The 112663-nt window shown below is 72.0% G+C and carries 103 protein-coding genes, 1 tRNA gene, 1 pseudogene and 1 riboswitch (2 of these 106 cut by a window edge); of the genes and pseudogenes, 56 read left to right on the top strand and 49 right to left on the bottom strand.

From position 1 onward, the window contains the following. Nucleotides 1–735, top strand: partial view of a GDSL-type esterase/lipase family protein gene (locus KV381_RS35885; RefSeq protein ID WP_218787110.1) — the 3' portion only. 486 nt of this gene lie to the left of the window's left edge; 735 of the gene's 1221 nt are visible here — the last part of the coding sequence; the start codon falls outside the window, past its left edge; the stop codon is at nucleotides 733–735. Between the two features lie 84 nt (nucleotides 736–819). Here KV381_RS35885 and KV381_RS35880 read toward each other — a convergent pair whose 3' ends face one another. Then, a complete protein-coding gene (locus KV381_RS35880) occupies nucleotides 820–1398 on the bottom strand; it encodes a snapalysin family zinc-dependent metalloprotease (protein ID WP_030627726.1) in 579 nt (192 codons plus the stop codon). 311 nt (nucleotides 1399–1709) lie between these two features. On the opposite strand from KV381_RS35880, the gene KV381_RS35875 reads away from it, so the two are divergent. Further along, nucleotides 1710–2618 carry an NAD-dependent protein deacetylase gene (locus KV381_RS35875; RefSeq protein WP_032790297.1) on the top strand — a complete coding sequence of 303 codons (909 nt, stop codon included), beginning with the start codon at nucleotides 1710–1712 and terminating at the stop codon, nucleotides 2616–2618. 9 nt (nucleotides 2619–2627) lie between these two features. Here the strand turns inward: KV381_RS35875 and KV381_RS35870 are convergent, their stop codons facing one another. From KV381_RS35870 to KV381_RS35860, 3 genes are read right to left on the bottom strand one after another with little or no spacing between them, the layout of a single operon-like run. Further along, complete coding sequence (locus KV381_RS35870; protein ID WP_103536392.1) at nucleotides 2628–3650, bottom strand: ABC transporter substrate-binding protein; 1023 nt, start codon at nucleotides 3648–3650, stop codon at nucleotides 2628–2630. A gap of 12 nt (nucleotides 3651–3662) precedes the next feature. Continuing rightward, entirely contained in the window at nucleotides 3663–4445 is a 783-nt protein-coding gene (locus KV381_RS35865) for an ABC transporter ATP-binding protein (RefSeq protein WP_030080547.1), read from the bottom strand. Further along, on the bottom strand, nucleotides 4445–5554 hold the full coding sequence (locus KV381_RS35860; protein WP_030627732.1) for an iron ABC transporter permease: 1110 nt from the start codon (nucleotides 5552–5554) through the stop codon (nucleotides 4445–4447). Before KV381_RS35860 ends, KV381_RS35865 begins: the two co-directional genes overlap by 1 nt. A gap of 120 nt (nucleotides 5555–5674) precedes the next feature. Next, nucleotides 5675–5749, bottom strand: a riboswitch (cobalamin riboswitch). Between the two features lie 172 nt (nucleotides 5750–5921). Here KV381_RS35860 and KV381_RS35855 point away from each other — a divergent pair. Continuing rightward, entirely contained in the window at nucleotides 5922–7385 is a 1464-nt protein-coding gene (locus KV381_RS35855) for a S1 RNA-binding domain-containing protein (protein WP_373461190.1), read from the top strand. A gap of 30 nt (nucleotides 7386–7415) precedes the next feature. Here the strand turns inward: KV381_RS35855 and KV381_RS35850 are convergent, their stop codons facing one another. After that, nucleotides 7416–8408 carry an aldo/keto reductase gene (locus KV381_RS35850; RefSeq protein ID WP_218787108.1) on the bottom strand — a complete coding sequence of 331 codons (993 nt, stop codon included), beginning with the start codon at nucleotides 8406–8408 and terminating at the stop codon, nucleotides 7416–7418. A gap of 126 nt (nucleotides 8409–8534) precedes the next feature. On the opposite strand from KV381_RS35850, the gene KV381_RS35845 reads away from it, so the two are divergent. Next, on the top strand, nucleotides 8535–9395 hold the full coding sequence (locus KV381_RS35845; protein ID WP_030080555.1) for a helix-turn-helix transcriptional regulator: 861 nt from the start codon (nucleotides 8535–8537) through the stop codon (nucleotides 9393–9395). A gap of 48 nt (nucleotides 9396–9443) precedes the next feature. On the opposite strand, the gene KV381_RS35840 is transcribed toward KV381_RS35845, so the two are convergent. Together KV381_RS35840 and KV381_RS35835 are read right to left on the bottom strand one after the other, a co-directional pair. Then, nucleotides 9444–10538 (bottom strand): endonuclease/exonuclease/phosphatase family protein, encoded by a 1095-nt coding sequence (locus KV381_RS35840; RefSeq protein ID WP_218787107.1) that lies wholly within the window; start codon nucleotides 10536–10538, stop codon nucleotides 9444–9446. A gap of 23 nt (nucleotides 10539–10561) precedes the next feature. After that, complete coding sequence (locus tag KV381_RS35835; protein ID WP_218787106.1) at nucleotides 10562–11257, bottom strand: M15 family metallopeptidase; 696 nt, start codon at nucleotides 11255–11257, stop codon at nucleotides 10562–10564. Between the two features lie 87 nt (nucleotides 11258–11344). Between KV381_RS35835 and KV381_RS35830 the strand changes: the two genes are divergently transcribed. The 9 genes from KV381_RS35830 to KV381_RS35790 all read left to right on the top strand — a co-directional run bounded on the left by KV381_RS35830 (nucleotide 11345) and on the right by KV381_RS35790 (nucleotide 33765). After that, nucleotides 11345–12076, top strand: a complete 732-nt coding sequence (locus tag KV381_RS35830; RefSeq protein ID WP_098024068.1) for a response regulator transcription factor — start codon at nucleotides 11345–11347, stop codon at nucleotides 12074–12076. Beyond that, nucleotides 12069–13157, top strand: coding sequence for a HAMP domain-containing sensor histidine kinase (locus KV381_RS35825; protein ID WP_218787105.1), 1089 nt, complete (start codon nucleotides 12069–12071; stop codon nucleotides 13155–13157). The genes KV381_RS35830 and KV381_RS35825 overlap by 8 nt, the downstream gene beginning before the upstream one ends. 124 nt (nucleotides 13158–13281) lie before the next feature. After that, the gene (locus tag KV381_RS35820; protein WP_030080566.1) at nucleotides 13282–13599 is read left to right on the top strand and encodes an antibiotic biosynthesis monooxygenase; all 318 of its coding nucleotides are present in this window, start codon (nucleotides 13282–13284) and stop codon (nucleotides 13597–13599) included. A 264-nt stretch (nucleotides 13600–13863) separates the two neighbouring features. Beyond that, entirely contained in the window at nucleotides 13864–26259 is a 12396-nt protein-coding gene (locus tag KV381_RS35815) for an amino acid adenylation domain-containing protein (RefSeq protein WP_373461189.1), read from the top strand. Between the two features lie 111 nt (nucleotides 26260–26370). Next, nucleotides 26371–26874 carry a hypothetical protein gene (locus KV381_RS35810; RefSeq protein ID WP_234024586.1) on the top strand — a complete coding sequence of 168 codons (504 nt, stop codon included), beginning with the start codon at nucleotides 26371–26373 and terminating at the stop codon, nucleotides 26872–26874. Then, nucleotides 26844–28283 (top strand): hypothetical protein, encoded by a 1440-nt coding sequence (locus KV381_RS35805; RefSeq protein ID WP_030080571.1) that lies wholly within the window; start codon nucleotides 26844–26846, stop codon nucleotides 28281–28283. Before KV381_RS35810 ends, KV381_RS35805 begins: the two co-directional genes overlap by 31 nt. Beyond that, nucleotides 28280–29665: a VWA domain-containing protein gene (locus KV381_RS35800; RefSeq protein ID WP_030627760.1), complete on the top strand. Its 1386-nt coding sequence runs from the start codon at nucleotides 28280–28282 to the stop codon at nucleotides 29663–29665. Before KV381_RS35805 ends, KV381_RS35800 begins: the two co-directional genes overlap by 4 nt. Nucleotides 29666–29776: 111 nt before the next feature. Further along, the gene (locus tag KV381_RS35795) at nucleotides 29777–30907 is read left to right on the top strand and encodes an AAA family ATPase (RefSeq protein ID WP_030080575.1); all 1131 of its coding nucleotides are present in this window, start codon (nucleotides 29777–29779) and stop codon (nucleotides 30905–30907) included. Then, nucleotides 30904–33765, top strand: a complete 2862-nt coding sequence (locus KV381_RS35790) for a hypothetical protein (RefSeq protein WP_218787103.1) — start codon at nucleotides 30904–30906, stop codon at nucleotides 33763–33765. The genes KV381_RS35795 and KV381_RS35790 overlap by 4 nt, the downstream gene beginning before the upstream one ends. A gap of 114 nt (nucleotides 33766–33879) precedes the next feature. Here the strand turns inward: KV381_RS35790 and KV381_RS35785 are convergent, their stop codons facing one another. Beyond that, nucleotides 33880–34644 (bottom strand): SDR family oxidoreductase, encoded by a 765-nt coding sequence (locus KV381_RS35785; protein ID WP_030080580.1) that lies wholly within the window; start codon nucleotides 34642–34644, stop codon nucleotides 33880–33882. Between the two features lie 270 nt (nucleotides 34645–34914). On the opposite strand from KV381_RS35785, the gene KV381_RS35780 reads away from it, so the two are divergent. Together KV381_RS35780 and KV381_RS35775 are read left to right on the top strand one after the other, a co-directional pair. Beyond that, nucleotides 34915–35802, top strand: a complete 888-nt coding sequence (locus KV381_RS35780; protein WP_030080582.1) for an SIS domain-containing protein — start codon at nucleotides 34915–34917, stop codon at nucleotides 35800–35802. 62 nt (nucleotides 35803–35864) lie between these two features. Continuing rightward, nucleotides 35865–36734 (top strand): class II fructose-bisphosphate aldolase, encoded by an 870-nt coding sequence (locus tag KV381_RS35775; protein ID WP_218787102.1) that lies wholly within the window; start codon nucleotides 35865–35867, stop codon nucleotides 36732–36734. A gap of 68 nt (nucleotides 36735–36802) precedes the next feature. Here the strand turns inward: KV381_RS35775 and KV381_RS35770 are convergent, their stop codons facing one another. The 6 genes from KV381_RS35770 to KV381_RS35745 form a co-directional block, all read right to left on the bottom strand. Continuing rightward, nucleotides 36803–38290 (bottom strand): HAD-IA family hydrolase, encoded by a 1488-nt coding sequence (locus tag KV381_RS35770; protein ID WP_030627775.1) that lies wholly within the window; start codon nucleotides 38288–38290, stop codon nucleotides 36803–36805. A gap of 33 nt (nucleotides 38291–38323) precedes the next feature. Further along, nucleotides 38324–39361, bottom strand: a complete 1038-nt coding sequence (locus KV381_RS35765; RefSeq protein WP_218787101.1) for a hydroxyacid dehydrogenase — start codon at nucleotides 39359–39361, stop codon at nucleotides 38324–38326. Then, nucleotides 39358–40296, bottom strand: coding sequence for a carbohydrate ABC transporter permease (locus KV381_RS35760; protein ID WP_193463490.1), 939 nt, complete (start codon nucleotides 40294–40296; stop codon nucleotides 39358–39360). The genes KV381_RS35765 and KV381_RS35760 overlap by 4 nt, the downstream gene beginning before the upstream one ends. Continuing rightward, entirely contained in the window at nucleotides 40293–41303 is a 1011-nt protein-coding gene (locus tag KV381_RS35755) for a carbohydrate ABC transporter permease (RefSeq protein ID WP_030080594.1), read from the bottom strand. Before KV381_RS35755 ends, KV381_RS35760 begins: the two co-directional genes overlap by 4 nt. A 144-nt stretch (nucleotides 41304–41447) precedes the next feature. Beyond that, the gene (locus KV381_RS35750) at nucleotides 41448–42752 is read right to left on the bottom strand and encodes an ABC transporter substrate-binding protein (protein WP_030080596.1); all 1305 of its coding nucleotides are present in this window, start codon (nucleotides 42750–42752) and stop codon (nucleotides 41448–41450) included. A 237-nt stretch (nucleotides 42753–42989) separates the two neighbouring features. After that, complete coding sequence (locus KV381_RS35745; protein WP_218787100.1) at nucleotides 42990–44132, bottom strand: substrate-binding domain-containing protein; 1143 nt, start codon at nucleotides 44130–44132, stop codon at nucleotides 42990–42992. Between the two features lie 385 nt (nucleotides 44133–44517). On the opposite strand from KV381_RS35745, the gene KV381_RS35740 reads away from it, so the two are divergent. The 3 genes from KV381_RS35740 to KV381_RS35730 all read left to right on the top strand — a co-directional run bounded on the left by KV381_RS35740 (nucleotide 44518) and on the right by KV381_RS35730 (nucleotide 48352). Then, a complete protein-coding gene (locus KV381_RS35740) occupies nucleotides 44518–46932 on the top strand; it encodes a polysaccharide lyase 8 family protein (protein WP_193463491.1) in 2415 nt (804 codons plus the stop codon). A gap of 103 nt (nucleotides 46933–47035) precedes the next feature. Then, nucleotides 47036–47548: a DinB family protein gene (locus tag KV381_RS35735; RefSeq protein WP_030080602.1), complete on the top strand. Its 513-nt coding sequence runs from the start codon at nucleotides 47036–47038 to the stop codon at nucleotides 47546–47548. 60 nt (nucleotides 47549–47608) lie between these two features. Continuing rightward, nucleotides 47609–48352, top strand: coding sequence for a transporter substrate-binding domain-containing protein (locus KV381_RS35730; protein WP_218787099.1), 744 nt, complete (start codon nucleotides 47609–47611; stop codon nucleotides 48350–48352). 170 nt (nucleotides 48353–48522) lie between these two features. Here the strand turns inward: KV381_RS35730 and KV381_RS35725 are convergent, their stop codons facing one another. The 3 genes from KV381_RS35725 to KV381_RS35715 form a co-directional block, all read right to left on the bottom strand. Then, on the bottom strand, nucleotides 48523–49023 hold the full coding sequence (locus tag KV381_RS35725) for a GNAT family N-acetyltransferase (protein ID WP_030080605.1): 501 nt from the start codon (nucleotides 49021–49023) through the stop codon (nucleotides 48523–48525). An 80-nt stretch (nucleotides 49024–49103) separates the two neighbouring features. Beyond that, nucleotides 49104–49274, bottom strand: a complete 171-nt coding sequence (locus KV381_RS35720) for a DUF6381 family protein (protein ID WP_167396280.1) — start codon at nucleotides 49272–49274, stop codon at nucleotides 49104–49106. A 186-nt stretch (nucleotides 49275–49460) separates the two neighbouring features. Then, nucleotides 49461–49895: a hypothetical protein gene (locus KV381_RS35715; protein ID WP_030080607.1), complete on the bottom strand. Its 435-nt coding sequence runs from the start codon at nucleotides 49893–49895 to the stop codon at nucleotides 49461–49463. A gap of 182 nt (nucleotides 49896–50077) precedes the next feature. Here KV381_RS35715 and KV381_RS35710 point away from each other — a divergent pair, with 182 nt between their 5' ends. Both KV381_RS35710 and KV381_RS35705 read left to right on the top strand, forming a co-directional pair. Then, entirely contained in the window at nucleotides 50078–50608 is a 531-nt protein-coding gene (locus KV381_RS35710; protein ID WP_218787098.1) for a helix-turn-helix domain-containing protein, read from the top strand. Continuing rightward, the gene (locus KV381_RS35705) at nucleotides 50601–50987 is read left to right on the top strand and encodes a DUF4180 domain-containing protein (RefSeq protein WP_218787097.1); all 387 of its coding nucleotides are present in this window, start codon (nucleotides 50601–50603) and stop codon (nucleotides 50985–50987) included. The genes KV381_RS35710 and KV381_RS35705 overlap by 8 nt, the downstream gene beginning before the upstream one ends. Nucleotides 50988–51069: 82 nt before the next feature. On the opposite strand, the gene KV381_RS35700 is transcribed toward KV381_RS35705, so the two are convergent. Further along, nucleotides 51070–52068: a sporulation protein gene (locus KV381_RS35700; RefSeq protein WP_218787096.1), complete on the bottom strand. Its 999-nt coding sequence runs from the start codon at nucleotides 52066–52068 to the stop codon at nucleotides 51070–51072. 326 nt (nucleotides 52069–52394) lie between these two features. Between KV381_RS35700 and KV381_RS35695 the strand changes: the two genes are divergently transcribed. From KV381_RS35695 to KV381_RS35675, 5 genes are all read left to right on the top strand, one after another. After that, on the top strand, nucleotides 52395–53732 hold the full coding sequence (locus KV381_RS35695; protein WP_030627799.1) for a hemolysin family protein: 1338 nt from the start codon (nucleotides 52395–52397) through the stop codon (nucleotides 53730–53732). After that, nucleotides 53729–54745: a hemolysin family protein gene (locus tag KV381_RS35690; RefSeq protein WP_030080617.1), complete on the top strand. Its 1017-nt coding sequence runs from the start codon at nucleotides 53729–53731 to the stop codon at nucleotides 54743–54745. The genes KV381_RS35695 and KV381_RS35690 overlap by 4 nt, the downstream gene beginning before the upstream one ends. A 125-nt stretch (nucleotides 54746–54870) precedes the next feature. Continuing rightward, complete coding sequence (locus KV381_RS35685) at nucleotides 54871–55491, top strand: L-threonylcarbamoyladenylate synthase (RefSeq protein ID WP_030080619.1); 621 nt, start codon at nucleotides 54871–54873, stop codon at nucleotides 55489–55491. A gap of 31 nt (nucleotides 55492–55522) precedes the next feature. Then, entirely contained in the window at nucleotides 55523–56143 is a 621-nt protein-coding gene (locus KV381_RS35680; RefSeq protein WP_030080621.1) for a hypothetical protein, read from the top strand. Nucleotides 56144–56258: 115 nt separating this feature from the next. Continuing rightward, nucleotides 56259–56483, top strand: coding sequence for a hypothetical protein (locus tag KV381_RS35675; protein WP_030080623.1), 225 nt, complete (start codon nucleotides 56259–56261; stop codon nucleotides 56481–56483). Here KV381_RS35675 and KV381_RS35670 read toward each other — a convergent pair. From KV381_RS35670 to KV381_RS35650, 5 genes are all read right to left on the bottom strand, one after another. Next, nucleotides 56468–57040: an AAA family ATPase gene (locus KV381_RS35670; protein ID WP_030080625.1), complete on the bottom strand. Its 573-nt coding sequence runs from the start codon at nucleotides 57038–57040 to the stop codon at nucleotides 56468–56470. The genes KV381_RS35675 and KV381_RS35670 overlap by 16 nt on opposite strands. Next, nucleotides 57037–58713 carry an ABC-F family ATP-binding cassette domain-containing protein gene (locus tag KV381_RS35665; RefSeq protein WP_103538699.1) on the bottom strand — a complete coding sequence of 559 codons (1677 nt, stop codon included), beginning with the start codon at nucleotides 58711–58713 and terminating at the stop codon, nucleotides 57037–57039. The genes KV381_RS35670 and KV381_RS35665 overlap by 4 nt, the downstream gene beginning before the upstream one ends. A 325-nt stretch (nucleotides 58714–59038) precedes the next feature. Next, nucleotides 59039–60544 carry a polyprenol phosphomannose-dependent alpha 1,6 mannosyltransferase MptB gene (mptB, locus tag KV381_RS35660; RefSeq protein ID WP_030627805.1) on the bottom strand — a complete coding sequence of 502 codons (1506 nt, stop codon included), beginning with the start codon at nucleotides 60542–60544 and terminating at the stop codon, nucleotides 59039–59041. A gap of 91 nt (nucleotides 60545–60635) precedes the next feature. Next, a complete protein-coding gene (locus KV381_RS35655; RefSeq protein ID WP_098024712.1) occupies nucleotides 60636–61052 on the bottom strand; it encodes an SRPBCC family protein in 417 nt (138 codons plus the stop codon). A 36-nt stretch (nucleotides 61053–61088) separates the two neighbouring features. Further along, entirely contained in the window at nucleotides 61089–62099 is a 1011-nt protein-coding gene (locus KV381_RS35650; RefSeq protein WP_030627808.1) for an aldo/keto reductase, read from the bottom strand. A gap of 174 nt (nucleotides 62100–62273) precedes the next feature. Between KV381_RS35650 and KV381_RS35645 the strand changes: the two genes are divergently transcribed. Beyond that, nucleotides 62274–63170, top strand: a complete 897-nt coding sequence (locus KV381_RS35645; protein ID WP_030080636.1) for a LysR substrate-binding domain-containing protein — start codon at nucleotides 62274–62276, stop codon at nucleotides 63168–63170. Nucleotides 63171–63218: 48 nt separating this feature from the next. Further along, a tRNA-Trp gene (locus tag KV381_RS35640) sits at nucleotides 63219–63291 on the top strand. A gap of 23 nt (nucleotides 63292–63314) precedes the next feature. Here the strand turns inward: KV381_RS35640 and KV381_RS35635 are convergent. After that, nucleotides 63315–63584, bottom strand: a complete 270-nt coding sequence (locus KV381_RS35635) for a hypothetical protein (RefSeq protein ID WP_030080638.1) — start codon at nucleotides 63582–63584, stop codon at nucleotides 63315–63317. A 151-nt stretch (nucleotides 63585–63735) separates the two neighbouring features. On the opposite strand from KV381_RS35635, the gene KV381_RS35630 reads away from it, so the two are divergent. From KV381_RS35630 to KV381_RS35605, 6 genes are all read left to right on the top strand, one after another. Then, nucleotides 63736–64356: a DinB family protein gene (locus tag KV381_RS35630; protein ID WP_030080640.1), complete on the top strand. Its 621-nt coding sequence runs from the start codon at nucleotides 63736–63738 to the stop codon at nucleotides 64354–64356. A gap of 107 nt (nucleotides 64357–64463) precedes the next feature. Beyond that, nucleotides 64464–65297 carry a PP2C family protein-serine/threonine phosphatase gene (locus KV381_RS35625; RefSeq protein WP_030627818.1) on the top strand — a complete coding sequence of 278 codons (834 nt, stop codon included), beginning with the start codon at nucleotides 64464–64466 and terminating at the stop codon, nucleotides 65295–65297. Between the two features lie 63 nt (nucleotides 65298–65360). After that, nucleotides 65361–66386: an MASE1 domain-containing protein gene (locus KV381_RS35620; RefSeq protein ID WP_218787358.1), complete on the top strand. Its 1026-nt coding sequence runs from the start codon at nucleotides 65361–65363 to the stop codon at nucleotides 66384–66386. A 302-nt stretch (nucleotides 66387–66688) separates the two neighbouring features. Continuing rightward, complete coding sequence (locus tag KV381_RS35615) at nucleotides 66689–66883, top strand: antitoxin (RefSeq protein WP_030080644.1); 195 nt, start codon at nucleotides 66689–66691, stop codon at nucleotides 66881–66883. 272 nt (nucleotides 66884–67155) lie between these two features. Continuing rightward, on the top strand, nucleotides 67156–68766 hold the full coding sequence (locus KV381_RS35610) for a sigma-70 family RNA polymerase sigma factor (protein WP_030080645.1): 1611 nt from the start codon (nucleotides 67156–67158) through the stop codon (nucleotides 68764–68766). 20 nt (nucleotides 68767–68786) lie between these two features. Next, complete coding sequence (locus KV381_RS35605) at nucleotides 68787–69164, top strand: VOC family protein (RefSeq protein ID WP_030080646.1); 378 nt, start codon at nucleotides 68787–68789, stop codon at nucleotides 69162–69164. A 109-nt stretch (nucleotides 69165–69273) separates the two neighbouring features. Here the strand turns inward: KV381_RS35605 and KV381_RS35600 are convergent, their stop codons facing one another. Beyond that, nucleotides 69274–69615, bottom strand: a complete 342-nt coding sequence (locus KV381_RS35600) for a hypothetical protein (RefSeq protein ID WP_030080647.1) — start codon at nucleotides 69613–69615, stop codon at nucleotides 69274–69276. Between the two features lie 40 nt (nucleotides 69616–69655). Continuing rightward, nucleotides 69656–71329, bottom strand: a complete 1674-nt coding sequence (gene ctaD, locus KV381_RS35595) for a cytochrome c oxidase subunit I (RefSeq protein WP_158101248.1) — start codon at nucleotides 71327–71329, stop codon at nucleotides 69656–69658. Between the two features lie 83 nt (nucleotides 71330–71412). Here ctaD and KV381_RS35590 point away from each other — a divergent pair, with 83 nt between their 5' ends. Further along, nucleotides 71413–72369: an NADPH-dependent F420 reductase gene (locus KV381_RS35590; protein WP_256995218.1), complete on the top strand. Its 957-nt coding sequence runs from the start codon at nucleotides 71413–71415 to the stop codon at nucleotides 72367–72369. Nucleotides 72370–72459: 90 nt separating this feature from the next. On the opposite strand, the gene KV381_RS35585 is transcribed toward KV381_RS35590, so the two are convergent. From KV381_RS35585 to KV381_RS35575, 3 genes are read right to left on the bottom strand one after another with little or no spacing between them, the layout of a single operon-like run. Continuing rightward, nucleotides 72460–72807 carry an Asp23/Gls24 family envelope stress response protein gene (locus KV381_RS35585; protein WP_218787095.1) on the bottom strand — a complete coding sequence of 116 codons (348 nt, stop codon included), beginning with the start codon at nucleotides 72805–72807 and terminating at the stop codon, nucleotides 72460–72462. Next, complete coding sequence (locus KV381_RS35580; protein ID WP_218787094.1) at nucleotides 72804–73535, bottom strand: hypothetical protein; 732 nt, start codon at nucleotides 73533–73535, stop codon at nucleotides 72804–72806. The genes KV381_RS35585 and KV381_RS35580 overlap by 4 nt, the downstream gene beginning before the upstream one ends. Next, a complete protein-coding gene (locus KV381_RS35575) occupies nucleotides 73526–74113 on the bottom strand; it encodes an RNA polymerase sigma factor (protein WP_218787093.1) in 588 nt (195 codons plus the stop codon). Before KV381_RS35575 ends, KV381_RS35580 begins: the two co-directional genes overlap by 10 nt. A gap of 306 nt (nucleotides 74114–74419) precedes the next feature. Between KV381_RS35575 and KV381_RS35570 the strand changes: the two genes are divergently transcribed. The 5 genes from KV381_RS35570 to KV381_RS35550 all read left to right on the top strand — a co-directional run bounded on the left by KV381_RS35570 (nucleotide 74420) and on the right by KV381_RS35550 (nucleotide 77464). After that, entirely contained in the window at nucleotides 74420–74944 is a 525-nt protein-coding gene (locus KV381_RS35570; RefSeq protein ID WP_030089407.1) for an Asp23/Gls24 family envelope stress response protein, read from the top strand. Between the two features lie 16 nt (nucleotides 74945–74960). After that, on the top strand, nucleotides 74961–75176 hold the full coding sequence (locus tag KV381_RS35565; RefSeq protein ID WP_193463586.1) for a hypothetical protein: 216 nt from the start codon (nucleotides 74961–74963) through the stop codon (nucleotides 75174–75176). Further along, nucleotides 75173–76213, top strand: coding sequence for a DUF6286 domain-containing Asp23/Gls24 family envelope stress response protein (locus KV381_RS35560; protein ID WP_218787092.1), 1041 nt, complete (start codon nucleotides 75173–75175; stop codon nucleotides 76211–76213). Before KV381_RS35565 ends, KV381_RS35560 begins: the two co-directional genes overlap by 4 nt. 4 nt (nucleotides 76214–76217) lie before the next feature. Further along, nucleotides 76218–76808, top strand: a complete 591-nt coding sequence (locus tag KV381_RS35555; RefSeq protein ID WP_030089401.1) for a hypothetical protein — start codon at nucleotides 76218–76220, stop codon at nucleotides 76806–76808. 137 nt (nucleotides 76809–76945) lie between these two features. Then, nucleotides 76946–77464 carry an SRPBCC family protein gene (locus tag KV381_RS35550; protein ID WP_030089399.1) on the top strand — a complete coding sequence of 173 codons (519 nt, stop codon included), beginning with the start codon at nucleotides 76946–76948 and terminating at the stop codon, nucleotides 77462–77464. On the opposite strand, the gene KV381_RS35545 is transcribed toward KV381_RS35550, so the two are convergent. Beyond that, nucleotides 77461–78303, bottom strand: a complete 843-nt coding sequence (locus tag KV381_RS35545; RefSeq protein WP_030084681.1) for a pentapeptide repeat-containing protein — start codon at nucleotides 78301–78303, stop codon at nucleotides 77461–77463. The genes KV381_RS35550 and KV381_RS35545 overlap by 4 nt on opposite strands. Nucleotides 78304–78447: 144 nt before the next feature. Here KV381_RS35545 and KV381_RS35540 point away from each other — a divergent pair, with 144 nt between their 5' ends. Both KV381_RS35540 and KV381_RS35535 read left to right on the top strand, forming a co-directional pair. After that, the gene (locus tag KV381_RS35540) at nucleotides 78448–78942 is read left to right on the top strand and encodes a hypothetical protein (RefSeq protein WP_086778140.1); all 495 of its coding nucleotides are present in this window, start codon (nucleotides 78448–78450) and stop codon (nucleotides 78940–78942) included. A gap of 65 nt (nucleotides 78943–79007) precedes the next feature. Then, nucleotides 79008–79235 (top strand): hypothetical protein, encoded by a 228-nt coding sequence (locus KV381_RS35535; protein WP_030084685.1) that lies wholly within the window; start codon nucleotides 79008–79010, stop codon nucleotides 79233–79235. Nucleotides 79236–79278: 43 nt separating this feature from the next. On the opposite strand, the gene KV381_RS35530 is transcribed toward KV381_RS35535, so the two are convergent. Continuing rightward, a complete protein-coding gene (locus KV381_RS35530) occupies nucleotides 79279–80406 on the bottom strand; it encodes an enoyl-CoA hydratase/isomerase family protein (protein WP_218787091.1) in 1128 nt (375 codons plus the stop codon). A 215-nt stretch (nucleotides 80407–80621) separates the two neighbouring features. Between KV381_RS35530 and KV381_RS35525 the strand changes: the two genes are divergently transcribed. After that, the gene (locus KV381_RS35525; protein ID WP_218787090.1) at nucleotides 80622–82769 is read left to right on the top strand and encodes a SpoIIE family protein phosphatase; all 2148 of its coding nucleotides are present in this window, start codon (nucleotides 80622–80624) and stop codon (nucleotides 82767–82769) included. A gap of 193 nt (nucleotides 82770–82962) precedes the next feature. On the opposite strand, the gene KV381_RS35520 is transcribed toward KV381_RS35525, so the two are convergent. Beyond that, nucleotides 82963–83601, bottom strand: coding sequence for an LAETG motif-containing sortase-dependent surface protein (locus KV381_RS35520; RefSeq protein WP_218787089.1), 639 nt, complete (start codon nucleotides 83599–83601; stop codon nucleotides 82963–82965). A 248-nt stretch (nucleotides 83602–83849) separates the two neighbouring features. On the opposite strand from KV381_RS35520, the gene KV381_RS35515 reads away from it, so the two are divergent. Beyond that, nucleotides 83850–84563, top strand: a complete 714-nt coding sequence (locus tag KV381_RS35515; RefSeq protein ID WP_218787088.1) for a histidine phosphatase family protein — start codon at nucleotides 83850–83852, stop codon at nucleotides 84561–84563. Between the two features lie 96 nt (nucleotides 84564–84659). Here KV381_RS35515 and KV381_RS35510 read toward each other — a convergent pair whose 3' ends face one another. From KV381_RS35510 to KV381_RS35500, 3 genes are all read right to left on the bottom strand, one after another. Then, nucleotides 84660–85148, bottom strand: a complete 489-nt coding sequence (locus tag KV381_RS35510; RefSeq protein WP_030084693.1) for a GNAT family N-acetyltransferase — start codon at nucleotides 85146–85148, stop codon at nucleotides 84660–84662. A 39-nt stretch (nucleotides 85149–85187) separates the two neighbouring features. Next, the gene (locus tag KV381_RS35505; RefSeq protein ID WP_030084694.1) at nucleotides 85188–86216 is read right to left on the bottom strand and encodes a DUF6397 family protein; all 1029 of its coding nucleotides are present in this window, start codon (nucleotides 86214–86216) and stop codon (nucleotides 85188–85190) included. A 109-nt stretch (nucleotides 86217–86325) separates the two neighbouring features. Further along, a complete protein-coding gene (locus tag KV381_RS35500) occupies nucleotides 86326–86739 on the bottom strand; it encodes a roadblock/LC7 domain-containing protein (RefSeq protein WP_030084696.1) in 414 nt (137 codons plus the stop codon). Between the two features lie 140 nt (nucleotides 86740–86879). Here KV381_RS35500 and KV381_RS35495 point away from each other — a divergent pair, with 140 nt between their 5' ends. Further along, nucleotides 86880–87308, top strand: a complete 429-nt coding sequence (locus KV381_RS35495) for a PPOX class F420-dependent oxidoreductase (RefSeq protein WP_030084698.1) — start codon at nucleotides 86880–86882, stop codon at nucleotides 87306–87308. 26 nt (nucleotides 87309–87334) lie between these two features. Here the strand turns inward: KV381_RS35495 and KV381_RS35490 are convergent, their stop codons facing one another. Continuing rightward, complete coding sequence (locus tag KV381_RS35490; protein ID WP_218787087.1) at nucleotides 87335–87916, bottom strand: ATP/GTP-binding protein; 582 nt, start codon at nucleotides 87914–87916, stop codon at nucleotides 87335–87337. A 316-nt stretch (nucleotides 87917–88232) separates the two neighbouring features. On the opposite strand from KV381_RS35490, the gene KV381_RS35485 reads away from it, so the two are divergent. From KV381_RS35485 to KV381_RS35465, 5 genes are all read left to right on the top strand, one after another. Beyond that, the gene (locus KV381_RS35485) at nucleotides 88233–88598 is read left to right on the top strand and encodes a metalloregulator ArsR/SmtB family transcription factor (RefSeq protein ID WP_030084704.1); all 366 of its coding nucleotides are present in this window, start codon (nucleotides 88233–88235) and stop codon (nucleotides 88596–88598) included. Beyond that, nucleotides 88591–91374 carry a magnesium-translocating P-type ATPase gene (mgtA, locus tag KV381_RS35480; RefSeq protein ID WP_373461225.1) on the top strand — a complete coding sequence of 928 codons (2784 nt, stop codon included), beginning with the start codon at nucleotides 88591–88593 and terminating at the stop codon, nucleotides 91372–91374. The genes KV381_RS35485 and mgtA overlap by 8 nt, the downstream gene beginning before the upstream one ends. A gap of 105 nt (nucleotides 91375–91479) precedes the next feature. Beyond that, a complete protein-coding gene (gene tatA, locus KV381_RS35475; protein WP_030084708.1) occupies nucleotides 91480–91665 on the top strand; it encodes a Sec-independent protein translocase subunit TatA in 186 nt (61 codons plus the stop codon). A 202-nt stretch (nucleotides 91666–91867) separates the two neighbouring features. Continuing rightward, nucleotides 91868–92443 (top strand): TerD family protein, encoded by a 576-nt coding sequence (locus KV381_RS35470; RefSeq protein ID WP_030084710.1) that lies wholly within the window; start codon nucleotides 91868–91870, stop codon nucleotides 92441–92443. A gap of 60 nt (nucleotides 92444–92503) precedes the next feature. Further along, complete coding sequence (locus KV381_RS35465; protein WP_030627884.1) at nucleotides 92504–93103, top strand: class I SAM-dependent methyltransferase; 600 nt, start codon at nucleotides 92504–92506, stop codon at nucleotides 93101–93103. 114 nt (nucleotides 93104–93217) lie between these two features. On the opposite strand, the gene KV381_RS35460 is transcribed toward KV381_RS35465, so the two are convergent. Next, nucleotides 93218–94123 (bottom strand): oxygenase MpaB family protein, encoded by a 906-nt coding sequence (locus KV381_RS35460; RefSeq protein ID WP_030627889.1) that lies wholly within the window; start codon nucleotides 94121–94123, stop codon nucleotides 93218–93220. Between the two features lie 204 nt (nucleotides 94124–94327). On the opposite strand from KV381_RS35460, the gene KV381_RS35455 reads away from it, so the two are divergent. Beyond that, entirely contained in the window at nucleotides 94328–95173 is an 846-nt protein-coding gene (locus tag KV381_RS35455; protein WP_030627891.1) for a hypothetical protein, read from the top strand. An 83-nt stretch (nucleotides 95174–95256) separates the two neighbouring features. Here KV381_RS35455 and KV381_RS35450 read toward each other — a convergent pair whose 3' ends face one another. Together KV381_RS35450 and KV381_RS35445 are read right to left on the bottom strand one after the other, a co-directional pair. Then, on the bottom strand, nucleotides 95257–95439 hold the full coding sequence (locus KV381_RS35450) for a hypothetical protein (RefSeq protein ID WP_010062402.1): 183 nt from the start codon (nucleotides 95437–95439) through the stop codon (nucleotides 95257–95259). Nucleotides 95440–95475: 36 nt separating this feature from the next. Next, entirely contained in the window at nucleotides 95476–96591 is a 1116-nt protein-coding gene (locus KV381_RS35445) for an acyl-CoA desaturase (RefSeq protein ID WP_050504904.1), read from the bottom strand. Nucleotides 96592–96848: 257 nt separating this feature from the next. Here KV381_RS35445 and KV381_RS35440 point away from each other — a divergent pair, with 257 nt between their 5' ends. The 6 genes and pseudogenes from KV381_RS35440 to KV381_RS35415 all read left to right on the top strand — a co-directional run bounded on the left by KV381_RS35440 (nucleotide 96849) and on the right by KV381_RS35415 (nucleotide 106381). Continuing rightward, a complete protein-coding gene (locus KV381_RS35440; protein ID WP_030627896.1) occupies nucleotides 96849–99824 on the top strand; it encodes a DEAD/DEAH box helicase in 2976 nt (991 codons plus the stop codon). Continuing rightward, a complete protein-coding gene (locus KV381_RS35435) occupies nucleotides 99821–101233 on the top strand; it encodes an SWF or SNF family helicase (RefSeq protein WP_030627899.1) in 1413 nt (470 codons plus the stop codon). The genes KV381_RS35440 and KV381_RS35435 overlap by 4 nt, the downstream gene beginning before the upstream one ends. A 426-nt stretch (nucleotides 101234–101659) precedes the next feature. Continuing rightward, nucleotides 101660–102253 (top strand): N-acetylmuramoyl-L-alanine amidase, encoded by a 594-nt coding sequence (locus KV381_RS35430; protein WP_030627902.1) that lies wholly within the window; start codon nucleotides 101660–101662, stop codon nucleotides 102251–102253. 109 nt (nucleotides 102254–102362) lie between these two features. Further along, the gene (locus KV381_RS35425; RefSeq protein ID WP_030627905.1) at nucleotides 102363–103616 is read left to right on the top strand and encodes a GAF domain-containing protein; all 1254 of its coding nucleotides are present in this window, start codon (nucleotides 102363–102365) and stop codon (nucleotides 103614–103616) included. Between the two features lie 194 nt (nucleotides 103617–103810). Further along, nucleotides 103811–105334: an aldehyde dehydrogenase family protein gene (locus KV381_RS35420; protein WP_030084733.1), complete on the top strand. Its 1524-nt coding sequence runs from the start codon at nucleotides 103811–103813 to the stop codon at nucleotides 105332–105334. 225 nt (nucleotides 105335–105559) lie between these two features. Further along, a pseudogene (locus tag KV381_RS35415) lies at nucleotides 105560–106381 on the top strand (IS5 family transposase). Nucleotides 106382–106397: 16 nt separating this feature from the next. On the opposite strand, the gene KV381_RS35410 reads toward KV381_RS35415, so the two are convergent. The 10 genes from KV381_RS35410 to KV381_RS35365 all read right to left on the bottom strand — a co-directional run. After that, nucleotides 106398–106739 (bottom strand): hypothetical protein, encoded by a 342-nt coding sequence (locus KV381_RS35410; RefSeq protein ID WP_234024645.1) that lies wholly within the window; start codon nucleotides 106737–106739, stop codon nucleotides 106398–106400. An 844-nt stretch (nucleotides 106740–107583) separates the two neighbouring features. Continuing rightward, nucleotides 107584–108030, bottom strand: a complete 447-nt coding sequence (locus KV381_RS35405; protein ID WP_030627910.1) for a hypothetical protein — start codon at nucleotides 108028–108030, stop codon at nucleotides 107584–107586. A 49-nt stretch (nucleotides 108031–108079) separates the two neighbouring features. After that, nucleotides 108080–108490 carry a gas vesicle protein K gene (locus KV381_RS35400; protein WP_032786702.1) on the bottom strand — a complete coding sequence of 137 codons (411 nt, stop codon included), beginning with the start codon at nucleotides 108488–108490 and terminating at the stop codon, nucleotides 108080–108082. Between the two features lie 55 nt (nucleotides 108491–108545). Continuing rightward, the gene (locus KV381_RS35395) at nucleotides 108546–108758 is read right to left on the bottom strand and encodes a gas vesicle protein (RefSeq protein WP_030084738.1); all 213 of its coding nucleotides are present in this window, start codon (nucleotides 108756–108758) and stop codon (nucleotides 108546–108548) included. Next, nucleotides 108755–109603, bottom strand: a complete 849-nt coding sequence (locus tag KV381_RS35390) for a GvpL/GvpF family gas vesicle protein (RefSeq protein WP_030627916.1) — start codon at nucleotides 109601–109603, stop codon at nucleotides 108755–108757. The genes KV381_RS35395 and KV381_RS35390 overlap by 4 nt, the downstream gene beginning before the upstream one ends. Next, nucleotides 109600–110031, bottom strand: a complete 432-nt coding sequence (locus KV381_RS35385) for a gas vesicle protein (RefSeq protein ID WP_030084740.1) — start codon at nucleotides 110029–110031, stop codon at nucleotides 109600–109602. The genes KV381_RS35390 and KV381_RS35385 overlap by 4 nt, the downstream gene beginning before the upstream one ends. A gap of 54 nt (nucleotides 110032–110085) precedes the next feature. Next, on the bottom strand, nucleotides 110086–111258 hold the full coding sequence (locus tag KV381_RS35380; protein WP_218787085.1) for an SRPBCC family protein: 1173 nt from the start codon (nucleotides 111256–111258) through the stop codon (nucleotides 110086–110088). Further along, nucleotides 111251–111823 carry a hypothetical protein gene (locus KV381_RS35375; RefSeq protein ID WP_030084742.1) on the bottom strand — a complete coding sequence of 191 codons (573 nt, stop codon included), beginning with the start codon at nucleotides 111821–111823 and terminating at the stop codon, nucleotides 111251–111253. The genes KV381_RS35380 and KV381_RS35375 overlap by 8 nt, the downstream gene beginning before the upstream one ends. 51 nt (nucleotides 111824–111874) lie before the next feature. Continuing rightward, nucleotides 111875–112132: a gas vesicle protein GvpG gene (locus KV381_RS35370; RefSeq protein ID WP_030084743.1), complete on the bottom strand. Its 258-nt coding sequence runs from the start codon at nucleotides 112130–112132 to the stop codon at nucleotides 111875–111877. Between the two features lie 41 nt (nucleotides 112133–112173). Continuing rightward, on the bottom strand, nucleotides 112174–112663 hold the 3' portion of the coding sequence (locus KV381_RS35365; RefSeq protein ID WP_218787084.1) for a GvpL/GvpF family gas vesicle protein. 230 nt of this gene lie beyond the right edge of the window; the window shows 490 of its 720 coding nt (coding positions 231–720); its start codon lies off the right edge, out of view; it ends in the stop codon at nucleotides 112174–112176.

Below are 112663 nucleotides of genomic sequence, written 5' to 3'. Positions count from 1 at the left end.
ACCACGCAGCTGGTCGCCCTGCGCACCGACGCGCCGGTCCACAGTCCCCGGCCGAGCGGCCGGCCGGTCTGGCTGCATCACGGCAGCTCCATCAGCCACGGGTCCAACGCCGCCACCCCGACCGGCACCTGGCCCGCCCGGGCCGCCGCGCTCGGTGAGGCCGAGCTGATCAACCTGGGGTTCGGCGGCAGTGCGCTGCTCGACCCCTTCACCGCCCGCGCCCTGCGCGACACCCCCGCCGACCTGATCAGCGTCAAGATCGGCATCAATGTCGTCAACGCCGACCTGATGCGGTTGCGCGCGTTCGGCCCGGCCGTCCACGGCTTCCTCGACACCATCCGCGAAGGGCACCCCACCGCCCCGCTGCTGGTCGTCTCGCCGATCTGCTGTCCCATCCACGAGACCACGCCCGGCCCCGCGGCCCCGGACCGCAGCGCGATGAGCGAAGGGCGGCTGCGGTTCAGGGCCACCGGTGACCCGTCGGAGACCGCCGCCGGGAAGCTCACCCTCACCGTCATCCGGGACGAGCTGGCCCGGATAGTCCGGGAGCGCGCCGCCACCGACCCCCATCTGCACTACCTCGACGGCCTCGACCTTTACGGGGAGAGCGACAACGCCGCCATGCCGCTGCCGGACGATCTGCACCCGGACCCCGCCACCCACCGGCTCATCGCCGAACGCTTCGCCCGTCTCGCGTTCGGCGACGGCGGCCCCTTCCGTACGAAGGCCGGGTGACCCGCGCGAAGGGCGGGTGACCCGGGGCGGACGAGGGCCGGGTTCAGCACGAGGCCGGAGCCTCGCGTGTGGCTGTACGACCGGTTACGGGGCGTCCACCAGGATGCGGCCGTCGGCCGGGACGAGGGAGGCGAGGCCGCCCGCGTAGAAGGATTCGACGCGGGAGCGTTCGGTCGCGTTCGGGACGGCGTTCGTGCAGGCGGTGCCGGCGCTGGAGCCCGACATCAGCTGGGAGCAGGGGCCGGGTTTGGTGTCCGGCAGGCCCAGACTGTGGCCGAGCTCATGGGCGGCGATACGGGTCTTGTCGTGGCCCTCGGTGACCGCCTGGCTGCCCAGCTCCACCCTGGCCTGGCCGCCGGGGCGGACCGGTCCGAGTGTGGCCTGCGGCCAGCCGCTGGTGGCCACGATCTGTATCTCGGCCCGCGTGCCGGGGGCCGCCTCGACGAGCTTGACGTTGGCGACGTTGGCGTTCCACGAGGCGACGCCTGCCGAGATCGCCGCCTCCCAGCCGCCGGCCCGGCTGTCGTCGTACCGGAGCGTCACCACCGCCGCCGCGCTCTCCGCCGCCGGGTCCGGCGCGGGAGCCGCGTGCGCCGCCGTGGCCGTGGCCAGGGTGATCGCCGCGGCGACACCGGCCGCCTTGAGCCATCTGGATGTCAGCATTGCTGTCCCTTCACTCATGGGGGGCTCGGCTCCGCCTGGGAGCCGAGGGAGTGGGAGGACGGTCGCGGCGGGCCGAACCGCTGTACGGGTCCGGCCGGTTGCCGCTCCTCCCGGGGCCGCAGAACCTATGCCGCCCCGACTGCTTGATCATGCCCCTGCCAAACGAATTCGGCCGGAAACACCCCCCTGCCCCCGTCGAGTTCCGCCCCCGCACCGTGATCATGCGCCGTCATGGAGGGCTGCGCTCCGCCGCCGTACCGGAGCCGCTTCCGTAGCCGCCGGTACCGGTGCCGCTTCCGTACCCTGGGTGCATGCGTATGCGACCCACTCTGAGCTGGACCTCCACCGAGGAGCTGCCGCCGGGCACCACGGACCTGGAGCCGGTCGTCGAGGTCCTGGGCGGTGGCGGGGTCCTGGTCCTGAGTGGGGCGGGCATCTCCACGGAGTCGGGCATCCCCGACTACCGGGGCGAGGGCGGGAGCCTGAGCCGACACACCCCGATGACCTACCAGGACTTCACCGCCGACGCCGGGGCGCGTCGCCGGTACTGGGCGCGCAGCCATCTGGGCTGGCGCACCTTCGGCCGGGCCCGGCCCAACGCCGGGCACCGGGCCGTGGCCGCGTTCGGGCGGCACGGTCTGCTCTCGGGTGTGATCACCCAGAACGTCGACGGCCTGCATCAGGCCGCCGGCAGCGAGGGCGTCGTGGACCTCCACGGCCGCCTGGACCGGGTCGTCTGCCTTTCCTGCGGCGCCTTCAGCCCACGGCGCGAACTCGCCCGCCGGCTGGAGGAGGCGAACGAGGGCTTCGCGCCGGTGGCCGCCGCGATCAACCCGGACGGCGACGCCGATCTCACGGACGAACAGGTCGGGGACTTCCGGGTGGTGCCCTGCTCCGTCTGCGGCGGCGTCCTCAAGCCGGATGTGGTGTTCTTCGGCGAGGCCGTGCCCCCGCAGCGGGTCGAGCACTGCCGTGAACTGGTCCGTGCGGCGAGCGCGCTCCTGGTCCTGGGTTCCTCCCTGACCGTGATGTCCGGTCTCCGGTTCGTCCGCGAGGCCGCCCGGGCGGGGTCGCCGGTGCTGATCGTCAACCGGGACCCGACCCGGGGCGACCTGCATGCCGTCACCCGCGTCGCCCTTCCGCTGGGAGCGGCCCTCACCACCGTGGCCGGCAGGCTGGGCGTTCCCGTCGACGACGCGGAGGCCACCGGGTCCGGGTGAGGTACGGGACTACCGGGCGAACGTCCGCAGATTCTCCGCCAGCGAGCTGATGGCGGCCGGGTTGCGGGGGCTCTCGACCAGGTCCACGTAGTCGAGGACGACGATCCGGTCGTTCTTGATCGCCGAAACGCCTGCGAGCGGCTTGTAGGACTTCAGGAACTTCCGCTTCTGGTCGGCGCCGGTGTCACCGTAGTTGTTGATGACGATGACCTCGGGGTCGCGGTCGACCACCGTCTCCCATCCCACCGTCGTCCAGCTGTCCTTGAGGTCCTTCATGATGTGGTCGCCGCCGGCCTTGGTGATGATGTCGTGCGGTCCGGCGTACGCACCCGAGGTCAGCGGCTTGTCCTTCCCGTCGTCGTACAGGAAGACGCGGAGCCGGTCATCGCCCTTCGCCGCCTTCGCCCGTGCGTCGGCGACCTCCTTCCGGAAGGAGGAGATGAGGGTGTCGGCCCGGTCCTCGACGTCGAAGATCTTTCCGAGGTTCCGCAGGTCGGTGTAGAGCGCTTCGAGCGGCGGCATCACTCCGCGCGCCTTGCCCTGCCCGTTGCGGCACGACTCGCTCAGCAGGTACGAGTCGACGCCCACACGCTTCAGTTCGGCAGGGGTGAACCCCTCCCCCTCGTTGAAGCCGTAGTTCCAGCCCGCGAAGACCAGGTCGGCGCGTGCGTCGAGGACGAGTTCCTTGTTGATCCGTTCCTTGGAGAGCCACTTGGTCTTCCGGTAGCCGTCCTTCCACGGGACGGACGTCATGTCGCCCTTGTCGTCGGGCATCACGTATCCGGCCATGTGGTCCGCGAGACCGAGGGCGAACATGATCTCCGTGATGCCGACGTCGTTGGTCACGACGCGCTGCGGGGCCTTGTCGTAGCTCCTCTTCTCACCGCAGTTCTCGACGGTCACGGGGTAGTGCCGGTCGGCGGCGGCCTTGTCGTCCTTATGGCCGGCCCGGTCGGTGACGTCGGCTCCGCAACCGGTCAGGGCCAGGGCGGTCACGAGAGCGAGCGCTGCGGGGCGCAAGGGGTTCGGCATGGTGGAGGCTCCTCAGGAGGTGGGGCGGGCAGGGGGAAGGTCGAAGAGCAGCTGGAGCGCGCCGGTCTCGGGGTGTGCGACGCGGTGGGCCCGTACGCCGAAGACGTCGGCCAGCAGTTCGGTGGTCAGGACGGCGTCCGGGGCTCCGGAGGCGACGATCCGGCCGCCGTCGATGACATGGACGAGGTCGCAGTGCAGGGCGGCGAGGTTCAGGTCGTGCAGGGCGGTGAGCACGGTCAGGCCGCTGCCCCGGACCAGGGCGAGGACTTCCAGCTGATGAGCGATGTCCAGGTGGTTGGTGGGCTCGTCGAGGACCAGGACCCGGGGCTGCTGGGCCAGGGCGCGGGCGATCAGGACGCGTTGCCGCTCGCCGCCGGAGAGGGTGAGGAAGCCGCGTCCGGCGAGGTGCCCCGCGCCGACGCCGTCGAGGGCGTCGGCGCAGAGCCGGCGGTCCTCGTCGGTCGTCCGGGCCACCGGCCCCTGGTGCGGCAGCCGCCCCATGGCCACGATCTCGGCCACGGTGAAGTCGAACTCGGCGACCGCGTCCTGCGGAAGCGCGGCCAGCCGGCGGGCGCCTTCCCTGACGCTCAGGGCGTGGAGGTCCTCACCGCCGATCCTGACCGCGCCGGCCGAGGGGCGCAGGGCCCGGTAGACGCAGCGCAGCAGGGTGGACTTCCCGCTGCCGTTGGGGCCGACCAGACCGACGAGCTGTCCGTCGGCCGCGCCGAGAGTGACCTGGTCCACCAGCCGTGCACCGGCGATCTCGACGGTGAGCGCGTCGATGTCGATCCGCATCAGATGCCTCCGAAGGAGTAGGCGCGCCGCCGCATGAGGAGGAGGAAGCAGGGAACACCGATGACCGCGGTGAGGACGCCGACCGGGAGTTCGGCCGGTGCCAGCACCACGCGCGAGAGGATGTCCACCCAGATCAGCAGGACGGCTCCCGCGAGAGGGGCGGCGGCCAGGAGTCTGCGGTGGTCGGCGCCGACCAGCATGCGCACGGCGTGCGGGACCATCAGACCGACGAAGCCGATCGCTCCGCTGACGGCGACGACCGCCCCGGTGACGGCCGCGGAGACCAGGAAGAGTTCCTTGCGCAGTCTCCCGGCGTCGACGCCGAGCGCGGCGGCGGTCTCGTCGCCCATGGCGAGGGCGTTCAGGCGCCGGGCGGACCAGCCGAGGTGCGCGAGTCCGGCGAGCACCGCTCCGGCGGCGATCGGCACGGCAGCCCAGTTGGCGCCGCTCAGGCTGCCGAGCAGCCACATCATCGCGGAGCGGGCCGCTTCCCCTCGCTCTGCCGCGAACACCATGAACGTGGTGACGGCCGAGAAGCCGTAGTACATCGCGGTCCCTGTCAGGACGAGCCGGAGGGGCGTCAGTCCGCGTTCGGTGCGGGCGACCGCGTACACGAGCAGCATCGCGAGGAGCGCGGAGAGGAACGCCGCCGTGGACAGGGCCCAGATGCCGAGCGCGCCCAGGGCCCCGAAGATGAGGACGGCGTTGGCGCCGACCGCGGCGCCCGAGGAGATGCCGAGCACGAACGGGTCGGCGAGCGCGTTGCGCACCATGGCCTGGACGGCGACGCCGATGGCCGAAAGACCGGCTCCCACGACAGCGGCCAGAACCGCTCGTGGCAGGCGCAGTTCCCAGACGATGGTGTAGGCCGGGACCTCGTCGGGGCCGATGGCCCCACCGGTCAGTCCGGCCCAGAGGTGGCGCAGCACTTCCGCCCAGGAGAGCCCCGAGGATCCGAGGCCCGCCCCGCAGACGAGCGAGAGGGGAAGGGCCAGGCCGAGTCCGGTCAGCAGGAGCGGCAGGGGCACGCGGCGGGGTGGCGCCGATCCGGTGCCGACGGGGGCCGGGCGGGACGGCTTGGAGGACAGGTGGTCGAGCGACGTGGCCACGGGTCGGTCGCTTTCGCCTCGGGCCGTACGGCTGCGCGAGGAGGAGCGGCCCCGGACGACGGCCGCCCGCGCAGCGCCCTTCGCAGTCCACGGCGAATTGTCAGGAGCCTTCTCCCCCACGGGTGATCGGGCTCGCGGAACCGATGGCTCCGCCTACCGTTGCGGGTCAGCGCCGGATTTCGACCGGACTTCCCCCGCGGGGAATCCGCAGCTTAGCGGGTGCGCCCGTGCCGCTCCCGGGGAGGGCGAGCGGCGACGGAAGGGACAGCGGAGCCGGGCTGCCGGTGCAGGGGCCGGTGCAGCAGGACGTGGGGCCGGTGCTGCGCTACGAAGGGCCGGTGCTCAAGGATGGGGTGGGTGCTGGAGGATGGGGTGGGTGCCCACCTATGTCTACCGCGTGACCAAGTACGACCCCGACCACCGTGATGAACACGGGTACTACACCGGCCCGGAGGACACCGTCAGCGACCGGGGCGCGGTCGAGGCCGCGTACCTCCGGGCCGTCGCGGCCTTCGCGGAGGACTCGGGTGTCGACCGGCCGGTGATACGCGAGCCCCAGGCGCCGTCCCCTCCGTTCGGTTCAACGGCCGTTCTTCCGGAGGGCTTTCACGACGGGGCCGAGGTATCGCTCGATGTCGGGCTGGAGTTGGTGCGGTCCATGCTGCGCGACAGCGGCGCCTGGTGCCGGCTGGAGGTGGAGGACAGGTTCACGGTCCACGTCGGCTGGGACCAGTACCTCTACGTCGGCAGCGACCGGCCCTGCGAGCGAGCGCTCGCGCTGACCCGGCGGCTCGGGCTGTTCCCGGAGCGCCTGGACTCCTCCCCGTACGCCGTGGAGACCGACGTCGAGGAGGTGCGGCGCCCGGCCGACGACGCGTTCTGGTCCGGTCTGCGCCGGATGGTCTCGGCGCGCCGTGCGGGCCTGCTGGAGGAGATGTACATCGAGGGCGCCTCGCGCTGGCACCGCCTCACCCGGGACGGCGTCGACGCGGTACGGGCCCGGATCGCGCCCCGGGCCCGGATCGCCGTGTGGCCGGATCTGTCCGACGACGTCGAGGCGGTGCTCGGCGCCCTCCCGGCCGAGGGCACGGTGGAGTGCGTCTGGCAGGACACGGACGGGGACGTGCACAGCGTCCTCGTCGACGAGGACTCCGTTCCCGTCCTGACCGCCCGGCTGTCCGGTGCCACCGCCGTGGCGCTCCTGCCTCTGACCGTCGACGAACGCGTTCCGCTGTTCACGGGCGTGATGCCCGACGCCGACGGGGTGCTGCGCGCCCGCTGGGGCAACGAACCGACGCCGAGCGACCGGCACTGGGCCCTTCTCCGGACCCTTCGCCCCGGGCAGATCGTCACCGGCACGGTGACCCACATCGCCTCCTTCGGCGTCACCTTCGTGGACATCGGCGGCTTCGAGGCGATGATCAACATCCCCGAGCTGTCGTGGCGTCGCTTCGAGCACCCGTCCGATGTCGTCTCCGTCGGCGAGGTGATCGAAGCCGAGGTTCTCGGTGTCGCGTTCCTGCCCGAGCGCGTGTCGCTGTCCCTCAAGTCCCTGCACGAGGATCCTATGCGGCTGTTGACCGGGCAGATCGGCCGGACGCTCGTCGGCCCGGTCACCAAGGTCCTGCCCTTCGGTGTGTTCGTACGCGTCGAGGAGGCGGAGGACGGGTTCGAGGGGCTCGTGCACATCTCCGAGCTGGCGGACGAACACCTCGCCGGCCCGGAGATCGCGCTCCGGGCCGGCGACGCCCTGCCGGTCAGGATCGTGGACGTGGACCTGTCCCGGCGGCGGATCGTCCTGACGAACCGGCAGGCCGTCACGCGGGACTGACAGGACGGCCCGGTCCGCGAGGCCACTTGTTCAGTTGCCCACGCCGAGGCCCGCCATGAACGCGGACGGGTAGCGGTCGCCGCGCGCCGAGCCCGGCGGAACCGCCTTCTCGATCTCGGCGAGGTCGTCCGCGGTGAGCTCCAGGTCCAGCGCGGGCAGGGCCTCGGCCAGCCGCTCGCGGGTGCGGGCGCCGACGAGCGGCACGATGTCCCGGCCCTGGGCGGCCACCCAGGCGATGACCAGCTGGGCGACGGTGCACCCCTTGGCCTCGGCGACCCGGCGCAGGGCGTCCACGAGGGCGAGGTTGTGCTCCACGTTCCCGCTGGAGAAGCGCGGACCGAAGCCGCGGCTGTCGCCGGGAACGGAACGGGTCGTGGACCAGTGGCCGGAGATCAGGCCCCGGCCCAGGACGCCGTACGCGGTGAGGCCGATGCCGAGCTCCCGCAGCGTGGGCAGGACGTCCGCCTCGACCGCGCGGGAGATCAGCGAGTACTCGATCTGGAGGTCGGCGACCGGGTGCACGGCGTGCGCCCGGCGGATCGTCGCCGCGTCCACCTCGGAGAGGCCGATGTGCCGTACGTATCCGGCGTCGACCATCTCCTTGATCGCGCCCACCGTCTCCTCGATCGGCACGGCCGGGTCCAGCCGCGCCGGGCGGTAGATGTCGATGTGGTCGGTGCCCAGCCGGGTCAGGGAGTAGGCGAGGAAGTTCTTCACCGCCTCGGGGCGGCCGTCCTGCCCGCTGAACTCGTGGCCCGGCCCGCGCAGCGCGCCGAACTTGACGCTCAGCGCGTAGCTGTCGCGGTCCCGGCCGCGCAGCGCTTCGGCGAGGAGCAGTTCGTTGTGGCCCATGGCGTAGAAGTCGCCGGTGTCGATCAGTGTGACGCCGGCGTCCAGGGCGGCGTGGACGGTCGCGACGGACTCCGCGCGGTCGGTCGGGCCGTAGGCGTCCGACATGCCCATCGCGCCCAGGCCCAGCGCGGAGACGGCGGGGCCGGTGGCGCCGAGGGTTCGTGTCTGCATGGCGTGCTCCTTCGTCGTCGGTCTGCCACCCACCCTGCGCCGGTGCCGCGACCGGCGGGAGCGGAGCGTTCATCATGGGAGCGGCGCTCCCTGGATCGCCCTGCCGCAGCGCGGGACCATGGGGGCATGGAACGTGATCAGCTGGCCGACTTCCTGCGCAGGCGCCGGGAGGCGATCCGCCCGGCGGAGGTGGGCATCGCCGACGGTCCCCGCCGCCGTACCTCCGGTCTGCGCCGGGAGGAGGTGGCCATGCTCGCCGGGATGTCGGTGGACTACGTCGTCCGCCTGGAGCAGGGGCGCAGCAGTCAGCCCTCGCCGCAGTTGCTCACCGCGCTGGCCAGGGCGTTGCGCCTCACCGACGACGAGCGGGACCATCTGTTCCATCTGGCCGGTCACCAGCCGCCGCCGGCCGACTCGGTGGCGGGCCTGGCCCGCGCCGGGCTGGTCCGGATGCTCGATCTGCTCGGCGACACCCCGGCCATGGTGGTCTCCGACCTGGGCGAGGTGCTCGCCCAGAACCGGATGTCGCTGCTGCTGGCGGGCGACCACACCGCCTTCTCGGGCGACCGGCGCTACCTGGTGTACCGCTGGTTCACCGACCCCGCCGCGCGTGCGGCGGGCGCGCCCGAGGAGCACGAGCACCAGGCCCGGCAGCTCGTGGCCGATCTGCGCGCCGCCGCGGGTCGCCGGTCCGGCGATCCCGTGGTCGCCGGGCTGATCGACCGGCTGCGGGCGGCGAGCGAGGAGTTCCGCCGGATCTGGGCGGAGCACGAGGTGGGGGTGCGGCGGGCCGACCGCAAGACCCTGCTGCACCCTCGGGTGGGCCGGCTGGTGATGGACTGCGAAACGCTGGTCACCCCCGACCACGGCCAGCTGCTGCTCGTTCTCACCCCGGCGGACGCGGGGACCCGCGAGCGGCTGGACCTGCTGCGGGTCCTCGGCATCGAGGAGTTCCCCGCCGGGGCGACGGGCGCACCCGAGCGGTAGGACAGCCGGTCCTGCGGCCCGGGACCCGTCCGGGGCTCTGCTCGGCGTTCACCAGCTGATGCGGGCCGCCACGGGCAGGTGGTCGCTGCCGGTGGCGGGCAGCACCCACGAGCTTTTCGGCTCCACGCCGCGCACCAGGATCTGGTCGATCCGTACGACGGGGAAGGTGGCCGGCCAGCTGAAGCCGAAGCCGTCGCCGGCAGCTTCCTGGGCCGATTCCAGCCGCGCGGTGATGCCGTCGTACGCACGGTCGTCGAGGGTGCCGTTCAGGTCGCCGAGCAGCACCACCCGCTCGTTCCGTTCGGCCGCCAGCGCCTGCCCCAGCGACTGTGCGCCGGCATCCCGCCGGCCCGTCGAGAGCCCGGCCCTGGGGTTCACCCGTACGGACCCCAGGTGGGCCACGTACACCGCCAGCGGCCCGCGGTCCGTGGCCACCGTGGTCCGCAGCCCCCGGTTGTAGACCATCTTGACCTCGGCGGGCTTGGCGTCCCCCAGCGGCCCGATGTCCATCTTGACGTCCACCGGCCGGCTGTCCGACAGGGGGAACCTGCTCCACAGCCCGACCGTGCCCTGCACCGTGTGGTGCGGGTACTCCTTCGCCAGTTCCTTCTCGTACGTCTCCCGGGCGTGCGCGGCCAGTTCCTCCAGTGCCAGCACGTCCGCACCGGAGCCGGCCAGGGCGCGGGCGGTGCCGATCGGGTCGGCGTTCTCCGCGCCGACGTTGTGGGAGGCCACCGTGAGGTCGCCGCCCGCGTGCGCCTTGTCGGTGAGCAGGCCGCCGAAGAGGTTCAGCCAGGCCACGAGCGGCAGGAGCAGGGCGATCACCGCCGGGGCGGAGCGGCGCAGCACCGCGCCGGCCAGCAGTACCGGGACGAGCAGGCCGAACCACGGCAGGAAGGTCTCGACCAGGCTGCCGAGGTTTCCGATCCGGTTCGGGATCCTCGCGTGCAGCAGCAGGACGAGCCCGAGCAGCAGCGCGGACGCCGCGAGCAACCGGCCGCGCCTCCAGGTCCCGGACGCCTCCGCCGGGTCTGCCGTGTCCGCCCCGGGCGTCGCTTCGGCCACGTCCGCCGTACTCGGCGTGCTCGGCGTGCTCGGCGTGCTCGGCGTGCTCGGCGTGCTCGGCGTGTCCACCTGCGTCATCGTCCGTCCTTGCTCGCGGCCGCTCACGGCCGCATCCTCGGGTCCTGTGTGGGGTCGGCGTACCTGCGCGGACAGCCTCGGTCGGGCGCGTCGGTGCGCAGTTCGAAGTGCCAGGGTTCGTTCCGGTAGATCCGGCACAGCCCGTACGCGGCGCCGTGTTCGGCGAGCCACGCCGTCGCCTCCTCGGGACCGATGTCGACCGCGTCCCCCGACACATGGGGAGACGTCGTCGCGGTGGCGACCCACCGGGCGGCCTCGGCCTCGGAGCCGTACTGCGCGACCGCCTTGCGGAGCAGCTGGTTCTGGTACTCCGGTGAACGCCAGCCGCTGTTGACGGTGAACGCGACTCCGTCGTCCGCGGCCTCCGGCGCGGCCCGGCGCAGTGCCGCGAGCAGATCAGCGTCGAGGTTGGCCACGGCCGGAACGTCGTCGTCGAGCACCGTCGATCCGTCGGGTACGACGCCGTCGGCCTCGCCGAGCGGGCCCCGGCGCTCCTGCTGGGAGGAGTCCGGGGGCGCCCGGTCCGGGAGGGACGGGGCCGGTGGGCGGACCGAGGAGCCCTGCCCCGGCGTGGCCGAGGACGAGTCCGAGGAGGGTTTCAGCAGGGGGAGGCCGAGGGCCACGACGATCGCCGCCAGGACGGCCACCAGGACGATGGCGAGGAGGGGCCGGCGGATCCGGTGGGTCGACGTGCGCGACGACGGCGGGGTTCGAGTCATGCTGCCAGTGAAGGCAGCGCCCGGTTGCCGGCGCGTATGCGCTTTTCGATACGCGGACGATATGCGCCGACTCCTACCATCGAGGACATGCGTGTGCTGATCGTCGAGGACGAGCCCTATCTGGCAGAAGCCATCCGCGATGGTCTGCGCCTCGAAGCGATCGCGGCCGACATCGCGGGCGACGGCGACACCGCTCTGGAACTGCTGGGCGTCAACACGTACGACATCGCCGTCCTCGACCGTGACGTCCCCGGCCCTTCCGGCGACGAGATCGCCCGGCACATCGTCGCCTCCGGCAGCGGTACGCCGATCCTCATGCTCACCGCAGCCGACCGGCTCGACGACAAGGCCTCCGGGTTCGAACTCGGCGCCGACGACTACCTCACGAAACCCTTCGAGCTGCGGGAACTCGCGCTCCGGCTCCGGGCGCTCGACCGCAGACGCGCCCACAGCAGGCCTCCCGTGCGGGAGATCGCGGGGCTGCGGCTCGATCCGTTCCGCAGAGAGGTGTACCGGCACGGGCGGTACGTCGCGCTGACCCGGAAGCAGTTCGCCGTGCTCGAGGTCCTGATCGCCGCCGAAGGCGGTGTCGTCAGCGCCGAGGAACTCCTCGAACGCGCCTGGGACGAGAACGCCGATCCGTTCACCAACGCCGTGCGCATCACCGTATCGGCGCTGCGCAAACGCCTCGGAGAGCCCGCGGTCATCGCGACCGTGCCCGGCGTCGGCTATCGCATCGACGCGGCAGCCGGATCCGGAGCCGGAAGCGACGACGAGGGCAACGGGAGCGAGGGCGGCGATGGGGGCGATCGTGGCTAGGCGGCGAGGGCTGAGCGTACGCCTCAGACTGACTCTCAGTTACGCCGGATTCCTCATGGTCGCGGGCGTCCTGCTGCTCACCGCGGTGTGGGTGTACCTCCTGGAGTACGTGCCCGACGACTGGAACCAGCGCATGCTCCACCAGAACCCCAATCGTCAACTCCTCGCGTACACCTTCGCCCCGGCGGCAGCCACCGTGCTGGCGATCCTTCTCGTCTTCGGGCTCCTGGGCGGATGGTTCCTGGCCGGCCGCATGCTCGCTCCTCTGACCCGTATCACGGAGGCCACCCGGGCGGCCACGGACGGATCGCTCTCCCACCGGATCCGGCTGCCGGGCCGCAAGGACGAGTTCCGGGAACTCGCCGACGCCTTCGACACGATGCTCGCCCGGCTCGAAGCGCATGTCGCCGAGCAGAAGAGATTCGCGGCCAACGCCTCCCACGAGCTGCGCACGCCGCTCGCGGTGTCGAAGACGCTCCTCGAAGTGGCCCGTGCCGATCCGGACCGCGACACCGGCGAGATCATCGACCGCCTCCACGCCGTCAACAGCCGGGCGATCGACCTCACCGAGGCGCTGCTCCTGCTCAGCCGCGCCGACCGGCGTTCGTTCCCCCGGGAACGCGTCGATCTGTCGCTCCTGGCGGAGGAGGCCGCCGAAACCCTCCTGCCCCTCGCCGAAGTGCGCGGCGTCACCGTCGAGACGCACGGCGACATCGCCCCCACGATCGGCTCGCCGACCCTCCTGCTGCAGCTGACCACGAACCTCCTGCACAACGCGATCGTGCACAACCTGCCAAACCGGGGCACCGTCCGGGTCACGACGAGCGTCCGTTCCGAGACCGTGGACATCACGGTCGAGAACACCGGTGCGCGGCTCACCCCTGAGGTGGCCTCGACGCTCACCGAACCGTTCCAGCGCGGCGCGGAACGCCTGCGCACCCACCACACGGGCGTCGGCCTCGGCCTGGCCATCGTCGAGACCATCACCCGCGCGCACGACGGGACGCTCACCCTCACCCCGCGCTCCGGCGGCGGGCTCCGCGTCACGGTGGAACTGCCCGCGACGGCCCCGCACGGGTGAGAGCGGGAACTCCGCCGCCAGGAACGGGAAAAGGGGCATCGTCGCAGCTCGGCGGTGGCCGGCCAAGGCATTCTCGTCCCCCCTGGGGCGTCGTCGCCGGGACGTCGTACGGCAGGATGGGGCCATGAGCGTAGTCAAGATCAATGTGCTGACCGTTCCCGCCGAGCAGCGGGAAACCCTCGAGAAGCGCTTCGCGTCCCGGGCCGGCGCCGTGGAGAACTCCGACGGCTTCGAATGGTTCGAGCTTCTCCGTCCCGTCGAAGGGACCGACGACTACCTGGTGTACACGCGGTGGCGTGACGAGGAGTCGTTCCAGGCGTGGATGGAGGGCCCGATGAAGGCGGCCCACCAGGGCGGCGGCGAGCGCCCGAAGCCCGCCTCCAGCAGCTCCTCGGTGTGGTCCTTCGAGGTCGTGCAGCAGGCCGCGCCCGCCGGCTCGTAGCCGAGCGCGCACCGATGTGTCACCTGCCCGGACCGGCTCATGACCGGCCGGGCAGGTCTGCTTCTCCTTCGGCCCGGCCCCGGCGCGTCGGCGTTCGGTCGGCGGCAGCCACCACCGCGTGGTGGTCGGTGTCCGGCGCGCAGCGGACCCGTCTCGTCACTCCCAGGGTGCAGGCCGTCTCCTCCCGTCGGTTGATTCCTCGTGTCCTGCACGTTTTTAAGATCATTCTTCGGAGAACGGACGGATCGACCGGTGGAGCACGACATGACGCTGCTGGATGTACTGCTGGACGCGGTCCGTGAGGCTCCCGGGCAGGTCGTCGTTCATGTGCGTGGCGACGGCAGCGAGCTGACCGTCACCCTGCGCGAACTCCTGGACGACTCCCTGCGCGTGGCCGGCGGATTCCGGGCGGCGGGGGTGGCGCCGGGGACCTGCGTGCCGTTGCTCGCCGACCGCAGCGAGGACTTCCAGTCGATGTTCTGGGGTGCTCTGGCGGCCGGTCTGGTGCCGGTTCCGCTGGCTCCGGACGGCCGTCGGGTGCTGCCGGTCTGGGAACACCTGGGGCGGCCGCCCGTCGTCGTGGACGCGTCGACCGCGCCGTTGGCCGGTGAACTCCCGGAGGGTGCACGTGCCTTGGCGCTCGATGCCCTGCGGGAGGGGCCCGCGCTGCGGGAGCCTGCCGCCGCCGGGCCCGAGGACGTCGCGTTCGTGCAGTTCTCCTCGGGGAGCACCGGTGCGCCCAAGGGGGTGGAGGTGACGCACGCCGCGGTACTGGCCAATCTGGAGCAGATACGGGCCGCCTCGGCGCTGGGCGCCGACGACGTGGTGGTCAGCTGGATGCCGTACTTCCACGACATGGGGCTCATCGGCACCCATCTCGCTCCCCTGTCCGCCCGGGCCAGGCAGGTCAAGATCGGTCCGCTGACGTTCGCCAAGCGGCCCCGGATGTGGTTCGAGGCAGCGGCCCGGCACCGGGCCACGGTGCTGTCCGCCGCCAACTTCGCCCTGGCGCTGGCCGTACGCCGTGTTCCCGACGAGGCCCTGGCCCGGCTGGACCTGTCCGCCGTACGGCTGCTCCTGGTCGGGGCGGAACCGATCGCGCCCGCGGTGTGGCGCGCCTTCGCCCTCAAGACGCGGCCCGCGGGGCTGGACCCGGCGGCGGCGCAGCCCGTCTACGGCCTGGCGGAGGCGACGCTCGCGGTGACCTTCCCGCCGCCGGGAGAGGTGGCCGTGCCGCTGGTCCTGGACCGGGCCTCGTTGAGCGACGGGGTGGCCCTGGACGCCGAACCGGGCGCCGGGGCCGTCGAGTTGATGGACGTCGGGTTTCCGGTGGCCGGCTGCTCCGTACGCGTCGTCGATGACGCGGGCGCCGTCCTCGGGGACCGGCAGGTCGGTCACATCATGGTGAGCGGTCCCCAACTGGCCCGCGGCTACCACGGTCTGCCGGGCGTGAGCGCCGAGGTGTTCTCCGATGGGTGGCTCCGCACCGGTGATCTCGGGTTCCTGCGGGACGGGCGGCTGTGCGTCACGGGCCGGCACAAGGACGTGCTGTTCCTCAACGGCCGTACGTTCCACGCCACGGACGTGGAGACGGTCGCGGCGGCGACGCCCGGGCTGCCTTCCGGCGCCCCGGCGGTGATCGGTTCGACCGACCCGGTCACCGGTGCGGAGCGCGTCGTGGTGTTCGTCCCCTGGGCACGGCCCCCGCGCGATGCGGCGGAGGTGCTCGAACGCGTCGCGGCCCGGGTGCGCGAGGCGTTGTTCCATGACGACGTGCGGGTGTCGGCCCTGCCACCGGGGGCGTTCCCCCGTACGACGAGCGGCAAGCTGCAGCGTCGGCTGCTCCGGAAGCGGTTCGAGGCGGGCGAGCGGGGAGCGAACGAGCAGAGGGTGGGTGGCGGAGGGGTTGCCCCGTCTGCGGCTCCCGGCGGGCGTGCGGAGGTGCCCCGGTCGGCCACGGAGACCGTCGAGGTCGTGCGGGAGGTGTGGGCCCGGGTGTTGGGCCGGTCCGCCGAGTCGATCGGGGTGCACGAGCCGTTCGGGAGCCTCGGCGGGACCTCGCTCAAGGCCATGGAGGTGCTGGTGGCGCTGGAGGACGCGTTCGGTGTGACGCTGCCGCCCGCGGTCATCCGCGACCACGGCACGGTGACGGCCCTCGCCGGTCACCTTCTGACGGTTGCTCCCGGTCTGCCGTCGTCCGCCCCGGAGGCCGTGGAGAGCTCCGTGCCGCGGGCCGGAGGAGCGTACGGGGCGGACGCGACCGGCCCCGCTCCGGCCGCCGACGCCCCGGCCACCGCCGCTGCGGCCGTCATCGGGATGGCGTGCCGGTTCCCGGGCGCCGACACCCCCGAGGCCTTCTGGGACCTGCTCGTCGACGGGCACGACGCCGTCGGCCCCGTACCGCGGGAACGTTGGGACGACGGCCACGACCGTCCGGAGGCACGGCCGTCCGCTCCGCGGAAGCGTTGGGCGGCCCTGCTGGACGACCCCGCAGCCTTCGACGCCGGCTACTTCGGCATCGGCGAGGAGGAGGCGCGCGCACTCGACCCGCAGGCACGGCTCTTCCTCGAACTCGCCCACGAGGCCCTCGAACGCGCCGGGTACGCGGGGCCCCGCCGACGCGGGCGCAGGATCGGTGTGTTCGCGGCGGTCGGGGACAGCGGCTACCGGGAGGTCCTGGACCGGGCCTCCGCCGACGGCTCTCCGCCGCCCACCGCACTCACCGGCAACCTGCCCTCGCTCATCGCCGCCCGGGTCTCCCAGAGCCTCGACCTCGACGGCCCCGCGCTCGCCGTGGACACCGCCTGCTCCTCGGGGCTGGTGGCCCTGCACCTGGCCCGGCGCAGCCTCTTGGACGGCGAGTGCGACCTGGCCGTCGTCGGCGGCGTCAACCTCCACCTCACCTCCGCCCCGCACCGGCTGCTGGAAGAGGTGGGGGCCCTGTCCCCCACCGGGCGCAGCCGCGCCTTCAGCACCGACGCCGACGGCTTCGTACCCGGCGAGGGCGGCGCGGCCGTCGTCCTGACGCGCCTCGACGCGGCCCGCCTCGCGGACGATCCGGTACTCGCCGTGGTCCGGGGCACGGCCGTCAACAACGACGGCCGGTCGATGAGCCTCATGGCGCCCAATCCGTTGCGGCAGCGCGAGGCCATCACCCGGGCGTACGAAGCGTCGGGCGTCGATCCCGCGGCGGTGACCTATGTGGAGGCCCACGGGACCGGCACGGCCGTGGGTGACCCGATCGAACTGCGGTCGCTGGCCCATGCGTTTCCCGTACGGCCCGACGGCGAGCCCCGGCTGCTCGGTTCGGTGAAGACGAACATCGGGCATCTGCTGAACGCCGCCGCGCTGCCCGCGCTGGTGAAGGTCGTCCTGGCCCTGGGCCACCGCAGACTGCCGCCGTCGCTCCACCACTCCCCGGCCTCGCCCGGCCTCGCTCCCGCCGGCTTCTCCGTGGTGTCCGAGGCCCGGGACTGGACGTCCGCCGGGCCACTCGTCGCGGGGATCAACGCGTTCGGCTTCGGCGGCACGAATGCCCATGCCGTCCTCGAAGAGGCTCCGCCTGCACTGTCGCCGTCGCTGTCGGCGTCGCCGGGTGAGCCTGGTGAAGGTGAAGTCGCGGTTGAGGGGCCCCACTTGCTGACTCTGTCGGCGCGCAGTGACGGCGGGCTGCGGGACGCTGTGACTCAGCTCGCCGCCCATCTGGAAAGCCGTCCGCAGCTGCGTGCGGGCGACGTCTGCCGGACCGCGAGCACCTCCCGGGACGAGGGGCCGCACCGGCTCGCCGTCGTCGCGGACGGTGATCTACGGGAACGGCTCGCCGCCATCGTCTCCGCTCCCACCGGCACCGGCACCGGCACCGGCACGGACACGGACACGGGTGAGACCGGCGGGCGCATCGGGAGCGTCGTCCGTTCCCGGCCGCGTGTGGTCTTCCTGTTTCCCGGGCAGGGTACGCAGTTCCCCGGCCGGGACCGGGCGCTGTACCGCACGGCGCCGGTGTTCCGGGACACGATGGACGAGGCATCCGCGCTCCTCGGTCCGCTGTGCGGCCGGACCCTGCTGGACTGGGCGCTGGATCCGGAGGCGGACCCCGTCGCCCAGGCCGCGACGGAGGTGGCGCAGCCGCTCCTCGTCGCCTCCGGTGTGGCGCTCGCGCGTCAGCTGCGTACGTGGGGCGTGGCGCCCGACGCGGTCGCGGGGCACAGCGTCGGGGAGATCGGCGCGGCCTGTGTCAGCGGGGTGCTGACGGTTCAGGAGGCGGTACGGTTCGCGGCCGAACGAGGCCGTCTCATGGGCACGTTCACCGAGCCGGGCGCCATGATCGCCGTCCGCGGTGACGAGGACGCGGTCGCCGCGGCGGTGGCGGAGTCCGACGGGGCGCTCGCCGTGGCCGCGTACAACGGTCCCGGGCTTCAGGTCCTCTCCGGGGCTGTCCCCGCCGTGGAGCGCGCTGTCCTCGGCCTCGAAGCGCAGGGGGTCCTCACCCGTCGCCTGCGCGTCTCCCGGGCCTTTCACTCACCGCTGATGCGGCCGATCGCCGACCGGCTCGCCGAAGCGGCCCGTGCGCTGAACCCGCGGGCCCCGTCCATCGCCCTCATGAGCACCGTCACCGCCGAGTGGCAGCCGGTCCTCGGTCCGGAGTACCTGCGCGAACACGCCGAGCGCCCGGTGCTGTTCGGGGCCGCCGTGGAACGGCTGGCCCGGGAGGGGTACGACACCTTCGTCGAGGTCGGCCACGGCGCGACCCTGACGGGTGCGGTCCGCGCGGCGACAGGAGCGTACGCCCACGGCGGGACCGGTGCGGCCGGCGCGACCAGGACGACGAGCGCGACCCGCAGCTCCGGCAGCTCCGGCAGCTCCGGTGAAGTAACGACCGTCATGTGCGCTCTGCCCAGTGCGCCCAGCAGGCCCAGTACGCCCGGTGACGAGCACGGCGGAAGCAGGGCGCTCCTGGAGACCGTCGGCCGGCTGTGGTCGCACGGCGTACCGCTGGACCGGACCGCGCTCGACGCGGGGCACCACCGGATTCCGCTGCCCACCTACCCCTTCCAGCGCACCCGGTACTGGGCCGATCCGCCCGTCAGCCCTCTGCTGCACCGGGTCCGGTGGGCGGACGCCGCCCTGCCCGAAAGCTCGGCGGAGGCCGGGCGTTCGGTGCTGCTGACCGGGCCCGACTCCGCGTCCGTCGACCGGCTCGCCTCGCAGCTCACCGCCGAGGGCATCCGGATGCACGCGACGGGCGACGGGCCGCCGGACGCCGTGGTCCTGGTGGCCGGGCCCGCTCCCGACCAGGACACCGCCGACGCACTCGACCGGGCGCAGGACGCCGCGCTGGCCGCCTTCGACGAGGCCCTCGCACGGTTCGACGAGTCGCGCGCGGACCGGCTGCTGATACTGACCGAGGACGTGCACGCCACGGGAACCGTACGGGAGAGGCCACGGCCGGCCCACGCCGTCCTCGGCGGACTTCTGCTGGCACTGCCGCAGGAGACTCCGAGTGCTTCGGCCGTCGCGGTCGACCTCAGTTCGCTGGACACTCCGTCCCAGCGCCTGGCCGCCGTGCTGGCCGAGCTGGGATCGGACAGCACCCCTGGCAGTGCCGGCTCCGTCGCCTGGCGCGCGGGGCGCAGGCTCACCCGCGGCTTCGCTCCGCTGACGAGCGGTGCCACAGCGCCGACCCGTGCGCCCCGGTCACCGCTGCCGCCCGACGGCACCTTCCTCATCACCGGGGGCGGCGGCGGAATCGGCGCCGCACTCGCCCGGGACCTCGCCTGCCTGGGCCGCCCGACCCTCGTGCTGACCGGGCGCTCCCCGCAGCTTCCCGTGGGGCTGGCCGAGGAGCTCCGCGCGCTGGGCGCCACCGTCCACTACCGCGTGGCGGACGTCTCGGTGGAGCGCGATGTCGACGCGCTCCTCTCCGGACTGCCCCGCCTCGACGCGCTCTTCCACACCGCGGGAGTGGTGCGGCCCGGCACGCTGCGGAACAGACGCGCGGAGGAGACGGCGGGCGCCCTGGCCGCCAAGACGCGGGGCAGTGTGCTGCTCTCCCTGGCCCTCCGTCGGCACGGCCTCGACCCGGCGGTCCGTGTCGCGTTCTCCTCCGTGAGCGCCGTACTGCCCGGACTGGCGGGCGCGCTGGGCGACTACGCCGCTGCCAACGCCTTCCTCGACGCGTTCGCCGCATCGGAACGACACGCGGGGCGGCCCTGGCTGTCGGTGAACCTCGCCGCGCTCGCCGGAGCGGGCATGGCGGAGGCCCTCGGCACCGGGGCCGGCCGAGACTCCGTCCCCGGGCGGAGCTCCGGAGGCAGGCCGGTCGCCCCCGCTGCCGGACTGGCGGCTCTCCGTACGGCATGTGGCGTTGACGCGTCACAGCTGCTGATCGCCGACCTGACGCCGGCCCCACGCCCTGCGGTCGTAGCGCCCACGACGAATCCGATGGGAACGGCACCGGAATCCGGCGCCGGTACCCACATCGGTACCGACACGGGTACAGCCGCGTTGCTCCGCCGGCTGCTGGCCTCCGCGTTGCATGTGCCCGTCGCCGGGATTCCCGATGACGAGCCGTTCCTCACCCTCGGCCTCGACTCGCTCGCCGCCGTCGACCTCGTCAGGCAGCTCGAACGGGAGCTGGACAGGTCCCTGCCCGCCACGCTCTTCTTCGAGTACCGGACCGTCGGCGAACTGGCCGCGCACCTCGACTCGTCGCCCGGCCCGGCCTCGTCTCCGGCGCCGGATCCGGTGCTGGCTCCGGCGCCGGCTCCTGGGCCCGCCGCCGTCCCCGCTCCCGCTCCCGCTCCCGCTCCCGCTCCGGACGGCGTACCCTTCCCGCTCACCCCCGTCCAACAGGCCCTGTACACCAGCAGTCGGCTCCACCCGGAGGTCCCGGCCCACGGTTACGTCCGCCAGACCGTCCGAGGCCCCCTGGACACCCGTCTCCTGGGCCGGGCGCTCGCCGCGCTCGCCGATCGGCACACCATGCTGCGGATCCGTATCGAGAGCGCCGCGGGTGCGGGGCACACCGGGAACGGCGTGGACCGGCTCGACCCGGTGACACCGCGGCAGTACGTCGCGCCGGCCACAGCGCTCTCCGCCTGGTACGAGGTCCGCGAGCTCACCGGGCGTGTCGAGGAGCTCGAAACGGCGCTGTGCAACCGGCCGTTCGACCTCGCCGCCGAGCCTCCCGTACGCGCGGTCCTCGCACGGGAGAGCCCGGAGCTGTCCCATCTGGTGCTGGTGATCCACCATGCGGCCGGTGACGGATACAGCCTCAACGTCCTTGCCGGGGAACTCTGGTCGCTCTACACCGCCCTCGCCCACGGGCGTACGCCGACGCTGCCCGCGCTCGGCACCGATTTCGCGCGGTACGCGGCCGCGGCCGCCGCCGAGCGGTCCGCCACGGACGGCGCACGGACCCTCGCCCTCGACGGGCGGTACTGGTCGGAGCGGCTGGCCGCCCGGGGCGAGCCGCTGCGCCTCGCCTACGACGGTGATCCGTCCGCTCTTCCCACGGCTCCCCTGGCCACCCGTCAGAGTGCCCTCGACGCCGAGCTGACCACCGCGCTGGAGAAGCGGGCCGCGGCCCACGGAGTGAGCCTCTTCCACCTGCTGCTCGCCGTGCACGTGCGCTGCCTGGCCCGATGGAGCGGGCAGCGGGAGATCGCGGTGAACGTCGCACGCGCCCGGCGCGAGGGCCGCCTGACGGGTCTGGACAAGCTGGTGGGGCCGCTCGCCGACACCCTCCCGCTGGTGTGCGAGACGGACCCGGACGAGCCGGTCGGGACCCTGGCCGAGCGGCTGGCGGGGATCTGGCTGGAGAGCGAGCAGCACGCGAGCCTCACCGGCCTCGACCTGGCCCGGCTGCTGCCGACGGACCCGTCCGGGGCCGGACCGCGGACGGTGAGCCCCGCCGGATTCAGCTTCTCGCGCTTCCCCGCCGCTCTCGACGAGCGCTGTCCGGTGAGCGTGCGGCCGACCGCGGCCGGCACCGCCACCGCCGCGACCCGCCTGAGCCTGCTGTGCTGGCAGGACGAGACGGTTCTGCGCCTCTCGTGGAACTTCCCCGTCCGGCTCTTCGACCCCGCGACGGTCGCCCGCCTGGACCGCGACTTCCACGCCGAGCTGGCCGCCCTCGTCCGGCCCCGGCCCGACATCCCGGACGTGTCCGGGTCCACGTCCGAGTCCACGTCCGGGTCCACGTCCGGTTCCGGTTCCGGTTCCGGTTCCGGTTCCGCCACGATCGTGCGGCGGCTGGTCGAACGGTTCCGGGCCACCCCGGACGCGGTCGCCGTCGACACCGGCGATGCCACCCTCACGTACGCCGAGCTCGACCGTGCCTCCCACGCCCTCGCGGCCTCGCTCCTGGCGGGCGGCGTCACCCCGGGCAGCCTCGTCGGACTGCTCACCGAACCCGGTGCCGACACCGTCGTCTCGGTCGTCGCGGCCCTGCGCGCCGGGGCGGGCTGGGTTCCGCTGGACGCCGGCCATCCGCCCGCGCGGCTGGTGGACCAGCTCACGCGCTCCGGGGCCCGTACGGTCCTCTGTCACGCCGCCACCCGGGCAGTGGGGGAAACGCTGGGCGACGTCACGCTCGTGTCCGTCGACGCGTCAGCGCCACTCCCGGCCGTCCGTTCCTCCCGGTCCCCGGACGAGGTCCTCGTACCCGACCGCCCGGTCGACGCGAAGGAGACCGCCTACGTGATCTTCACTTCCGGATCCACCGGCCGGCCCAAAGCGGTGCCCATCACCCACCGGTCGATGGAGAACTACCTCGACTGGGCGATCAGCACCTTCGGGTACGACGAACACGACCGGCTCGCCCAGACCGCGTCGCCCTGCTTCGACGCCTCCGTCCGCCAGCTCCTCGCCCCGCTGCTCGTCGGCGCCACCGTGGTCACGGTGGCCTGGGATCTGCTGCGCGACCCCGACCGGCTGCTGACCCACGTCGAACGGAGCCGGATCACCGTCTGGAGCTCCGTCCCCACGCTCTGGGAACAGCTCCTCTCCGCGTCCGAGGAGCGGGTACGGAACGGCGCACCGCGTCCGGAACTGTCCGCGCTCCGGTGGATCCACGTCGGCGGCGAGGCCCTGTCCCCCGCCCACGTGCGCCGCTGGTTCGACCTCTTCGGCGACGGCCAGCACATCGCCAACCTGTACGGGCCGACCGAGGCGACCATCAACACGAGCTGCCACATCATCCGCGCCCGGCCAGGCGACCAGGTGCGACGGCTCCCCATCGGGCGCCCCGTCTCGGGCACGGAGGTGGAGGTCGTCGGCCCCGACGGGGAGCCCCTGCCGGCCGGCGAGGCCGGCGAACTCCTCATCTCCGGAATCGGCCTGACCGCGGGCTACCTCGGTGAACCCGCCCTCACCGAGGCCGCGTTCACCGTCCGGCGCGGGCGGCGCTGGTACCGCAGCGGCGACCGGGTGCGGCGTCTTGAGAACGGCACCCTGGAGTTCCTCGGGCGGCTGGACGACCAGGTGAAGATCCGGGGCAACCGGGTCGAGCCGGGCGAGATCGAGGCGGTGCTCCAGGCCCATCCGGATGTCACCCACGCCGTCGTCATCGCCGAGGACGGACGCCTGACCGCCTTCGTGACACCCGGGCCCGGACCGTCCCGGGCGGACGCCGTGGCGCTGCGGCTCCATCTGGCGGAGTCACTGCCCCCGTACATGCTTCCGTCCCGGATCACCCGTGTCGGCACGATGCCGCTCACGAGCACGGGCAAGATAGACCGCCGTGGACTGTCTGCCCGGCAACCACACCGGTCCCATGAGCCCCGCACGCCCCGCCGAGAGGCGCCCGTCCCGACCGGTGCCCGCCCGGACGACCTCCGTACACCGCCCCGCACTCCGACCGAGGTCCGGCTGGCCGCCATCTGGTCCGCTCTGCTCCGGGCCGACGACGTATGCCGCGAGGACGACTTCTTCGCCCTGGGCGGCGACTCCCTGCTCGTGCTGGAGGTCTTCGCCCGGCTGGAGAAGCAGGGCGGGCCGCTCCCCCGGCCGACCGTGATCTACCGTCACCGTACGCTCGCGGCCCTCGCGGACGCGGTGGACGCGGCGGACGCAGACGCGGACGTCGAGGCCTCCGCCACCCCCTCCCCGGCCCCCGGTCCGGCCATGGCTCCGGAGCCCTTCCCTCTCACGCCCACGCAGCGGGGCTTCCTGCTGGCCGAGGCCATCGCACCGGGTGCGACCTCGTCCGGGCTCACGCGGTTGCGGCTGCACGGCCGCCTCGACCGCGCCCGCTTCCAGAGCGCGGTGGACCTGCTCGTCGTGCGGCATCCGATGCTGCGCACCGTCTTCCCCGCCGGGGCGCGCCCGGCCGTCCAGCAGGAGCTTCCGCCCTCGCTGCGGCTGCCGGTCGGCTTCGAGACCCTCACCGGCCCGGAGCAGGTGGAGGCACGGGTCACCGCCGAACGCGCCCGCCGTTTCGAACCCTGGGCCTGGCCCCTGCTGCGGCTGCGGGTGCTCACCGTCGCCCCCGACGAACACGTCCTGGTGGCGCACGCCCATCACATCATCGGCGACGGTTACAGCGCCGCGCTCCTGGTACGGGAGCTGACGACCGTGTACGACGCGCTGTCCCGTGGCGAGGAACCGGCGCCGGTCCCCCTGCGCAGCACCTTCCGCGACCATGCCCGTCGGCTCACGGCGCGCGCGGACGCCGCCCCCGCGACGGTCCCCGGTGCGGGCTCCGTCGGGCCGGCCGGCGACGACCGGTGGGCACGGCTCGCCGCGCCCTACCGACCACCCGTACTCTCCACCGCTCCGACCACCGGTTCGGCCGCCGACGAGAGCGCCGCTTCGGCCGTCGGCACGGCTCCGGGCAGCGCAGCGCACCCGCTCTTCCGCACCCACGGGTTCACGGTCGACGCCGGCCAGGTGAACGCGCTGCGCGGCCTCGCCGCACGCACCGGCTCCACTCTCCACGTGCCGGTGCTCACCGCCTACTACCGGGCGCTCGTGGCGGCCACCGGCCGGGCGGATCTGCTGCTCGGTCTCGCGGTGAGCGGCCGGGACCCCGCTCTGCCCGACGCGCACCGGGTGTTCGGTCCCTTCGCCACGGCGGCTCCCCTGCGGCCGGCCGGTCCGGCGTCCGGGCGGCCCGACGACGCGGGGTTCGAGGACGATGTGCGGCGTCTCGCGGTCGAGGCCGTCGAGGCGCAGACGTACGAGGGGGCCGTTCCGTCGCTGCCCAACGGGCTGCCCCTGGCCTCGCAGTTCTTTTTCACCTATCTGGATTTCTCCGCTCTGGGACCGGAGAGCGGCGGGGCCCTGGCCGTCACCCGGGATAACGGCGACAGCGCGTACACGCCGCCTCCGGCCGGCACGGACGTGTTCCTGGCGGCCGCCCCGGACGACGGGCGGCTGCGGATCACGGTCCGCGCGGCGGCGACGGCGTTCACCCCGGAGGAATTGGCCGCGTTCGCCGACTCGGTACGCGACGGTCTGGCGGAGGCGGCGGCCTCGACCGCAACCGGTCCCGGCCGCGTCGGCCGGCCGGGCGGCTCCGGCCGGGACCGGCGGATGGACGCCGCGCTCATCGGCTATCTGCCGTCCCCGGCCGGCCTCGCCGGGCTGGCCGGGCTGCCGGAGGCGGCGCTGCCGCGCGAGGAGCTGCGGAGCCTGCTGTTCCCCGGCGGGCGGCCACGGCTCCTGGAGACGCTGCGTACGCCGCTGGGCCGTTCGGGCTTCGTGTGCGTCCCGCTGTTCGCGGACGAACTCGCCCCCGGTGACGGCCTGCTCGGGCACACCACCCGTGGTGTGGAGCTGGCCTCGTCGCTCGGTGCGCGGGCCGTGTCCCTGGCGGGCATGATCCCCTCGCTCACCGGTTACGGTTTCGATGTTCTGCGTGCCGTCGGAACGACCGGAGCCGCCCCCGCCGTCACCACCGGTCACGCGGCGACCGTCGTCTCCGTCGTCAGGACCGTGCACGCCGCTCTCGATGCGACGGGGCAGGAACTGGGCTCTCTCACCGTCGCGTTCGTGGGGCTCGGCTCGATCGGCTCCTCCTCGCTGGAGTTGCTGCTCACCCGGGCCCACCGGCCGCCCGCCCGGCTGCTGCTCTGTGACGTACCGGGCAGCGGGCCGCGTCTGAAGGAGCTGGCCGACAGCCTCCTGGAGCGCCGTCTGGCCGAGAGCGTGGAGGTGGTCGAGTCGCACCGGGGGCTGCCCGACGCCGTGTACGGGGCCCGGCTGATCGTGGCGGCGGTCAGCGGGGGCGGCACGCTCCTGGACGTCGACCGGCTCGCACCGGGTACGACGGTGGTCGACGACTCGTTCCCGCACTGCTTCGACACGGCTCGCGCCATCGCCCGGATGGAGCGGGAGAAGGACGTCCTGGTCGTCGGCGGTGGGCTGTTGAGTGCCGGCCCCACAAAACGGCTGGTGGCCGAGGGCCTGCCGGCCGCCGCGGTCGCCGGGTACCTCGCGCGGCCGATGGTGCCGGACAGCATCGCGTCCTGCCGGCTGGAGTCCCTGCTCCACGCTTCGGGAGTCGAAGTGCCGCTCGTCCACGGTCCGGTCGACGCGGCCACCGGCCTGGCGTACTGGGAGGCGGCGGAGGCGTCCGGTATCCGTGCCGCGCCGCTTCACCTCCTCGCCCGCACCATCGACCCGGGCATGCTCACGCGGCGCCCCCGGAGGCCGTGACCGTTGCCCGGACCGGGCGCCGGGGGCGTTGTCAGTGGTCGGGATTAAGTTCGTTCCTGTCCCGCCGCGATGGCGTGGACGTCCCCTTTCGCATGCATGGGAGTTGGCGCGTTGTCGGTCTGGGAGAAGTCGAGTACCGCGCGGGTGGTGCCGCCCGCGCGGCCGCGGAAGCTGGCCAAGGTGCCGTTCGTCGAACTGGCCGACGGGCGGTTGCAGGGTGTCGTCTCCAGCGGATCGGACATCGGGCGGGTGTACGTGTCATCCGTGGCGGCCCGGACGTACGCGTTCGCGTGCAGCACCAACAACAACCGGCCCTGCGGCGGTGCGCGCGGCATGTTCTGCAAGCACATCCAGGCGCTCGTCGGCGAGGCGGTGCTGCAGTACGGCGCGGAGCGCGTCGCGCGGTACCTCGCGGTGGACACCCCGGACGGGGAGCCCGACGCGCAGTCCCTCACCGCCGCCATGACCGCCACGCCGCCGGTGCTGGGCGACTCCTCGGCGGCCGCACAGGTCTTCAGCCGGTTCCTGCGGCACCTCGCCTATCTCGAACTGGCCCCGGTCACCGCGCCGTTGCCCGAGATGCAGTGGTTCCCGCCGACCCGGGCGGTGGCGTGATGCGCGGCGATCTGCTGTCCGATCCGGTGGACGGGCTCGACGAGGCGCTCGCCGCCGTGGACGCCTTCGACGGGGCACTGGTGGCCGGGCTGTTGCGGCCGGGGCCCGCCCAGGCGGCGGCGGTCGCCGGGCTCGCCGAGGCGGTCGCCGGGACCCCGCTGGCCGGGCGGGTCGCGGAGGCGGCCGGCAAGGCGACGGCCGGGGCCGCGGGGGACGAACACTTCGTGGCGCTCGCCGCCGCCCGCTGTGCTCTGCTCGGCTCGGTGCACGACGCGTTGACGCACCGGATCGACGAGGCCGTCGGCCGGCCCGCCGCCGAGGAGGCGGAGCGCGCCGCGGGCTCCGGCCCGGTGTCCGCCGGGCGGGAGCAGGGGTCGAACCTCCTCGCTGCGGCCCGCAGCTGGCTGTGCGATCTCGCACGCAGCGGCTGGCGGGGCATCGATCACGAGCTGGTGGCCGAGTCCGCGCCGGTCGTCTCCGCGATGCTGCCCGAACCGGCCCTGCGCCGGTCGGCGACCTTGCTCGACGGGTTCGCCGCCGAGCTGGCCGCGTCCTGTCCGGGGGCGACGCTGGAGCGTGTGCCGGTGCGCCGCTGGGCCGATCTGTGGTCGCGCGCCCTGCTGTTGACGGTGCCCGGAGCCGCCGGGGAGCCGTCCGTCGTTCCGGCGACCGGTCGGCTGCTGCCGCTCGGCGTCGATGTGCAGGAGCACGCGACGGCCGTGCAGGCGCAGGTCCACGCCGTGTTCGAGCCCGCGGACGGCGGGGCGCCCCGTCTCGTACGCGCCGGGGTCTCGGCGCCCAAGCCCGACACGGTCGTCGGGGCGGGCCTGTGGCAGCTGTTGCGTCCTCGTATGTCGCTGCTCGGGGCCGTGAGCGAGGGCCGCTCGATGGAGCTGGACGCGATGCCGGTGACCGCCGAGGGGGATCTGGTCTGGGACGACGAACGGGCCCGTGCGGGTGAGCCCGCGGACGCCTTCGCCACCGCTCGGGTGATGCTGTCCGCGGCGGCGGCCGCCCCTGTCGCCCCGCTGGACCGGCATCCCGTCCGGATCGCCGTGCCGGTGCTGCTGGAGGGGTACACCGCGCAGAGCGAGGACGATCGCCTCGCGTTCGATCTGGCCGGCCTGCTGCTGGCCGTGGACGCCGACCGGTTGCCCGCCGCCGGACCGCTGACGCCCGAGGCGGTCGCCGCCTCCCGCGCCTGTGTCGGGCTGCTGCGCTGGGACGCCGGGCAGTTCTTCGTCCAGCCGCTCGCGGTCGAGGCGACCGTGCGGAAGAAGGCCGTCGCCGTGCACGCCGGGGCGTGGGCGGGCGGCACCACCGACAAGGCCGGTGTCCGGGCGGAGAAGGCCGCCACCGACGCCGTCGCCGTGCTGCGCGAGCGCGCCGGAAGGCTGTTGCGGAAATGACCGAGGATCTCACCCGGCGGCCACCGGGCCCCGAAGCCCCGCCGCAGGCCGGGCCCGACCCGTACGACAACCGCCGTCAGGTGCTGTACTGGCGGCTCCTGGCCCGTCTCTTCGACGGTGAGGAGCAGCCCGCGCTGGAGTCGGCGAGCCTGGGGGTGGTCGAGGACATCGGGCTGCCGCCCGCGCTGCTGGACCCCGGGACGTCGCTCGACTCGGTCGTGCAGCGCCATCCGGAGCTGGCCGCCGAGTTCGACGGGCTGATGACACCGGACGACGGTGCGGACGAGGCCCGTGACCGGGCGGCGGAGGTGCGGCGCGCGGCGCTGGTCTCGAAGGTGCTGCTCAATGTCTTCACGACCGGTTCCGGCGCGGTGAGCGCCGAGCAGCTGGCTCGCTGGCAGTCCGACGCGGGCTGGCTGGAGCGTGCGCTGGGCTGTCCGCCCGGCGGGCTTCGCGGCGGGCGGGCGGCGGGAGCGGGCCTGGACGCCGGCGGCCTCGGGCCCGAACTGGCGGCGATCGAGGGCGATCTCGTGGGGCGTATGCGGCTGCGGGAGGTGCTGGCCGATCCGACGCTGGCCGCGCGACTGACGCCGAGCATGTCGCTGATCGAGCAGTTGCTGCGGGACAAGGGCAATCTGTCGGGTGTGGCCCTCGCCAACGCCAAGTCGCTCATCCGCCGCTATGTCGACGAGGTCGCCGAGGTGCTGCGTACGCAGGTGGAGAAGGCCACCGTCGGCGAGCTGGACCGTTCCGTGCCGCCTAAGCGGGTGTTCCGCAATCTCGACCTGAACCGCACGATCTGGAAGAACCTCACCAACTGGAGCCCGGAGGAGGAGCGGCTCTACGTCGATCGCCTCTACTACCGGCACACCGTCCGCAGGACGACACCGCAGCGGCTGATCGTCGTGGTGGACCAGTCCGGCTCGATGGTCGACTCGATGGTGAACTGCACCATCCTGGCCTCCATCTTCGCCGGGCTGCCGAAGGTGGACGTCCACCTCATCGCCTACGACACCCGCTCGATCGATCTCACGCCGTGGGTGCACGACCCGTTCGACGTGCTGCTGCGCACGAACCTCGGCGGTGGGAACGACGGCCCCGTCGCGATGGCGATGGCCCGCCCGAAGATAGCCGAGCCGAAGAACACCGTCATGGTGTGGATCTCGGACTTCTACGAGTTCGACCGCTCCCAGCCGCTGTTCGAGGGCATCGAGGCCGTTCACCGGTCCGGGGTGAAGTTCCTACCCGTCGGCTCGGTGACCAGCTCCGGACGGCAGGAGGTCAACCCCTGGTTCCGCGAGCGGTTCAAGGCTCTGGGCACGCCCGTCGTCTCCGGACACATCGACAAGCTCGTGCACGAACTCAAGACGTTCCTCACCTGAGGCCCGAGGCCCCGGGCGCCCGACGTCCCTGACCTAGGTGACACGCCTGGCGCACCCGGCCCCCTCCCCCGGCATTTCCCCTCGTTCAGATCGTTCAGAAAGGCCCTTCTCATGTCCGACGTGTTGCGCGCCCCCGCCGAGACCAAGTACGCGGAGGAGCTCGACTGGCTGGAGTCGATCGACGACAGCCCCAAGCCGTTCTCCTGGCGGCTGTCCCCGAAGATGGTCCGGCTGTTCATCCTGGGGTCCGAGCGCGCCGACGGCCTGGACCGGGAGATCTCCCAGAAGTGGTTCGGCGACCGGAGCTTCGTCGAGCGCTCGATCGTCACCCTCGCCTCCGACCGCGGTCTGCTCCTGATAGGAGACCCCGGCACCGGCAAGAGCTGGCTGGCGGAGCTGCTGTCCGCCGCGATCTCCCGCAACTCCACGCTGGTGGTGCAGGGTACGGCCGGCACGACCGAGGACCACATCAAGTACGCGTGGAACGTGTCCATGGTGATCGCCAAGGGCCAGTCGCGCGAGTCGATGATCCCGTCGCCGATCATGACCGCGATGGAGACGGGCGCCATCGGCCGCTTCGAGGAACTGACCCGTTCCACCAGCGACGTCCAGGACGCGCTGATCTCGATCCTCTCGGAGAAGTACATCTCCGTCCCCGAGCTGCAGGGCGACGGCACGGACGCGGCCGACAACATCGTCTTCGCCAAGCCGGGCTTCTCGATCATCGCGACCGCCAACAGCCGTGACCGGGGCGTCAACGACCTGTCGTCCGCGCTGAAGCGCCGGTTCAACTTCGTCCGCATCCCGGTCGTGACGAACAGGAAGAGCGAGGCGGAGATCGTCCGCTTCCGCACCGAGGAACTGCTGCGCCGCCACGCGATCGATCTGGACGTGCCGCCGACGCTGCTCGACATCCTGCTCCGGAGCTTCGCCGATCTGCGGGCCTCGGCCGCCGCCGCGGGCAGCGACGACGAGAAGCTGGAGTCCGCGCTGTCGACGGCGGAGCAGATCGGTGTGCTGGAGGACGCCGTCCTGCACAGCAATTTCTTCGGCGAGACCACGCTGACCGCCCGCACCCTCGCCGCTTCGCTCGTCGGCTCCCTCGCCCGCCGTGACCCCGAGGACCTGGCCATCTTCAACAAGTATCTGCACGGGGTGGTCGAGCCGCGCAGCCAGGAGGAGGGCGGCTCGTGGCCGGAGTTCCTGGACGGCGGCCGCGACACGATCGCCACCCTGTCATGAGCGGCTCCCCGGCGAACAGCCTCGAGGAGACGCATTTCTCCGCGCTGCGCGGGCAGTTGCACGAGGCCGCCACCGTCTTCGCCGACGGGCCCGACGCCCTGGAGGGCATCCTTGTCGGCATGGTCGACGACGTCGACCGGGCGGTGCGCGAACCCCTGGAGATCTTCCCGGTCTGCCACCACTCGCCCGCCTCCGCCCTGGCCATGGCCCGCCGGCTGCGCGAGAAGCAGCCCAAGGTCGTGTACCTGGAGCTGTGCGAGGACATGGCGCCGCTCCTCGACGAGCTGCGCAACTGCCGCCTGCCGGTGGCGGTCCAGGCCTTCGCGAGCGAGGTCGACGGGTTCCCCGCCGAGTGGGCCCCGCTGTCGGTCGTCGCCCCGATCACCGAGGCGTCCGCCGAGTACCAGGCCATCGCGTACGCCCTCGACACCCCGGGCGTCGAGCTGGTCCTCGTCGACCGGTCGTCGGACCATGTCTTCCAGTGGGACGGCCGCCACGGCGAGCGCGCGCCCGAGGAGGAGCCCGGTGGGGCGGCCGGGACGCCGGAGCCCGAAGCGGCGCTGCACGGCGAGGCGGTCGGCGTGGAGATCGGCGACCTGCGGCCCCGCTTCGCGGAGCTGGAGGAGCATCTGCTGCGCCACGGCAAGGTGCGGCACTGGTCGGAGTGGTGGCACCAGTACGTCGAGGTTCCGCTCGGCGACAGCGATCACGACGCCTACCGCCAGGTCATGTTTCTCGTCGGCAGCCTGTTCCGGCGGCTCGCCCCCGGCGACGGGGACCGGGTCCGGGTGGACGAGGAGCGCGAGCGGTACATGTGGACCAGGATCCGCGAGCACCTGGTGTCGAGCGGGGCCGGTCCGGAGGACTGCCTGTACGTGTGCGGCGCGTTCCACGCGGCCAGCCGGGTCGAGGAGTTCGGGGTGGCGGGCAGCGGGTCGTATGCGATCTCGCCGCGCTCCGCGACCACCTGGCAACACGGGCTGATCCCGTCCAGCCATGCGGCGATCGAGGCGCAGTTCGGGCTGGTTCCCGGGTCGGTGTCGATCGCCGCGACACAGTGGGCGAAGAACCTCAAGCGCACCCGGGTGCAGCCCTACCGGCTGGCCGGGCAGGACGGTGCGAAGAAGCCGCGGGCCTCGAAGAAGGCGGTGGCGCCGAGGAAGGCCCCGGCGGTCGTCCCCGCTCCCCCGGAGGAAGCCTCCGCGGACCGGCTCTCCGGTTTCCTGCGGCGGCCGCCGGTCCTCGACACGCTCGACGAGGCCGAACTGCTCGGCTGGTCGGTGGACATCGTGCGCGCGGCGCGGCGCAGCGGCTATCTGGCGTCCACCGCCGACGCCATCGCGGTGTTCGAGACGTCGATCCTGCTCGCCGGGATGCGGGACCGGGCCAAGCCCACTCCGTACGACTTCCAGGATGCGGCGATCACCTGCATCGAGAAGGACTCGGTGCCGGGGAGGCGGGACGTGCGCCGTCTCGTCGAGATCATGATGGGCGGCGACCGGATCGGCCGGGTCGGCTACGACGCGCTGCCGCCGCTGGCGCGCGATGTGCACGACCGGCTCGCACCGCTGGAGTTGAAGCTCCAGCAGCGTGGTGTGCAGCGTGCCCTGCTGGACCTGCACTCCAGTCCGGAGCTCAGGGCCTGCTCCGATGTGCTGTGGATGCTCCGCCGGCTGATGCCGCACGGTGCGGCCCGGCCGATCATGGGCGAGCGGAAGCTCGGTGAGCGTTCGATCCAGGAGTCGTGGGACCTGGCGCTGGGCACCCACCAGCGGGCGCTGATCGAGCTCGGTTACGAGGGCGTGAGCATCGAGCAGGTCCTGGAGCAGCGGCTGCGCCGCGACGCGTACGGGCCGCGGGCGACGACGGCGGGCGTCCTCGCCGCCGTCGAGGACGCCACGCTGTATCTCCGCAGCCGTCGGCTCGCCGACGAGCTGGGGCACCGGGCCCTGGAGGTCCTCGCCGCCGAACGCACGGTGGACGGAGCGCCGGAGGTGCTGCGCCGGGTGCGGGGTCTCCTGGCGTACTACCGCACCGGTGAGCCGGTGCTGCCGCCGTGGGTGGAGTCGTTCGTCAAGGCCGGTTACGCGCACTACTGCACCTTGCTGCCGACGGCGTTCACGGACGAGGACGCGACCGTGGGGCAGGTGGCGGCGATGCTGGGCTTCCTGTTCAGCATGGAGAGCCTGGCGCTGTCCCTGGGCTGCGACCGGGCCCAGCTGGAGCTGGCCGTCGCCCAGTCGCGCCCCACGGACCCGGAGCGGACGGCGCTCCTGTGGGCGGCGCAGGTGCAGCTCGGCGCGCTGTCCCGGGCCGAGCTGCGAGAACGTTGCGGCGAGCTGCTGGCCAACCCGATGGTGGTGCCCGCCTATCCGCGGTATCTCAGCGGCTTCGTGCACGGGTTGGTGCCGGTGCCGGGGCTGGCGGACGTGGTGGTGGAGGCCGTGTCGAACGCGTTCGGGCGGCTGCCGGATCCGGTGCTGCTGCCGTGGCTGCCGACGCTGATCACGACGTTGCGCGCGGGAGCGGCGGACCTGGCCCCGCTGTTGATCCGTGAGGCCGGACGGATCTTCCCGGCCCGGCTCGCGGCGCTGGATACGTGGGTGCCGCCGTGGCGGGAGGTGCCGGAGACGGCAACGTCCGTTGCCGGGCCCGCGAAGGCGGCCGACGGCGCGAGCCGTGGCGCCGCACTGCTCTTCGCACACCCGGGGACGCTCGACGCGGTCGCGGAGCTGCTCGGCTGCGACGGCGCCTGGGCCTCGCTCGACGCGGATGCGGCGGGAGTCCCGGGCGCGGCGCTGTTGGCCCGTCACCCGGATACCGCCGGCGCATGGGAGTCGCTGCTCTCGGGCTCATGACCGAGGTGAGGGGCATGGGTGCTTGTGTGCGGTGCCGGGAGGCAGCTCGATCCGGCACCGCACCCGCACCCTCGCCCTCTCCTTCTCCCTCGGCATGTGCTGGGCCCGGGACTCTCAGAGCCCGATGCCGCCCGTGGCGTCGATGCTCTGGCCGGTGACCCACCGCGCGTCCTCCGAGGCGAGGAAGGCCACGACGTCGGCGATGTCGGCCGGCTGGCCCATGCGTCCGAACACCGAGTGCGCGGCCAGGGCCGCCGCGGCCTCCGGCGTCTCGCGCCGCCGGGCGTTCATGTCCGTCTCCACGAAACCGGGCACCACGGTGTTCGCGGTGATGCCCCGGCCCGCCACTTCCTTTGCCACAGCAAGCGTCAGCGTCTCCACCGCGCCCTTGGTCATGGCGTAGGTCACCGATTCCGGAAAGGACCGGTGTGCGGCGGCCGAAGAGATGTTGATGATCCGTCCTTCGTCCCGCATCAAGGTCAGACCCTGCTGAATCAGGAACAGTGGTGCTTTCACGTTCACCGCGAACAGCCGGTCGAAGACCTCCGGTGAAGCGTCGGCTATTCTCCCGGATCCACTGACTCCGGCATTGTTGACCAGAATGTCCAGCACCGGTTCCTCGCCCCGGTCCGTCATTCCCGCGCCGAACGCCTCGTACAGCGCTTCCGCGTCTCCCCGCACTCCCAGCAGGGAGCCCACCGCGAAAGCCTGTCCGCCCGCTTTCCGGATCTCTTCGACCACCTCCTGCGCCGCTTCTTCCCGTTCACCGTAATGAACGGCGACCAAGGAGCCGTCACGCGCGAGCCGCCGTGCAATCGCCCGGCCGATACCGCGACTGGCGCCGGTGACCAAGGCGACCTTCCCCGTCAGCGAACCCATGGAGCAATCCCCCTACCTCGTGCATTCCGCGGAAATCTTGAAGCGCAGCCACCCTACCCACCGACCCGGGGCGGAATGCGCGACCGCGAAGCGGCACCGGGTACGACGACGCCGGGGCATGCCCGTGCACGTACCGGCCGCGTGATCGAGCGGGGACAGGCTGCGCCGAGGCGCACGAACCCTGCACACATCTGCTTGATATTGCTTGAAACACTTGCCTAATATGCAGCTTCGAGCATCATCCGCCGGGTACGGGAACAGGGAGCACAGATGACGCACGTGGCGCAGGAGCTGGCCAGCCAGCCCGACTGCTGGCAGGTGGCCGCCGGTATGGCGGACGGGCTCGCCCACCGGCTTCCGGCGGCCGGCGAGCGCATCGCCGTGGTCGGCTGCGGGACGTCGTACTTCATGGCGCAGGCCTACGCGGCGCTGCGGGAGGGCAGCGGCCAGGGCGAGACCGATGCCTTCGCCGCATCGGAGTTCCCCGCCGGCCGCCCCTACGACCGGGTCGTCGCGCTGAGCCGCTCCGGCACCACGACCGAGGTGCTCGGTCTCCTCGGTCAGATCGGTGACACGACCCGCCGCACGGTGGTCATCGGCGACCCCGACACCCCGATGGCGGCGATGGCCGACGACACGATCGTGCTGGAGTTCGCCGACGAGAAGTCCGTCGTGCAGACCCGCTTCGCGACCTCCGCCCTGACCCTGCTCCGCGCCCATCTGGGCCTGCACACCGACGCGGTCGTCGAGGACGCCCAGGTGGCGCTCGCCGAGCCGCTGCCCGTCGGTCTCGTCGAGTGCAGCCAGTTCACGTTCCTCGGCCAGGGCTGGAGCGTGGGGCTGGCCAACGAGGCAGCGCTGAAGATGCGCGAGGCGGCGCTCGCCTGGACCGAGGCGTACCCGGCGATGGAGTACCGGCACGGTCCGATCAGCATCTCCACCCGCTCCACCGCGACCTGGATGCTCGGCGAGGCCCCGGCCGGGCTGATGGACGAGGTGCACGCGACCGGCGCCCGCTGGGTGGCCGGCGGACTCGACCCGCTGGCGGAGCTGGTCCGGGTCCAGCGTCTGGCCCTCGCCATCGCGAACGCCCGTGGTCTCGACCCGGACCGGCCCCGCCACCTCACCCGCTCGGTCATCCTCAGCACCACGGCCTGACGGCCCGAGCGCTCTCCTCCTCCGCCCCTCGCCCGCCGACGGTCCCTCATCCCGGAGTCGCCATGCCCATCGCCGCCACCGGCGATCTGATCGCCGAGGCCGCCGCGCAGCAGCGTGCGGTCGCCGCGTTCAACGTCATCACCCTCGAACACGCGGAAGCCATCGCCGAGGGCGCGGAGGCCGCGGGGTCGCCGGTGATCCTGCAGATCAGCGAGAACGCCGTCGCCTACCACCGGGGCCGGCCCCGTCCGCTCGCACGTGCCGCGGCGGAAGTGGCGGACCAGGCGACCGTCCCGGTGTCCCTGCACCTCGACCATGTGCAGTCGGCCGAGCTGTTGCACCGGGCGGCCGACTGCGGTTTCAGTTCGGCGATGTTCGACGCCGCCAAGCTGCCGTACGCGGAGAACCTGGCGGCCACGCGCGCCGCTGTCCTGTGGGCGCACGAGCGGGGCCTGTGGCTGGAGGCCGAACTCGGGCAGGTCGGCGGGAAGAACGGCGAGCCGGCGCTCGACGCCCATGCGCCGGGGGCCCGTACGGATCCGGACGAGGCGCGGTCGTTCGTGGCGGCCACCGGGGTGGACGCGCTGGCCGTGGCGGTCGGCACCTCGCACGCCATGACCTCGCGGGACGCCGTCATCGACCACGCGCTGCTGGGCAGGCTGCAGGAGGCGGTGCCGGTTCCGCTGGTGCTGCACGGTTCGTCCGGGGCCTCCGACGAGGAACTGGCACGCGCCGTGGCGGCCGGGATCCGCAAGGTCAACATCGGTACCGCGCTCAACATCGCGATGACCGGCGCGATACGGGAGCAGTTGGCCCGGGACGACCGGGGCGTGGACCCGCGCCGCTATCTGGCGGACGGGCGGGAGGCGATGGCCCGTACGGTGGCCCGGATGATCTCGCTGCTGCCCTCGGGGCGAGCGCAGCCCGCGTAACGAGCACGGAAGACGCCGGGGCCGACGGGCGCGATGCCCGCCGGCCCCGGCGTCTTCCTCACGTCACGTCATACGGGCTCCTGCGGCCCCCACTCCCGCAGCAGGTACGTGAGATCCGGCCGGACCTGTCGTCCGGGGGCGGGCGTGATGGGCGCCGACGACGGCACGACCAGCACTCGGCAGCCCGCGGCCTCGGCCGCGGCCACTCCGGTCGGGCTGTCCTCGACCGCGAGGCAGGCCCCGGGCGGGAGGCCCAGACGCGCGGCCGCCTTCCGATAGGGGTCGGGGAAGGGCTTCGAGCGGTCGCTCTCGCCGTCCGCCACCGTCGTACGGAACACCTCGCCGCCCAGCCTCCGCAGGACCGAGTCCACCACCCGGCGCGGCGAGGCGGACACCAGCGCCGCGGGCGGCCCGTCGCGCTCCAGCCGGTCCAGCAGCGCGCGGGCCCCGGGCCGGAGCCGGACGCCCGCTTCGACCGCTGCGAAGAACGTGTCCTCCAGTTCTGCTTCCAGCCCGGCGACCGTGGTGGGCTCCGGGCACAGCTGTACGAGGCTGATGGCCGTATCCGCGCAGGTGCGGCCGAGAACTCCCGCACCCTCCGCGTCGGTGAGGGTGTGGCCGTGGGCCGCCGCCACGGTGCGTGCCGCCTCCAGCCAGAGAGGTTCGGTGTCGGCCAGGGTCCCGTCCATGTCGAGGAGGACGGCGCGCGGCACGGTGGGTATCCGGCTGCCGTCGAGCGTCCAGTGCGAGTCCGGCGTACGGTCCAGAGCGGCGTACACCTCGGCGGCGACGTCCTCGTGCCGGACCGGGCGGGCGGGGCGGGCCCCGGCCGTGATGTCCGGGCCCGCGCAGGCCAGCCAGGCGGTGCGTTCGGCCGGGCTGCCGCCGCCGTGACCGCCTTCGTCCCGGTGTCCGTGATCGGTGACGACGAGGACGGTCCAGGCCTCGGCCTCGTACGAGGAGCGGGTGCGCACGGCCGTCAGGAGGTCGCCCAAGCGGCGGTCGGCCGCCCGGATCGACGCCTCGTACGCGTCGCCGCAGCCGAGGTGGTGGGCCGTCTCGTCGGGCGCGCCGAGGTAGACGAAGGACGCCTCGGGGTCCTCGTGGGTGAGGACGCCCACCGCGTCGCGCACGGTCGAGGCGTCGGCCTCCTCCCAGGCGGCGGGGGTGTCGGCGGCCGGTGCGTGGTGGGTGAGCCGCGTGGGCCTGCGGAGCATCGGGCCGCCGTCGGCGACGGTGACCAGGGGCTCCCACGCGGCGGCCGCATAGGTGCGGCGGCCGTCCTGGCGGGCCAGGCGGGTCGTGAAGTCCGGGAAGACGCCGAGCCGGTGGCCGCTGAAGTCGTTGCTCCACACGGCGTGCTTGGTGACGCCGACGCCCGTCAGGATCGTCGCCCAGCACGGCCCGGACATGGTGGGCGTGCCCTCCCCCACGGCTACCGGGGCCAGGTAGCCCGCGTCGGCCACCGCGTCGAGGTGCGGGGTGGGCACACGGTCCAGGGTGTCGAGGCGCACACCGTCGATGCCGACGACGAGCACCCGGCGGGTACGGGACATGGCGGGTCTCCCGGGGGTGGTACGGGTACGGGGTCAGGCCTGCTGGTGCAGGGTGCGGGGGTCCACGGCGTGGGCGAACGGCAGGCCGTGCGCGTAGCGTTCGAGTTCGTCGACGGCCGCGTCCGCGAGCCGGTGGAGTTCGCCGCCCTGGGACCCGGCGATATGCGGGGTGAGCAGGACGTTCGGCAGGTCGTAGAGGGGCGAGTCGGCGGGCAGGACTTCCGGTTCCGTGTGGTCGAGCACGGCGTTGAGCCGTCCGGGGACCAGTTCCTTCACGAGTGCGTCCGTGTCCACCAGGGAGCCGCGCGCGGTGTTGACGAGCGTCGCCCCGTCCCGCATCAGGGCGAGCCGTCCGGCGTCGAACAGGTGCCGCGTGGCCGGGAGTTCGGGGGCGTGGATGCTGACGACGTCGCTCTGTGCCGCCAGGGCGTCGAGTCCTGCGGGCTCCACGCCCAGAGCCCGGGCGCCGGCCTCGTCCAGGTACGGGTCGTGGACCAGGACGCGCAGATCGTAGGGGCGCAGCAGTTCGACGACGCGGCGTCCGATGCGGGAGGCGCCGACGATGCCCACGGTGCGGCGGTAGTTGCCCACGCCGGGGAACCGTTCGAGGAGGTTCACCCGGGTGCGTGCCGCTCGGTAGACGCGGGCGCTCTCCAGGATGTGCTTGTTGGCGAAGAGGATGGCTGCGACCGTGTATTCGGCGACCGGGAAGGCGTTGGCCGTCGCCGCGGTGCTGACGGTGATGCCGCGGTCCCAGACGTCCTGGGTGATGTGGTGCTTGACGGAGCCGGCGGCGTGGATGACCGCGCGCAGCCGCGGCATGGCGCTCAGGGCGGCCGGGCCGAGCGGCGGGCAGCCCCAGCCGGTGAACAGCACCTCGGCCTCGTGGAGTCCGGTGCGCTGGGCGGGGTCGTCGGCGCCGAAGTCGGTGACGAGGAGGCCGGGGTCGAGGTCGGCGACGCGGGCGAGCCGGTCCAGGGCTTCGGGGGCCAGGATCGCCGCACGGGTCTCGCCGCTCATCGCCAGGACGGTGCGGGGTCGGGTCCGCCGGTGCGGGGCGGGGTGGCTCACTTGACGGCTCCTGCGGTGAGGCCCGAGCGCCAGAAGCGCTGGAGGCAGAGGAAGGCGACGATCAGGGGGAGGACGGCGACGAGGGAGCCGATGATGACCAGCGGGTAGAGCTCCGGCTGCTGGTAGACGTTCTGGTTCCACATGTAGAGGCCCAGGTTGACCGGGTAGAGCTGGTCGTCGTTGAGCATCATGAGCGCGCCGTAGAAGTTGTTCCAGCTCGCGGTGAAGGAGAACAGGAAGATGGTCACGAAGCCGGGCGCGAGCATCGGCAGGGCGACCTTCGTGAAGGTCCGCACCTCCCCCGCCCCGTCCATCCGGGCGGCTTCCAGGACCTCGCCCGGCACGTACCCCTCGGAGAACACGCGAGCGAGGTAGACGCCGAACGGGTTCACGAGGCTGGGGATGAGGACGGCCCAGTAGGTGTTGACGAGGCCCAGCTCGGAGGCCATCAGGTAGAGCGGGAGCTGGACGACGGTGGAGGGGATGAGGACGCCGACGAGGACGACCCCGAACCACTTCTCCCGGCCGCGGAAGGCGTATTTGTCGAAGGCGTAGCCGCAGGCCACCGAGATGAGGGTGGAGAGCCCGGAGGCGACGACGGTGTACAGGAGGCTGTTGAGCAGCCAGCGGACGAACACCCCGTCGTTGTATTCGAGGAGGGCGGTCAGATTGGCCAGGAACCGGAAGTCGCCGAGGCTGAACGGGTTGGTGGCGAACAGGTCCCGGTAGCTCTTGGTGGAGGCGATGAGGAGCCAGGTCAGCGGCATCAGTGTGTAGACGGCGACGACGGCGAGCACGCCGTTGACCATGACGCGCGAGGTGAGGCTTCCGGTGCGGCCCCGGCGGGCGGGCGGCCGCGGTGCGGTGCGGCGGTCGGCCCGGCCGCGCCGTGGGGTGGCGGCCGGTGCTTCGCGGTTGGCTGTCTGGATGCTCATGAGGCCTTCCACCGGTTGCCGAGCTTGGTGACGACGAAGGACAGCAGGCCGGCGAAGAGGGCGAGCAGGAGGGAGCTCGCGGCGGCCAGGCCGTAGTCGTGGCCCTTGAAGGCCGCGGTGTAGATGAACATGGTCGGCGACCAGTCCTCGCCCATGGTGTTGGCGCGGAGCTGTACGAGCTTGGGGGCGTCGAAGAGCTGGATGGCGCCGACGCAGGTGAAGAGCAGGGTCAGGACGACGGTCGGCCGGATCATGGGGATCTTGACCTGGAGGGCGGTGCGCAGGGCCCCGGCTCCGTCGACGGTCGCGGCTTCCAGGACCTCGCGGGGAACGGCCTGGAGCCCGGCGTAGAAGATGATCATGTTGTAACCGGTCCACTGCCAGGCGGAGATGTTGACGACCGAGAAGATCGCCTCGTCCTGGCCGAAGAAGTTCCAGTTCGCACCGAGGGCGTCGAGGGCGTCGGTGACCGGGCTGAGGCCGGGTGTGTAGAGGTAGAGCCAGATCAGCGAGGCGATCAGGCCGGGTACCGCGTGCGGCAGGAAGTAGGCGATCTGGAAGAAGCGCCGGGCCCGGGCCATGGTCGAGTCGACGAGCAGGGCCAGGATGAGCGCGCCGCCGACCATCGCGGGGATGTAGAGGGCGCAGTAGAGGGCGATGTTGCCGAACGAGCGGAGGAACGCCTCGTTGCCGAGGGCTTCGGTGAAGTTGCCGAACCCTGCGAAGACGCGCTCGGTTCCGCCGAAGCCGAGGCCGGAGGACTCCTCGCGGTAGAGGCTCATCCAGGCCGCGTAGATCATCGGCAGGACGGTGACGGCGATGAAGAGCGCGAAGAACGGCACCGTGAACAGGGCGAGGGCCCGGCGCTGTCCGCGCCGTGTGCCGGGGCCGCCCGGGGCGCCGGGTTTCCCCGGTCCGGCGGATCGGGCGGATCCGGTGGGACCGGGGGGCGGCGGCGCGGGCTGGGCTGCCGTGGTCCGGTCCGGCCGGGCGAGTGGGGCTGCCACCTGTTGCTCCTTCGGCGGGGTGGGGTGGGCGGGATGCGGGGGGGGGCGGGGCTGCCCGGAACGGTCCGTCCCGGGCAGCCGCCCGACTGCTCGTCGAGCTCGCGACTGCTGGTCGAGCCCGCGATTCGCTGGTCGCGTTCGCGCCTACTTGTCGAGCTTCAGACCGCGGTCGGTGACCGCGCTCTCCCCCTTCGCCTGGCCGGAGGTCAGCATCTTCGTGTGGTCGCCGCCCGCGGCCATCTGCGCCGAGGTCACCTGCTGCTGCACCGGGCCCCAGGTCCAGCCGGGCACGATGGTGTCGGCGGCCTCGCCGGCCACGGCGTAGACGTCCTGGTCGCCGAAGTAGGAGCTGTCGAACTGCTTCGCCGCCGCGGCGCGCATGCCCTCGTTGGCCGGCAGGGCGCTGCTGGGGGTCTTGAGGGAGCTGAGGCGCGCGGTCATGGCCTCGGGGTCGGTGGTGACCCACTTGATGAACTCGGCGGCGGCCTCGGTGTGTTGGCTGCCCTTGGGCACGATGTAGGAGGTTCCGCCGTACATGCCGGTGCTCGGCTCGCCGTCCCAGGTGGGCAGGGGTGCTATGCCCCACTTGCCCTTGGAGTCGGGGTAGCTGACGGGGAAGTTCCCGGCGCTCCAGGCGGCGCCGATGATGGTGGCCACCTTGCCGGTGGCGCGTTCCTTGTTCTCGCCCTCGCCCCAGAGCGGGGTCCTGGAGGCGAGGCCGTCCGCGAGGAGGTCGTCCCAGTAGGCGGCGACCTTGCGGGAGGCCGGGTCGTCGATGTTCACCTTCCAGGCGTCGCCGCTGGTGCCGTACCACCGGGCGCCGGCCTGCCAGGCGAGGCCGGAGAGCAGGGCGGGGTCGCCGCCGCCGAAGTTGGTGATGGTGACGTCCGGGTCGCCCTGGTGGATCTTCTCGGCGGCCGTACGGTATGCGGCCCAGGTCGTCGGCACCTCGACGCCGTACTTCTTGAACAGGTCCTTGCGGTAGAAGAGCTGGATCGGCGTGACGTCGAACGGCACGGCCCAGGTGGAGCCGCCGAGGGTGACCAGGGACTGGACGGCTTCGGGGAACTCCTTCTTCACCAGCTCGCCGGAGCCGGCGGTGAGGTCCTCCAGGTTGCCCTCGCTGGCGTACTCGGGCAGGGCGGAGTAGTCCATGGTCGCCACGTCGGGGGCGTTGCCGCCCTTGACCGCGTTGGAGAGCTTGGTGACGCCCTCGGGCCCCGCGGGGACCATCGAGAACTTCACCTTGATGCCGGTGTGCGTCTTGTTGAACGCGTCGGCCGTTTCCTTGGCGCCCGCGGTGGCCGACCAGAAGGTGAGGGTGACGGGTTTGCCGTCCCCGGGGCCCGAGGCGTCCGATCCCGATCCGCCGCAGGCGGTGGCGAGCAGGGCGAGTGAAGCGGCGGAGGCCGCCAGGGCGAGACGGGACGTGCGGGCGATACAGGGCATGGGCCGGCTCCTACGAGACCTCGAACTGCGGGAGATGAGGTGAACGGCACACATCATTTTGCGCAGAACCGATCGCCGTCAAGAGCAAATGACCAAATCAATCGAATCGATCACGAGCAGGGTTGCGAACCCACCGAGCGACCCAACCGACCCCGGGCACGCCAAAAGCCGTGCCCACGGGGCCGGTTGGCCCGGGGCACGGCTCTCGGTCCGGCGTGCGGCGCGGCTCTCGCCGGGTCAGGGAGCGGCGACGGCCGCCCCGCAGGAGACCCGGACCCGCAGGGTCGGCAGGATGTCCAGGTGCCGTCGGGCGAAGGAACTCCCGCCCGCCGCGTCCACACCCGCGTCCGCGTCCGTCGCGCCGGGTTCGGCCACGCCGAGTCGGGACAGCAGGAGCCGGGCGGCGGCGGCCCCCACGGCGTGCTTGTCCGGGGCCACGGCGGTGAGCGGCAGGTCGGCGAGTGAGGCGACCTCGTCGTCGTACGCGATCACCGCGAGGTCCTCGGGCACCCGCACCCCCCTGGCCTGGAGCCGGGGGATGAGGACGATCGCGTCCGCGTCGCTGTGCACGATCGCGGCGGTCACGTCGCCGCTCGCCACGCCCTCGCAGAGATACTCCAGCGTCCGCTCGAAACGATCGGCCTCCGACCGCGACGGGGCGTCGTCGAGCGGCGAGGCCGATACCGGCGTCAGCCCCAGCGCCTCCACGGCGGCGCGGTATCCGACCCGGAGCCGGGGAGCGGTCGGGCTGTCCTGCACGGCGAGCGCGATCGCCCGGTGCCCCAGCCCGGCCAGGTGCGCCACCGCTTCGGCGGCGCCGTGCGCATGGTCCGAGCGCACCCGGTCCAGGCGCGCCGCCGGATGACCGAGGGGCGCCGAGCGTTCCACCAGGACGACCGGGGTCTCCTGCTCGACCGTCCACAGCCCTTCGCCCTGCTCCGGGCAGCCGCGCTCCCAGCTCGGTGCGAGCAGGAGCCCGTCCGCGCCGGTGGACAGCAGCCGGCGGGCCTGGGCGGCGTCCTCGCCGGGGAGGTAGCGGGAGAGCCCGATCGTCAGCCGGGCGCCCGCGGCCTCGACCGTCCGCCGGGCGCCGCGCACGACGTCCGCGTAGTAGTACTCGGTGGTCGGCACCACCATGCCCACCACCAGCCCTTCGGCGGGGGGCGCGGCGGCGGGGGCGGGCCGGGGCTGCCCGGCGGGCCACACCACCGCGCCGTGCAGCCGCTCCACCAGCCCCTGGGCGGCCAGCGCCTCGACGTCCCGGCGCAGGGTGACGGCGGACATGCCGAGTTCCTCGGCGAGTTCGGCGACGCGCAGGCTGCCGCGCTCGCGGACGAGTTCGAGCACCCGCTCGTGGCGCTGATCGACGTGCAGTCGCATGGATCCCCCTGGAATTCGGAGACGGCTGGGCCCCGGCCCGACGGTGTCCCGGCGGCGGAAGCGCGTGGATTCCGGCTCCCGGGCGGCCGCCGTCCGGCCTGCCCCAACCATATCGATCACATGCGCTCGAAACGATCCGAGCAGGGTTTTGTGCCGGTGCGAGGGGCGCACGCCGATTCCTGCCCGGCGCCGACATACACGCCCCAAGAACCGATCGATACGATCAATTCGGCCAAAGTTATTGAGCGAGTCGCCCGGCGGCTGCTAGAAAGTGCCCGCCCGCTCAGAACAGTCGGATCCCGGGGTCAGTTCAGCGCCCGCCCCTTCGGTGCCCACCGCGCGCCGGGTTCCCGCCGGAGACACGTCACCGACCCGGAGCTCTCCCATGACTTCTGCCTGGTCCCGCCGTACCTTCCTGGCCACCTCCGCGGCGCTCACCGCCGCCGGCGGCGGCGCGCTGCTGCTCGCCACGCCCGGCTCCGCCGCGTCCGCCGCCGAGGACGACCCGTACGCCGCGCTCCGCACCACCTGGAGCGCGCTGATCCTCGGCGAGGGGTTCAGCCCGACCGCCGAGCCCTTCAAGAGCCGACTGGCCGACCTCGGCACGAAGGCCTCGCAGTGGCTGGAGACGATGGACCCGGCGGAGGGCTCGCTCTGGCCCGACGCCGTCTTCGCGGATCCGGACCCGGACACGGACGCCGAGTCGTACGTCTTCTCGGGGCGGATGGCCGACAGTTTCGTCCGCCTCAACACCATGGCCCAGGCCTACCGCCAGCAGGGCACCGGACTGACCGGGAACACCGGACTGCGCGATGCCGTGCTCACCGGCCTGGAGCACCTCAACACCCAGGTCTACAACGACGGGCAGACCCGGTACGGCAACTGGTACAGCTGGCAGATCGGCGCGCCGCAGGCCCTGCTGGACGCGTGCGTGCTGATGTACGACGCGATCGCCCCGGAGCGGCTCGCACGCTACTGCGCCGCCGTCGACCACTTCGTACCCGACTCCGCCGTCGCCTCGTACACCGGGACCAGCACCGGGGCGAACCGGGTCGACCTGTGCCGGGTGCTGGCCCTGCGCGGGGTCGTCGGAGGGAGCCCGGCGAAGATCGCGCTGGCCCGGGACGCCCTCTCCCCCGTCTTCCCGCTGGTGACCAAGGGCGACGGGCTGTACGCCGACGGCTCGTTCATCCAGCACACCACCGTGCCGTACACCGGCAGCTACGGGTCGGTGATGCTCGGCGGGCTCGGGCTGCTGTTCGCGCTGCTGAAGGGGACCACGTGGGAGGTCACCGACCCGAAGCGGCAGGTGGTGTTCGACGCGGTGGAGAACGCCTGGGCGCCGTTCCTCTTCAACGGACTCGTCATGGACTCCGTCGCGGGGCGCGCCATCAGCCGGGGCGAGGTCGACGACCACCGGCGCGGGCACCCCATCCTCGCCTCCATCGTGCTGCTCGGGCGGGGCGCTTCGGACGCCGAGAACGCGCGGTGGCGGGCGCTCGTCAAGGGCTGGGCGCAGCGTGACTACTACAGCCCGCCGCTGAGCAACCCCTCGCTCGGGCTCACCGCGCTGGCCCGGATCAAGAGCGTCCTGGACGACACCTCTCTCACCCCGGTCCCCGAGCCGGACGGCCACCGGCTGTTCCCCGACATGGCGCGGGCCACACACCGCCGCCCCGGCTGGGCGGCGTCGCTGAGCATGGCCGACCGGCGGATCACCTATTACGAGGTCGGCAACGGCGAGAACCTGCGCGGCTGGCACACCGGTTCGGGGATGCTCTCCTGGTGGGGCGACACCTTCGCCAACGGCCAGTACAGCGACGCCTTCTGGCCCACCGTCGATCCGTACCGGCTGCCCGGCACCACGGCCTCGCGCAAGGTGCTCGCCGACGGTGCGGGCGGCGACTGGGGCGTCGCGCTCCCCGATGTGAACTGGGTCGGCGGGGTCACCGACAAGAAGCGCGCCGCCGTGGGGCAGTACCTCAAGGGTCTTTCCAGCACGCTCATGGCGAAGAAGTCGTGGTTCTTCCTCGACGACACCGTGGTGTGCCTGGGCGCGGGCATCCACGGCCGCGACGGCGCCGCGGTGGAGACCACCGTCGACAACCGCAACCTCGGGCCGACGGGCAACGCCCCGTTCACCGTGGACGGCTCGGTCAAACCCCTCACGCTGCCGTGGTCGGCGACCCTGACCGACGCGTCCTGGGCACATCTCGCCGGGCACGGCGGCTACGTCTTCCCGGGTGGGGCCACCGTGAAGGCGCTGCGGGAGAACCGGACCGGCCGCTGGCGCGACATCAACACCGCGGGCTCCACGGATCCGGTCTCCCGGAAGTACCTCACCCTCTGGTTCGACCACGGCCAGGACCCGACGGACGCCACGTACGCGTACCAGCTGCTGCCCGGCGCGTCCGAGCAGCGCACGGCGGCGCGGGCGGCGGACAGCGGCTGGCTGCGGGTGCTCGCCAACACGGACGATCAGCAGGGGGTCTCGGTGGCCTCGCTGGGGCTGACCGCCGTCAACTTCTGGTTCGGCGGCAGCGTCGGGCCGCTGGTGGCGGACGCCCCGTGCTCCGTGATGGTCACCGAGCACACGGACGGTACGGCGACGGTGTGCGTGAGCGATCCGATGCGGATGCGCACGAGCCTGACCCTCACCTGGAACCGGGCCGTCGCCTCGGTCGTGTCGAAGCCGGCGACGGTGACATCGGCGACGACGGGGTCCTCGCTGCGCCTGGTCTTCGGCGACCTGTCCGGAACGCGCGGGGCGACGCAGACGATCAAGGTGCGGCTGTCCTGAACCGCGTCGGCGCCGGTGTTCGGGCGGCCGACGGGAAACTCGCCTGCCCTGGCGCGCGGGCCGGTCATACTGTCGGCCGGCACACGGACTGGGGAACCTCAACATGACGAACGACGACCGGATCGGGCCTCCGCTGCTGGGGAGCGAGCGCGAGACGCTGCGGGCCTTTCTCGACTACCACCGGCAGACCCTGGCCATGAAGTGCGCGGGTCTGGACGACGAGGAGTTGCGCGAGCGGTCGATGGAACCGTCCACCTTGTCGCTGCTGGCTCTGGTGCGGCATCTGGCGGAGGTGGAACGCACCTGGTTCCGGCGGGTGTTCGAGGACGCGGCGGCTCCGATGGTGTGGTCGGAGAAGCTCTTCGACTTCCAGGCGGCGTACGACGCGAGCGCCTCGACCCGGGCCGAGGCGTTCGCCGCCTGGGAGGCGGAGGTGGAGACCTCGCGCCGGATCGAGCGGGAGGCGGCCTCGCTGGATCTGGTGGGGTATCAGCCGCGGTGGGAGAAGGAGGTCTCGCTGCGGATGGTCATGGTGCACGTCCTGCTGGAGTACGGCCGCCACAACGGTCACGCGGATCTGCTGCGGGAAGGGGTGGACGGGACGGTGGGCGCGTGAGACCGCGGGCGCGCCCGTACGCCCCTCGGGGGCGGCGGGCGCGCTCGTAGACTCGGCTCCATGACTCAGCAGCCGACAGCTTCCGCCCTCGTCTCCGTGTTCGCGCCCGGCGGCAGTCTGCGTGCCTCGATCAACCTGGGCAATCCGATCCTGGCCCACCGGGATCCGGCGAGCGGCGAGGTGGCCGGGGTCTCCGTCGACCTGGCCCGGGAATTCGGGCGGCGGCTCGGGGTGCCCGTCGAGCTGGTGGCCTTCGAGAGGGCCGCGCTGTCGGTCGACGCGGTGCGGGCCGAGCGGGCGGACATCGGGTTCTTCGCGGTCGACCCCGCCCGGGGCGAAGGGCTGCGGTTCACCGCCCCGTACGTCCTCATCGAGGGCAGCTATCTGGTGCCGGACCCGTCCGAGGTGTCCGAGAACGACCAGGTGGACGCCGAGGGCACCCGGATCTCGGTCGGGGCCGGGTCGGCGTACGACCTCTTCCTCACCCGTGAGATCCGCCGGGCCGAGATCGTCCGGCTGGAGGGCGCCCCGCGCGCGCTCGCGGCCCTGCGGGCGGGCGAGGTCGATGTGGCCGCCGGGATCCGGCAGTTGCTGGAGGCCGAGGCGGCCCGAGCCGGTGGCGTACGGGTGCTGCCGGGGCGGTTCATGGTGATCCAGCAGGCCATGGGGGTACCGTACGGGCGAGGTGCGGCGGCACAGGAGCTGCTGGCGTCGTTCGTGGAGGAGATGAAGGCGGGCGGCTTCGTCGCCGACTCCCTGAAGCGTCATGGCATCGAGGGCGCGTCCGTGGCGCCCGCCGCCTGAACCTCCGACGGGCGCCCGGGACGTTCAGGGTGTTCAGGGTGTTCAGGGCGTGACGACGGGGATGCTGGCGTCGCGTGCGTCGAGTACGGACACCGGACACGCCGGTGCGCCGGCGGAGAGAGGCGGGGCTCAGGCCCGGGCGCGGACACCCGCGACCGCCTGACCGGCCGTCAGCGGCGGCGGGTCAGAACGCGGGTGGTGCTGCCGTCGTCCTCCACGACGTCCCTCACGTGCTCGAAGCCGATCCTGCCGAGCAGCCGCAGTGAAGCCTCGTTCGCGGCGGCGACGGTGGCGTGGACCTCGGTCAGCCCGAGCGTGCCGAAACCGTGCGCGACGACGGCCTGCGCCAACTCGGTCCCCAGGCCGCACCCCCACGCCGTCGGCGCCAGGGCGTAGATGATCTCGTGGCCGTCGACGTCGTCGGTCCGCTTGATCTCGGCGTGCCCGACCAGGAGGCCGTCGCGGCGGACGGCCCAGACGGCGAACAGGTCCCGGGCGTAGACCTTGGTGAAGACCCGCCCGAACAGGGCCCGGTCCTCCGCCTCGGTGGAAGGGCCGTCGCCCATCCACCGGGACACCTCGGTGTCCTGGAACAGGGCGACGAAGTCCTCTTCGTCCTCGGGGACGTACGGCTCCAGCAGGAGTCTCTCGGTGCGCAGCGTCGGGGTCACGGCGCGCGACGCTACCGGGGCGACGACCGCGCGGGCAATCGGCTTTCTCCGTACGCCGGTCAGGTTTTCCCGTACACCGGTCAGGAGGGCCGGGAATCGGGCGCCGGGTCCTCGCGCAGCAGCCTCAGCGCCTTCTCCCGCAGCCGCTGCCGGTGCTCGGGGTCGGTGGCCCGGTCGGCGGCGCGGCCCAGTTCCTCGGCGCGTTCACGGGTGCGGCGGGCTCGCTCCACCGGGCTGTCGTACAGGTTCATGGGGGTGTCCTCCGTCGTGGGTCCTCCGTCGGCAACCGGTGTCGTGTGCGCGACCGGAGCCCCAGCGTCACCGGAGTCGGTCCGCACCGCATCTCGTGCGGTCACGTTCGGTGACGATGAGAGAGACGGGGTTCGGGAGGGGCGGGGACGGACGGGCCGACGTGACCGGCGTCCCCGACGCACCCGTCAGTCGGCGGTGTGGTCCGGATGCCCTTCGGTCCGCCGGTCCGCCTTCATCTCGGCCTCGTAGAGATGGTCGCGGCCCTCGGCGAGCTCCTGTCTGATCTGCCGTTCGATCGACCGGAACACGTCGTAGTAGGTGGCGTTGTACTCCTCGACGATCTGGAACGTCCAGTGTCCCGGGATGACGTTGCGGCCGATGATCTCCCGTTCGACCTGATCGGCCCGGTCTCCGTGCCCTGCGGCGCGAAGCAGGCGTACGGCGTCGTCGAGGGCGAGATCGGCGCTCCCGGTGAGCTGGTGGAAGTCGTAGAGGGCGCCGCGCGCACGCTCGGCGGTCTCCAGCGCCTTCGACAGGGCCCCGAGCGCTTCCACGGTCGTATCGGTGACACCTTCGGGTCGCTGGTGCCGCGGATCGGGCGGCCGGGCTTCGGGCTTCATCGGGCTCCTCTCCCTCCATGTCCACGTGGGCGGCCGTGCGTAACCCACTTTGCTGTCGCGGGCCGAGCCGCACCCGCCGAGCAGGTCCGGAACGAGTAACCACCGATCGCATCATTCCCAAAACTGCTGCATATTCATCTACCAGAAGCTCTACAAGGTTGTTTACCGTATGATCCATACCTATGGGGAATGACGAGCGGGAGCTCTACTCGGTCGGCGAAGTGGCCGAGCTGCTGGGACTGCATGTGCGGACCGTCCGGAACTACGTCCGCGAGGGCCGGCTCAAGGCCGTCCGGATCGGCAAGCAGTACCGGATCAGCAAGGAGGACTTCGCGGTTCTGACCGGCCGGCCGGTCGATGACACCGCCGGCCATCCGGCCGATGGCACGGCCCCGGTACCGACACCGGCACCCGCGTCGGGACACGTCGAGGTGTCGAGCATCGTGCAGATCGACGCGCTCGGCCCGGACGCCGCACACCGGCTCAGCACGTTCGTCACGGCGAGCACGCAGTCCGCGCGGGACACAGCGGATCCCCTGCGCGTCCAGACGGTCTACGACAAGGAGCGAACCCGGATGAAGATCGTCATTCTCGGCGGCGCGGCCGCCACCGCCGATCTGCTGCACATGATCGACGGCCTGCTGGGCCCGGACAACGACCTGCTCGCTTCCACCGACACGTCCACGGGCGGGCAGGGGGCGGACCGTGCCTGACATCGTCGAGCACCACGGCGTCCCGGTCCTGGAGTGCGAGGCCGACGGGGAGACCGTCGCCGACGTCCAGGGCGCTCTGGACCATCTGATCGGTGCCGCGTTCCAGCGCGCGGAGGTGGTCGCCGTGCCGTCCACGCGGCTGGACGACAGCTTCTACGACCTGAGCACCGGCTTCGCCGGAGAAGTCCTGCAGAAGTTCGCGAACTACCGGCTGCGGCTGGTCGTCGTCGGGGACATCAGCCGTCATCTGGCGGCCAGTTCGGCCCTTCCCGACCTCGTCCGCGAGGCCAACCGCGGCCGGGACATCTGGTTCGTCCCGGATCTGGACGCGCTCGCCGACCGGCTGGCCCCGAACGGGGTGGGCCGGGGCAGCATGTGAGCCGATGCGGCGGGCGAGCGACGGAAGGCCCGTCGCCCGCCCCGGAGGAGAGACGGCGGGGGCGTCGCCCGCCCCGAGAGCGTCAGCCCTCGTCGCCTCCCGCGTCCTCGTCGCCCTCCTCGTCCTCGAAGGCGTCGCCGATCTCGTCGACGATCTCGGCGGCGACCATGCCGCCGACGACGCCGACGGCCACGCCCGCGGCGACCCCGGCCACCACCGCGCCCGCACCGGGGCCCGAGCGGTGCTGGTCACCGTGGTGTTCTCCGTACGAGGAGGGCGTGCCGTACGGGGACGGCGCACCGTGCCCCGCGTGGCCGGCGATGACCTCCTTCAGCCAGGCGTCGACCCGGGCGTTCCATTCGGTCTGCGGAACCGCGTGGTGCGAGGCGGTGAAGCGGTGGACCGTGTCATGGCCCTCGGAGAAGAGTCCGGCGCGCTTGTCCGCCTCGATCACGACCTCCAGACCGCCCGGTGCGGCGAGGAAGGTCACCTCGATCTCGTTGACGGCGTGCGTGTGGCCGGCCGGCGGGAGGATCTCGATCTCCTGGTAGCAGGGCAGCTGCTGACCGGTTCCCCGAATGTGTCCGAGCTCCAGGTCCGCGGATTTGAAGGCGTAGCCGAGCTGGCCGAAGGCCTCCAGGATCGCCTCCTGCGCGGGCAGCGGGCCCACCGCGAGCGGGTCGAGGTCGCCCTTGTCGCGGGCGCCCGCGATCTCCAGCTCGGTCCGGATGCCGAGCACCGGGCCCAGCGGCTGGCCGTGGAGCTCGGTGATCGGCGTCTCCCACGGCAGGGTGAGGCTGAACGGCACGGTGTGTTCGGCCTCCTCCGCCAGCCGGAAGCCGCCGCCGACGGTGAACCGTTCGAGGACGACGGTGCCCTCGTGCTCCTCCTCCTGGTCCTCCCGCTCGACCCTGGCGACGAGGAGCAGAGAAATCCGGTCGACCGAGACCTCCGTTCCGCCGCCGCGCAGGCGGACCTCTCCGGAGAGGAGACCACCGGGCAGCGCCGGGCCGGGCTCCAGAACGGTGTCGACCGAGGGTCCGCCGACCCCGAGGGCTCCGAGCAACTTCTTGAACACCATGTGCGGCGTCCGCTCCTTCTGTTAGGGCCACCTCACCGGCGCGGAATGCCCCGGGAGGTAAAGGATTTCCCAAGCTCACGAGCGCTACGCACAGTTCCGGCCATCCGGATCAAGGGCGGCCTTCCCCGGCCGGTACTCCGTGTGACACTCGCCACTCCCCTTTGCTTTGCGTTCCCTTTACTATCTATCAGGCGGGTTCACACCCGTCCCTCACGTCGATTCCGACGACCCGAACAGAGAAGGAGCTGCGGCACCGCAATGGGTGAGCCTCCCAGTACGAACCGTGTCATCCCCGACCCCGCGCACCAGGGGACGGAGGTGACACGGTGAGCGAAGTGATCCTGCTCCTCCTCGCCCTCGCGCTGACGCTGGCCTGTGCGGTGTTCGTCGCGGCCGAGTTCTCGCTGACGACCATCGAGCGCAGCGAGCTCGAACGTGCCGCGCAGGCCGGAGAGCGCGGTGCCGAGAGCGCGCTCAAGGCCGCCAAGCGGCTCACCTTCCAGCTCTCCGGCGCACAGCTCGGCATCACCGTGACCTCCCTGGTCATCGGCATGCTCGCCGAACCGTCCCTGGCGGTGCTGCTGCGCGGTCCGCTGGAGGGCGTCGGGCTGCCGTCCGGCGCCGTGTCCACGGTCGCCACCCTCCTCGGCGTGGCCGCCTCCACCGTGGTCCTCATGGTCATCGGTGAGCTGGTCCCGAAGAACTGGGCGATCTCCAGCCCGCTCACGGTCGCCAAGGTCGTCTCGACCCCGCAGCGGGCGTTCACGGCGGCTTTCGCCCCGCTGATCCGACACCTGAACAACACCGCGAACCGCGCTGTGCGACGGCTGGGCCTGGAGCCGGCCGAGGAGCTGGCCTCCGCCCGTACGCCGGACGAGCTGATCGCGCTCGCCCAGCACTCCGCCCGTGAGGGCGCCATCGAGCAGGATTCGGCCGAGCTGTTCGTCCGCACCCTGCATCTGGCGGAGCTGTCCGCCGAGAACGTGATGACGCCGCGTGTCGACGTCCGGGCGCTGGAGGCGCACGCCACCGCCGCCGACGCCGCCAACCTCACGCTGGCCACCGGTCTGTCCCGCTTCCCGGTCTACCGCGACAGCCTGGACGAGGTCATCGGCACGGTCCACATCCGCGACGTCCTCGCCCTGGACGAGACCGAGCGGTCCCGCACCCCGGTCACGGCGCTGGCCACCGAGCCGCTCCTCGTCCCCGACTCGCTGCCCGTGGACCGGCTGCTCGCGCAACTGCGCAAGCACCGGACCATGGCGGTGGTGATCGACGAGTACGGCGGTACGGCGGGCGTCGCCACCGTCGAGGACATCGTCGAGGAGGTCGTCGGCGAGGTCCGCGACGAGCACGACCCCCATGAGCGCCCCGACCTCGCACCGGCCGAGCCGCTCGGCGACGGGCGCCCGGTCTGGGCGGCCGAGGGCAGCATCCGGCTCGACCAGCTCGACCGGATCGGCTTCCGCGCGCCGGAAGGCCCGTACGAGACGCTCGCCGGTCTGCTCGCCAACCAGCTGGCCCGTATCCCGGTCCGCACCGACCGGGTGGAGGTCGACGGCTGGCAGTTCGACGTGCTCGACATCGAGCACCACCGGGCCGACCGGGTCCGGATCACCGCGCCCGCAGCGGCGCCCGCCCTCGTGGAGGAGGACGCCCGATGACCGCCATCCAGCTCGCCATCGGCGCGCTCACGCTCCTGACCAACGCGTTCTTCGTGGGCGCCGAGTTCGCGCTGATCTCGGTCCGCCGCAGTCAGATCGAGCCGCAGGCCAGGCAGGGCAGCCGACGCGCCAAGAGCACCCTGTGGGGCCTCGAACACCTGTCGGCCGCCATGGCCACCGCGCAGCTCGGCATCACCATCTCCTCGCTGGTGCTGGGCGCCGTCGCGGAACCGGCCATCGCGCACCTGCTGGAGCCGCCGTTCGACGCGGTCGGCGTGCCGGAGGCGCTGGTCCACCCGATCGCCTTCGTGATCGCGCTGACGCTGGCGACGTATCTGCACATGCTCATCGGCGAGATGATCCCGAAGAACATCGCGCTGGCCGCCCCGGTCGCCACCGCGCTGGCGCTGGGCCCGTCCCTGGTGGGTCTGACGCGGGCGCTGCGGCCGGTCATCTTCGGCATCAACGCCTTCGCCAACATGCTGCTGCGGCTGCTCAAGGTCGAGCCCAAGGACGAGGTCGCCTCGGTGTTCACCGACGACGAGCTCGTACGGCTGGTGAAGGACTCCAGCGACGCCGGGCTGCTCGCCCCGGCCGACGGTGAGCGGCTGCGGGACGCCCTGGAGCTCGGGACCCGGCCGGTCGGCGAGGTGATGGTCCCGCTGAACCGGACCGTCACCGTCGACCTGGGCATCACCCCGCAGGGTCTGGAGCGGGCCGCGGTCGCCTCGGGCTTCTCCCGGCTGCCGGTCACCGGGCCCGACGACGAGCTGCTGGGCTACTTCCACATCAAGGACGCCCTCGGTGTCGCCGAGCGCACCAAGGCGCTGCCCACGAGCTCCCTCCACCCCGTCATCCGGGTCGAGATCGACACCCCGCTCGACGACGCCCTCACCACGATGCGCGCCGCCGGTACGCATCTCGCGGCGGTCGCCGGGGACAAGGGCACGGTCATCGGCTTCGTGACGATGGAGGACGTGCTGGACGAGTTGGTGGGGGCCGCCGCGGTCTGACCGGCCCGGCCGTGAACACCACCGGGTGAAACGGAAGGAGAGGCGGCCCGTCGCGCGACGGGCCGCCTCTCGCCGTTCCCGGCCAACTGCCCTGCCGACCCGGCCCGAACGCGTAAGCTCGGCGGATGGCCAAGTACTTCGACGTGCACCCCGCAAATCCCCAGCCCCGCACCATCTCCACGGTGGTCGACAGCATCCGGTCCGGTGCGCTCGTCGCGTACCCGACCGACTCCTGCTACGCCCTGGGCTGCCAGTTGGGCAACCGTGACGCCATCGACCGGATCCGGTCGATCCGGAACCTCGACGACCGGCACCACTTCACGCTGGTGTGCCACGACTTCGCGCAGCTGGCGCAGTTCGTCCGCGTGGACAACGACGTGTTCCGGGCGGTCAAGGCGGCGACGCCCGGCAGCTACACCTTCATCCTCCCGGCGACGAAGGAGGTTCCCCGTCAGCTGCTGCACCCGAAGAAGAAGACGGTCGGAGTGCGGATCCCCGACCATGTCGTGACCCAGGCGCTGGTCGCCGAGCTCGGCGAGCCGCTGCTCTCCAGCACCCTGCTGCTGCCGGACGAGGAGGAGCCGCTGACGCAGGGGTGGGAGATCAAGGAGCGGCTCGACCACCAGGTGGACGCCGTCATCGACTCGGGCGACTGCGGCACCGAGCCGACCACGGTCATCGACTTCTCCGGCGACGAGCCCGAGATCGTACGTCGCGGAGCCGGGGACACGTCGCGCTTCGAGTGATCCGGTGCGGCCGCGGGGCAGACTGGCGGGCGTGACGGGTGAGCGACTGCGGTTCGACGGCTGGATCGCCGGTGTGGGGACCTCCTCGGGCACCCGGCTGGTGGTCGGGCACTGGCCGAGGTCGCCGTTCGGCGCGTTCAGCGACGTCATGGTCGAGCATCCCGACGGCGAACGGGTCCTGCTGGCCCCGACCCGGCGGATCGCGGACTTCGTCGCCGCCACCTACCGCTTCGACCGGATCGAGGTGGCGCCGGTGACCGTCACCGCCGCCGGTGACCGCCTGCTCGTCGAGGCGGGGCCGCTGCGCCTCCGGCTGCGGACCGGGCGCCGGACCGCCCTCGGGCTGCTGCTCTCCGCCGTACCGGCCCCGCTCGTCCGCAGCCCGGTCTGGGCCGCGCTCTGCGATGTGCCGGCCCGGCTGCTGATGCCCGGCGTACGCACCTTGGGCCGCGCGGGTCCGGGACGGCGGGAGTGGTACGGGGCGCGGGATCTGCGGCCGGTCGTGGCCGCCGATGCCGAGCTGGACGGGGCGGACCTGGGCGCGCTCGCGCCGCTCGATCCGCCGGTCGCCTTCGGATTCGGCTCCGCCCCGCGCCGCCCCTCCCTGGTGCGCGTCACCACAACGGTGGAACTGGCGGCCGACGGGCGGTGAGGGGCCGCACAGCCCCCGGGCGGGCGCGAGAGCCCGTCGGGGACCGACTGCGGCCCGCTCGTGGAGAGGGCCGGCCGGGGATGCGCGGCGGCGGGGCTCGCCGCAGGGTGGACCCATGGCAAATCCCCCGATCGTCATCCACCGTCCGACCCCCTCGGGCGGCCGCCGGGTGACCGTGCACTACGAAGGCCGGGACGAGATACTCGGGCTGGCCCACAGCGACCACGACGTCATCGTGTTCCTGAGCGAGGCCGGCCTCGAGGAAGCGGACCGGCTCCTCGACAATCCGGTCTGGGTGGAGTGGCGGGGCGGGCGCGCCCACCGTTACGAGGCGGCCTGAGCGTCCGCGCCACCCGCACCTCCCCCGCCCCGCAGACCGTCGAGGATGGCCGAAACCGTCTCCTCGGGCGTCTGACCGGAGGTGTCCAGCCAGCGGCCGATGCGAGGCGTCCCGCTCCGCAGATGCGCGTCGAACGCTTCGACGGTCCACTCCCCGTACCCCGTCTTGCCCCGCGCCTCCTCCCGCTCGCGCACGGCCCCCGGCGAGGGCGCGAGCACGACGACGTGGAGCGGACGGGTCCGGACCCGGTCGATGTAGCGGGGCAGGTCGTCGCCGAGGACGATGTCCTGGACGACGGCCGTCCAGCCGTCCTCCGCGTAGGCGTCGGCCACCTGCGCCGAGATGCGCTGGCGCAGGTCGAGCTGGCTCCGTGCCTCGGCCGCCCCGTCGGGTGTCATCTCCGCGCGGCCCGAGACGATCATGCGGCGGAAGACGTCGCCGCGCACATGGACCGCTCGCGGCAGGCGCTCCGCCAGGAGCTGGGCGACGGTGGACTTCCCCGCCGCCATCACTCCGGTGATCAGGACGACGCAGGGGCCCGGGTCGACGCCCGTCATGACGTGCCCGCCGTGGTGGACTCCGGGCTCCCGAACAGTTCGCGGACCTCGTCGGCGTCGGTATCGCGCAGCGCGTCGTCCAGGACGATCCAGCGGGTGATGCCCACGGATTCCAGGAACGGCAGATCGTGGCTGGCGATGACGAGCGCGCCCTCGTAGGACTCCAGGGCGCTCGTCAGCTGCCGCACGCTCGCCAGGTCGAGGTTGTTCGTCGGCTCGTCCAGCAGGAGCAGTTGCGGGGCGGGGGCGGCGAGCATCGTCGCCGCGAGCGCGGCGCGGAAGCGTTCGCCGCCCGAGAGGGTGCCCGCCGGCTGCTCCGCGCGGGCGCCTTTGAAGAGGAACCGGGCGAGCTGGGAACGGATCTGGTTGTCGGTGGTGCCCGGGGCGGTGCGGGCGACGTTGTCGGCGACGCTCAGTGCGTCGTCGAGGACGTCCAGCCGCTGTGGCAGGAACTTCAGGGGCACCGCCGCCGTGGCCTCTCCGGTGCTCGGTTCGAGCTCCCCGATGAGCGTGCGCAGCAGGGTCGTCTTGCCTGCCCCGTTGCGGCCGATCAGGGCGATGCGTTCGGGGCCCTTCACCTGGAGGCTGCCCTCGCGCAGCCGTCCGTAGGGCAGGCTCAGGTCCCGTACGGTCAGGACGGTGCGGCCCGCAGGTACGGCGGTGTGGGGCAGGCTCACCTTGATCTCGGCGTCCCGGCGGATGGCTTCGGCGGCTTCCTCCCGGCGCTCGCGGGCCTCGTCGAGGCGGTCCTCGTGCAGCCCGCGCAGGCGGTCTCCTGACTCCTGGGCCGAGCGCTTGCGCTCCCCGGCGACGATGCGCGGGGCCTTCCGCTGACCGTCCAGCTTCTTGTCGTGGCGCTGGCGGCGGGCCACCTTGATCCGGGTCTCCTCCAGCTCGCGCTGCTGACGGCGTACGTCGGCGTCGGCGGCGCGCAGCATCCGCCCGGCGGCCTCCTGCTGGACGGCGAGGGCTTCCTGGTACGCGGACCAGCCGCCCCCGTACCAGCTCACCGAGCCCGATCGGAGTTCGGCGATGCGGTCGACCCGCTCCAGCAGGTCCCGGTCGTGGCTGACGACGATCAGGATGCCGGTGCGCCAGGAGTCGACGGCGTCGTAGAGCCGTCGACGGGCGAAGAGGTCCAGATTGTTGGTCGGTTCGTCGAGGAGGAGGACGTCCGGGCGTTCCAGGAGCAGCGCGGCCAGGCGCAGCAGGACGGTCTCCCCGCCGGACAACTGCCCGACGGTGCGGTCCAGTTCGACGTCGTCGAGCCCGAGGGAACCGAGGGTGGCCAGGGCGCGTTCCTCGACGTCCCAGTCGTCGCCGACCGTCTCGAAGTGCTCCTCCCGTACGTCTCCGGACTCGATGGCGCGCAGGGCGGCCCGCCGTTCGGCGATGCCGAGTGCGGCGTCGACGCGCAGGGTGGTGTCCAGGGTGATGTTCTGGGGCAGGTGGGCGAGGTTCCCGCCGACGGTGACGGACCCCGACGCGGGACGCAGGAGTCCCGCGAAGAGGCGCAGGAGCGTCGACTTGCCGGCCCCGTTGACGCCGGCCAGGCCGGTGCGGCCCCGGGGGACGGTGAGGGAGAGTCCGTCGAAGAGCTTCGTGCCGTCGGGCCACTGGAAGGTGAGGTTGGATGCGGCCACGGAGGCGCCGGGCGCGGTGGGATGGCTCATGGTGTTCTCGCAGTCGGAAGCGGAGGGTACGGGGGGGCTTCGTATGCGAACAGCACGCGGCGACCCGGCCCGGGGGCCGGAAAGTGGTGGGAGAGAACAGTCCTGCGAAGTGAGGGACGGCTCAGCACCGAGGTCGCATCCACGCGGAAGTCACGGGCGGCAGACATGCCGACAACGTCGTGACCGTGTACAGGCCAGGGCCGTACCGCGTGATGATCGCGGACCTCAGATGCGCAACGTCCACCTCTATCGGAGACAACAGGACCCGCTCAGCGTAGCCGAGGATCTTGTCGGGCGTCGAGGGGATTTCTTCGCGCGGGCTTCTCTACGGGGCGCTCTGCGGGGCCGGGGCGGGGGTTGCGGCAGAGGCGGGAGCCTCCTGGTTCTCCGGCGATTCCGTGGGGCCGCGCTGGCCGGGGAGGCGGGCATCGGGGGGCACGACGGGGGTCCGGCGGACGGCGAGGGTGCCGAGGACGGCGGCGAGTCCGGCGAGGGCGAATCCGTAGGGCGGGGTGGCGCCCATGGGGTGGGTCTCGTACACCAGCGCCGCCGAGAGCACGATCAGGACGGCGGACAGGCGGCCGTACTGTTCGGTCGCGGCGACGACGGCCATGCCCCACAGCAGATACCAGGGCTGGACCATGGGCGAGAGGACGACCAGGGCGAGCAGGGAGAGCCCGAGCGCGTGGGTCGGCGTCACTCCGCCGCGCATCGCACGCCGGGCCAGTACGAGGATCAGACCGAGCGCGACCGCCAGGCCCAGTGTCTGGACGGCGGACTTGACCGGCATCACCTCGACGTCCAGGAGCAGGTGGGCCAGCTCTCCCAGCCCGAGGCCGAGGTCGCTGCTGACGGAGAGCGCGGTGTGGATGTTCGCGGCGACGCCCTGGGTGTGGAGCCAGCCGAATCCGGTGCCGCTGATCAGCGTGGCGCCTCCGGCGACCGCGCAGGCGATCAGTCCGGGAGCGAGGAGCCCCTTGGCCCAGCGGCGCCACTGGGGGCCCGTCGCGGAGGCGTGCACGAGGACGCCGATGAACAGCAGCGACACGGCCGCCGGTGACTTCACCATCATCGCGAGTCCGACCAGCGCGCTGCCCGCGATCCACTTTCCGCGCAGGGCGAGGACGAAACCGGCGAGCATCAGGCCGATCATCAGCCCGTCGTTGTGCATGCCGCCGACGACATGGATCAGCAGCAGCGGGTTGAGGGCTCCCAGCCACAGGGCGCGGCTCTCACTGTGGCCGTGCTCCCGCGCGAGGCGGCGCAGGGACCAGACGATCAGGACGAGGGAGAGAACTGCGACGACCCGCATCGCCAGGACGGCGGGGACGATCGTGCCGCCGGTGGTCCGGGCGACGGCTGCGGAGATCAGCAGGAAGAGCGGTCCGTAGGGGGCCGGGGTGTCGCGCCAGTGGTTGCCGACGCTCGCGGCGGCGTCGCCGCCGATCCCGCCCGGGTCCAGGGCGGAGGGGCCGACGGTGTAGACGTCGTGCCCTTCGACGACCATCGAGCCCTGGGCGATGTAGCTGTAGACGTCGGCGCTGTAGAGCGGGGGCGCGAGCAGGAACGGGGCGGTCCACCAGGCGAGGGTGACGAGGGTGTCGCGGACGGTGGAGGCGGTCTTGCCGTACTGCCACCAGGCCACGACGAGCACGGTCAGCCCGGCGTAGGCGAGGACCGCGGCGGCGGCCTTCGCGGTCGACCCGTGATCGGTCCACAGCCCCCAGGGGTCGTGAACCGGCAGCTTTCCGGCGAACCAGCCGCCGACGACGACCGCCAGGGATCCTGCCGCACCCAGCCGACGGAGTCCGACCGCACTCAAAGCCCACATGACCGGCCAACCTATCGGACGGCCGGACCCGCTCCACAGCCGCTCCCCCGGCCGGCCGGGCGCCCGGATCAGGTCCGGGCGCCCGTGGCGTTCAGCCGGCGAGCGACTGCGTGAGGGCGGCGAGGCCGTCGGCGTAGATGCCGTGGAAGAGGGCGGCGGCCTCGTCGTCGCCGATTCCGTCCGGGGTGAAGGTCCCGGACCATTCGACGCGTGCCCGGTCCGGTGCCGAGCCCTCGCGCACGGCGATGGTCGACAGGTAGCCGGTGACCGGGAACGGGGCGCGGAGGATGGAGTAGCTGTAGCTGCGCGCCGCGTTGTCGAAGGCTTCGAGGCGTTCGACGATGACGCCGCCCTCCTCGTTGACGAGGGTGCGGACGCGGCCGCCCTCGCTCAGCTCACTGGTCGGGATGTACGGGAGCCAGTCGGGCAGCGAGTCGAAACCGCCGATGAGCTGCCAGACGCGGTCGGCGGGGACGGGGACTTCGGTGGAGGCGGTGGCGCTGGTCATGACGTGACGTCCTTGATGTGGTGGGGCGCGTGTGGTTCAGGCGGTGGGGACGGGGGCGTCGGCGGAGATCAGCTTCTCCTCGCGCAGGGCCGCCCAGAAGGCCGCGGGGATCGTCTCGTCGAGGGCGGCGAGGTCCTCGGCGATGCGGCTGGGCCGGGTGGCGCCGGGGATCGCCGCCGCCGTGGCCGGGTGGGCCAGGGCGAACTGGAGCGCGGCGGCCTTGATGCCGATGCCGTGCCGGTCGGCGAGTGCCTTGAGGCGCTCCACCTTGGCGACGATGTCCGCGGGCGCCTTCTGGTATTCGAAGTGCGCGCCGCCCGCGAGGATGCCGGAGCTGTACGGTCCGCCGACGACGAGGTCGACGTCGTGCTCGGCGGCCGCCGGGAGGAGCCGCTGCAGGGCGCGGTCGTGGTCGAGGAGGGTGTAGCGGCCGGCGAGGAGGAACGCGTCGGGGCGCGGCTCGTCGAGGTCGAGGGTGAGTTCGAGCGGTTCGACCTTGTTGACGCCGAGGCCCCAGGCCTTGATGACGCCCTCCTCGCGCAGCCGGGTCAGGACCCGGAAGGCGCCGGTGCGGGCGCTCTCGTAGGCGGCGAGCCACTCGTCGCCGTAGAAGTCCTGGGCGACGTCGTGGACCCAGACGATGTCCAGGCGGTCGGTGCGCAGCCGCTTCAGGCTGTCCTCGATGGAGCGCAGGGTGGCGTCCGCACTGTAGTCGTTGATCATCTTGTTGGGGCGGCCGTGCTCGAAGAGACCGCCCTTCTCGCCGAGGTCACGGGCGGCCGGGTCCTCGGCCTCGTCCAGGATGACCCGGCCGACCTTGGTGCTGAGGACGTAGGCGTCGCGCGGGTGCTGGGCGAGGACGTCGCCGAGCCGGATCTCGGAGAGGCCGGCGCCGTAGAAGGGGGCGGTGTCGAAGTAGCGGATGCCCTGGTCCCAGGCGGCCCGCACGGTGGCGGCGGCCTCGTCGTCGGGGATGGCCCGGAACATGTTGCCGAGCGGCGCCGTGCCGAAGCCGAGCCGGCCGGGGAGGAGGTGGGTGATGCTCACGTGTGCGTCCTTGACTCTGCGAAGGAGCCGACAATCAGCATGGTTTCGCCCGGTAATGATCCGGTTGCGCATGCTCTGTCGGCCTTACGCATTCGAGGTTAGGATCGAATGTTGAGACTGTCCAAGACTTGTTTGGGCTGACTTGAGTCTCCATAGGTCTTACAAGGACGTGACATGCTCGAACTCCGCCAGCTCCGCTATTTCGTCGCCGTCGCCGAGACGGAACACGTCGGCCGCGCCGCCGAACAGCTCCATATCTCCCAGTCGCCGCTCAGCCGGCAAATCGCCCAGCTGGAGAAGGAGCTCGGCCTGGCCCTGTTCGAGCGGGACCGGCAGCGGATCCGCCTGACCTCCGACGGCCAGGTCTTCCTCGCCGAGACCCGGGCCCTGCTCACCCACGCCGGGCGCCTGGAGAACCTGGGGCGCCGACTCGGCCGGGGCGAGGAGGGCGGCCTCTGCGTCGGCTATGTACCGGACGCCATGCACACGGGGCTCCTGCCCGCAGCGCTGCGCACGCTGCGCCGGGAGCGGCCGGGGATCCATGTGGCGCTGTACGGACAGCACAGCACCGAGCAGTTCGAGGGGCTGCGGCAGCGCAGCCTGGACATCGCCCTGGTCCAGGAGCCGCCGGCCGAGGACGACCCGGATCTGCGCTCGGCGCTGTTGCTGGAGGATCCGCTGCTGCTCGTGCTGCCCACCGGGCATCCGCTGGCGGAGAAGACGGACCTCGTGCCGGAGGACCTGGACGGGCAGCCGTGGATCGCGGTGGAGAGCAGCCACGACCCGGGCCGGCACGACGCGTTCGTCGCTTCGTGCGTGGCGGCGGGCTTCACCCCGGACATCACGCTGGACGCCGCCGAACCCCTCACCGCGCTGGGGCTCGTCGCCTCCGGGTTCGGGCTGGCGCTGGTGCAGCGGAGCATGGTGCGAGGCACGGAGCCCGGCGTGGCCGTACGCGAACTGCCCTGGCACAGCGGGTCCGCACGGCTGTGGGCGGCCTGGCACCGCGTCGATCTGCGGCCCGTGGTGGGCGCCTTCCGCGCCACGGTGCTCGACTCCGTGCCCGCGTAAACCTGTTGGCGCGGACATCGGGGCGTGTCAGGCTTCACCCGTAACCGAAGGGGCGTAGCTCAGCGGCCAGAGCGGCGGTCTCCAAAACCGTATGTCGCAGGTTCGATTCCTGCCGCCCCTGCCCTGCCGACACCACCCGGTCGGTCACCGCACGTCGCCGCGCCAGTCCCATTGGTGGCTGTCCGGCGACCGGGGGCCGTACTCCGCCCGTCCGCCCGGCCCGTAGGCGCCGATCTCCGTGACCAGCCCGACCCCGTCGCGCAGGTCCGCGTCGTCCCAGCCGGTGACGTCGAGCAGCAGCCCGTCGAGCGGGCCGCCGACCAGCTCGCGGTAGTCATGACCCGGCCTCGGCCCCGGGTGGGGGTCGTCGTGATCGGTGCCGTACACCCGTCGCAGCCTCATCAGCTCGTCCATGCGGGCAGCATCCCACCGGGCACTGACAACGGCTCGGTACGAGGGTCCATCCGGCCACCTCTCGCCGTCCCGCCCACCCGTCCGGACCGGCGGGGGCCGAGGCGCCGAAAACGGGCGCGCGCCCGTCCCTCGGCTGTGGCACGCTCCACCGATGACCCTCCCTTCGCGCACGGTCCCCCTGCTGGAACAGTTCGACTTCGCCTGCGAGCGGCTTCTCGGCCGGCTGGCCGGTCCTGTCATGGACAGCGGCAACGGCGTCGACATCGGCGTCACCCCGCTCGGTGACGACGAGTACCTCTGGGAACCCGTGCCCGACTGCTGGTCCGTACGCCGTCGCGGCGACGGGCCCGGGGCGCGGGCGACCGTGCTGGCGGGGGCCGGGGACTGGGGGCGGGACTCGGCGGACTCCCCGCATCCGTTTCCGCCGCCGTTCACCACCATCGCGTGGCGTCTGAGCCATCTCACCGAGATGCTCTCCCTCCGCGCCGAGTACACCGATGGCGGACGCGCGCTCACCCGCGACGACCACCGCACCCCGGGCGACGCCGCCGGGGCCGTGGCCGCCTTCGAGACCGCGTCCGCCGCCTGGCGCGAGGCCCTGACAGGCGCGGACGACACGGCCCTCGACACCGTCGGGTACAGCACGTATCCGAACGGCAGCGACGCCGAGGACCCGTTCGTCGACATCGTCTGGTGGGTCAACCAGGAGGTGCTGCACCACGGCGCCGAGATCGCCCTGCTCCGCGATCTGTACCGCGCCCGGCCGTCCTGAGCGACGCCCCGGCGACCATCGCCGTGGCGGCCCCGACGGCCGCCGCGGTCGCCGCTCGGGGCCGCCCGCCATATGATTCAGGGACCGAACGCACCGCGGAGCGGCACATGAACCGGCGTCGGAGTCACCGCTCGGCCAGCGCCGAAGACCTGCTCAACACCTTGCAGGACCTCACCGCCCGCGCTCGGCGCGAAGTAGAGTTCCATCAGGCCAGGGTGGAGCTGGCGCAGGCGCTCCAGCGCGACATGCTCCCGGCAACCCTGCCCACGCTGCCCGGCCTCCAGGCCGCGGCCCGTTACGCACCCGCCCGCCACGGTCTGGACATCGGCGGCGACTGGTACGACGGTTTCCCGCTCGCGGACGGGGCGCTCGGTTTCGCCATCGGCGACGTACAGGGGCATGACGTCGAGGCGGCCGCCTTCATGGGGCAGGTCCGCATCGCGATGCGCGCCATCGCGGGCACGGCGTCCGATCCGGGCGAGGTCCTGGGCCGGACGAACGATCTGCTGCTGTCCGTGGACTCGGGACTCTTCGCGACCTGCACCTTCATGCGGCTGGACCCGACGACCTGGGAGCTGCACAGCGCCCGGGCCGGGCATGTGGCGTGCGTCTGGGCCACCACGCAGGGCCGGTCCGGCATCACGGAGGACCCGGGCGGCATGCCGCTGGGCATCGAGCCCGGCGAGTGCTACCCCGTCACGCGGCGCACTCTCGACTCCGACGGGGCGATCGTGCTGCTCACCGACGGGGTCGTCGAGGGGCCGTCACTGCTGATCGAGGACGGTCTCGAACGGGTCCGGCAGCTGGTCGCCGCGCACAGCGGGGCGAGCGCGGCGCAGCTGGCCGACGAGGTGCTGGGCGCGGCGGAGGTGACGGGGCACGAGGACGACGCCGCCGTACTGGTCCTGCGGCACGCCGCCTCGGGGCGCGGCCCGCGGTGACGCCGGGCCGTACCGCGCGTGTCACCTGCCGAGTCCCGTCACGGTCGGTGTCTGATGAGTGGTGTGATCCGCAGCAAGGAAGCCAGACGTCGGGCCGTGTACGTGGCGCAGGTCCTGGGCGTGGCCGGCGCCTACTACCTGTCGGGGCGGCTCGGGCTGATGCGCCAGGTCGTGGTGGACGGCGCGGTCGTCACACCGCTGTGGCCGCCCACCGGCATCGCGCTGGCCGCGCTGCTGTGCCTGGGCGCCCGGGTCTGGCCGGGGATCGCGCTGGGCACGCTGGTCACGGTCTCCGAGATCGGCGACGCGTTCACGGTGAGCCGTCTGGCCATCATGTTCGGCAACACGATCGCGCCGCTCGCCTCGTACGCCCTGCTGCGGAAGGTGGGCTTCCGCAATGAGCTGGTCCGGCTGCGTGACGGAGTCTGTCTGGTCTTCCTCGGCGCGTTCGCGGGGATGCTGATCAGCGCCACCCTCGGCAGTTTCACGCTGCTGCTCGACGACAAGGTTCCGCCGGGACGGTTCTGGCTGGTCTGGTCGTCCTGGTGGGCGGGCGACGCGATGGGGGTTCTGGTGGTCGCCCCGGTGCTGCTGGTACTGCGCCGGGCGCGACGGCCCCGGCCGGGTGACCGGTGGCTGGAGGCCTCGGTCCTCGCGGTCGTCGTGGTGCTGTCGTCGTTGATCGCGACGCGCAGCTCGCTGGGGATGATCTATCTGGTGTTCCCGGTGATCATCTGGGCGGCCCTGCGCTTCCAGTTGCCCGGCAGCGCGCCGTGCGCCCTGGTCGTCTCGGTGCTCGCCATCCTGGCCGGTACGGATGCCCTGGGGCCGTTCGCGGGGCACAGCCTGATGGAGGTCATGGCGAACCTCTCGCTCCTCAACGGATGCGTCGCGCTCACCGCGCTGCTGCTGGGGGCGATCGTCGCGGAGCACAGGAACATCCGCCGCGAGACGGAACACGCCGTCGAGGAACTGGAAGCCCTGGTGGAGCAGCTCGCTCCGCTGTCCGGGCCGACCTCGGCACGGTACGGGGACCGACCGCGTCGGCACGGGCCGCTGGACGGCGGCCCGCATCCGGAACAGCCGTAGCGCCGGTCCTCGACCGGGAGCCGGCGCCGGGGTCAGTACGGCAGGGGGCGGCCGGAAGGGGTGCGCAGATCGAGCGGCGGGGGCCCCGAAGGGGGCGGGGGACGACGGACGACGACTCGGATGCGGCCCATTGCCACCACCTCCTCCTGGTCAACCGGTATCTGCCCAGCCAGGGCCGCTTCACACTTCCCGGCTCCCCCTGACCCTGGCCGGCATCTCCGCCGCTCGGCGGAGCGGATGCGGGCCGGGCCGGGTGCGGTGACCCTGGAGGTGTGGGGGCGCACCGTCGATGAGGAGGACGCATGTCCGCACTGGACAAGATCAAGAAGATGCTCAAGGGCCACGAGGACCAGGCCGGCAAGGGCATCGACAAGGCCGGCGACATGGTCGACGACCGCACGCAGGGCAAGTACAAGAAGCACGTCGACACCGCCCAGGACAAGCTCAAGCAGCAGCTCGGAACGGACCGCGACCAGGACGGACCGCCCCGCACCTGAGCAGCCCCGGCCGGTGACCGGCCGCCACTCGTCCGCACACCGGTCTGTGCCACGGAACACGTTTCCCTGGCACAGACCGGTGTGCGGACGACGTCGGGCCTGCCATGCAAGGCGCCCGGGCCGGCCCGTCGGGTCCCGTCGGGTCCCGTCGGCCGCGGTCCGCGGGGAAGGTTTCCGGGGTTGCCCACAGGATTCTTGTTATTGTCCCGCCCGCACCCCATCTCCCGAGTGTGGGAAGTGACAGCACCCGACCCCGGAAGAGTGAGCACAGCATGGGCAAGGATCACCCGACGGCCTTGATCGAGGCGGCGCGGAGCGGCGATCAGCAGGCCAAGGACCAGCTCGTCTCGGCGTACCTGCCGCTGCTGTACAACGTCGTCGGACGTGCGCTGGACGGTCACGCGGACGTGGACGACGTGGTGCAGGAGACGGTGCTGCGCATGCTCCGGGGCCTGCCCGAACTGCGCGACCCGGAGCGTTTCCGTTCCTGGCTGGTGGCGATAGCCATGAACGAGATACGCACGCACTGGCGCGAGAAGCAGTCGGGTGCGATGCCGGCGGACCGGCTGGACGCCGCGTACGACCTGCCGGACCCACGCGCCGACTTCGTCGAGGTGACGATCCTGGAGCTCGGCCTGACCGGCCAGCGACGGCAGGTGGCGGAGGCGACGCGCTGGCTGGACGAGGACGACCGCGCCCTGTTGTCGCTGTGGTGGCTGGAGACCGCCGGGCACCTGTCCCGGGCCGAGGTCGCCGCCGCTCTCGAACTCTCCCCGCAGCACACCGCCGTACGGGTGCAGCGGATGAAGGCGCAGCTGGAGGCGGCGCGGGTCGTGGTGGGCGCGCTGGCGGCCGATCCGCCGTGCGTGCTGCTGGAGGACATCACCGCCGGCTGGGACGGCGTCCCCTCCGCCCTGTGGCGCAAGCGGCTGGCCCGCCATGCTCGCGAGTGCACGGTGTGTTCGGGGCACGGCTCGGGGCTCGTGCCCGCCGAGGGGCTGCTCGTGGGTCTCGCGCTGGTGCCGGTGGCCGCGGCGGCGGGAGCGGGGGCGGCTCCCGAGCTGCTGGCCACCGCGGCGCGTCTTCAGGCGCCGGGGCCGGGCGTGGACAGTGCCGGGGCGGGGCGTGCCGAGCGCAGACGGGTGCAGGCGCGGCGCCGGCGCCGTAACTCGGCCGTCGCCGCCGTGGTCGCGGTCGCGGCCCTGGGTACGGGCGGCGCGGCGGTGCACCTCTACACCGACGGCGGCGAGCGGGGCGCGACGACCGTCACGGCCGACGCTCCGGCACCCCGCGCCGAGGTACCCACGACGACCTCGACGACGTCGTCCCCTTCCCCCTCCGCATCCGCTTCCACATCGCCCAGCGCCTCCGCCTCCCCGTCGCCGAGCCCCTCGCGTACGCCCAAGGCGAAGCCGAAGAAGAGCACCCCGGCGCCGCCCGCTCCCAGCTCCGCCGCCCCGGTCCCGAAGCCGGCCCCGCCCGCGCCCGCACCCCCCGCCCCGGCGGGTACCGCAGGTCAGGTCACCGAACTGGTCAACGCGGAACGGGCCAAGGAGGGCTGTGGTGCGGTGACCGTCAATGATCAGCTCAACACGGCCGCACAACGGCACTCCGCCGACATGGACGCCAACGACTACTTCTCGCACACCTCGCAGGACGGCAGGGACCCGGGTGACCGAATCACCGCCGCGGGGTACCGGTGGTCCACCTACGGGGAGAACATCGCCAAGGGCCAGCGGACCCCGGCCGATGTGATGCGGTCCTGGATGGACAGTCCGGGGCACCGCGCGAACATCCTCAACTGCTCCTTCAAGGAGATCGGTGTGGGCAAGGTGGATTCCGGCGGCGGTCCTGTGTGGACGCAGGTGTTCGGGGCCCGCTGAGCCGCCTCTAGGATGCGGTCATGATCGCTGAACTGGAGTGTGTGGTTCTGGACTGCCGCGACCCGAGGGAACTGGCCGGCTTCTACGCGTCGTTGCTCGGGGGCGAGGTCGACCGTCCCGACCGGCGCTGGGGATGCGACGCGGACTGGTCCACGCTGCACACGCCCGGTGGGCTCGTCCTGGCCTTTCAGCGAGTGGCCGACCACCAGCCGCCTCGCTGGCCCGGCCAGGACCCGCCCCAGCAGTTTCATCTGGACTTCGGCGTCACCGACCAGGAACGGGCGCACGAACAGGTCCTGGCAAACGGAGCGTCCCTCCTCGACGCCGGGGACGAGGCGCGCGGCTGGCGGGTGTACGCGGATCCCGCAGGACACCCCTTCTGCCTGGTACGGCACTGAATCCGGCTGCTCGGGCGCTGGGCTGTCGAGCAGCCGGGGCCGACGCTCGACCGGGCTCTTCCGGAGCTCGTCCGGGGCGGCCGGTGAGCCGCCCCGGAGTCGGCAGTGCTCAGCGCAGGACCAGCGTCAGCGCCGTGCCGAGGCAGATCGCCGCGCCCACCGTGCCGGCCGAGACGGCCACGCAGCGGGCCCGGAGCCGGGTGTAGCGCTCGGTGTACTCCGCGCGCAGTTCGTCCGCGCGGTCGCGGATGCGGGTGAGCGACTCCCGGGACGCGGTGACCCGTTCGGTGATGAACACCCGCTCGACGTCCTCACGCTGTGCCGTGGTCAGCCAGGGCAACTGGTCGGTGAATCGGCGTGCGTGCCGTCGCGCCCGCTCGACCTCGGCGTTCCACAGCAGAAAGCCCTCCAGTTGGGCCAGGCCCCGGGCGCTGTCCTTGTCGGGTTTCACCGTCCACCTCTCCGTCGGGTCGTCCGGGCCGGAGCCGCCTTCACTCCTGCTTGTCCCCCGGGGCGACGATCGTGGAGTCCCCGGGACGGGTGGCGGCTTCCTCCAGGGAGCGGACCGCCGGGTGGTGCAGGTCGAACGCCGGGGACTCGGAACGGATCCGGGGCAGCGTGACGAAGTTGTGCCGGGGCGGCGGGCAGGAGGTCGCCCACTCCAGCGAACGGCCGTAGCCCCACGGGTCGTCGACCTCGATCTTCTTGCCGTACTTGGCGGTCTTCCAGATGTTGTAGAAGAACGGAAGGATCGACAGGCCGAGCAGGAACGAGGAAATGGTGGAGATGGTGTTCAGCGCGGTGAATCCGTCGGCGTCGAGATAGTCGGCGTAACGGCGTGGCATGCCTTCGGCGCCGAGCCAGTGCTGCACGAGGAACGTTCCGTGGAACCCGATGAAGAGCGTCCAGAACGTCACCTTCCCGAGCCGCTCGTCCAGCATTTTCCCGGTGAACTTCGGCCACCAGAAATGGAATCCGGCGAACATCGCGAACACCACCGTGCCGAACACCACGTAATGGAAGTGGGCGACGACGAAGTACGAGTCGGAGACATGGAAGTCCATCGGCGGTGAGGCGAGGATGATCCCGGTCAGACCGCCGAACAGGAAGGTGACCAGGAACCCGATGGCCCACAGCATCGGGGTCTCCAGGGACAGTGACCCCTTCCACATCGTGCCGATCCAGTTGAAGAACTTCACACCGGTCGGCACGGCGATGAGGAAGGTCATGAAGGAGAAGAACGGCAACAGCACGGCGCCCGTGACGAACATGTGGTGCGCCCATACGGTCGCGGAGAGGCCCGCGATGGCGATGGTGGCCGCGACCAGTCCGATGTAGCCGAAGACGGGTTTACGGCTGAATACCGGGAAGATCTCGGTGACGATGCCGAAGAACGGCAGGGCGATGATGTAGACCTCGGGGTGGCCGAAGAACCAGAACAGGTGCTGCCACAGCAGTGCGCCGCCATTGGCCGCGTCGAAGACGTGCGCGCCGAATTTGCGGTCGGCCTCCAGCGCCAGCAGGGCCGCGGCGAGGACCGGGAAGGCCAGCAGGACCAGAACACCGGTCAGCAGGACGTTCCAGACGAAGATCGGCATGCGGAACATCGTCATGCCGGGGGCTCGCATGCAGATGATCGTGGTGATGAAGTTGACCGAGCCGAGGATCGTGCCGAAGCCGGAGAAGGCCAGACCCATGATCCACATGTCGGCGCCGATGCCCGGCGAGCGGACCGCGTCGTTGAGCGGGGCGTAGGCGAACCAGCCGAAGTCCGCGGCTCCCTGCGGAGTGAGGAAGCCGGCCACCGCGATGAGCGAGCCGAAGAGGTAGAGCCAGTACGCGAACATGTTCAGCCGCGGGAACGCCACGTCGGGCGCCCCGATCTGCAGCGGCATGATCCAGTTCGCGAATCCGGCGAACAGCGGCGTCGCGAACATCAGCAGCATGATCGTGCCGTGCATGGTGAACGCCTGGTTGAACTGCTCGTTCGAGAGCAGCTGGATACCGGGCCGGGCCAGTTCGGCGCGCATCACCAGGGCCAGGAGCCCTCCCACACAGAAGAACGCGAAGGAGGTGACGAGGTAGAGCGTGCCGATCGTCTTGTGGTCCGTCGAGGTCATCCACTTGATGATGACGTTGCCGGGTTCCCCGCGCCGTACCGGCATTTCGTTCTGTTCGGTGGTATCGGTCTCCACCGGTTGCGAGATGCCCCTCGTCGTCACTACGACGCTCCTTCGATCGACGGCCCGTGTGGACTCGGCGACCAGAATGGACCCCTGGCGATCGGTGCGGTGGGACATCCTTCCCCGTCCGGCGCGAGCGGCCGACAAGGACACTCAAATGGCCTACGGCCATCGCTCCGTCCTCGGCCGACACAACCGAAAATGCACGTCAACGTACGGGAGCCGACCGGATATTCCCTCGCGGAGAACGGAATAGCTTCTCCGGCCCCGGAGTTGGTGAACCGACAGAACCACCTCTCTCTTTCGTTTCTCTCCACTTCTCTCCACTTCTCTCCACTCGGCTAGCTCGGAAGGTCGGATCCATGAAGATCGGCATCATCGGCGCGGGCAACATCGGCGGCAATCTGACGCGGCGTCTGACCGCGCTCGGGCACGAGGTCGCGGTCGCCAACTCCCGCGGTCCCCAGACGCTCACCGCCCTCGCCGAGGAGACCGGGGCGACGCCGGTGACCGCGTCGGAGGCGGCCAAGGGCGCCCAGGTGGTCGTGGTCACCGTGCCGCTCAAGGCTGTGCCCGACCTGCCCGCCGGATTCCTCGACGGCGCGGCCGAGGGCGCCGCGGTCATCGACACGGGCAACTACTACCCGCAGCAGCGCGACGGCCGCATCGCCGCCATCGAGGAGGGGCTGCCCGAGAGCCGGTGGACGGAGCAGCAGATCGGCCACCCCGTGATCAAGGCGTTCAACGGCACCTACGCCCAGGACATCCTGGACCGGGGCCGTCCGCAGGGCACTCCGGGCCGGCAGGCGCTCCCGGTGTCGGGGGACGACCCGACGGCCAAGCAGGCGGTGCGCGACCTCATCGACGAGCTGGGCTTCGACACGGTCGACAGCGGTGGCCTGGACGATTCATGGCGCCAGCAGCCCGGCACCCCGGTGTACGGCAACCAGGGCGACGTCGACGCCATCGTGAAGGCGCTCTCGGAGGCCTCGCCGGAACGCACTGCGGAGTGGCGCGCCTGACAGCGGGCGTCACGCGGGAGGGACAGCCGGGCGAAGACTCCGGCCGGGCGGGAGACGGGGGTGCCCGCTCGGCCGGATCGTCGGCAGCCCTCAGACCACTCCGGTCACGGTGATCCGCACCGAGACCGCTTGTTCCTCCTGTTCCTCAGGCAGCGCGGCGAGGACCGCTTTCTGCACGAGCCGGGTCACGTCGAGCACCCGGTGACCGCTGCGCAGGACGAGTCGGATATCGAGGTGCCAGCCGTCGCCCTCATCCCGGCTGACGCGCACTCCCGACGTCCTGTTCCCGGTGAGGTGGGTGCGGAGCGGGGTACGGCCGGTGATCCGCGTGCGCAGCAGGTCCGCCACGCCGGGACGGAGAAACGCCACGCCCGGCACACCCCGAGCGGCCTCGGCGGCTGCCTCGGCCAGCCGGTCCCGTCGTGTGTCCGCGGTCATCGCGCTGCTCCCGTCCCGTGTCCGTCCGCCCGGCCGTCCGCGTGATCGCCGGTGGCCACTCCTGTGCCGTCCTCCCCGTCCCCGTACCGGGTGTGTCCGACGTCCTCGTAGAAGATGTCGAGAGTGTCGGGAGGGTCGAGGATGTCGACGACGAACACATCGGTGGTGGCGAGGCGGATGCCGATGTCCCGGTCGGCGACCTCGGCGATCCGCGCGCGCACATCGTCGGCCAGATCCCGCATGGGCAGGCCGATGCTCGCCGCGACCTCGACCCGGACGTGCAGCTCTCCGGCGGGGTCCGCCGGGTCGAGCGGGGCGATGCGACAGCTACCGGCCCGGACCCCGGGCAGCCCGTCGACCGCCGCCCGCAGCATCCGCGCGACGGCGGCCTCGATCATCCAGTGGTCCTCCCCCGCTTCCCCGAGCGGCAGTGGGCGTCCCGGCCGCAGTTCGAGGCGTACGAGGTCCATGACGCGGGCGGTCACGGCCGTGGCGTCCGGTGTGCCCGGCTCCTGCGCGCAGGTGCGTCGCACCGCGTCGCCGAGGCCCGTGAGGTCGGCCAGCGCGGCCGAGCAGAAGGGGCAGGTGGCGAAGTGGGGGTCGTCCGTCGAGCGGCCGGTTTCCCCGGCCTCCCAGACGTCGGTGAGCAGCCGCCCGCAGGCCAGCCGCTCGTCCTCATCCTCGTACCGGCTCTCCTCCGGCCGGTCCGGATTGGCGCTCATCGCCATGCGCTCATCGCCTCCGTCAGGGAGCGGCGGGCACGGAAGACCCGGCCCCGAACCGCCTGCAGACTGATTCCGACCGTTGCCGCGATGCTCTCGTACGACAGTCCCTGCATCTCGCGCAGCACCCAGCACACACGTTGTTCGGGTGAGAGGTCCGCCATCGCCTCGGCCAGCGCGTCGACGGCGGCGCGTGACTCCACCGCTCGGGCAGGGGACGCCTGGTGCTCGGGGGCGGCCTGCTCGGGCACCGAGTCGAGGTCGGCCGCCGGTCTGCGGGCTCTGAGCCGGTTGAGACAGCGGTTGGTGACGATCCGGTAGAGCCACGTGTGGAAGGAGGCGTCCCTACGGAACTCGGGAAGCTTGCGCCAGGCGTTCACGAAGGCGTCCTGCACGGCGTCCTCGGCGTCCGACCGGTCGCCGAGAAGGCGTATCGCCAGTTGCAGCATGACGGGGCTGTGCCTGCGCACCAGCACCTCGAAGGCCTCCTCGTCGCCCTCCCCGGCCCGCACGACGAGCAGCGCCTCGTCGGCCGGCACGGCGTCCGGTGCGCGCTCCGTCAGCTGATTCCCGTCGCCGGGCACGGACCAACCCCTTCCCCGCTCGCTTCCACGACCCTCGCTCCTGCCTCTGTTCGCGTCCGGTGCATGACTTTCCACGCGCCTCTCCACGCGTCTCTCCACGCGTCCTCATGACCGCTTCTCGTCGTTGGACACACGCCGCGGCCGAACGTCACGCACCGTGCGAGTTTTTGTGCGGGGCACGGTCGGCCGCCGCCCGCGGCGGTCCGGCTCGCGGGAAATTTCCGCGAACCCGCGTGACGAATCGTCGGACGGCGTGTCCAACGAAATGTCAGGCACAACGAGCCCAGCGAGACGCGAGGAGTTTCCATGACCACCACCCAGACAGCAGCGACCGTGCCCGCCACGAGCGCGGCTTCGCGGACGGCAGGGACGAAGCAGGTCGGCTCGACGGGCGGGACGACCACCCTCGGCAGCGGGGCCACCGGGGCGGCCGAGCCGGCGGCGACACGGGGCCGCACTTCAATCGCGGACACGGTCGTCGTGAAGATCGCGGGCATGGCGGCTCGCGAGATCCCGGGCGTCCACGACATGGGCGGCGGCCTCTCCCGCACCCTCGGCGCGGTCCGCGACCGGGTGCCGGGCGGCCGGCCGAACGTCGGTCGGGGCGTCAAGGTCGAGGTGGGCGAGCGCCAGACGGCCATCGATCTCGACCTCGTCGTCGAGTACGGGGTCGCGATCACCGATGTGGCGCACGACGTCCGCGAGAACGTCATCGCGGCCGTGGAGCGCACCACGGGCCTTGAGGTCGTCGAGGTCAATGTGACGGTCAACGACGTGCATCTGCCCGAGGACGACGACGAGGCCGCCGTGTCCGAGACCCGCGTGGCGTGACGGCGTGACACGGAGCATGGACGAATCCGGCCCGGCGGGCGGTGGGCCGGGCCGGGGAGTGTTCGGGGCGGCGGCGGGCATGGCACTGGGGTTCGCAGGCTGGTTCGGCGGGTTCGGGGCGTTTCTCGTGGTCGCGTCGCTCGGCGCGGTGGGATGGTTCGCCGGGCACCTTGTGGACCGGGGCACCGGCCTGCGCGAGTTCCTGGACGCGGTGACGGGGCGCCGGCCATGACGGTCCCGGCCACCGAGCGTGGCAGGACGACGGTGGCGCCCCGCGCCGTCCGACGGATCGCCGAGCGGGCGGCGGGCGAGGCGCTGCCCGACGGCAGCGTGGTGACTCGGGGTTCGGCCTCGGTGCGCGGCGCCTCGGCACGGGTGTCGCTCGGCGTGCGGCTGCTGTATCCGGTGCGGGCCGATGAGGCGGCCGGACGGGTCCGTGAACACGCACAGACCCGGACAGCCACTCTCACGGGCCTGTCCGTTCCGCGCACGGACATCCGTATCGACGCGCTCTCGGTGCTTCCGGCGCCACCCGCCCGGCAACCAGCGGACGGTGAGCCACCAACGGCCGACGATCCGGCTCGCGAGGCGGAGCACCTCAGAGGGAGCGTCGGCAAGGGTGGCCGCATTCGCGCGCAGCGCCGGGTCCCCGCTGCGGTGACGGCTGCCGTGGGGGCCGCGGGCTGTGCGCTGCTCCTGGTGGACTTCATCGCGGTCCGGCTCGGCAGCACGCCCGCCACCTGGCGGACCTGGCTGGTCGACTGGGCGTCGACACACGGCCCGGCGGACACGGCGGTACGGGCCGGCGGGGTGCTGGCCGCGCTGATCGGGCTCTGGCTGCTGGGGTGCGCTCTGCTTCCGGGGTTGCGTCGCGGGCTGGAGATGACCGTGCCCACGCCGCGGTTGCGGGCCGCGCTCGACCGTACGGCCGCCGCCCGGGTCGTCCAGGACAGGACCACCGCCGTGCCAGGAGTGGTGCGGGCCCGGGTGAACGCAGGGCGGCGGCGTCTGAGAGTGCTGGCAGAGGTGGGGTTCGGTGACCCGGATCAGGTGGAGGCCGAGGTGGTCCGGGTCGTGGGATCGGCCCTGCCGGAGCTGGGCCTGACGCGGACGCCTACGCCCCGGGTCCGGATCCGAGTGCGGCCCCGGGGTGAACTGCACGGGCAGCCGCCGTCGACCGAGGAGCCGAGGGTTCACACGGCAGCCTCGACGGCTTCGGCTTCGGCTTCGGCTTCGGCTTCGGCTTCGGCTGAACGGAAAGAGGTGTGAGTAAATGTCGGTGATCAGGCGCGGCGTGGTGAACCGGTCGCTGCTCGGTGCCGTCGGGTTGGTGCTGATCGTGGGCGGCAGCTGGCTGGCCGTGGGCGACGGTTCGGCGTGGGGCCCGGTGGGAGGCCGTGTGCCGCGCTGGTGGCCGTCGCCTGCGGCGGACGGGGTGTTGCTGGACCGAGAGCTGTCGGCACGGCTCCGGGAGAACGGCTGGTGGAGTCCCGCCGTGATCGCCGGTCTCTCTGTCGTACTGGTGCTGCTGGTGTGGTGGTTGGCCCGACAGGCGGTGTCCGGCGGACCTCGGTGGGCGGTGCTGCCGCGGACCGGACCGGTGCTGCGCAGACGTGCGTGGGAGCGGGCGATGACAACGCAGGTGGCGGCGTTCGACGACGTGGCGCGTGCTCGGGTGCGCCTGGTGGGCCGCCCGTTGCGGGTGGCGGTGACGGTCGTCGTGGAGCCCGAAGCCCGGCCGGCGGAGGTCGCGCGTTCCGTGGCCGGAGTCATCACGGACGCCCGCGACAGCAGCGGCATACAGGCCCTGCCCGCCGACGTACGGATACGGGTCGCGAACCGCCGGGAGCGACGGACCCGTTGAACCACCCCAGCCCTTCTCCCCCTCGCCACCCCACAGAATCTACTCACGAGTAAGGTAGAGGTTCCGGGATGTCGGCCCCACGGTCCGTACGGCACCCGGACGTGGTCCGACGACGGCCGTGGACAAGGAGTCGCGCCATGCCCCGCACCATGTCCGTAGCGGACAGCATCGTCATCGCCGCCACCCCGGCGCGGATCTACGAACAGCTCAGCGACCCTACGGCGATGGGGCGTTGGAGCCCCGAGAACCGGGGAGCGACTGTGCGTGGCGATCGGCGCGGCGCATACGTCGGCATGGTCTTCGACGGCCGGAACAAGCGCGGCGCGGCGCGCTGGACGACACGGTGCACGGTGACGGCGGCGGAACCCGGCGAGCGCTTCGCCTTCCGGGTCCATGCGATCGGCATCCGACGCCCGGTGCTCCCGGGGCCGATCGCCACCTGGGAATACCGTTTCGAAGCGGTGGACGGAGCGACCCTGGTCACTGAGACCTGGACCGACGACCGCCGTCGCTGGCCGGACTTCCTCGCCAACGCCTTCGACCGCGTCGCGACGGGCGGCAAGACCTTTGCGCAGTTCCAGGGCGGCAACATCCGTACGACGCTGAAGCGTCTCAAGGCAGCACTGGAGGCGGACGCCCGAGATGCCGAGAGCTAGGCGGCCCAGTGCGGGGGGCGGCTCAGTGAGGTGGGGAGAGTTGTTTTCTCGTTGCCCTTGGCCGCGTTGAGCTGGGCCTGGGTGAGGAACAGGCTTCCTGTCAGGTCGGCGCCCGAGAGATCGGCGTCGCGGAAGTCCGCACCGATGAGGTCGGCCAGGCGGAGATCGGCGCCGCTGAGATCGGCTGCGATCAGATAGGCCCCGCGGAGGTCCGCGCCGCGCAGGTCGGCGCCCCGCAGCCGGGCCCCGATGAGGTCGGCGCCGCGGTGGTTGCGCTTCTTGCGACGGGGCGCGGTGGCCCGGACGAGTTCGCTGGTGCGCAGAAGCAGCCCGGCGACCCGGTCGCGGTGACCGGCGACGTCCAGTTCCGCGAAGTCGACGGCGGGCCGCTCGGTGTGCCGTTGCGTCGCTTCCAGGGCCCGGCGGATCTCGGCGTGCAGGGAACGTGCGGCCGGCAAGGTGAGGGCCTCGGTGAGGTACCACAGCAGTTCATGGAGCTGGCGCATCACCGGGAACACCTGGAACATCTGGGTGGCGAGGTCGGGGGACGAGCGCCAGTCGCGGCCTCCGTAGGTCTCCTGGGAGACCTTCTGCCCGGCTCCGAAGCAGTCGTACACGGTGCAGCCGGAGAAGCCCTTCGGTCGCAGCCTGGTGTGGATGCCGCAGCGGAAGTCGTCCTGGAGGTTGGGGCAGGGGCGTCCGGCGTCCTTGTCGATGGCGAAGTCCGACGAGGCCGTCAGCGTGAGCGCGACGCAGCAGAGGGCGAAGCAGTTCGTGCAGTCCGCGCGCAGAGATTCCCGTCCGTCGTCGGGCACGGCGGTCGGATCGTTGTCGGGCACGGGTGGCAGGTCCTCGCGTGGATGGTGCTGCGGAAAGTCCAGGTGTAGAGCACACGAGTCTACCGAAGCGCCGTGGAGCGGCGCTCCGGGTCGGCGCCCGCCGGTGCACACTTGGCGCCGTACGTATGTGACGGAGGGGGACGCGTGGGCACCGAGGAAAGTACCGGGTTCGAGCCTGCCACCGGCGACGGCCCGCCGGCTGCCGAGCCCGCTGAGGCACGGGCCGCATCGGTGCGGACGGCGTTCGAGGGGCTGCTTCAGATCCGTCGCCTCACCGGTGCCGGGCGGCCCGACCCCGAGGCGGTGCCCGCGCCGTGGGAACTCAACCGCCCGGTCAGGGCGGTCGCGTTGGCTCTGGAGAGTTCAGGGGCGACACCTTCGGCTGTCGACCCGTCGGGGCTCCGGGTATCGGCCGGATACCGGGTGAGCGACGGGGAGTCGGCGGGTTCGGTACGGGTCGAGTGGGCCGGGCCGCCCGGCAGCGGCGCCGCTCACGGCGAGGAGGAGGCCCTGACCGGCTGTGCTTCGACCTTGCGGGGACTGGGCTGGACCGTGCTGCTCTACCGAGGGCCCCGCAGACGGCGCTATCTGGAGGTGGAGCCACCGAGTGGGTTGTCCGGCGGGTACGGCCGGGCTTGAGGCCGCGTTGTCAGACCCATGGGGGATGCTTGGCGGCCAGACAGCTCTGAGGAGGAGATGCCGAGATGGACAACGACGAGCTCGCCGCGGCGCAGGCGTACGTCCGCCTGTTGGAGGCCACCCGAGCAGCGCTCGCCGACCCCGACGACGCACCGGTCTACCTGCCGCTGCTCACCTCCCCGATGCGGGAGGCCGACCATGCTCTGCGCAGTGCGGGGCTGACGGGTAACGAGGATCGGCTGTTCGCTCTCGTCCGGGCACTGCAGCCGAGCCTTTCCGGCAGCGGAAGATAAGACGCGTCGGACGGGCCTGCGCCGGGTGGGTCCGCGAGTCGGGTCAGCCCGGTGCGCCGGGTGAGTCCTGGCCGGCCTTCCCCTCCCCCGCAGGGGTGCCCGTGGGCAGCGGCGCAAGACCGAGTTCCTGTTCGCCGGGGCCGAGCGGCGCGAAGAACCGGGCGACCTCCTGGTCGTCGACCTCGGCGAGCAAGCCCGGCTTCCACTGCGGGGCGTAGTCCTTGTCGATGATCCGGGCACGCACCCCTTCCACGAAATCGGGGTGCTCGAACGCCCGGCTGGAGACCCGGAACTCCTGGTCGAGAACGGCTTCCAGGCTGTCGAGCCGGGCTGCCCGGCGGACAGCGGCGAGCGTGACCTTGAGCGCGATGGGTGACTTGGTCAGGAGTTCGTCCGCCGCGGTCTGCGCCTCGGGAACGGCGCTGCCGCGCAGATGTCCGACGATCTCCTCGACGGTGTCCGCCGTGTAGCAGGCGTCGATCCAGTCGCGCTGGGCGGCGAGTTCGCCGGCGGGCGGCTCCGTGGCGAACCGCTGGACGATGTCCGCCACGGGCGTGCCCGTGGCGGCAGGATCGCCCAGCGCTTCGATCAGGTCCGGCAGAAGGCGAGCCGGGACGTGCTGGTCGGCCAGACCGCACGAAATGGCGTCGGCCGCTCCGACGGAACGGCCCGTGAGGGCCAGATGCGTGCCCAGTTCGCCGGGGGCGGCGGCCAGCAGGCGGGTGCCCCCGACGTCAGGTACGAAACCGATCGCGGTCTCGGGCATGGCGACGCGTGAGCGTTCGGTGACGACACGGATTCCGGCGTGGGCCGACACCCCGACCCCGCCGCCCATCACGATGCCGTCCATCAGTGCGACGTACGGCTTGGGGAAGCGGGCGATGCGGGCGTTGAGGCGGTACTCGTCACGCCAGAACTCCAGGGAGCCACGACCCGAGCTCCGTGCGTCGTCGTGCAGGGCTCGGATGTCGCCGCCGGCGCACAGGCCCCGGTCGCCCGCGCCGGACAGCAGCACCGATGTGATCGTCTCGTCCTGCTCGGCGTGGGCCAGCGCTTCGTCGAGCATCCGCACCATGGTGTGGCTGAGGGCGTTGAGGGCTCGGGGCCGGTTCAGTGTGAGGTGCAGGCAGGTGCCCCGCGTCTCCAGCAGGACGGGCCGGTCGTCGTTCATGCGTGCGCTCCGCTCGCTGGGCTCGTGGACACCTCGGACGCCGTCCATGGTGACGGACGGTCCTCGGACGCCATTCTGCGACCCCCGGATCGCTCCGGAAGCGGTGGGGGCCTTTGCGGGGCGGGCCGCTGTGGCACTCCGATGGATACGGCTCGACAATTGAGGCCTACGGGGTGCGCCGACGCAGGCCCCGCCGGGCGACCTCCGGAGCAGGAATGACCGACGACGAACGGCGGCAGGACGCCGAAGCATCTCCGCTCCGCCGGATCGACCGGAAGACCAGCGGTGAGATCCGGCCGACGGAACGCCTCGCCATGAACCGCACCGGCAGCTTCGACTGGGATCTGGACACCCGGACCCTGGACATCGACGAGGCCGGGCTCATGGTGTTCGGCGTCGATCCGGCGACGTTCGACGCACGGCCGGGCGCACTGCTGGAGCACCTGGAACCGGCGGAACGGGCCCGGCTCGACGTCACGATCGACGAGGCCATCACCGGCGGGAACAACTCCTACAGCGTCCACTTCCGTGTACCGCTGGACGACGGGACCACGCAGTGGACCCATGTCCAGGCCCGCATCCTGCGATCGAAGGACGGCAGGGCCCACCGAATCGTGGGGGTCGTCCGAGACGCGACGGCGGAAGTCACCCATTCGGCCTTCGTCCTCGATCTGGAAAAACGACGGCAGCGCCAGACCAATATCGTTGAACGCACAACGAGCTCCATGTCCCGTGCGGTGACCGTGGACGATGTGACGGCCGCCCTCACCGGCCCCGGCGGGCTGGCCCGGCTCGGCGCGGACGGTCTCGCCCTGGGGCTCGTGGAGAACTCCGCGCTGAACATCGTCGCGCTGAGCGGCGAGTCGCTCGAAGTGCTGGACGGTCTGGGCTCCGGCGACCTCGACCGCAACCTTCCCCTCGCGGACACCATCCGCAGCGGGCGCCCCCGGTTCATCACCTCCCTTGCCGCGCTGGCCCGGCGCTACCCGGAGCTGGAGCCGCATCTCGGGAGGCTCAGATTCCGGGCTGCGGCGTATCTCCCGCTGGTGGCCCAGGCCCGTTCGCTCGGCGGCCTGGCCCTCTTCTACCGCGAACGCACGGTCTTCAACGCGGACGAGCGCATTCTGTGCCTGGGGCTGGCCGCCATCGTGGCCCAGTCCCTGCAGCGGGCGATGCTCTTCGACGAGGAGCGTGAGTTCGCCACCCAACTCCAGTCCGCGATGCTCCCGCCCCGGATACAGGACGTCGAGGGCGGTGAGATCGCCGTCCGGTACCACGCCGCGTGGAGCGGCCGACAGGTCGGCGGCGACTGGTACGACGTGATCACCCTGCCCAAGAACCGTTACGGTCTGGTCGTGGGGGACGTTCAGGGGCACGACACCCACGCCGCCGCGATCATGGGCCAGTTGCGCATCGCCCTGCGTGCTTACGCCTCCGAGGGGCATCCTCCGGCCACCGTGCTGGCACGGGCCTCCCGTTTTCTCTCCGAACTCGACACCGAGCGCTTCGCCACCTGTACATACGCCCAGGTCGACCTGGCGTCCGGAACGGTGAAGGTCGTGCGGGCCGGGCATCTCGGCCCGTTGATCCGCCACGTCGACGGGCGGGTCGGCAGCCCGCAGGTGCGCGGCGGGCTGCCGCTGGGCACCTCCACGGACCTGCTGGACGAGGAGTATCCGGAGACCCGGCTCGACCTGGTGCCCGGTGAGACGTTCGTGCTGTACACGGACGGGCTGGTGGAGGAGCCCGGAGCCGACCTCGACACCGGGATCGACGCACTGCGCAACGAGGTGAGCGCCGGACCTGCCGGAGCCGAAGCGCTGGCGGATCATCTGTCGGAACGACTGTGGGAACGGTGGGGGTCGGGTGACGATGTGGCACTTCTGGTGCTGCGCCGGAGCCCGGACGTCGGGTCGACGCACGCGCCGCGGCTCCACCAGTACATCCACCAGGCGGACCCGGAAGGGCTCTCGGACGCCCGCGCGATCGTGCGCCAGGCACTCGCCGACTGGGACATGGCCGAGTTCGCCGACGACGCGGAGCTCGTCACGGGCGAATTGCTGGTGAACGTGCTCCTGCACACCGAGGGCGGGGCCGTCCTGACCCTGGAAGTGCTGCCCGAACCGGTGCGGCGGATCCGGCTGTCGGTCCAGGACCGGTCCAGCGCCTGGCCCCGTCGGCGTACGCCGGGCGAGACCTCCACCTCCGGGCGGGGGCTGCTGCTGCTCGACGCGGTCGCGACGCGCTGGGGCATCGAGCCCCGTGGCGAGGGCAAGGCCGTCTGGTGCGAGATCGGCCCCACTCCCCCGGCGCCCGCTTCCCCGCCGTCCACCGCGCCGCCGTCGACCATCGCGGAGCAGTGACGGCCGAAGAGGGGTGTGTCGCAGCACCACCGTGCTGCGACACACCCCTCACCCACGGCTCGTACGGCCTCAACCGTGGTTCGGACGGCCTCGGCCGCCGGTCCCGGACGGGCTCCGGCCGCTCCCTGCGTTCCTACCGCTCACGGGGCCCGCTGCCCTGTGCTACCGGCGCGGGCCGGTGAGCGTGGGAGCGTCAGTTCTGGGCGGTACGCCGCTTGCGGACGGCCCAGAGAATGCCGCCACCGGCGAGCAGCACCGCGACAGCGGCGCCACCGATGACGGGCGTCGACGACGACGAGCCGGTCTCGGCCAGGTCCGGCGTGCTCGGGCTCGGGGCGGGCGCGGCGGGCGCGGACTCCGAAGGCTGCTCGCTGGGCGTGGCGCTCGGCTCGGTGGACGGCGTCTCCGACGGGGCCGGCTCGCTCGGGCTCGGCTCGGTCGGCGCCGGCTCGGTCGGCGTCGGGCTGGGCTCGTCGCACACCTCCGCCGTCTTCGACTGGTCGATGGAGTGCTTGCCGTCGCCGTCGGCGTCCTTGACGACCAGTCGGACGGTCACCGGCTTGTCGTGGTCGGGAAGCGCCAGCTTCTTGTGGAACTCCCGGCCGAACGTCTCGGTCGGGAGCAGGTCCTTGCCGTCCACCGAGACCGTCACCGTGTTGGGGACGTCGCTCGTGTAGTTGGTGAGGTCAACGGTGACCTCGGAGCAGGTCACGGCCCAGGTGGGGGTGTGTGCGACGGCCGGACCGGCGGCGATGACGCCTCCGGTCAGACCGACGACCGCAGCGGCCACGAGTGCTCCCGCGCCACGCCACGATCTCCTGGGTATGGTCATGGATTGTTCCTCCAGATACTTCTCATCGCCCGAATGGCGGTGGGGCGCACAGTACTGCCATCGCCCCGGAACGGCGCATCCGCCCCGTGCGTAGTTCCCGGCACCAACTCGGCTCATATCCGCGCTACTTCCGGCAAGGCGGGCAAGCCTCCCGCGGAACTGTCCTGCGGTGGTGGCCGAATGAGAGGGTGGGTTGTGCATCTATCTGCCGCCGCCCACGCGCCCGAGACTGGAGCTTGACCCGTTCTATGCGCATGCTGCTGATCCGTCACGGCCAGACACCGTCCAACCTCGGCCACTTCCTGGACACCGCGCACCCCGGACCCGGCCTCACCGACCTGGGCCTGCGGCAGGCGGCGGCGCTGCCCGGGGCGCTCGCCGGGGAGGACATCGCCGCGTTGTACGCCTCCACCCTGACGCGTACGCAGCTCACGGCCGCACCGCTGGCCGCGGAGCGGGGCCTCGAGGTCCTGATCCGGGACGGGATCCGGGAACTGTCGGCCGGCGACCTGGAGATGCGGGCCGACGAGGACGCCGCCCGTCAGTACCTGACGACCGTCTTCGCCTGGCCGGCCGGGGACACCGCCCGCAGGATGCCCGGGGGCGAGAACGGGACGGAGGCACTGGCGCGCTTCGACGCGGTGGTGGCCGAGGCGGCGCGGGCCGTGGAGCGAGGGACCGTGGCCCTTGTCAGCCATGGTGCCGCCATCCGCGTGTGGACAGCCGCCCGAGCGCGGAACGTGACGGTCGAGTTCGCCGCCCAACACAGCCTGGACAACACGGGGGTGGTGGTGGTCGAGGGCTCGCCGGACTCGGGATGGACGGCAACCTCCTGGGCCGGGAGGGTCGTTCCGGGGGTCACCGCGAGCGGCTGGGCGGACGGCGGCCCGGCCGGCCAGACGCTGCCGGCCGCGGAACTGCGACCGGAGCAGGGACCGACGGATGATCGGCCCATCGTCTGACCCCCGCGCCCACTCCCCCTCATCGCGGCAGGCTCCAAGGGGCACGCTCGAAAAGGCAGACCCATTGATGCTGGGCAAGGGGAAGAGACGTCGACGTCACAGGGCCTTGTGCATGATGTGCAGCCCCACATAGCCCTGGGTCGGGTGCTGGAAGCCCTCCGGGAGGGTGCCGATCACGTCGAACCCGATCGACCGGTAAAGCTTGACGGCGTAGGTGTTGGTCTCGACCACCGCGTTGAACTGCATGGCCCGATACCCTGCGGCGCGAGCCCAGTCGACCGTGTATTCGCACAGTGCGCGCCCCACTCCCCTGCCGGAGTGAGCGGGGTCGACCATGTAGGTGGCGCTGGCTATGTGGGAGCCGTTGCCCATGTGGTTGCGGTTCATCTTCGCCGTACCGAGCACCGTCCCGGCATCGTCCACGGCGACGACCACCCGACTCGGCGCCGGGACGAACCACCATCCCTCGGCATCCTCCTGACCGAGATCGAGCGGATAGGTGAGCGTCTCACCCGCGGAGACGATCGAATGGAAGAAAGGCCAGATGGCGGGCCAGTCCTCGGGGGTTGCTTCCCTGATCAACATCCGGACAGGATGGCCTATCCGTACGAGCGGCGCCACGTCTTAACCGGTGCCCCGCCCACGCCACCCCAGCCTTGCCAGCAGCCCTCTTCCGGTCGGCAGGCTCGCCGCGGCGGTTTTGCTCCGCGCGGCCGGCACCGACCGGGCTTCTGCGTCGCCGCCGGGGCGCGGGGCCGGCCGGTCCTCGCGCGCCGCGTCCAGTTCCAGCGTCAGGTTGATCCGTCGCCAGAGGATCTCGTCGGGGTCGTCGGCCAGTGTCAGCTCGCCCATCGTCTCCCTCGCCGCCATGGACGCCGGCCGTCCGAAGACCGGCTCCGGCCGGACCCGTACGAGATAGGCGCGTTCATAGGGGTCGTCCACCACCTCCGCCAGTTGTACGGGGTCCAGTGCCGACGCCTGGACAGCCGCTCGCGCCCAGGGGTCCGGCGTGCGGGTCAGCAGCCGGTCGATGCGCTGCGAACGCCAGTTGCGGGCCCGCCAGTCGGCGCCCGACTCCAGCATCGTGCGCATTCCCGGAGGCGTCCGTCCGGCGAGCAGCTCGGGTTCCCGGCCGGCGAACGCGGCCAGTTCGCCCGCGAGGTAGAGCCAGACCACCGCGCGATACCGGTTCAGATAGAACGTGACCGGTGAGAAGCAGCCCGCTCGTGCCAGCCGGGTGAACCGTGCCGGAGCGATGTCCAGCAGGGCCGCGCCCGCAGCCGTACCGACGGTGCGGACCCGCTCCGCAAGGGCATCGGGGAAGCCGGGCTCCTCCCGCAGGCGCGCGATCTCCTCCTCCGGCACCCGTGGCCGCCCACCGCCCGATGCGCCGACGACCGCGATCAGTCCCAGGTGCACCGCGAGCTCGAACTCCGCGCGTCGTAGGCCCAGCTCCTGGGCCGCACGCCCGGCCGCGGCCGTACCCGCCGGGGCGGCACACGAGGTGCGCCCGCCCTCGGGCGCCGCGCCCGCGTCCTCGGTCCGCGACTCCTCCGCCCGCGCGTCCCGGGTCCGGGCGTCCCGGGTCCGCGTGTCCTGGGGCCGCGTGTCCTGGGTCCTGGTGTGCGTTCGGAACACTTCCCTGACCGTCATGGCTGTCCTCCCCCGTTGGCTCGAATACTCTCCGTGATCACGGTAGCCCGAGGGAGTCATCACCCGTCAGCCCTGTGGATAACTCCTCACCGGCGACGGAAAGTGCAGGTCAGAACGGTCCGACGTCCTCGGGCCCGCCCTGGCGGACGGAGACTCCGAGGTGTTCTCCGACCCGGTTGACGAGCAGGGTCATCTCGTAGGCGACCTGGCCGACGTCGGCTTCGGCCGCCGTCAGCACGCACAGGCAGCTGCCGTCGCCCGCGGCCGTCACGAAGAGCAGGGCCTCGTCGAACTCGACCATCGTCTGGCGGGCCCGGCCCGCCCGGAAGTGGCGCCCCGATCCGCGTGCCAGACTCTGCAACCCCGAGGAGACCGCCGCCAGATGCTCCGCGTCCTCACGGGCGAGCCCGGTGCTGGCCCCGGTGACCAGCCCGTCGTTCGACAGCACCAAGGCGTGCCGTATGAATTGCACCCTGTTGGTGAGATCGTCAAGGAGCCAGTCAAGTCCCCGGTCAAGCGGCATGTGCTCGTCCTCCCCGTACCTTCGTTCCCCGTGCCCCGCTACGCGCGTAAGCCTCGCGCAACGGCCCCGTGGGGGCAAGCGCCCCTCACCGCCCGGGGTGCCGCTTCGCGCCATGCGGGGATCGGGCCCAGGATGGGCCCATGGCACACCACATGACCGATGAAGAATGGCGGGCCTTCCTCTCCGAGGGCACGCGCACGGCGAAGATTTCGACGGTGCGGGCCGACGGCAGTCCGCACATCGCACCCGTCTGGTTCCTTCTCGACGGCGATTCGGTGGTCTTCAACACCGGCAAGGAGAGTGTGAAGGGGCGCAATCTCGCACGCGACGGGCGGGTAGCCCTGTGCGTCGACGACGACCGGCCTCCGTACGCGTTCGCGGTGGTGCAGGGGCATGCCGAGCTGAGCGAGGACCCGGAAGAACTCCTGCGGTGGGCGACGCGGATCGCCGGCCGTTACGTGGCGTCCGACGTGGCCGAGGAGTTCGGCCGCCGCAACGGCGTGCCCGGCGAACTAGTCGTGCGGGTGCGGATCGACAAGGTGGTAGCGATGGCCGACATGGCCGACTGACGGACCGGGGTTCCGACGCCGAGCCGTCAGCCGACGGAGGCGAGGAGGCGGGCGGTGTGCACCCGCCCGGCGTACTCGACCGTACGGATCAGGACTTCTTTTCCGGAGGCCCGGTCCCGGGCGTCGCACGGCACGACCGGCGTGCCCGGGTCGAGGTCCAGCGCCCGCGCGACATCGCGCTCCGTATGGTCGGGAGCGCCGGGGAAGCGGTTGACGGCGACGACGAACGGTATCCGCCTGCGCTCGAAGTAGTCGACGGCGGCGAAGCAGTCCTCCAGCCGCCGGGTGTCGGCGAGCACGATCGCCGCCAGGGCGCCCTCGCACAGTTCGTCCCAGAGAAACCAGAAGCGGTTCTGGCCCGGCGTGCCGAACAGGTAGAGCGTGAGGCCCTCGTGGACGGTGATACGGCCGAAATCCATCGCTACGGTCGTGGTGGCCTTCCGCTCCACCCCCTCGGTGTCGTCCCGGTCCCGGCCGCTCTCGCTCAGCGTCTCCTCCGAGTGCAACGGACGGATCTCGCTGACCGAGCCGACCAGGGTCGTCTTCCCGGCCCCGAAGCCGCCCGCCACGACGATCTTCAGGGTGAGCGCGATGTCCTCTCCGATCATGGGCGTGCGCCCCTCTCTGTCTCTCTTCAGGAATCGCTTCGGGCGTCGGGCTGCGGGGCTCAGGAATGGTTCGGGCCGACAGCATGGCAACCCGTCGGCTTCGTCCGAGCGAGTTGATCGTTCTTGACCGATGCGGCTTCACTGTGGTCGCTTCTTGCCGCATCCCGACCTCAATACGTGCCTCTTGGACGAGCCGGATGTTCTGCGCCCGCCCCGGGCCCTTCCGGAGTGGCCCCTACACTGGTCTTTTCGGCTGCCTGGAACGGGCAGCGGTGCCGGGCCCGTGCAGACGGCCCGGGGACGAGGAGATTCGAGCGTGTCGACAGGTTCCGGCGGCGGTTTCCAGGATCCGCCCGCGGAGGTGCTCGCGGAGGCCGCGGCGGCGTTCGGGCTCCTGGCGACACCGGCACGGCTGCACATCGTGTGGGCGCTGGCCCAGGGTGAGAGCGATGTGACGGGGCTCGCCGAGCGGGTGGGCGGCACGCTTCCTTCGGTCAGCCAGCATCTGACGAAGCTGAAACTGGCCGGTCTCGTCCGCTCCCGCCGCGAAGGCCGACGGCAGGTCTATCTGGTCGACGATCCCGATGTGGTGACGGTCGTCCGGCTCATGGTCGGCCAACTGGCCGAACGCGCCGGGCACGCCTCCCAGGAGCCCGTCCGCCTGCGTGAGCTCGGTGCCTGAGAGCAGTTCAGCCGCGGGCTCCGGACACCTCGCCGCCGCACCGGCCTCCGTCACACCGTTTCCCGGCGCGGACAGCGGCACGGATTCCGCGACAGGGTCCGGCCGGAACCTCACGGCCACCGCCCCGGCCTCCGGCACCGGCCCCACCGCTCTGCAGACGCTGCGCGCGCTCGACAGCGGGCCGCGCGGGCTGCTGGAGGCGGAGGCCGAGATCCGGCTCGGCCGGACGGGCGAGAACGTTCTGCCCGCCCGGCGGCCCGTGCCCTGGCCCCGACGCTTCCTGCGCAGCCTCCGGGACCCCTTCACCTCCGTACTGCTCGGCCTCGGCCTGGTGTCGGCCCTCGTCTCCGCCTGGGGCACCGCCTGCGTCATCCTGACGCTCGTCGCGGTGAGCTGCCTGCTGCGCTCGGCCGAGGAGCACCGGGCCGACCGGTCGACCTCGGCACTGCGCGAGCTGGTGGCGACCACGGCGACCGTCGTGCGCCGCGCCTCGGACGACGCTCCTCCGCTGGAGCGGGAGGTGCCGGTCGCCGACCTGGTGCCGGGGGACGTGATCCGGCTGCGGCCGGGTGATCTCGTACCCGCCGATGTGCGGCTGCTGCGCACCGACGGCCTCACCGTCCATCAGTCGGCGCTGACCGGGGAGTCGGCGCCGGTGGTCAAACAGGCCCTCGACGTCCCCGACCCCGCGCTGTCCGGGGCCGGGCCGTTCGCACAGCCGCAGTGGTGCTTCCAGGGCAGCAGCGTCACCTCCGGCAGCGGTACGGCGGTGATCGTGGCCACCGGTGGGGCGACCCGGTTCGCCGCCGCCCATGAGGGGCGGGCCGGGCAGCGGGGCGCGAGCGCCTTCGACCGGTCGGTCCAGGGGATCTCCTGGACCCTCATCCGCTTCATGCTCCTGACTCCGCCGTTGGTGCTGATGGCCAATGCGGCGCTGCGTGGCCGGGGCCTGGAGACGCTGCCCTTCGCCGTGGCCGTCGCCGTCGGGCTCACCCCGGAGATGCTGCCGGTCATCGTCACGACGACGCTCGCGCGAGGCGCTGCCCGGCTGGCACGCACCAGCGGAGTGATCGTCAAGCGGCTCCCGGCGCTGCACGACCTGGGCGCGGTGGATGTGCTGTGCCTGGACAAGACCGGCACGCTGACCGAGGACCGGCCTGTCGTCGCCGGGGCGACCGACGGTGCGGACCGGTCGGATCCGGATGTGCTGCGGTGGGCTGCGGTCAGCGCCCTGTGGACGCTCCAGCTGGCGGAGCTGCCCGCGGCCGACGCGATCGACGAGGCGGTGCTGGACGCCGCCGACGCGTGCGGTCCGCCCGCTGCCGGGGAGGTGGATCCGGAGGCGTACGAAGGTGTCGCCGTGCTGCCCTTCGATCCGGTGCGCCGCGTCGCGACCGCCGTGGTGCGGAGACCCGGCCGGCTCGGCGTCCACACCCTGGTCACCAAGGGCGCCGTCGAGGCGGTGCTCGACCGGTGCGCCATGGACGGGGCGGAGCGCGACCGGCTGCTCGCGCTGGCGGACCGCAAGGCCGGGACCGGGCTGCGCCTGCTGGCCGTGGCCCGTGCCGACCGGGTGGCACGGGCGGGCGCGTACACCCCCGCGGACGAGCGCGGTCTGACCTTCCTGGGTCTGGTGGCGCTGCGGGACGTTCCGGCTCCGAGCGCCGCCGACGCCCTCGGGGTGCTCGCGCGGCGGGGTGTGAGCGTCAAGGTGCTCACCGGTGACCACCCGGGCACGGCCGCCCGGGTGTGCGCGGACCTCGGTCTGCACCCGGAGGGACGGCCCGGACCCGACGATGTGGTGACGGCCGAGGTGGTGGACAGCCTGTCGGACGCGGAGCTGGTCCGGGTGGCGGACCGGGCCACGGTGTTCGCGCGCTGCACCCCCGAGCACAAGGCCCGGATCGTCTCGGCCCTGCGCGCGGGCGGCCACACGACCGGCTTCCTCGGTGACGGCGTCAACGACCTGCCCGCCCTGCACGCCGCCGACGTCGGCATCTGCCCGCGCAACGCCGTGGACGTGGCCAGGGAGGCGGCCGATGTCGTCCTGGCGGAGAAGGACCTCACCGCGATCGACCGTGCGGTGCTGGCGGGCCGGCGCAGCAGCGGGAACATCGCCACCTATCTGCGGATCACGCTCTCGTCGAACCTCGGCAACGTCATCGCCATGCTGACGGCCGGGCTGATGCTGCCCTTCCTTCCGATGCTCCCGGCGCAGGTGCTGGTGCAGAACCTCTGCTTCGACGCAGCGCAGCTGGCGTTCGCGTTCGACCGCCCGGCCGCATCGGTCCTGCGCCGCCCCACCGCACTGCGGCCGCGTGACTTCCTGCGCTTCATCACGGGTTTCGGCCTGCTCAACGCGGCCGCCGACCTCGCCACCTTCGGGGTGCTCGCGCTCGCCCTCCACAACGCCTCCGGGGACGGCGGGGAGGCGGCGTTCCACGCCGGATGGTTCACGGAGAACCTGCTCACCCAGGCCCTCGTGATGATCCTGCTGCGCACCGGGCGCAGCGCCGCCGAGCGCCGGGCGGGCGGGCCTCTGCGGGCCGCCGCGGCGATCCTCGCGGCGGTCGGCGTCGCCCTTCCGCTCACCCCGCTCGGGCCGTTGCTGGGCATGAGCGCCCTGCCGCCCCTCTACTACCTGTTGCTCGGCTCGGTCCTGGGGCTGTACGCGGTCGGGCTCACGGCGGCCCGCCGCCGCTACGAGCGCCGCCACCTGCCCGACGCCGAACCGGACCAGGTGACGGAACGACAGGGGGAGCGTGTCGGACGCTGAGGGGCACCACGCCGAGGGGCGCCCGGTCCGGCCCGCAGCGATAGTTGTACAGTTGCGCAATGCGGCAACTGTTGCCGTGCGAACGGAGAGAAGGGCGGGACCAGAATGTTGCGCAACGGCCTGGAGCCCTGGCACCTGCTGATCCTGGCGGTCATCGTGGTCGTCGTCTTCGGCTCGAAGAAGCTGCCCGACACGGCCCGCGCCCTGGGGAAGTCGATGCGCATCCTCAAGAGCGAGGCCAAGGCGATGAAGGACGAGAACGCCCCTGACACGCCACAGCCGGGGCGCTGAACAAGCCTTCCCCGGCTCCCTTCGGCCGCCGCTCATTTCACGGCTTGCGCAATCCGGGAACCCGGAACGCCGCGCTGAGCGTTCGTACAGGTAGCGGCCACAAGAGTGACAGCAGAACAGCACCGATCACCCGGGCCCGTACGCGGAGCAGCCTCGGGCACCGGATCGCAGGTGCGGACCGACGGAACACTGGAGGAATTTCATGGGTGTGACCCTGGCCAAGGGCGGCAACGTCTCCCTGTCGAAGGAGGCCCCCGGCCTGACCGCCGTGACGGTCGGGCTCGGCTGGGACGTGCGGACCACGACCGGCGCCGATCACGACCTGGATGCCAGTGCGCTGCTGTGCTCCGAGGCGGGCAAGGTCCTCTCCGACAGCCACTTCGTCTTCTACAACAACCTCACCAGCCCCGACGGTTCCGTCCGCCACACCGGTGACAACCTGACGGGTGAGGGCGAGGGCGACGACGAGTCGGTCGAGGTCGACCTGTCCTCGGTCCCCGCCGAGGTCGCGAAGATCGTCTTCCCGGTGTCGATCCATGACGCCCAGAGCCGGGGCCAGAGCTTCGGCCAGGTGCGCAACGCCTTCATTCGCGTGGTGAACCGGGCCAACGGCGTCGAGCTCGCCCGTTACGACCTCAGCGAGGACGCCTCCACCGAGACCGCGATGGTCTTCGGCGAGCTGTACCGGCACGGCACCGAGTGGAAGTTCCGGGCCGTCGGCCAGGGCTACGCCTCGGGCCTCGCGGGCATCGCCTCGGACTACGGCGTCAACGTCTGAGCGGACCGATCGGGCTTCCGGTGATCGCGCGGCCCTCGCCGGTTGCGCGATCATGTCCCCATGGCCGACGACCACGCTCATGTCCTGGACTTCTTCACCCCGCGTGCGGCCGGCTGGGACAGCCGGTTCCCCGACGACGGACCCGCCTACGCCGCCGCGGCCGGAATGCTGGGGCTGCGTCCCGGTGATGCCGTGCTCGACGCGGGCTGCGGGACGGGCCGTGCGCTGCCCGCACTGCGAGCGGTGGTCGGGCCACGGGGCACGGTGCTGGGCGCCGACCTCACTCCCGCCATGCTGGAGGAGGCGGCGCGGGCAGGCCGAGGGGACAGCGGGACGCTGCTCCGGGCGGACGTCGCGCGGCTGCCGTTGCGCGACGGAGCCCTGGACGCGGTGTTCGGTGCCGGGTTGATCTCACATCTGTCCCGTCCCGAGGCCGATATGGCGGAGCTCGCCCGGGTGGTCCGGCCGGGCGGGGTCCTGGCTCTGTTCCATCCGATCGGCCGGGCCGCTCTCGCCGCACGTCATGGTCGCACCATCACCGACGACGACCTGCGGGCCGAGCCCCGGCTGCGTGAGCTGCTGGCCGGTGCGGGGTGGCGACTGGAGTCCTACACCGACGAGGACGACCGGTTTCTCGCCCTCGCGGTCAGGCAGGCCTGAGGGCCGAAGGCGCGGCGGGCCGCAGCACCGTACGGGAAGTACCGGGCCGTACGAGACCCCTCGCAGCCGCACGGCCCGGCGTACGGCCAGGTCAAAACGGTCGGGGCGATCGCGTCACTCGGCGGGCGACTGCGACGGCCTGCGCCCGGGAACGGGACAGCCGCGGACGCCCGGCGTGGGGAACGTACCGAGCTCCGCGACCTCGTACCCCTCCGGATATCCCTTGATCTCGGGGTTCTGGCGCGCGTAGTGGGGCGTCCGCCGGGGTGGCAGAAGCCGGACGGCACGCGCCCGGAGCCGGAGCGCGCCCCTGGTCAGCCCCCGGGCGACCGGCCCCGGGCGGCGGTAGCGGAACGCCCTGAGCAGCGAGTCGTCCAGGAGCGCGAGGCTGGCGCCGCGCACGACCGGAGCGAGGGGCGCCGGATACCAGGACGCCATCAGTGCCAAGGTGGCGTCGGAGACCCGGCGGGCTCCTTCGTCCCAGCCGAAGTGCTCGCGCTCGTAGGCGTCGAGAGTGCTCTCGAACTCCTCGTACGTTCCGGGGACGCCCTTGATCCCCATGCGGGCGCCGAGCGTGCGGTAGTAGGCGGCGAAGGCTCCCAGCTCGTGGCAGCACAGCCGCCGCCAGCCGAAACTGTCCAGCCAGCGCTTCGGGGTGACGACGAACGTGCACAGGACGTAGCGCATGTCGTCGTTGCTGATGTCGTAGCTGCGGTGCATCTGGTTGATCCGGCGGACGGCCGTGCGGCCTTCGTCGGTCTCGAAGCCGTGCTCCACCACGGTGTCGAGCAGCAGGGCGGTGTCGTCGTACCGCTTCTGGGAACGCTCCGTCAACTCGGCCGTCTCGTCGAGGAGTCGGCCGATGCTCGGCACCGCATAGGTGCGGTAGAGGGCCAGTTCGAGGGCGCGGGTGACGTCCCAGGGGAACTCGTAGGTGACGGTGAGGCGGTAGATCTCCAGGAAGTCCCGTTCGGGGTCCAGGCGCTGAATCTCTTTCAGCCGGTCGTACCGCTTCACCATGCTGTTCCCCTCGTTCGGCCGGACGGCCGAGTTTACGCGGAGGCCCCACGCGCGCGCCCGGCCCTTCGGCCTTCCTCCACCCGGACGAGATGGGCCCGACGCCGGTCCACCGCCGCTCGCCGGGGCCTCGACGAGGGGGTTACCGAGTAGTTAGGGTGCGCCGACGACCAAGGAACACGGGACCGAGCGATGGGCGTGTGGGCGATGAGCGATAGGGAGGACACCGTGGCCGGTGCGAAGGATGCGGCCGCCGACGACGCACTGCTGGTGCTGACCGCGATGCTGCTGACGCCCGCGCGGTTCCCGAGCGTGCTGGGCGACGACTACGTGGCCGCGTGCGGCGCGCTCGCGCTCGAACCGTACGAGGAGGGCTACGGCCTCGTCCTCGGCCAGGACGGCGAGGGGGCCCGGTGGACCGTGGTCGTCGAGGACGCCTCCCAGGTGGCCGTCGCCATCGCCGCGTGGGACTGCGGCATGGAGCATGACCTCTCCCCCGACGAGCGCTCCATGGTGTGCGCGCTGCCGGGGTGGCCGATGGACCTGGCCGTCTCGGCGCCCGGCGTCCCGGATCCGCACGATCCCGAGACGGACGGGGAGGGCCCCGCGCCTCTGGCCCCTCCCGACGCGGAGGCCTGGGGTCCGGCGCAGCGGCGGCTCGGCGCCGACGAGATCGCCGCTCAGTGGTCCACCTGGCGTGAGCAGATCGACGACGCGCAGTTCGTACGGCCCGGGGCCGAGGGAGAGCCCGAGGACGCCTCCTCCCTGGCGTCCCCGCCCTCCCGACACCCCGGCGTACGCAAGGCCCTGTCGGAGGCGGACGGCTATACGAAGACTCCGCCGCCGCCCGGGCGGATCCGTTCCTCGTACGCCTCGGCCGACGCACGCACGCTGCGCGTCGACGGGCCGGGGTGGTCGATGGTGGCTCGCACCGACGACATCGCGCTGTTCCTGCTGGACGAGGAGCCGGGCACGGTCATCCCGGTCGGCCGTGGAGCGGCGCTGCCCGGTCTGCTCACCGCCCTGGACGAGCTGGCCGTCCATCCCACGTGACGCCCTCGCGGGTCACCCGTGCGCCGTCCGAGCCACACGATTCCCACGCCTCGTTCCCGCACAGGGCAGCTCCGGGTCCGGGCTCAGCGGCCGATCTCCTTGCGGTTGATCCTGCGGAGCCTGCGCCGCTGGGACGGGTCCAGCAGCAGATAGCCCGCGACCGGAACCCCGATCACGACCAGCAGCGCCCACCAGAACCCGATCAGGGGCCACAGGATGGCTGCCGCGAGAACTCCCCCGATAGCGACCTTCGCACCATTCGACATGGTCCACGCCTCCTTCGCGGCCGGCGCCGCTCCTGTTCAGTGAACGCCTTCGCGCTCCGGTACGTTCCCCGCCGGCCCGCCCTGTCGCAGCGGCTCACCGACCTCGTGCATGTGCGACAGCGCCTGCCGGTAGGACTCGATCAGTCCGGTCTCCGTGTACGGCATGCCGATCGCGGAGCAGTGCGCCTTGACCAGGGGCTGGGCGAGCCGCAGGTTGGGGCGCGGCATGCTCGGGAAGAGGTGGTGCTCGATCTGGTAGTTCAGCCCGCCGAGGAACCAGTCCGTCAGGACGGCGCCCCGTACGTTGCGCGAGGTCAGGACCTGCCGCTGGAGGTGGCCCCAGCGCTCGCCGTCGGGGTCGGGCATCTCCATGCCCTTGTGGTTCGGGGCGAAGGCCATGCCCAGGTGGAGACCGAACAGCGCGTGCAGCACCAGAGCGAAGACGATCGCCTTGCCCGGCGAGAGTGTGCTCAGCAGCAGCGCGGCGTAGAGGCCGATGTGCGCGGTCAGCAGCAGCGCCGAGACGGCCCGCTCCCGGAGTGGCTGGCGACGCAGGAACTGAAAGCCGTAGATCTTCAGCGCGATGCCTTCGAGCAGCAGCATCGGGAAGAACAGCCGGGCCTGGTTCCTGGTCAGCCAGCGGGCGAATCCCTCACGCTGTGCCGCCTGCTTCTGGGTCCAGACCAGCGCGCCGACACCGACATCGGGGTCCTTGTCGATGTGGTTGGGGTTGGCGTGGTGGCGTACGTGCTTGTCGTTCCACCACGCCTCGTTCATACCGAGGAGCAGATTGGCGTGTACGAGCCCGATCAGTCTGCTCGTCCTGCGGTCACCGGATATCTGCGCATGCCCGGCGTCATGGGCGACGAAGGCCGTACGGGTCCACAGAACCGCCCACGGCAGGGTGAGGCACAGGCTCCACCAGGTGTCTCCGAGCAGGACGAAGCCGGTGATCAGCGCGCCCAGGGCCACCAGGTTGGCGGTGATGCCGAGGACGTAGCGGTCCGTGCGGCGCTCCAGCAGGTCCTGGTCCCGTACGACACGCAGCAGCGGAGCGAAGTCGCTACCCGGCGCCGCCCCATGGGCGCCGGCGGGGCGGCCCGGACTGCTTTCGTCGGCGGGATCCGCAACAGTGGCTGTCGCCTGGGGCATGGACGTCTCCGGTCTCTGGAACATCTGCGCTGACCTGATCGAACGTACGGATCCGAGGCCGGTGGGAGCCATGGCGCCACCACCCTGGTTCCCCTGGGGCAGACCCCCGGGGCCGATGGTGGGGCTGGCTGCACCATCAGCCCCGAAAGAGAGGAGAAGTGACGCACACCACACAGGTGCGCGGCCCGCCGTCGCGTGAAGTGGAGTACCCTCGGCGACTCCGCCCACTAGTCAAATTTGAGGAATCTGACATCGCTGTGCACAGGCACCCTGCGGCAACGCCCTCCGAGATCGCCGAACTGTCCCGCTGCTGCGCGGTTTTCGTCCCCGCGGATCCGGCTCGTACCGGCAGGATCGCGTTCTGGGATCCGGACGGTAGCACCCCTTCCGACACCCCCGGGACCACGTCGGAACTGACCGTGGTCGGAGCCGACCTGCGGCCCCGTACGGTTTCGGCACTGCACCTCCCCGTGCGGGACGCGCTGCCGGTGCTGACCCGGGCGCGGGCCGCCGCACACGCCTCACCCGCCACCGCCTTCTGGGGCGCCGCCTCGCTTCTGGCTCTCCAGTTCGTGGCCCGCGGCCTGCTGCTGCCGGGGCTGAGCGCCACCGACCACGACGCCTGGCGCATCGGCCCGTTGGGCGCCGAGGATCTCGAACGGGTCCGGGAGCTGGCCGCGTCGATGCCGCCGACCGCGCACGCGGTTCCGGTACCGGCCGACGACACCGCGGGCGAACCGTTCCTGCCGGAACCGGAGCGCCTGCTCCGCGCGTTCCTCGATGCCGTGGCCGACGCGATGCCCCGTACACCCGCTGCCGGTTTCGTCACCGCCGGCCCCGCGTTCGCCGCCCGGCAGCCGCACCGTCTGCCCGAGGGGCGGGCCTGGGCCGCCGATGTGGCGGCCGGTCACGACGCGGGCGTACGGCTCTCGTTGCGCATCGAGGTCATGGGCGTGACCTCGCGGGCGAGCGGCGCGGACGTGACCCCGGAGGCCGGCTCGGAAGCGGTACGGGCGGAGTCCGGTCCGGACGCCGTCGTTCCGGGCGCGGCGGCTCCGTCGTTCCGGGCCGTGCTGCAGATCCACAGCGTCAGCGATCCCTCGCTGGTCGCCGATGCGGCCGAGGTGTGGGCGGGCGGCTCGCGGACCGCGACCGCGTTCGGGCCGCGGGCCCGGATGGACGCCCTCCTCACCCTGCGGCGGGCGGCCCGCGCCTGGCCTCCGCTGGCGCCGTTGCTCTCCGCCGCGGTGCCGGACTCGGTGGAACCGGCCGACGAGGAGATCGCCGAGCTGCTGGGGTCCGCCTCGCGTGCCCTGGCCGCCGCCGGGGTGCAGGTGCACTGGCCCAGGGAGCTGTCCAGGAAGCTCACCGCGCGCGCCGTGATCGGCCCGGACGACACGGACAGCGACGACGCGGACAGCACGGGCCGGCAGGGCGACGGGCAGCGCGGACGTACCACCGCGGAGATGCCCTCGTTCCTCTCCGCCGACGCCCTGCTCTCGTTCGACTGGCGGTTCGCCCTGGGCGACCGGAAGCTGACCCGCGAGGAGCTGGACCGGCTGGCCGAGTCCTCCAGGCCCATCGTGCGGCTGCGTGACCAGTGGGTGCTCATCGACCCCGAGGAGGCGCGCCGGGCCCGGGAGACCCAGGACCGCAAGGTCACCCCGATCGACGCGCTCGGCGCGGTGCTGACCGGTTCGACGGAGGTGGACGGCCGCCGTGTCGAGGTGGCGGCGACCGGCTGGCTCCAGCGGTTGCGGGACCGGCTGGCCGATCCGGAGTCCGCCGCCCAGCAGGCGATCGGTCAGCCCGAGGCGCTCACCGCGACCCTGCGCGACTACCAGCTGCGCGGTCTGAACTGGCTCGACACGATGACCTCGCTCGGCCTCGGCGCCTGTCTGGCCGACGACATGGGCCTCGGCAAGACGATCACGCTCATCGCCCTGCATCTGCACCGGCAGAGCGACCGCGACGCGGCAGGACCGACGCTGGTGGTGTGCCCGACGTCGTTGATGGGCAACTGGCAGCGGGAGATCCAGAAGTTCGCCCCGGGCACCCCTGTCCGCCGCTTCCACGGCGCGTCGCGTTCCCTGGAAGACCTGGTGGACGGCGAGTTCGTCCTGACGACCTACGGCACGATGCGCCTGGACGCGCCCCGGCTCGCCGCCGTGTCCTGGGGCATGGTGGTCATCGACGAGGCGCAGCACGTCAAGAACCCGCACTCGGCGACGGCCAAGCAGTTGCGGACGATCGGCGCCCGGGCCCGGGTCGCGCTCACCGGAACCCCCGTGGAGAACAACCTGTCCGAGCTGTGGGCGATCCTGGACTGGACGACGCCCGGTCTGCTCGGCCGGCTCGGCACCTTCCGTACGCGGTACGCCGCCGCGGTCGAGGGCGGCGACGACCCGGGCGCCGCCGAGCGACTCGCGGCGTTGGTGCGGCCGTTCCTGCTGCGCCGCCGGAAGTCCGACCCGGGGATCGCGCCCGAGCTGCCGCCGAAGACCGAGACCGACCGGGCCGTGTCGCTGACGCCGGAGCAGACCGGTCTCTACGAGGCGGTGGTCCGCGAGACCCTGGCGGAGATCTCCGCCGCCGACGGTTTCGAGCGGCGCGGTCTCGTGATGAAGCTGCTGACGGCGCTGAAGCAGATCTGCAATCACCCGGCGCAGTACCTCAAGGAGGAGCAGCCGAGGATCGCGGACCGGTCGGGGAAGATCGAGCTGCTGGACGAACTCCTGGACACGATTCTGGCCGAGCAGGGTTCGGTCCTGGTCTTCACGCAGTACGTGCAGATGGCCCGGCTGCTGGAGGAGCATCTGACCGCGCGCGGAGTGGGCACGCAGTTTCTCCATGGCGGTACGCCGGTGGCCCGCCGCGAGGAGATGGTGGCCCGCTTCCAGGCGGGCGAGGCACCGGTGTTCCTGCTGTCCCTCAAGGCGGCGGGCACCGGGCTCAACCTCACCCGGGCCGGTCATGTCGTGCACTTCGACCGCTGGTGGAATCCGGCGGTCGAGGCGCAGGCGACGGACCGGGCGTACCGGATCGGCCAGACGCAGCCGGTGCAGGTGCACCGGCTGATCGCCGAGGGCACGATCGAGGACCGGATCGCCGAGATGCTCGCCCGTAAGCAGGGCCTCGCGGACGCGGTGCTCGGCTCCGGCGAGGCGGCGCTGACCGAACTGACCGATGCGGAACTGGCCGACCTGGTCGAGCTGCGAGGGGGCGCACGATGAGCGACGCGTACGAGGACGCCTACGCATACACGTACGAGGACGGGTACGGAGAAGAGTCCGGGACGGGCGACAGGGACGCCTCGGACAGAGAGAACGACGGCGACGACGGGGCGTCCCGGGACGGCAGGCGCGGACCGGAGCGTACGTTCGCGGCGTTTCCGCCGGCGCAGGGCCGGGGGTTCGCCACGTCCTGGTGGGGCCGGGCATGGCTCAAGGCGCTGGAGGACACGGCGCTCGACGGTCAGCAGCTCAAGCAGGGGCGGCGGCTGGCCCGGGAGGGCAGGGTCGGTGCGGTCTCCGTACGGCCGGGGCGGATCACGGCGGTGGTACGGGACCGCGACGGCTCGGCCCACCGCAGCGACGTCCTGCTCCAGCAGCTCGGCGCGGGTGCCTGGGACCGGTTCCTGGACATGGCGGTGGACCGGGCCGGGCACATCGCGGCGCTGCTGGACCGGGAGATGCCGCCCCATCTGGTGGAGGACGCGGCGGGCGCCGGGGTCGATCTGCTGCCGGGCATCGGCGATCTGGAGCCGGAGTGCACCTGCGGTGCCTGGGACCACTGCCCGCACTCGGGTGCGCTCTGCTACCAGGTGGCGCGGCTGCTCGACGAGGATCCGTTCGTCCTGCTGCTGATGCGCGGGCGCGACGAGCGGCGGCTGCTGGACGAGCTCCAGGTGCGCAGCACGGCCCGCGCGGTCCGTGCCGGCGACGGCGGGGAGCAGGCCGACGCTGTCGAGGAGCGGGAGGTTCGCGGGGTCCCGGCCGGGGAAGCGTTCGCGGCCGCCGGGATCCTGCCGCCGCTCCCCGCGCCTCCGTCGGCCCCCGAGGAGCCGGGGCTCGGGCCGTCGCTGGACACGGAGACCGGACCCGTGCCCGGCATCGACCCGGCGGCGCTGGAGGTGCTGGCGGCCGACAGCGCGGTGCGGGCCCGCCGGATGCTGCTGGACGCCCTGGCTCCGGGGCATGGGGGACAGCCGCTCCCGGTGGAGCTGACCCCGCGGCAGGATGCGGTGCGGCTGGCCGCGGACGCCCGGCCGGAGCCGCGGTTCGGGGCCCGGCTGGCCACGGGGTCGGGCCGGCCGCACGCGGACCTGAACGCCGCGGTCCGTGCCTGGCGGTACGGCGGGGTCGCGGCACTCGCGGTGCTGGACGAGGAGTGGGCACCGGACGCGGAGCAGCTGGAGCGAGCCCGCGCCCGGCTCGGCGCGGCGTGGGAGGAGGGCGAGCGGCCGACGCTGCGGGCGAGCGGGCGGGCCCGCTGGACGGTCGTGGGCGCCGACGTCCAGCTCCGGTTCGACCCGGACGGACGGTGGTGGCCCTACCGCAAGGAGCACGGCCGTTGGGTGCCTGCCGGGCCGGCGGACGACGACCCGGCAGGAGCGTTGGCGGGAGCGGAGGGCGGGGCGTAGGAGGCTACGGGCGCGGCGGAGCGGGGCGGTCATGGCGGGCTGAGGGTCCCGGTGCTGGGTGCCCGCCGCCGGATCCGGCCTGGGCTGGGCTGGGCTGTGCTGTGCTGTGCTGCATGAGCGGAGAGGGCAGGGCCGGAACCGGGGGCAGGAATCAGCAGGTTCGCCTGACGCGTGCGGCGCTTGCCCTGAGCGGGGAAGCGGCGCGGCCGGACGGGCACGGGGTCTGCACGGGTCTGCACACGCATCCGGACGCTCGTCCGGACCCGCGCCCGGGCGGCGGTTGCGGGAACCGGATGCCCGGCGGACTCGTCATCCGCATCGGCAGGGGGTGATCCACAGGGCGGGCACCACCTGCCCGGTTCCGGCCTTGTGCCGCCTCCCTGCCCCCGCTCCGCACCCGCCCGTCCCCCGGCCTCAGGAGAGCTGTTGCACCGCAGAAGGATCATTCAGGGCACTGCCGCGACGCTGGCGGCGGCCGTCCTGCCGTCCTCCGCCCGGGCGGTGGCGGCCCCGCAGGGCCCCACCGATTTCGCGACGGCCCTCTGGTCCCCGGCCGCGCCCGCCAACTACACCGTTCCCGCTCACCCTTCGGAGCGCCGGGTCGACCGGATCGTCATCCATGTCGCCCAGCAGTTGTTCACCCCGACCACGGGCATCTTCCGGAGCCCCTCCAAGCAGGTGTCCGCGCACTACGTCGTGCGCTCGGGCGACGGCCATGTCGCCCAGTGCGTACGCGAGAAGGACATCGCCTGGCACGCGGGCAACTGGACCTGGAACACCCGGAGCATCGGCATCGAGCACGAAGGGTGGGTGGACCGCCCGGAGTTCTTCACGGACATCATGTACCTGCGGTCCGCAGGGCTCACCGCGGAGATCTGCGAGCGCCACGGTATTCCCAAGGACCGGGAGCACATCGTCGGCCACCACGAGGTACCGGGCAGCGACCACACCGACCCGGGCGTCCACTGGGACTGGGAGCGCTACCTCCGGCTCGTCGCCGCCGCCGTCCCCGTCACCTGAGCCGCCCCTCCCCATCCCCCGTAGTGATGACTCTCCGCACCGAGGTTGTCGCGGAGACCCACGGCGACGACGATGGGTGGGCACGACGGCCCTGGACGGGAGGGTGGAGTTGACGGATCCCTGGGTGGCCCTGGCGGCGGACACCGATCCCGGCGAACAGAGCGGTGCGCTGCGCCGCGCCCATGACGTGTTCACCTCGGCGGGACGGCTGGAGCGACCGGTCCGCGCGGTGGTCGGCGCGTCCTGGCGGCGCTCGGCGCGAGCGCGGGTCAGCCCGGACGACGCCCCGGCGGTGGAGCTCGGCCCGGACGAGCTGGGCCCCTACCGGGACGCGCATCCGCTGGCCCGTGCGATGCCCGTGATCCGTGAGCTGATGGGCGCGTACGCGACGGACGGGGAGCATCTGCTGGCGGTCTGCGACGCCCACGGGCGCCTCCTGTGGGTCGAGGGCCACACCGCGGCGCGGCGACGGGCCGGCCTGATGAACTTCGTGGAGGGCGCCCGCTGGGCCGAGTCCGTGGCGGGGACGAACGCGCCCGGTACGGCGATCGCGGTGGACCGCCCGGTGCAGGTCTTCGCGGCCGAGCACTTCCTGCGGCCGGTCCAGCAGTGGACCTGCGCGGCCGCTCCGCTGCACGACCCGCACACGGGCCGAGTGCTGGGGGCCGTGGACATCACGGGCGGAGACCAGCTTGCCCATCCGCACAGTCTGGCGTTCGTCCAGGCGGTGGCCCGGGCCGCCGAGTCGCAGCTCGCGCTGCTGGCCCCGCCAGCGGACGTCGAGACGGTGCGGCTGGGCGCGCTGGGCCGGGACGAGGCGCTGCTGGTGGCACGGGGGCGGCGGCTGCGGCTCAGCCGGCGGCACAGCGAGATCCTGGTCGCCCTGGCCCGTAGGCCGGAAGGTCTGAGCGGTGACGAGCTGTTGATCGAGCTGTACGAGGACGAGTCGGTGACCCCGGTGACACTGCGGGCCGAACTCTCCCGGCTCCGTCGGCTGCTGGGGCCCGATCTGCTGGACTCGCGCCCGTACCGGCTGGCCGTTCCGGTGGACGCCGACTTCGACACGGTGACGCGCCGGCTGGCCTCGGGCGCGGTGGCGGCGGCGCTGGACGCGTACGCGGGCCCGTTGCTGCCGGGTTCCCGGGCCCCGTCCGTCGTACGGCTGCGGCGGCGGATCACCGAGCAGCTGCGGGCCGCGCTGATCGCCCGGGGTGATCCTGGACTGCTCGCCGACTGGGCGTACAGCCCGTGGGGCGAGGAGGATCTGCCGGTGTGGCGCGCGCTGGCCGGGGCGGTTCCGGAGGACCAGCGGCCGGCGTTGCTGGCCCGGGTCCGGAGCCTCGACGCCGAACAGCGCGGCTAGGGCGTGTCCGGCCTTCCCGCGCGGGCGGACGACGCCCGGGCCCTCGCGTCGCCGTGCGGAATGACCGCTTCCCCCGAGCGACGGCTCCCTCCTCCCCCGCCCGCCGTTGCAACGCCCTTGCAACGTCGCCGTCCCTAGCCTCGCGCCGAGGGCCGTCCAACGGCGGGCGGCACCGGATCCGGGAGGCCACAGAGATGACCCGTTACGCTGCGCCGGGCACCGAGGGCGCGATCGTCACGTACGCGTCCCGCTACGACCACTGGATCGGCGGGGAGTACGTCCCGCCGGCCCGGGGGCAGTACTTCGAGAACCCGAGCCCCGTCAACGGCCGCCCGTTCACGGAGATCGCGCGCGGCACGTCCGAGGACGTCGAACTGGCCCTGGACGCCGCCCATGCGGCGGCTCCGGGCTGGGGCGCCACCTCCGCCGGGGACCGGGCCTCGGTGCTGAACAGGATCGCCGACCGGATGGAAGCCCATCTGGAAGAGCTGGCGGTCGCCGAGAGCTGGGAGAACGGCAAGCCGGTGCGGGAGACGCTGGCGGCCGACATCCCGCTGGCCATCGACCACTTCCGGTACTTCGCGGGGGCTCTGCGCGCCCAGGAGGGTTCGCTCAGCGAGATCGACGACGACACCGTCGCGTACCACTTCCACGAACCGCTGGGCGTGGTCGGCCAGATCATCCCGTGGAACTTCCCCATTCTGATGGCCACCTGGAAGCTCGCCCCGGCGTTGGCCGCGGGCAACGCGGTGGTCCTCAAGCCGGCCGAGCAGACGCCCGCCTCGATCCACTACTGGCTGAGCCTGGTGGCGGATCTGCTGCCGCCGGGCGTCGTCAACATCGTCAACGGCTTCGGAGCGGAAGCGGGCAAGCCGCTCGCCTCCAGCGCCCGCGTCGCGAAGATCGCCTTCACGGGTGAGACCACGACGGGGCGGCTGATCATGCAGTACGCCTCCGAGAACATCAAGCCGGTGACCCTGGAGCTGGGCGGCAAGTCGCCGAACATCTTCTTCGACGACGTCTCGCGCGCCGACGACGACTTCCTGGACAAGGCCCTCGAAGGGTTCACCATGTTCGCCCTCAACCAGGGCGAGGTGTGTACGTGCCCGTCGCGCGCTCTCATCCAGCGCGGCCACTACGGCGCGTTCCTGGAGGCGGGCATCGCCCGGACGGAGCAGATCGTGCCGGGTCACCCGCTGGACACCGACACGATGATCGGCGCCCAGGCCTCCAACGACCAGCTGCAGAAGATCCTTTCGTATCTGGACATCGGGCAGCAGGAGGGCGCGAAGATCCTCACGGGTGGTCAGCGCATCGAGCACGGCGGCGAGTTGGAGGGCGGCTACTACGTCCAGCCGACGGTGTTCGAGGGCGACAACCGGATGCGGGTCTTCCAGGAGGAGATCTTCGGTCCGGTGGTGGCGGTGACGTCATTCACGGACTTCGACGACGCCATCAGCACGGCGAACGACACGCTGTACGGGCTGGGCGCCGGGGTCTGGACCCGCGACGTCAACACGGCGTACCGGGCGGGGCGCGGGATCAAGGCGGGCAGGGTCTGGACGAACTGCTATCACGCCTATCCGGCGCATGCCGCGTTCGGGGGCTACAAGCAGTCGGGCATCGGCAGGGAGAACCACAAGATGATGCTGGAGCACTACCAGCAGACGAAGAATCTGCTGGTGAGCTACTCGCCGAAGAAACTCGGGTTCTTCTAGGGGCACCAAAGAAGGCGCCTGACCTGGGGTTTTCCCGAGTCAGGCGCCTTCATGGAGTGGTACTCCCCTCCCACAAGGGAGGCTTCGAAATACCCCCCTTCTCCCATTTCATCCCACCAGTATCCCAGTCCTGACCAGCAGTTCCGGGCCATACACGGGCCAGATTGCGGCTCAGCCCTAGGCGGTGTCTTCAAATGATCATCGTTGGTGGATCATGGTGTCGTGATACGTCGTCATGAACTGTCTGATGCTGAGTGGGAGTTCGTCCGGCCGTTGCTGCCCGTGTCGTTGCGGGGGCGGAAGCGGCTGGATGACCGCAGGGTCCTGAACGGGATCGTGTGGAAGTTCCGGACCGGGACGGCCTGGCGGGATGTGCCCGAGCGCTACGGGCCGTGGGCCACGCTGCATACGCGTTTTCGCAGGTGGGCGGCGGACGGGACGTTCGAACGGATGCTGCGGGCCGCGCAGGCGAGGGCCGACGCGGCGGGCGACATCGAGTGGCTGGTGTCGGTCGATTCCACGGTCGTCCGGGCCCACCAGCATGCTGCCGGGGCTCGAGGGGCTCTGCGACCCGGCCCTCGGCCGGTCAGGGCGGTCTGACCAGCAAGGTGCACCTGGCCTGCGACGGCCGGGGCCGTCCGCTCGGCTTCGTCGTGACGGGCGGCAACACCAACGACTGCACCCAGTTCACCGCCGTGATGGACGCGATCAGGGTGCCCCGGATCGGCCCCGGCCGTCCCCGCGTCCGGCCCGATCACGTCCTGGGCGACAAGGGCTACAGCTCAAGGCGATCCGCACCTGGCTCCGCCGCCGCGGCATCCCCACACGATTCCCGAGCGGGCCGACCAGATCGGCAACCGGGCCCGGCGGGGCAGCCGCGGTGGCCGCCCGCCGGCCTTCGACCGCGAGGCCTACAAGCACCGCAACGTCGTGGAGCGGTGCTTCAACCGTCTGAAGCAATGGCGCGGCATCGCCACACGCTACGACAAGACCGTCCAGTCCTACGAAGCAGCCGTCACCCTCGCCTCACTCCTGATGTGGGCGTGACATTTGACGACAGAACCTAGGGGCTGCTGTCTTCGCTGCGCCGGCTCCACTCCTGCATCGACTCCTCGATGAGCCGGTTTGAATGCTCCTGAAGACCGTCAAGGAACTTGGCGTAGTACTGGAAGAGCACTTGGATGCCCTGGCCGGCCCGGCGCGCGCATTCGGCAGGATCCACGCCGGAGTGCAGCCAGAACGAGATCCCGGCGTGCCGGAGGTCATAGGGCCTCTTGGCGAGCATCGTCGGCTGCTCGTTGGGAGTCAGGACCTTCTTACGGGCCCGCTCCCACGTCTTGCCGTAGGCCGCTGCATCAACGTAGCCGCCGGCCGCATTGCGACACACTCGGCCAACGGGCGCCACGCCGAAGCGATCGATGTGTTTTCGCCATGGCCGCGTAGTACATGCAGCCGAAGAACGCCTCAAGGTGCGGGCCGCGGCCCTGTTGTCTGCCAACAGCGGTCAGCAGCCGAGCAACCTGGGTCGGGTTCGGCACGCAGGCCGGGTCCACTTTCTCGCTCACCCCAGGAGCCTGCCACTTGAGCCTTGCGAGCGGACTCTCCGCGAAGTATCCCTTGTCGACGGCAGTCCCGAGGACCTCGCTGAAGGCCGATCGCTTCCGCAGGGCGGTCTTCGCCGCGGCGGACTCTCTGTCGGTCTTCCGGCCGAGCGCGTCCAACGTGCTGCGCACGACGTCTGGTGGTGGCGGGTGCAAAATTGGCCAGGGCACGACGGACGAGTGTTGCCCGGCGTTCGGTCCCATCGCTCATTGGTGTAGGCATGAGCCAGGTCGTACCAGGTGAACCGCTGCCTAATGGCGCGGGTCTCGGAGGCCGGCAGACCCGAGGCGCACGTAGTGCAACAGATCGCAGGGGCCGGGTCGAACCCCACGTCTCCAGTGCACGCAGCGTGCTGGTGCGGTGCCGCTCCACGATGACGCGCTCTTCTGCTGTGCGAAGGCGCCAACGGCGCCAATTCCCCTGGTCCAGTTCCGTCACCAGCGGCTCCGAGTTCCGGTACACCTCGGCGGTCAGCGCCCGTCTATCGTCGCACTGGAAGTCGGCCCACCTGCCGTAACGCACCTCAGAGGACCGCTGCACGTTGGCCGGGATACGGCCCTGGCAGGGCCTGGACGTGGGGCATAGCTCGAAATGGTCTCGGGCCCCGCCCCACGTCCGGGCCCTGCCCGGGGTTCTCCGTTTCGCTGTCAGATCCGTCCGCGTGCCAGTCGGGTCAGCGGGCCCATCGGAGGCTTCGCGGTCGAACGGCCGATGGCGAACGCCGCTCCGGCGACGCCGGCCACGCCCGCCGTGGCTCCGGCGGCGACCGCCTTCCGGTGCTTGACGACCGCCCAGGCCGTGGTGGCCGCGCTCGCGGCCTTGGCCGCGTTGGCGGTCACGGCCTGCTGCCCACTCTGGAGGCCGGCGGCCGCGGCACGGCCGACTCGCCGGGTGGTCTCACCTGCCGCCCGTGCGCTGTCCGACGCCGAATCCTTGGCGCCCTCGGCCGCGGACCGTGCCTCGTCGGCCTGCTTGCCGGTCTTCTCCGCAGTGGCCCCGGCCGTTTTGCGGGCCGTGGCGGCTGGCTTGCGGGCGGTGGCGGCCCTGCCCTTGCGCGGGGTGGAGTTCTTCGCGTGCTCGTCGTCGGTAGTCATGGCCTCCTCCTTGCCTTGCGTTGTGTGATGAAACCTGGGTCCGGCTGGCTCAGGCGCCGTTGTGCGGCAGCAGTGAGCCGAGCGGCCCGAGGTCGAGATTGAGGTCGTCCATCGTCAGGTCGTAGCGGTCGCACAGCTCCGTCATGCGTTCGTGCAGGATCATCAGCGTCATACCGATCCGCTCCTCCTGGGGCTCGCTCAGGTCGCCCTGATCGACGCGGTGGATCGCGGTGCGCTCCATGAGCTGGCGGAGCAGCTCGACGATGGTGAGCACCAGTTTGATGAGGTCTCGCTCCACGGTGTCCGGATCGGTGTGCAGACGCTGGGCTGCCGCCGAGGGTCGTTGGCCGTCCGGTGGCGCGGAGCTGAGCCCGAATGCCTGCATAGCGGCTCGTGTCACCTGCTCAGCCGCAATGGCAGGCGTGCCCGCCGGGTCTCGCGCCCGGTCGTCCTCGGTCATCGGGTTGTCCTCCTCGCCGGGGCGCTTCGGTGGGGTGTGTCACCGGTGAACTGCCTCACCACGGCCCCGGCTCCTCACCGGTGATCGACCGGATCACCGCTCGCAGGTTGATGTGGACGAGGTCCACATCGGCGATGGACAGGACGAGGTCGCCGGTGAGGACGGCCCCGCCGTTCAGCAGGCGATCCAGGAGGTCGATCAGGGCGACGGGCGGGCCGCCCCGGGTATCGCTCTCGCCGAGAACGCCGCCGATGATGTCCGTGCTCACCGTGGGCCACCGCCGTCCGCGCCCTCCGCCGTAACAGCGGTCGCGAACGAGTAGGGCGCCCACGGTCCTGTCACCTCGACCGCCACCCCGGGTACGCCCTCGGTCAGGGCGGAAAGCTCCCGGCGGAGCTGCTCCGTATGCTCCCGGGGAACGAGATAGGCCTCGTTGGTGACGTTCACTCCGGGCCGGGAAGCAAGCTGCCCCTGTTGCGGACGGTGCACCGCCCGTGAGGCGGCCACTCCCTCCGCCAACCGTGCAGCACGGGCGGCCAGGTCGGATGCTGTCCGGTAGGCGTCCTGGCTGTCGCGCTGTTGTGCCTGACGCTGCCGCAAGTAGGCGCGGCCCGCCCCGGCACCGGACGGCGTCGCCATGGTCGGCGCCGGGGTGGCTGCCGCACGGGGGTCGGCGTAGACCTTCACCCCCAGCTCCACGTGCCCCTCCAGACGGCCCAGCAGCTCCCGGAATTCGCTGCGTTTCCTGACCAGCATGTCGGCCACCCGAGCGTCGTCCAGATAGACCGTGGCCAGTCGCATCGGCAGGACGGAGGTCTCCGCGAACGCGGCGTCCACCACCGCGTGGTGGACCCGGGCCACGACTTCGAGCCGGTCCAGATCCTCCAGCTGCGCGGTGAGGCCCTGCTTGCTGAACGTGTTCGACGGCACGCCGGAGACGAGTGCGCACAGCCCGCCCCCGCCCACGGGACGCAGGGGCCGTCCGTCCACGCCGGGCAGCCGGGCGGCGAGCCCGTCCAGGGCGGGGCCCTCACGGCCGACCGCGTAGACGTAACTCATCTCCCCGACGCCTCCGCCCGGGGCGCCGACGGGTGCGTTCGGTCCGGTGTTCATCGTCGCTCCTCCTCTTCGGCCGGGGTCGCCTGGGCGTCGGCCGCAGCGGGGCCCGGGATCCCGGCAGCCGACCGAAGACGAGCCAGTTCGGCACGGAGTTGCTCGTTCTCATCGGCCAGCGCGTCCCTCCCGGCGCCGGCCTCGGCCTCCCGCGCGGGGCGGGCCCGTGAGGAGAGCGAGGGATCGTGCTCCCACCAGTCGATGCCCATCTCCTTGGCCTTGTCGACGGAGGCGACGAGCAGGCGGAGCTTGATGGTGAGCAGTTCGATGTCGAGCAGATTGATCTGGATGTCACCGGCGATGACGATGCCCTTGTCCAGCACCCTTTCCAGGATGTCGGCGAGGTTGGCCGACGAGCCCTGCTGCCCGTATGCCGGGCCGGCCCCCCGGGGCGGGGCCGGCAGCCGGCCGGCGAGTGAATCGGACACGGTGTCTCACGCCTTTCCGTGGGGTGTCGGTGCCGGGTCTGTGCGCGGGCCCGGTCACCGGTCGGCGGTGGCCGTACGGCGTCGGGAGCGGCGGGCCGGCCGCGGCTCCTCCTCCGTCTCGTCGGCTGCCGCTTCGTCGTCGTACTGTTCCTCGGCGTCCTCGTCCGCGGACTCCTCCACCGGTTCCTCCAGCTCGTCCGCCGGCTCGTCGCCCTCGTCGTCCTCGTCGACGAACTCCTCGTCCTGCGGCTCTTCGTCGTCGTACGCGAGATCGTCGCCCTCGGAAGCGTCGTCCTCGGGGCCGTCACCCTCGTCGCGGGGCTGCTCGTCCTCGAACGCGTCGTCGGGCGAGCCCTCATCGGACGCGGCGCCCTCGTCGTTCTGCGCCTCCTCCTCTTCCAGCGCCTCGTCATGCCCGACGACGACTTCCCCGTCGCGGATCTCGCCCCGCCAGCTGTCGGTAGCCCCACCGCGCATCATGAGGAACTTGCGGTAGAGCTTGAGGTCGAGCCGGGCCCGGCGGCCCTGGGCGCGCCAGATGTTGCCGGTCTTCTCGAACAGCCCCTTGGGGAAGTATTCGAGGACCAGCAGGACGCGGGTCAGGTCGTCGGTGATCGCGTGGAAGGTGACCACGCCCTTGACGGTGCCCTTGGCGCCTTCGGTGGTCCAGGTGATGCGTTCGTCGGGCACCTGCTCGGTGACGTTCGCCTTCCAGCTGCGGGTCGACTTGGCGACCTTCACCTTCCAGTTGCTGGTGGTGTCGTCGGCCTTCTCCACGCTCACGACACCCTTGGCGAACGAGCTGAACTCCTGGAACTGGGTCCACTGGTCGTACGCCTCGCGGACCGGCACGCCGACGTCGACGTCCTCGACGATGGTGACGCTCTTGGACTTGCCGCCTCCGAACTTGCGCCCCTTGCCGAACAATCCCTTGACCTTGTCCTTGACGGTGTCCTTGAGATGGGAGGCGCCCGCGCTCAGGGCGGCCTGACCGGGGGATTTGCCTTCGCCGAGGGCTTGGCCGCCCTTGGCGAGGCTCTTGAGGGCTCCGGCCCCGCTCCCCGGCTCCGCGAGCTTGGACACCGAGTCGCCCAGACGGTGCCCCAGCTGGGTCACCGCGTGTTCGGCACGGGCCCGGACGTAGTTCTGCAACTCGTCCTTGAGCCGGTCGGTGGCCGGGTTCTTGACCACGTCGTCCTTGATGGCGCCGAGTGCGGAATCAGGCATCGTCGCCTCCTCGGGCCTTGCGGGCGCCGGATGCGGCGGTCTTGCGTGCGGCACCGGTGCTCTTGTGCGCGGAGGCGGAGGTCTTGCTCGCTCCCCCGGACCGGCCGCCGCCCGACGAGGACCTCCTCTTCGAAGCGGGCTTGGAGTCGGACGCGGCGGCGGTCCTGCGGGGGGCGCGCTTGCGCTTCTCACCCTCGTTCGAACCTCCTTCGTCCCGGCCCTTCCCGGCTTCGTCAACCTCGTCCGGTTCCTCTTCGTCGGCCTCGGGCCCCGCCTCGAGCGCCCGGGTGCGCTGCTGGAGCGAGTCGGCCAGGCTGCCGGCCCGCTGCGTGACGGCCTTGGTGGCCGCGGTCTTGGTGGCGTCCACCAGTTCCCTGCGCACCTGGTCGTTGAGGGACCCCAGGACCGGAGAATTGGCCAGCATCTTGCCGAGCTGCCGCGGGTCCAGATCGAACTTCTTGCCGACGAGGAACATCCCGAAACCCAGGGCGAGTTTGGCCTTCTTCGTGCGCCCCAGCAGGTATCCCCCCACCAGAGCGGCGCCTATCCTGGCGTTGTTCGTCATGTGCGATGCACCTCTGATCTTCCCCCGGTCGCATGTGGTTGTGGCTGATGGTCACGGCGTCTGCCGTGCGTTCTGCCGGTACTCCTCGATCTCGTCGAGCCGGTCGAGCAACTCGTCCTCGCGGCGGTCGAACTCCTCGGCGTCGATGAGGCCGTCGATCAGGTCCTGCTCCAGCTGCGCGAGGCGGGCCCGTACCGGCTCGGGGTCGTAGTACTCCTCCTCGGCTGCGTGGACGACCTGTTCAAGGACCCAGACCGTTCCCCGTACGGGGGCCAGTGGCAAGGTCAGAAGGTTGCTGATGAGGCCCATGGCCAGGTCACCTCCGCTCCGTGAGTCCCTCGGCCCGGCGGTCAGACGAAGCTGTACGGCGGCAGCGGGCCCGTCAGGGTGAACGAGTAGGCGTCACCGCGCCGGTCCGCCTCGCGTTGGACCGCCGCCACGAAGTCGTCGGTCTCCGTCCGGGGCACGAGGAAGGACAGATTGAGGAACTGCTGCGCGGCCGGCTCCGCGTGCGAGCTACGGAGGGCAGCCTCCGCCAGCCGGACGGCGATGTCCTCCGCCTCCTTCTGACGGCGGGCGGCCACCTCTCGGGAGACCAGCTCCCCCAGGGCGACCCGGTCGTCGTGGCTGCCCTGGGCACGTGTGCGTTCATTGAGCTGACGCATCTCGTCGGACTCGGTCATGATCTCCCGCAGGAGGTCGTCCTCGTCGCGGCCGGCCTTGAGGTTGTACTCCACATGGCCGCCCAGTTCCGCCAGCCGCTCCCGGTACGCGTCCGCCTCCCGGTCCAGGGCCGCGGTGACCTCGTCGTCGCCGGGTCCCACCAGGCCGAACCTCATG

Source organism: Streptomyces sp. WY228, assembly GCF_019287315.1.
Lineage (GTDB): Bacteria > Actinomycetota > Actinomycetes > Streptomycetales > Streptomycetaceae > Streptomyces > Streptomyces caviscabies.
This window is presented reverse-complemented; position numbering and strand designations above follow the sequence as displayed.

Excerpts from the sequence above, each read along its gene's own strand:
- KV381_RS35880 (WP_030627726.1), bottom strand. The coding sequence starts at position 1,398 with ATGCTGACATCCAGATGGCTCAAGGCGGCCGGTGTCGCCGCGGCGATC.
- KV381_RS35875 (WP_032790297.1), top strand. The coding sequence starts at position 1,710 with ATGCGTATGCGACCCACTCTGAGCTGGACCTCCACCGAGGAGCTGCCG.
- KV381_RS35870 (WP_103536392.1), bottom strand. The coding sequence starts at position 3,650 with ATGCCGAACCCCTTGCGCCCCGCAGCGCTCGCTCTCGTGACCGCCCTG.
- KV381_RS35865 (WP_030080547.1), bottom strand. The coding sequence starts at position 4,445 with ATGCGGATCGACATCGACGCGCTCACCGTCGAGATCGCCGGTGCACGG.
- KV381_RS35855 (WP_373461190.1), top strand. The coding sequence starts at position 5,922 with ATGGGGTGGGTGCCCACCTATGTCTACCGCGTGACCAAGTACGACCCC.
- KV381_RS35850 (WP_218787108.1), bottom strand. The coding sequence starts at position 8,408 with ATGCAGACACGAACCCTCGGCGCCACCGGCCCCGCCGTCTCCGCGCTG.
- KV381_RS35845 (WP_030080555.1), top strand. The coding sequence starts at position 8,535 with ATGGAACGTGATCAGCTGGCCGACTTCCTGCGCAGGCGCCGGGAGGCG.
- KV381_RS35840 (WP_218787107.1), bottom strand. The coding sequence starts at position 10,538 with ATGACGCAGGTGGACACGCCGAGCACGCCGAGCACGCCGAGCACGCCG.
- KV381_RS35835 (WP_218787106.1), bottom strand. The coding sequence starts at position 11,257 with ATGACTCGAACCCCGCCGTCGTCGCGCACGTCGACCCACCGGATCCGC.
- KV381_RS35830 (WP_098024068.1), top strand. The coding sequence starts at position 11,345 with ATGCGTGTGCTGATCGTCGAGGACGAGCCCTATCTGGCAGAAGCCATC.
- KV381_RS35820 (WP_030080566.1), top strand. The coding sequence starts at position 13,282 with ATGAGCGTAGTCAAGATCAATGTGCTGACCGTTCCCGCCGAGCAGCGG.
- KV381_RS35815 (WP_373461189.1), top strand. The coding sequence starts at position 13,864 with ATGACGCTGCTGGATGTACTGCTGGACGCGGTCCGTGAGGCTCCCGGG.
- KV381_RS35800 (WP_030627760.1), top strand. The coding sequence starts at position 28,280 with ATGACCGAGGATCTCACCCGGCGGCCACCGGGCCCCGAAGCCCCGCCG.
- KV381_RS35795 (WP_030080575.1), top strand. The coding sequence starts at position 29,777 with ATGTCCGACGTGTTGCGCGCCCCCGCCGAGACCAAGTACGCGGAGGAG.
- KV381_RS35790 (WP_218787103.1), top strand. The coding sequence starts at position 30,904 with ATGAGCGGCTCCCCGGCGAACAGCCTCGAGGAGACGCATTTCTCCGCG.
- KV381_RS35785 (WP_030080580.1), bottom strand. The coding sequence starts at position 34,644 with ATGGGTTCGCTGACGGGGAAGGTCGCCTTGGTCACCGGCGCCAGTCGC.
- KV381_RS35780 (WP_030080582.1), top strand. The coding sequence starts at position 34,915 with ATGACGCACGTGGCGCAGGAGCTGGCCAGCCAGCCCGACTGCTGGCAG.
- KV381_RS35775 (WP_218787102.1), top strand. The coding sequence starts at position 35,865 with ATGCCCATCGCCGCCACCGGCGATCTGATCGCCGAGGCCGCCGCGCAG.
- KV381_RS35770 (WP_030627775.1), bottom strand. The coding sequence starts at position 38,290 with ATGTCCCGTACCCGCCGGGTGCTCGTCGTCGGCATCGACGGTGTGCGC.
- KV381_RS35760 (WP_193463490.1), bottom strand. The coding sequence starts at position 40,296 with ATGAGCATCCAGACAGCCAACCGCGAAGCACCGGCCGCCACCCCACGG.
- KV381_RS35750 (WP_030080596.1), bottom strand. The coding sequence starts at position 42,752 with ATGCCCTGTATCGCCCGCACGTCCCGTCTCGCCCTGGCGGCCTCCGCC.
- KV381_RS35745 (WP_218787100.1), bottom strand. The coding sequence starts at position 44,132 with ATGCGACTGCACGTCGATCAGCGCCACGAGCGGGTGCTCGAACTCGTC.
- KV381_RS35740 (WP_193463491.1), top strand. The coding sequence starts at position 44,518 with ATGACTTCTGCCTGGTCCCGCCGTACCTTCCTGGCCACCTCCGCGGCG.
- KV381_RS35735 (WP_030080602.1), top strand. The coding sequence starts at position 47,036 with ATGACGAACGACGACCGGATCGGGCCTCCGCTGCTGGGGAGCGAGCGC.
- KV381_RS35730 (WP_218787099.1), top strand. The coding sequence starts at position 47,609 with ATGACTCAGCAGCCGACAGCTTCCGCCCTCGTCTCCGTGTTCGCGCCC.
- KV381_RS35720 (WP_167396280.1), bottom strand. The coding sequence starts at position 49,274 with ATGAACCTGTACGACAGCCCGGTGGAGCGAGCCCGCCGCACCCGTGAA.
- KV381_RS35715 (WP_030080607.1), bottom strand. The coding sequence starts at position 49,895 with ATGAAGCCCGAAGCCCGGCCGCCCGATCCGCGGCACCAGCGACCCGAA.
- KV381_RS35710 (WP_218787098.1), top strand. The coding sequence starts at position 50,078 with ATGGGGAATGACGAGCGGGAGCTCTACTCGGTCGGCGAAGTGGCCGAG.
- KV381_RS35700 (WP_218787096.1), bottom strand. The coding sequence starts at position 52,068 with ATGGTGTTCAAGAAGTTGCTCGGAGCCCTCGGGGTCGGCGGACCCTCG.
- KV381_RS35690 (WP_030080617.1), top strand. The coding sequence starts at position 53,729 with ATGACCGCCATCCAGCTCGCCATCGGCGCGCTCACGCTCCTGACCAAC.
- KV381_RS35685 (WP_030080619.1), top strand. The coding sequence starts at position 54,871 with ATGGCCAAGTACTTCGACGTGCACCCCGCAAATCCCCAGCCCCGCACC.
- KV381_RS35675 (WP_030080623.1), top strand. The coding sequence starts at position 56,259 with ATGGCAAATCCCCCGATCGTCATCCACCGTCCGACCCCCTCGGGCGGC.
- KV381_RS35670 (WP_030080625.1), bottom strand. The coding sequence starts at position 57,040 with ATGACGGGCGTCGACCCGGGCCCCTGCGTCGTCCTGATCACCGGAGTG.
- KV381_RS35665 (WP_103538699.1), bottom strand. The coding sequence starts at position 58,713 with ATGAGCCATCCCACCGCGCCCGGCGCCTCCGTGGCCGCATCCAACCTC.
- mptB (WP_030627805.1), bottom strand. The coding sequence starts at position 60,544 with ATGTGGGCTTTGAGTGCGGTCGGACTCCGTCGGCTGGGTGCGGCAGGA.
- KV381_RS35655 (WP_098024712.1), bottom strand. The coding sequence starts at position 61,052 with ATGACCAGCGCCACCGCCTCCACCGAAGTCCCCGTCCCCGCCGACCGC.
- KV381_RS35645 (WP_030080636.1), top strand. The coding sequence starts at position 62,274 with ATGCTCGAACTCCGCCAGCTCCGCTATTTCGTCGCCGTCGCCGAGACG.
- KV381_RS35635 (WP_030080638.1), bottom strand. The coding sequence starts at position 63,584 with ATGGACGAGCTGATGAGGCTGCGACGGGTGTACGGCACCGATCACGAC.
- KV381_RS35630 (WP_030080640.1), top strand. The coding sequence starts at position 63,736 with ATGACCCTCCCTTCGCGCACGGTCCCCCTGCTGGAACAGTTCGACTTC.
- KV381_RS35625 (WP_030627818.1), top strand. The coding sequence starts at position 64,464 with ATGAACCGGCGTCGGAGTCACCGCTCGGCCAGCGCCGAAGACCTGCTC.
- KV381_RS35615 (WP_030080644.1), top strand. The coding sequence starts at position 66,689 with ATGTCCGCACTGGACAAGATCAAGAAGATGCTCAAGGGCCACGAGGAC.
- KV381_RS35610 (WP_030080645.1), top strand. The coding sequence starts at position 67,156 with ATGGGCAAGGATCACCCGACGGCCTTGATCGAGGCGGCGCGGAGCGGC.
- KV381_RS35605 (WP_030080646.1), top strand. The coding sequence starts at position 68,787 with ATGATCGCTGAACTGGAGTGTGTGGTTCTGGACTGCCGCGACCCGAGG.
- ctaD (WP_158101248.1), bottom strand. The coding sequence starts at position 71,329 with ATGCCGGTACGGCGCGGGGAACCCGGCAACGTCATCATCAAGTGGATG.
- KV381_RS35585 (WP_218787095.1), bottom strand. The coding sequence starts at position 72,807 with ATGACCGCGGACACACGACGGGACCGGCTGGCCGAGGCAGCCGCCGAG.
- KV381_RS35580 (WP_218787094.1), bottom strand. The coding sequence starts at position 73,535 with ATGGCGATGAGCGCCAATCCGGACCGGCCGGAGGAGAGCCGGTACGAG.
- KV381_RS35570 (WP_030089407.1), top strand. The coding sequence starts at position 74,420 with ATGACCACCACCCAGACAGCAGCGACCGTGCCCGCCACGAGCGCGGCT.
- KV381_RS35565 (WP_193463586.1), top strand. The coding sequence starts at position 74,961 with ATGGACGAATCCGGCCCGGCGGGCGGTGGGCCGGGCCGGGGAGTGTTC.
- KV381_RS35560 (WP_218787092.1), top strand. The coding sequence starts at position 75,173 with ATGACGGTCCCGGCCACCGAGCGTGGCAGGACGACGGTGGCGCCCCGC.
- KV381_RS35555 (WP_030089401.1), top strand. The coding sequence starts at position 76,218 with ATGTCGGTGATCAGGCGCGGCGTGGTGAACCGGTCGCTGCTCGGTGCC.
- KV381_RS35550 (WP_030089399.1), top strand. The coding sequence starts at position 76,946 with ATGCCCCGCACCATGTCCGTAGCGGACAGCATCGTCATCGCCGCCACC.
- KV381_RS35535 (WP_030084685.1), top strand. The coding sequence starts at position 79,008 with ATGGACAACGACGAGCTCGCCGCGGCGCAGGCGTACGTCCGCCTGTTG.
- KV381_RS35530 (WP_218787091.1), bottom strand. The coding sequence starts at position 80,406 with ATGAACGACGACCGGCCCGTCCTGCTGGAGACGCGGGGCACCTGCCTG.
- KV381_RS35525 (WP_218787090.1), top strand. The coding sequence starts at position 80,622 with ATGACCGACGACGAACGGCGGCAGGACGCCGAAGCATCTCCGCTCCGC.
- KV381_RS35520 (WP_218787089.1), bottom strand. The coding sequence starts at position 83,601 with ATGACCATACCCAGGAGATCGTGGCGTGGCGCGGGAGCACTCGTGGCC.
- KV381_RS35515 (WP_218787088.1), top strand. The coding sequence starts at position 83,850 with ATGCGCATGCTGCTGATCCGTCACGGCCAGACACCGTCCAACCTCGGC.
- KV381_RS35510 (WP_030084693.1), bottom strand. The coding sequence starts at position 85,148 with ATGTTGATCAGGGAAGCAACCCCCGAGGACTGGCCCGCCATCTGGCCT.
- KV381_RS35505 (WP_030084694.1), bottom strand. The coding sequence starts at position 86,216 with ATGACGGTCAGGGAAGTGTTCCGAACGCACACCAGGACCCAGGACACG.
- KV381_RS35500 (WP_030084696.1), bottom strand. The coding sequence starts at position 86,739 with ATGCCGCTTGACCGGGGACTTGACTGGCTCCTTGACGATCTCACCAAC.
- KV381_RS35495 (WP_030084698.1), top strand. The coding sequence starts at position 86,880 with ATGGCACACCACATGACCGATGAAGAATGGCGGGCCTTCCTCTCCGAG.
- KV381_RS35490 (WP_218787087.1), bottom strand. The coding sequence starts at position 87,916 with ATGATCGGAGAGGACATCGCGCTCACCCTGAAGATCGTCGTGGCGGGC.
- tatA (WP_030084708.1), top strand. The coding sequence starts at position 91,480 with ATGTTGCGCAACGGCCTGGAGCCCTGGCACCTGCTGATCCTGGCGGTC.
- KV381_RS35470 (WP_030084710.1), top strand. The coding sequence starts at position 91,868 with ATGGGTGTGACCCTGGCCAAGGGCGGCAACGTCTCCCTGTCGAAGGAG.
- KV381_RS35465 (WP_030627884.1), top strand. The coding sequence starts at position 92,504 with ATGGCCGACGACCACGCTCATGTCCTGGACTTCTTCACCCCGCGTGCG.
- KV381_RS35460 (WP_030627889.1), bottom strand. The coding sequence starts at position 94,123 with ATGGTGAAGCGGTACGACCGGCTGAAAGAGATTCAGCGCCTGGACCCC.
- KV381_RS35455 (WP_030627891.1), top strand. The coding sequence starts at position 94,328 with ATGAGCGATAGGGAGGACACCGTGGCCGGTGCGAAGGATGCGGCCGCC.
- KV381_RS35450 (WP_010062402.1), bottom strand. The coding sequence starts at position 95,439 with ATGTCGAATGGTGCGAAGGTCGCTATCGGGGGAGTTCTCGCGGCAGCC.
- KV381_RS35445 (WP_050504904.1), bottom strand. The coding sequence starts at position 96,591 with ATGCCCCAGGCGACAGCCACTGTTGCGGATCCCGCCGACGAAAGCAGT.
- KV381_RS35435 (WP_030627899.1), top strand. The coding sequence starts at position 99,821 with ATGAGCGACGCGTACGAGGACGCCTACGCATACACGTACGAGGACGGG.
- KV381_RS35420 (WP_030084733.1), top strand. The coding sequence starts at position 103,811 with ATGACCCGTTACGCTGCGCCGGGCACCGAGGGCGCGATCGTCACGTAC.
- KV381_RS35405 (WP_030627910.1), bottom strand. The coding sequence starts at position 108,030 with ATGACTACCGACGACGAGCACGCGAAGAACTCCACCCCGCGCAAGGGC.
- KV381_RS35400 (WP_032786702.1), bottom strand. The coding sequence starts at position 108,490 with ATGACCGAGGACGACCGGGCGCGAGACCCGGCGGGCACGCCTGCCATT.
- KV381_RS35390 (WP_030627916.1), bottom strand. The coding sequence starts at position 109,603 with ATGAACACCGGACCGAACGCACCCGTCGGCGCCCCGGGCGGAGGCGTC.
- KV381_RS35380 (WP_218787085.1), bottom strand. The coding sequence starts at position 111,258 with ATGCCTGATTCCGCACTCGGCGCCATCAAGGACGACGTGGTCAAGAAC.
- KV381_RS35375 (WP_030084742.1), bottom strand. The coding sequence starts at position 111,823 with ATGACGAACAACGCCAGGATAGGCGCCGCTCTGGTGGGGGGATACCTG.
- KV381_RS35370 (WP_030084743.1), bottom strand. The coding sequence starts at position 112,132 with ATGGGCCTCATCAGCAACCTTCTGACCTTGCCACTGGCCCCCGTACGG.